The following is a 115,343-nucleotide window of genomic DNA, read 5'->3' on the forward strand; positions in this document are numbered from 1 at the left end:
TCTACTTTATCATCGGTTCTTAAACCATTGATTATCTCTTTTAAATCTTCATCGGAAAAACCTTCAATAAGAAGTTTCTGTTGTTCTATATCCATTTCGGCAAATACTAATGCTGCAGTATCTTTAGATAAAAGATTAAAACAAATTGTCAGATCTGTTTGAGAAAGTTCATTAAAAAACTCTGCAATATCGTAGATGTTGAGAGAATTTAGTAGAACTTTTACATCTTTCAGATTTTTATTTTCCAAAGACTCCTTAATTCTTTCTTCAAGAATCTCTAAATTTTTTTCCATAGTTCTACCTCCTTTTTGTATATAAATGAAAAATCCCACAAATGACAAATGATCATTGTGGGTAATTAGAAACCGTGTGAGCTTTAGCTTCATAGGGCGGTGAAATTACGTTAAACTGCACCTTGAGCACGATACAGCTTGTTAACCGGCGGATGATGTCTCCATCACTTTGCGGCAGTAATCCATATCCCTAAGTTAGCCTTACCTATCGGACCATCTATTTTTTATGGTAACTTATACAAGTTTAATTGTCAATAATAATAAAGGTAAATTCTATTTTACTAATGGAATTTATAACAAATGAGACTAAATTCATAAAATGGGTATAATTATGAATACAAAGAGGGAGGATGTTATGGATAATAAAAAAGATGAAACGATAAAAAATGAAGCTGAAGAAAAAACACTTCCAACAAAGGAAGATGAAGAAAATATTAGAAAAAGCAAAGAAGAACTTGAAAAAGTTAAAGCGAGAATGGAAATTTTAAAAGATACCCAGGACATTACTCAAAATTTAAATAGATAATAGGTAAAATGAGGAGGATTTTATGGGTAAGTTCAAACCAGATGAAAATAAAAAGAATTTTGAATCAATGAATTTAGGAGTGACTAACCAAAATCAAATTCCAAGTACATTGGAAGGAAAGTTGTCAGACAAAAAAGAAGAGTTTAAAGAAGAAAAAGATGTAAAAGAAAAGGAACAAGAAAAAGATAATAAAAAGACAAAAGGAGTTTATGTCGACAAGAGGGACGTAGATATAAAAGATTCTCTAAATATGGGTGTGACAAATCAAAACCAAATTCCAAGTTCAATTGAAAAACCTGGAAATAAATAAAATTAAGGGGAGTAGGTGTTATCCTACTCCCTCAATTTGTCTTTATCACTATAAAATATCATAATATTTCCAACTGCTAAAATCATCAGAATTAATATTTTGAAATACTTAATCTCCATTGGAATTTTAAAAGTATCCCGTAGTTCATAAGAAATCCTATTAAATTTACCAAAGATAATTACAAAAAGAAATAAAATATCCATAGCGATTAAAAAATTAGTTTCTTTAAATTTTCTAAATTTTTTTATCAAAAAAGTAATAGCAATAAAGATAAAGGAAACATACACTACGTACTTTGAATGAACCCTCATATCAAGCCAAAGATTTAAACTTAAAAGGCTTGAAATTATTGCAGATAAACTTATTGAGTAAATAATAAATTTAAGAAAATTTGTTAGTCTATTCATTAGTCGATGGAATAAACTATTGCAACTTTTTGTTTGTCTTCTGGATGATTGTCTTGATTTACTTCAAATTCAACTTCCTTGGTTTCTTCAATAGCTCCAAGAGGATAAGTTCCATTACTTGTAATACCTACAAAGCAAGAATCAAGACATGATACACAACCAGTATTAAAATCTTGAGAATTTTTTAAGTTACCAGAAAACTTCATGTCGATCTTCTTTCCGTTAGAATCTTTTAAGAAGTCATTTAGATCAGTTCCATCTTCGTTACCTTCCCAATAGATTTTTACATTTAAAGGAGTACCTTCAGATAGAGTTTTTGCTGCGTTGTCAGCAGTCATATTATCTCCAGGTTTTGCACCTATATCTTCAAGTGCCTTGTGGAAGTCTGTAGGGCTTACCAAGGTTTGAAATATTGGCATATCTGAAAGTTTACCATCACTATAGATAACTAAATGTCTTGTAGATTCAGTTAAATACTTTCCGTTGAAAGTACCATAAATAGTAACCTTTTTACCATCTTTATCAACTTTTAATGGGCTTTCCTCAGAAACTTCTTCTAAAACTCCTGCTTTAGTGTTGCCACCATCAGCAGAGTCAGTTCCTTTGGTATTGTCTTTTGCACAGCCTGTGATTAAAAGACATCCGACAACAAAAAATAGTAGTAAATTTTTAATTTTTTTCATTTCAAATCCCTCCTATTACTATCTTGTTATACTTTTATTATACTACTTGTACTTTAATTGTAAAGTTTTATAATATTATTTCAATAATTTGAATGAAATTAAATTATAGAAAAGGAAAGAAAAATAAAAAAGGAAACCGAATAAATAGGTTTCCTTATAGATTTTATTTTATTTACTTTTCAGCTCTTCTCCAACCAGCTTTTTGAGCTTCTCTTTCAGTTTTAAACCATCTTTCTCCCCTTGCAGGATTAATACCAGTGCGGTCGTATGAGGCTTGTCCTGGAACATGATATATCTTACCTCTTTTAGTTATATTTCCCTTTATCAAACCTCTTCCATTTTCATCTACCCATAACTTATCTAAGTCTATAGGAACACCAGGTGTTGAAGGGTTATTGTCCTTAGGCTTTTCTGTAGGTTCTGTTGGCTTAGCAGGTTCAGTTGGTTCAACGAAAGGCTTACCAGTAACAAGTTCTTGATAAACTGAATTAGGGATAGATCCTTCACCACCAATAACGATTATTTTTTCAATTTCGTTAGCTTCAATATAACTTGCTAAATTTTTAGAAACAGCCTTACCTCTATTAAGAACTATAGGAGCGTCCATAGCTTTAGATGCAGATACTGCAGAAAGAGCATCAGGATAGTCATCGCCATTTACAACGATTAAAGTTTTTGGTTTTATTCCTAAAAATTCTTCATAGTTTTTAGCGATTTCAAGAGAGGTATCAACTCTGTCATTTCCCTTAAATCTCTTTAAAACTTCCCCATCATATTTAACAGAATTTCCACCACCAACAATATAATTAGGTTTTAAATCGCTGGAGAAGGGAAGTAATAGAGTTAATTTTGAATTTTCAGAACCAAATCTACCGATAAAAGGTGCAGAAGCTAAAGCGTCTGGAAATTCAAATCCGTCAACAGCTGCGATGTAGTGATCTTCAACTTGAGCAAGAGCAAGACGTTCACGACCTATTGCCTTTGCAGTTTCAAATCTATTTTTACCAGAAAGTCTCTTTACAGTAGCTATTTCAGATAATTTAGATTCGACTTCAGAGCTTACTGTGTCAAGTCCACCTAAAAGATAAATCTTTTCAGCACCAAGTCTTTCTATCTCTTTAGAAACATCCTCTGGAAGTGCCTTTGAAGAAGTTAAAAGTAGTGGAGCATCAAGTTGAGCCGCAAGAGTACCACCTACTAAAGCATCAGCAAAGCCCTCTCCAGAAGCTACGACAACTTCCTTGCTATTTTCATAATTAGCCATGGATACAGCAACAGAAGTAGAATATCTGTTAGATCCGGACAACCTTTTCACTTCAGGCTGAACATTTGCTTCAGAAATACTAAAACTGCTTAGAACTAATGAAGTTCCTAATAAGACACTAAAAATTTTCTTTTTCATAATATCCTCCAATGTTTATTTTCTAAATTATACCATAAAATCTAATATTTGTTGATGGTATTTAATAAATCAAGGTAAATATTGGTTCATGTTCCATTGAAAAAAGTTTTTTATTTCTTATTTTACTTTAAATCTCAATAAATACATTAAATAAATTTGACTGAAAAAAATTTACGAATTAAAATTAAACATAGGCAATCATTTGCCGGAGTAACAAGATAAATTCCAAAAAAATTTATAGGGGGATATTTTGAGTAAGAAATTTAAAGATGTGATAATCGTAGGATTTGCGTTGTTTGCAATATTCTTCGGTGCGGGAAATTTAATTTTCCCTCCTTACCTTGGTGTGCTTTCAGGGAGCGAATTTAAAAAGGCCATGGTGGGGTTTTTGTTGACAGACCCAGTGTTACCAATACTTGGGGTAATAATAACTGCAAAGCTTGGTGGGGGAGCTGAAGATCTTGGAAAGAGAGTTGGAAACACTTTTGCTAAGGTTCTTGGAACCGTTACCATACTAACTATTGGACCACTTTTTGCGATTCCACGAACTGCTGCTACAACTCACGAAGTTTTTGTATCTAAGGTTTTTCCTGGTGCTCCACAGTGGATAACGCCATTAATATTTTTTTCTTTGACTGCAATTTTTGTGTTCAATGAATCTGGAGTAATTGATAAAATCGGTAAGTATTTGACTCCGGGTCTTGTAATTATTCTTGGCATAATAATCGTCAAATGTATTATTAGTCCTATTGGAGTTATGAATCCACCAGAGGAAGGAGAAATTTTTTTAAAGGGATTTGCAGAAGGATATCAAACCATGGATGCACTTGGTGCGGCGCTTATGACTGGAATAGTTGTGGCGGATCTTTCAAGAAAGGGTTATGAGAATGAGATTGAAAGATATAAGATGGTTAAGTGGGTTGGTCTTGTTGCATTTGTACTTCTTGCACTTATCTATGGTGGACTTATATATGTAGGAGCAACTGCTTCAAAATTATATACAGTAGAAAACACAAGAGTTGATATACTTCTTGGAACTGTTCAAAATGTACTTGGACCTATTGGTAAGATTGCAATAGGCATTGCTGTGTCTCTTGCGTGTTTGACTACCTCTGTTGGACTAAGTGCAGTTGCGGGAAACTTTTTTTCTGAAATTACAAATGAAAAGCTTGGATATAAACCTATTGTACTACTTACTGTTATTGCCTCTGGATTTTTTTCTTTAGCAGGGGTAGAAGGGCTTATCAAAGCTGCGGTTCCAATACTATCTACAGTTTATCCGATTATTATAGTGTTAATTCTATTGGGAATGATTGATAAATATATAAAATACGATATGACCTACAAAGGTGCGGTTCTTGCAACTTTTATCATAAGCCTTATGGAAAGTCTACATAAGAGTCTTCATATTTTGGAAAAACCATTTGAAATAATAAAAAAATTACCATTTAGTTCAGTTGGTTTTGAATGGGTTTTACCTGCTGTTGTGACTGCAATTGTATTTGGAATTATCGCTCGTGTTAGAGATAGAAAATAGAAAAAAGCATCTACGATATGTAGGTGCTTTTAAAATTTTTTATTATTCGAATCTAATTAACAGCTGTCCTGATTCGGCCATTTCCTTTTCTTCAATTGTTATGGTCTCTATTTTTCCGCTAATTGGTGCAAGTATATCTGTTTCCATCTTCATGGCTTCAATAACCATAAGGGATTGTCCTTCTTTTACCTCTTGTCCTTCTTGAACAAGTATCTTTACTATTGTTCCAGGGATGCTTGCTCCAATTTCTTTTTTGTCTTCAGGGTTTGCCTTTTGTTTAAAATTATTTTTAAATTCTTTTTCAGAATGTTTATCAAATATTTTTATTACTCTTCTGTTTCCATTTACTTCAAAGGCAAGTGACACATTGCCATCTTCATCTGCATCGGAAATGTCAACAAGTTTTATAATTAAATTCTTTCCTTCTGCCAGTTTAACTTCTCTGGTTTGTCCTAAGTTTATTCCATGGAAGAAAACTTTTGATTCCATTTTGGAAAGCTCACCATAAGTCTTTTTGCTTTCAATATATTCTTCGAATACCTTAGGGTAGAGGGCATATGCAATTAAATCCTCTTCTGAAGGTTCAAAACCAAATTTGTCTTTAAGGTATTTTTTATTTTTTTCGAAGTCCTCTGGTTCAAGAAGTTCTCCTGGTCTTACTTTGATAGGCTCCTCTCCCTTTAAAACTAATTTTTGTAATTTTTCGGGGAAGCCTCCTAAAGGTTGACCCATCATTCCCTTAAAGAATGAAACTACAGAGTCTGGGAAGTCTAAAGTCTTTCCTTTTTCGTAGATGTTTTCTGGAGTTAAGTCGTTTTGTACCATAAAGATTGCAAAGTCTCCAACCATCTTTGATGAAGGAGTTACCTTTACGATATCTCCAACCATTTTATTTACTTCGCGATACATATCTTTAACTTCTTTAAATCGATGACCAAGACCAAAGGATTCCACTTGAGGTTTCAAGTTTGAGTATTGACCTCCAGGGATTTCATATTTATATATCTCTGTTGATCCTGATTTTAAATCCGATTCAAAGTTTTGATAGATTGGTCTAACCACTTCCCAATATTTGGATATTTCTTCTGCATAATCTAAATTTATATTTGTTTTTCTTTCGGTGTTTTCAAGTGCAGCAACAACTGAGTTTAGTGCTGGTTGACTTGTAAGGCCACTCATTGAGTTAAATGCAGTGTCAACAATGTCAACTCCTGCCTCTGTTGCACTAAGAACTGTTGCAACTCCATTACCTGTAGTGTCATGGGTGTGGAGATGAATTGGTATAGACACTTCATTTTTCAAAGCCCTTATAAGTTTTTCTCCAGCGTATGGTTTTAAAAGTCCAGACATATCCTTAATTCCAATTATATGAGCGCCACACTTTTCAAGTTCCTTAGCCATGTCAACATAATAGGAAAGGCTATACTTGTCTCTTCTTTCATCGAGGATATCGCCAGTATAGCACATTGTAGCTTCAAGAATTTTTCCTTCTTCAAGTACACAATCCATGGCATATCTCATGCCGGGAATCCAGTTTAAAGAGTCAAACACTCTAAACACATCTATTCCTTCTTTAGCTGATTTGGAAATAAATTTCTTTACTACATTGTCAGGATAATTTTTATATCCAACGGTGTTGTTTCCACGAACAAGCATTTGGAATAGTATGTTTGGAATTTTTTCCCTAAGGATTCTAAGTCTTTCCCAAGGATCTTCTTTTAAAAATCTATAGGAGACGTCAAAGGTTGCACCACCCCACATTTCAAGGGAGAATAGTTCTTTCATATACTTTGCAACTGCTGGTGCAATTTTTTCCATGTCCACAGTTCTAACTCTTGTTGCAAGTAGTGACTGATGGGCGTCTCTAAATGTGGTGTCTGTAAGTAGGGTGTTGTTTTGCTTTTTCACCCAGTTTACAAGTCCAGTTGCACCTTCCTTATCAAAAATTTGTTTTGTTCCAGGAGTAAGGTCTTCACCTTCTAAATATGAATAATCCTTAACGGTATCGAAGTTTTTATTAATTCTATTTTTATTGTTGACTACAATGTCACCAATGTAATTTAAAACTTTTAACTCCTTGTCATTTCTTGGAGCCACATCAAATAGCTGAGGATTTAGTTCTATAAAGCCTGTGTTGGTCTTTCCTGAAACAAAGCTATCTGAGTTTAAAACATTTAGCAAGAAGGCAATATTAGTTTTAACTCCGCTTACCTTTAGTTCTCCCAAGGCTCTCTTGGCCTTGTTAACAGTGTCTTTAAAAGTTCTTGAAGTTGTTGTGACTTTAACTAACAGACTGTCATAATATGGAGTTATTACTGAACCAACGTAGGCATTGCCAACGTCAAGACGAACTCCAAAGCCAGATCCTGAACGATACACATCAATGACTCCAGTGTCAGGTGCAAAATTATTTGTTGGATCTTCTGTTGTGACACGACATTGAACTGCATAGCCCCTTAGAGAAACATCTTCCTGTGAATTTATACCGATAAGTTCATGGCTTAAGCTATGATCTTGGGCAATTAAAATTTGTGCTTGTACAATGTCCACTCCAGTAACAAGTTCTGTAACAGTGTGTTCAACTTGAACCCTTGGGTTTACTTCTATAAAGTAGTGGTTTTTATTTTCGTCCACAAGAAATTCCACAGTACCGGCATTGTAATAGTTAACAGATTTTGCAATTTTAACGGCATCATCACATATTTTTTTTCTTAAATCTTCATCAAGGGAGAAAGCAGGGGTATATTCAATAAGTTTTTGGTGACGCCTTTGGATAGAACAGTCCCTTTCGTAAAGATGGACTATATTTCCCTGTTTGTCTCCAAGTATTTGGACTTCAATATGTTTTGGTTTACTTAAATATTTTTCAATAAACATATCGTCAACGCCAAAGGCTTTTTTTGCTTCGGATTGTGCGGACTTAAAGGCAGGGATAAGTTCCTCTTCGCTGTTTACGATTCTCATACCACGTCCACCGCCTCCAGCAGCAGCCTTTATCATTACAGGGTATCCAGCTTCTCTTGCAAATTCCAAAGCATCTTGTTTTGTTCTGATAGGCTTATCAACACCAGGAATGGTTGGGACATTTGCCTTCTTTGCAGCAATTTTAGATTTTATTTTATCTCCAAGGGTGTCAAGCACCTCATAGCTTGGTCCGATAAATATGATTCCATTGTCTTCGCATCTTTTGGCAAATTCTTTGTTCTCTGATAAAAATCCATATCCAGGATGGATTGCATCAACGCCCTTTCTCTTTGCAAGGTTTATGATTTCGTTCATATCGAGATATGCTTCTACAGGGTTTTTGCCAACTCCTATTTCATAGGATTCATCTGCCTTTGTTCTAAAGAGGGCAGTTCTATCTTGCTCTGAATAGATTGCAACAGATTTTATTCCAAGCTCACTACAAGCTCTGAAAATTCTTACAGCAATTTCGCCTCTATTAGCAACTAAAATCTTTTTTATTTTCACTGACATCTCTTCCTTTTTTAGTTCTTTTTTCATGATTATATCACAAAACAATTAATAATTTGATAATATAGAGTAGAGCATATTATTCGGAGGAAGAAATGAATAGAAAAATAAAAAAAGGAATTAGATTATTTTTGTTTTTTATAATTATACTTGGCTTTGCTTCTTGTGTGCCTAAAGATAATGAAAAAACATTAAGTGAGATTGAAGTAAAAAAAGCTTCTACAGAAAAAAATGAAAAAAACAAAATAAAAATAGAAGAGACAAAGGCGGAAAAGGGAACAACGGAAGTGTCTTTGGGAGTAACAGGAGACATAATGTACCATCCTTGGACATTTTTTAGAAATGTTGATGGTGAAGGAAACTATGACTTTTCTTTTTTCTATAGGGGTGTGGAAGATTTGATAGAGAGTTTTGATTTGATGGCTGGAAACTACGAAACAACATCTACTCCAAAAAGGAAGATGGAAGGCTATCCTCTTTTTAATACTCCTTCAAATTCAATAACGCAACTAAAGGAATCTGGATTTGACATACTTACTACCTCAAACAATCACTGCTTGGATTCAAGAGTTGAAGGAATCATAGATACGATTGATGCCTTAGATACAAATGGTATAAAGCACACTGGCACATTTAAATTAGGAGAAAGACCTTTTTTAATTGTTGAAAAGAATGATATTAAAATAGGAATTCTTGCATATAGCCAAATGTTCAATGGAATGGATCCGATTCTTTCCCAGGAACAAAGATCTATGATTAATCCTATGAATAGTGATGTCATGGAAAGGGATGTTAAAGAGTTAAAGGAACAAGTGGACTTTTTAATCGTGTTCCCACATTGGGGTGAAGAGTATATGTTTACTCCAACAGAGTTTCAAAAGAACAACGGACACAATCTATTGTCATGGGGTGCAGACATTGTAATAGGAAGTCATCCCCATGTGTTGCAGCCCATAGAAGAGGTTGATGTAGACGGAGTAAAAAAATATATTTTTTATTCCATGGGTAATTCAATTTCAGGGCAAAGGCAGGAATATAATGAACTTAGAGAAGTAGAAGCAGGGCTTATTGCAAATTTAAAAATCAAGAAGGACTTGGATGAAGAAATTACAACTCTTGAAGGAATAGAACTACATCCAACATGGGTTAAGATAGATAAGTCTACAGGTGTGGTGCAGGGTAAAGTCACATCTATAAAAGACTACTTGCCTGGAGGTAAACTTGAAACTTCAGTATCACAAGATGTGAAAAATAGAATTTTTGAAATTGGGAAGAGATCTGTGGATATTTTAGAGTCAATGGGATATGACACTGGACTTAAAGGAGAAATATGATATTTGTAAACAACTTAAAACTTGGGTTAGATGAACCCATAGAAAATCTTAGGGAGAAAATAAAGAACAAATTAAAAATAAAGTACGACGGATTTGAATATAAAATCTATAGACGTTCCATCGATGCAAGAAAAAATAAAATACAGTTTGTATACTCTGTAATTGTAGACATTCCACTATCTAAAAAGAAACTTTCGAAGTTTAACTTAGGGGAGGTAAGGGAGTATGTAGAAGATAAGTTCAAAGTAGATGTGAATAGAAAAAAAGGGCAGAGACCTGTGGTTGTTGGCTTTGGCCCCTGTGGAATATTTTTAAGCCTAATCCTGGCAAGATATGGTTTTAATCCGATTGTTATTGAAAGAGGAGAAGACATTGAAAAAAGGACGAAGTCAGTTGAAAGTTTTTGGAAAGGTGAAGCCTTGAACGAAGAGTCTAACGTTCAGTTTGGCGAAGGAGGAGCTGGAACTTTTTCTGACGGCAAACTAACTTGTAGGTCAAAGGATCCTCTCATAAGAGAGGTTCTTGATGTATTTGTTGAACACGGAGCTCCAGAAGAGATTAAAATTTTACAAAAGCCTCACATAGGAACTGATATTTTAAAAGAAGTTATAAAGTCTATTAGAGGTGAAATTATTTCTCTTGGTGGAGAGATTCGGTTTAACACCAAGATGACAGATATTATAATTGAAGATGGAAGAGTTAAAGGTATCATTACAGATAAGGGAGAACTTGAAACTGACAGTGTATTTTTAGCCCTTGGTCATTCATCAAGAGAAACCTTTAGAATGTTACATCAAAAGGGGATTGCAATGGAGTCAAAACCCTTTGCAGTTGGATTTAGAATTGAACATCCCCAGACACTTATAAATAAAGCTCAATATGGAGATGAATACGAAAATAAAATTTTACCACAGGCGGAGTATCAACTGACCTATAGAACCAAAAAGGGTAGAGGAGTTTATACATTTTGTATGTGTCCAGGGGGAAGAGTTATCTCTGCCTGCTCCGAAGAACATAGACTTTGTGTAAATGGAATGAGTTATCACAGTAGAAATTTAGAAAATGCAAACTCTGCCATAATCACAAATATAAATGAAGAGGACTATGGAGAAGGAGTTCTTTCAGGAATGGAGTTTCAAGAGAGAATTGAAGAGAAGGCATTTAATATGGGAGAAAATTATTACGCTCCAGTTCAACTTGTTGCAGACTATATCAACAACAGGGTTTCAACAGGATTTAAAAGAGTTTTTCCAACATATAAACCAGGAACAGTTTTTAAGAATTTAAATGAAATTTACTCAGATGAGATTAATGAAGCCATAAAAGAGGCGATAATTAATCTTGATAAAAAGCTTGAAGGCTTTTCTCTTGAAGATGCTATCTTAACTGGAGTAGAAACGAGAACCTCATCCCCTGTTAGAATTGTAAGGGACAAAGAAAGTTTTCAGTCAATAAGTACAAAGGGATTATATCCAATTGGTGAGGGAGCAGGATATGCTGGAGGGATAATGAGCTCAGCGGTTGACGGCATAAAAGCTGCAGCGGTCTACTTACAAGAGAGCTTTTAAGCCTGATTAAAGGCGAATGCTTTAAAATTAATTATGTCTAAGACTCAAAGGGAGTAACTTTTATAGTTGAGATTTTTAAAACTTTGAGTTTACAATAGAGCTATTATTATAAAATGGAGGAAAACATGAAGAAAATTTTAACGATTCTATTTGCAGTAATCATAGGACTTTCAATATTTGGAGCTTTTGACAATGCAAAGAGAAAAAAAGAAGCAGCTGAAAGAGAAAAGATGACATCTGTTTTCTTTGCTGAAGTTGAATCAAAAGAAAAAGTTGGCGATGAAACAAAATTTGTTTTTAAAGCACTTGAAGAAAGTCCAAAAGAATTTAGAGGTAAGACCTATGAGTACACAACAAATAAGGACTTCCAACCTATAAATAAAGACGGTTCAGCTGCAACAGTGGATCTTTTTAAAGAAAAAGACGAAGTTGCAATTAGACATATTGGTAAGATTGAAGAAAAGGATACAAATGTACTTACTGGTGAAGTGACTATGTCACCATTTGTAAATCCTGTTAAAAATCCACCAAAGGTTACAGGTGACAAGGCAAGAGCATCTGAAGACTCAACTGAAGGCGGAAAGACAAATCCTGACAAGGGTGGTAAAAAGCCAACAGAAACAGGATCAAAAGAATAAAAAATGCGGTGTGACGAAATATCTGTCACACCGTTTTAATTTGCTTTAAAAATCGAGCACTCAGCCCCTTGATTGAATTAATATTCTGTATAGAATTAAACTTTGTAAGTATAACAAACTTAAATTTTAAAACTGAGTGCTTGATTTTTTTAACTGAACTCAGGATATAGTTCAAGTTCCTCCTGACCTATAAATCTTGAGTAAATTTGAAGATATGGGGAAGTAAAGTCTATTTCATCAGTTACTTCATAATAGTCAAGTAGAGAAACCAATTCGAAGATTTTATCTTCATTTTCTTCATCTAAATTGGCTATATATGAATTTATTATTTCCTTCATATCATCAATATTATTTAATTTAACTAATAACAGAGCTTCTTCAAAAATTATTTTTGAATTTACTTTGCATTTAAGTAATATTCTAATACTAAATATTTTTTTCATTTTTCTCTCCTTTACTATACTTAGTGATTATATAATGAATTAAAAAAAATGCAAGAACTTTTTGTAAAAAATTTTAAAATTTAAGTATTAGTTCTGTTAATATAAGCAACCCTGTGATATAGTTAAGTAAAGTGATTGTTGGAGGAATGGAATGAGAAGACAAGACAGAGAAGTAAAAGATATGAATGAAATAGTAGATATTCTTAAAAGGGCTGATAGAACGATACTTGCTTTTAATGGAGAGAAATCTCCATATATCCTTCCTGTGAACACGGGAGTAGAGTACAAAGACGAAAAACTTGTACTTTATTTTCACGGTGCAAAAACTGGAACAAAATATAAATACATAAAAGAAGATGCATTTGTTTCCTTTGAATCAGACACAGATCTTGAACTTGTAACTGACATGGAAAGAGGTTACTGCACCATGAACTACTCAAGTGTTATAGGTTATGGAATAATTCATGAAATAGATGAGTATGATGAAAAGGAAAAGACTCTTCAAATCCTTTGTGACAGCTTTCACTTAGGTGACGGTTTTGAATACAATAGAAGGGCAATTGACAGAACTTCAGTATTTAAAATTGAAGTTTTAGAAGTTAGAGGTAAAGAAAAAAGATGAAAAAAATAGCTAAAATAGTTACTGGAAGAGCGTTTCCAATGGTCATAATTTTTTTGATACAATTATTTTTAATTGTTGAGATGTTTATAGTCCTAAGGGAAAACTTTATATGGTTTTATGTAGTATCATTTACTCTTTCACTGATACTATTGGTAGTATTGGTTAATAAAGATACAAATCCAGACTACAAGATAACATGGATAATACCGATACTAACCCTTCCATTATTTGGATCCTTTTTATATCTTTTCTTTGCTAAAAATAAATTTGCAGAGAGTGTAAAAAACAAGATGTCTACAACAACATCATCATTTCATTTTCTTATGAGCTATGAAGAGAACACTCTTGAAGAGATACATAACCCAGATGCCTATTTGCAAAGCAGGTACTTGGAACGTTATGCAAGTTGTCCAGTTTATAGAAACACAAAGTCTAAGTATTATCCACTTGGAGAATTATATTTTGAAGATTTGATTGATGACATAAAAAACGCAAAGTCATTTATATTTTTAGAGTACTTTATAATAGACGAAGGTTATGTGTGGGACACCTTGGTATCTCTTTTAAAACAAAAGATAGAAGAAGGTGTTGATGTTAGGCTTATATATGATGACTTTGGATGCATGAACAAAATGGGCAGAGACTTTGGAGATAAACTTAAAGCCTGTGGAATTAAATATCAGGTGTTTAACCCTATAAAATATATAGTGCTTCCAAAACACAACAACAGAAATCACAGGAAGATTGCGATTATAGATGGAAAAGTTGGATACACTGGAGGACTTAACCTTGCAGATGAATATATAAATAAAATTGTAAGGTTTGGGCATTGGAAGGATTCAGGTGTTCGAATTGAAGGACAAGCTGTGTGGTCTTTAACGGTATTTTTCTTATCCATGTGGAACTCACTAAGTAATGAGTTTTTATCCTTTAACAATTATCTTCCAAGTGAATTTTTTAAAGAGGAAGGATTTGTGGAGGACGAAGGATTTGTTCAACCCTTTGCAGATGCACCAAGGGATAAGGAGCCAGTTGGAGAAAACACCTACTTAAATATTATCTACAAAGCAAAAAAATATGTTTATATAACAACACCATATCTGATACTTTCATCAGAGATGTTGACTGCATTGACAAATGCTGCAAAAGGCGGAATAGATGTAAGAATAATCACTCCATATATTGCAGACAAGAAGATGGTTTTCATGGTGACAAGATCCTACTATGAGCCACTTTTAGCAGCTGGAGTTAAAATATATGAATACAAACCAGGGTTCATACACGCAAAAAATATTGTTTCAGACGATAATGTGGCGGTTGTAAGTACAATAAACGTGGACTTCCGTTCCCTCTATCTACACTTTGAGAATGGAATTTGGTTTTTTGAATCACCAATCATCAAAGACATTAGAGATGACTTTATAAACACTATGGAAGTGTCTCAAAGAAAGACACTTCAAGAGATGAATGAAAGACTTTTAGTTGTTAAATTGGCAGGGTCAATATTGAAATTATTTGCCCCGATACTATAGGAGAAACCATGAATAAAAAAGCTAAGAAAAAAGGAAGGTACAATGGAATAGATTTTGTCGCAGGACTTGCCATGTTATTTATAATGTTTTTTCATTTTGCCTACGACTTAAAATTTATTTTCAAACGAGATATTAATTTTTTTCCCTCACAGTGGATGGAGTATGGTAGGCTTGTGGCAGTGTTTTTATTTATGAGTATATCGGGAATGACACTTCATTTTTCAAACAGATATATTTTTAAGATTATAAAACTTTCAGTAGTTGCAGTAGCAATCTCCCTGCTTACCTATCTATTTATGCCAGATGAATTTATAGTCTTTGGAATAATTCACTTTTTTGCATTTGGGACATTGATAATGGTTTTTTTAGAACTTATTCTAAAGTATATCAATGGATACTTGGGATTTATATTATCCATGTTTGGATTTTATGTTTTTTGGCCTGTAACAAGTGGCTACTTAAACTGGCCTACTGGAGCAATTCGTCTTCCACAAAAGTTATATGAACTGAAATATCTTTTCTTTTTAGGTTTTCCTGGAGAAAATTTTAGCTCCGCAGACTACTATCCAATACTGCCATGGATATTTTTATTAATTGGTGGTTACTTTTTAGGAAAGATATTCCTAAGCTTTAATCCAGAAAAAAAGAAAAAGTCTTACGATCCAATTACTTTTATTGGACGAAACAGACTTTTCTTCTATATAATTCATCAGCCAATAATATATGTGGCACTTTCATATTATTTTAATGGTGGAATTGAAATTTAAAAAGTAGTATGCCAGAATAATTCTTCTGACATACTACTTTATTTCTACATTTTCAAAGTAGACAACTTCTATTTCCTTTCCGTTTTTAAGTACATGAATTTTCGTTGGAAGGTCATGCTTTTTAATATACTCTTCCATAGAAGAGTTACTGGATAACTCATAAAAATGTAGAGGTTCATATTTTGCGGCTTCATTTTCTAAATCTATGTACAACTCTCCTTCATTGAAATTTAATTTATAATCTTTAACTTTTGAATTAGGGTTGTTATAAACTAAAAGGAATTTATCCCTATTAAAAATTATGGCGGAGTGATGTTCGTGTTTGTTAATATCATTGATTAAACTTTCAAGTTTTGGGTTTTCAGAAAGATTAACTTTTATTTCAGCTAACTCAGTTAAGTTTTCTTTCCCCTTACAAGAAGTTATGATAGCTGCAAAAAAAATAATTAGAAATATTTTTTTCATAATTTCCTCCAATGAGAGAATTATAGCAGATTTTTCAAATCAAAGGAAATTTTGATATTATATATAACAAGTTTTTACATTAATGATTAGATGGTATACTAAATCAGTAGACAAAGGAGGCAAAGATGAGAGTTTCTTGGAATGAATATTTTATGAATTTGGCTAAGATTGTAGCTACAAGAGGCACCTGTGACAGAGCCTATGTTGGATGCGTGTTAGTGAATAAAGATAATAGAATAGTATCCACAGGTTACAATGGATCGGTTGTTGGGAATCCTCATTGTGATGAAGTTGGACACACCATGAGGGATGGACATTGTATAGCGACAATACACGCAGAGATGAATGCACTTTTATATTGTGCTAAAGAGGGTATAAAGGTTGGAGGGTGCAAGTGTTATGTCACTCACTTTCCATGTTTAAATTGCACAAAAGCCTTAATACAGTCAGGAATTTCCGAAATATATTACGAAGTGGGATATAGAATCGATGACTATGCAATGGAACTTTTAAAGAGGAACAAAATAAAAGTAGTACAATTAAGTTAAAATAAAAAGCCGTGTCACACACAATTGACCACGGCTTTTAATAAGTAACAAATTTATGTTCGATTTATAATCTTTCAATTAAGGCGTCGATATCTTCTTCTCTTGTATCCCATCCTGTTGCAATTCTTACAACCTTTGAGTACTCATCATGACGACTAATAATTTCAAAGGCGAAGTCTTGAGAAAGATTCATTAATTTTTCATCGCTCATAACTACAAAGGTAAGATTTGTAGGAGAGTTAACAGTTAATTCATATCCCTTTTCAACAAGTGCCTTTCTAAGTTTTGTAGCAAGATTATTTGCATTTCTTGCGATGTCAAAGTAAAGATTATCCGTAAAGAGTTCCAAAAATTGAATTCCTAACATTCTTCCCTTAGCAAGAAGAGCTCCTCTAAGCTTTAAATTATATTGGAAGTCCTTTCTTATTTCAGGATTTATAACCACAAGAGCTTCTCCGAACATTGCACCTACCTTTGTACCTCCTATGTAAAAGAGGTCACAATGACTTGCTAAAAATTCCAAGTCTATATCATTATTTTCTGCAGTGAGAGCATATCCAAGTCTTGCACCGTCTATATATAAATATAGTCCGTGTTGTTGACACACTTCATAAATTTCTTCAATTTCTTTTCTCGTGTAGATTGTTCCAAACTCAGTGGAGTTAGATAGATATACCATTCTTGGTTGCACGTCGTGAATTCTTGCCATACCTTGGACATGGTGGGCGTCAATTAACTTTGCAATGTCCTTAGCCCAAAGCTTTCCATTTCTGTTAGGTAGAGTCACAATCTTGTGCCCTGTATTTTCCACTGCACCACATTCATGTGTGTTAATATGTCCAGTGTCACATGATATAACTGCTTGATAGTGCTTGATAGTTGCAGATATTGCAACAACATTTGTTTGAGTACCACCAGAAATAAAAAAGATATCCATGTCTTCGTTGTTACAAAGTTCTTTAATTTTATTTCTTGCCTCTTCTGAGTATTTATCGAATCCGTAAACACCAGAAGTTTCATCGTTTGTTTCCATCAATCTCTTAAGGATGTTTGGGTGAACACCACCTGCATAATCGCAATTTAAATAAATCATAATCAACCTCTACTTTACTATCATTTTTGCGAGGACATCAGGATTACCGCATCCTGTAGTAATCACAATGTCTTCTTTTTCTACATTTTCACGAATATATTTGCATGCCTCTTCAAAAGTTTTGATATAGATGGCATTTATACCATTTTCTCTAAGTTTTTCGACCAGGTCAATTGAGTGAATAGATGGGTCAAACTTCTCCCTGGCAGCATAAATTTCTGTTACTACTACCTCGTCACAAGCGTCAAAAGAGTTAGCAAACTCATTTAACAAATGTTTTGTCCTGCTGTAGGTGTGGGGTTGAAAAGCGCAGATTAGTTTTTTCTTTTTATGTTCACCAAGGGCAGACATAGTTGCATTTATTTCCGTAGGATGATGACCATAATCAGTCATAATAACGGCTCCATTATACTCTCCTACAACTTCCATTCTCCTATGAAGATTGTGGTAACTTGAGATGGATTTTTTTATATGTTCCATATCAATGCCTGACTCGAAAGAGGTAATTATTGCAGCAGCAGAATTATAAATATTATATCTACCAATAATGCTCAAACTAAAATGTTGTTTTCCAAATCCAGGTCTATCACTTGTCATAGTGAATGATGGATGACCGACTTCATCAAAACTAACATCGGTTATATTATAAGTTGCACCTTCATTTTCAATTCCAAAGGTAATAATTTCGCCCTTTATATGTTCTAAAAGAGGAAGGCAGTTTTCATCATCAATATTTATTATCGCCTTTGAATCTTCTGAAAGATTTTTCATGTAGCCTATAAAAGTGCTCACAATATGATTGATATCTTTGTAGTAATCTAAGTGATCTTCGTCGATATTTAAAATTACTGCAAGTGAAGGGTAATAATATAAAATATTTCCCTTGAATTCACATGCTTCAGTTAAAAAATATTCGCTCTTGCCATTGTGCATATTGCCGTGAATTTCATCAAGCTTTCCACCGAGTAAAATAGATGGGTCAACATCCGCTTCAACAAGAATTTTTGATATCATACTTGTAGTTGTAGATTTTCCATGGGATCCAGATATTCCCATGGAATACTTATAATTTTTCATAAGAGCACCTAAGAAAACGCCCCTTGACACAACGGGACAAGTTAATTCTCTTGCACGAATAAGTTCTTCGTTATCATCAAGTATAGCATCGGTGTAAACGACAAGGTCTGGATTTTCTATATTTTCTTTTTTTTGACCTACATATATTTTAATACCAAGACTTCTTAAATTATCTAAAGTATCAGAGTCATCTCTATCGGAACCTGAAACTTCATAGCCATGAAAATTTAAAAGTTGAGCAATTCCACTCATGGAAATTCCACCGATACCTATGAAGTGTACTTTTTTTATATTTTTATCTTTATAATCAAAATTAAACATAATTTTCCCCCTAAACAAGAGTATTATACCATAATGACTCATTGTGATTAAGAGAAAGTTCTTAAAAAATAGATTTGTTGACAAGTTGTAACAATTAAATCTTATAATTTCTTAAAATTTTTTTAAATTTACCTAAAAAAGCATATAAATTTTAATTATTAATTGACATTTAGACATAAAATGGATTAGAATAAGGTTAAATAGAAATTAATTATAGCAATTGTCGATAGTAATATATTTTAGGAGAGAGACATGGGAAATGTAAGTAAAAAGCTCTTATTTATTCTGATGGCATCATTCTTACTTATAATTTCATCTACTTCTTTAGTGCAAGGGGCAAGCACAATTGATATTGTCCTAAAGCCGGGAGATGCAAAGAGAGAAGTTGTGGATAGGCAACTTAAAATCTGGAAGATATCCGATAAGAAGATAGAAGGCGACTTAACGGAAAAATTAAAAACTTTTGAAGATCTTTCTGAAGAAGCGTTGGATGGTAAATACAAAGATTTTTTTATAACTGAAAAGTCTGACAAGAACGGTAAGATAGTTATAAAAGATCTCAAAGAGGGAACCTACTATGTAAGAGAAGTAGGAGATAAAGAACCTAAGACCGCTCCCTTTTTTATACTTATTCCAATGGATGAAGATATAATCTATCCGAAAGTTGAGATTAAAAAGCCTAAAGAGCCAACAGAGCCAACTAAACCAACAGAACCGACAGGAGGACATCATTTTTTAAAGGTTGATTCAAAAGGAAATAATCCTTTAAAGAATGCAGTTTTCAAAGTCAATGTTAAAAAAGGCGATTACTATAGAGATTATTTAGTGGATGGCAAACCATACATTATTAAATCTGATAGTGAAGGTAAGTTTGTGGTAGAAGGTTTACCTTATGGAACTTATTACTTAAAAGAAATCATACCTCCAAAAGGTTATCAAGCATTGTCTGAAACTATAAAGTTTGAAGTCTCCGGAGAATCAGACAAATTCGAAATTGTTATAAAGAACGATAAGGAAACTACGCCTAAGGAAACTGATAAGAAGCCAAATAGGAGAATAAAAGTTCCAAAAACCGGAGATATAACCCTTATAGTTATGGTAATTGCAGGTGCTTTACTATTCTACATTGGTAAAAAATTAATTAAGGAATAATTGGGGAGTGCATTGAGCACTCTTTTCCTAATTATTAGACTGAATTGGAGAAAAATGAAAAAGAAAAATAAAAATAAAAAGAAAAGTCAATTACCTTTTATTCTAATTTTTGTAATTGGGTTTTTTATTTTGTTATATCCTCAGGTATCAAGACTTTATTATAGGGTTCAGGCGGATCAACAAGTTAGAAACTTTGATGATGACAAGAAAAAATTAGATGATAAAGAGATAAAAAAGAGAATTGAACTTGCAAAGGGATATAATGACAAGTTAAACAATGTTATAACAGAGGACCCCTACGAAAAAGAAAAGCAGGAAGAAGGGGTAAAAAATTATGCAAAGATGCTTGAACTACATGAAAAAATAGGTCACGTTCAAATTCCTATAATTGATGTAGATATACCTATTTATGCAGGGACTTCAGAAGAAGTTCTTCAAAAGGGCGCAGGTCATTTAGAGGGAACCTCACTTCCGATAGGAGGTCTTGATACCCACACTGTTATAACTGCCCACTCAGGTCTTCCTACAGCAAGGTTATTCACAGATTTATCTCAACTTAAAAAAGGAGACAAGTTTTTTATACATAACTTGGAACAAACCCTTGCATATGAGGTAGACCAGATAAAGATAGTTGAACCAAGTGAATTTAATGACTTATTAATAGTTAAAGGTGAGGACTATGCAACACTTCTTACCTGTACACCAATAATGATAAATACTCATAGACTTCTTGTAAGAGGCCATAGAATTGAATACAACCCAGCAGATGCATCGGAAATGCAAAAGACGGGAAGAATTGGACTTATATATAAATATGGATTCTTTATTGACATTGCATTTATTGTGATTTTAATCTATCTGGATATAAAGTACTTTAACAAGAGAAAAAAACTTATGATGACTTTGAATGAATTAAAGTCAAAACATGGGGGGAGTGAATGATGAAAAAGAAGAAAAATAAAAAACTTCCCTTTATCATAATATTTCTCTTAGGTTTTGGGATTATGTTATACCCAATCATATCAAGGATGTACTACAGAGTTGAAAGTGGAAAAGAGATTGAAAGCTTTGACAAAAAAGCAAGCGAACTTCCAAACGAAGAAGTTTTAAAAAGAATAGAACTTGCAAGGGCATATAATAGAACATTGGATCCTTCAAAACTTGCAGACCCTTATACGGAGAAGGAAAAAGAAGGTATAAAGGAATATGCAAGGATGCTTGAAATTAAAGAAAAGATTGGGCACATTGAAATACCTGCTATAGATCAGGATATTCCTATTTATGCTGGAACTTCTGAGTCCATTCTTCAAAAGGGAGCAGGACACTTAGAGGGGACATCACTTCCAGTTGGAGGAGAAAGTACCCACACTGTCATAACTGCCCACAGAGGACTCCCAACAGCTAAGCTTTTCACTGACTTAAATAAACTTCAAAAGAAAGATCAATTTTATATTCATAATATAGAAGGCGTTCTGGCATATGAGGTTGATCAGATAAAGGTGGTTGAACCTTCTAATTTTGATGATGTTTTAGTTGTTGAAGGGAAGGATTATGCAACTTTGTTAACTTGTACTCCATATATGATAAACTCTCACAGACTTTTAGTAAGAGGACATAGAATACCTTATAATCCACAAATACTTGGACAGGGTTCACAAGTGACTTCATTTATAAAACATAAAGACTACTTGATGTTCTCAATACCAATAACGGTTGTGCTTCTTGCGATATTTATATTTTTAAAGAGAGAGGTTAGGACTCTTAATAAAAAATTAGGGGAAATAAGAAAAGATGAAGATAAGTAAGAGAAAAATATTTGGATATATATTAATACTTGTAGGAATTGGACTTCCTCTATCAAACTTTTTGAATATGAGTTATACAGAACTTACAAAGACTGGCGATTTAGAAAAATATATTCAAACTTCAACTAAAGAAGATTCTAAAGTAGAAAAAAACATAGAAGAATATAACAAAAATATTGAAAAAGAAGAGATAAATTTCGTAGATCCATTTTCAGACGAAAACTATGAGAGACAGTACACAATCTATAGAAACAATCCAGATAAAGAATTTGGATTTTTAGAGATACCAAAGCTTGATATAAAGATGCCTATTTATTTGGATGCTTCCATAAGACATTTGGCAAAGGGAGCAGCTCACATAGATGGGACTCATCTTCCTGTGGGAGAGAAGGGAAGGTCTGTTATAGCTGGGCATAGGGGATTCTATAGAGACTTGATGTTTTTTCATTTGGATCGTTTAGAAAAGGGTGACCATGTTTATGTTTACAGAGGCGAAAAAGTTCTTGACTACGTTGTAGATAATAGTGAAATAATTTTTCCCTACGAGTGGGAGAAGTTAAAACCAATTGACAATGTTGATATGCTAACTCTTTTAACCTGCGAGCCTAAGAGACCACCAAGTCCAAAGAGACTTTTGGTAAACTGTGTAAGAGTAGAGGAAGAAAAAGTAGTAGAAGAGGAAAACAACAACACCAAGGAAGTTATAAAAAGGGTAGAAGTTGATAACTCAGTTAAAAATACAAAGTATGTAATATATGCATTGACAGCATTGTTGTCACTTATCTTTTTGAGATTTTTATACAAATTAATAAAGTATATCATAAAGAGAAAGTAGAAAGGCGGGTAAGACCTGCCTTTTTAATTTTAATTAAAGTTTAAAACATTACAATTTGATTGATACTTCACTAAATAGCCTTGTTAGGTAGACAATTTAGCGAAATAAATATATTATTAAATATGAGTTGAATTATGGAGGTAATATTTTGAATATTTCAATAATATTGGCGGCAGGAGAAGGCACCAGAATGAAATCAAAACATTCAAAGGTACTTCACAAACTTATTAATAAGCCGATGATAAAATATGTAATGGATGCCTGCGATGAGTGCGATGTTAAAAAGAAAATACTTATTGCAGGAAAAAACAAAAATGATTTAGAAGAACTTTTCAAAGACACAGACCTTGTGATTAAAGAGCAAAAGATTGGTCCAGAGTTTCCATATGGAACTGGCTATGCAGTAAGCCTTGCTCTGGATGAAGTTTCAGATGAAGATTCTGTTTTAATTCTCACAGGGGACGCTCCACTTATAAGAGGAGAGACTTTAAAAAATTTTATGGACTATCATAATGAAAAGAAATCTGTGGCAACGGTTTTAACAGCCGTTACAGAAGATACAGCTGGCCTTGGAAGGATAATCAAAGATGAACAAGGATATTTTTTAAAGATTGTTGAACATAGAGACTGCACAGAAGAAGAATTAAAAATAAAAGAATACAATTCTGGAATCATGATTATTAATGGAGCTTCTTTAAAAAATGCAATTTCAAAACTTGATAGTGACAACGATCAAGGGGAGCTTTATTTAACAGACATCTTCCAAATTATTAGAGAGGATGGAGAAAAGATTTTAACCTTCCAAATCCCTGATGAAGAGGAAGTTCATGGAATAAATTCAAAACTTCAACTTTCAGAAGCGGAGGAGGTTTTGAGGAAGAGAATAAACGAAAAGTATATGCTTGAAGGAGTTGTACTTGAAAATCCATCAAATATTTTTATAGAAGATGGAGTGAAGATTGGTAGAGACACCATTATTCATTCCGGTGCAAAAATTATGGGAGACACTACCATAGGTGAAGATTGCATAATAACAGGGGACAGTACAATTTGCGATAGTATTATTGAAGACAATGTAATTATAAAATCTTCTGTTATAGAAAAAAGTCATGTGGGAGAAGGTACAGACATTGGTCCTTTCGCACATCTTAGACCAAAAGCAAATCTTGGTAAGCATGTTCACATTGGAAACTTTGTTGAAGTTAAAAATGCGACTGTAGGAAACTATACAAAGGCAGGACACTTAGCATATATAGGCGATGCGGATCTTGGAGAACATATCAACATCGGTTGTGGTGCAATTTTTGTAAACTATGATGGAGTTAATAAACATCGCTCAAAAATTGAAGATGGTGCATTTATAGGATCAAATGCCAATATAGTTGCTCCAGTTCACATTGGAGAAAAAGGATTTATTGCGGCAGGTTCAACAATAACAAAAGATGTTGACGGTGGTGACCTATCCATTGAAAGAGGGCAACAGGCAAATATTCCTGGATGGGTTAAGAGAAGAGAGGAAAGGAACAAAAATAAATAATTGAAATTAGTAGTGGGACTGGGAAATCCAGGACAAAAATATTTAAAGAATAGACATAATGTTGGGTTTATGACTATTGATAAACTATTAGAAAGAAATAATATAGATATAAATAGAGAAAAGTTTAGAGCGGGCATTGGCGAAGGTCGTATAGCTGGAGAGAAGGTAATACTTATGAAACCTCTTACCTATATGAATAATTCTGGAATGGCTGTTTTGGACTGTGCAAACTATTATGATATTACTCCAGAAGAAATTATAGTTATAACAGATGACATAGATATACCATGGGGTAGTATCAGAATAAAACAAAAGGGTTCAGCAGGAAGCCATAATGGGTTAAAGTCAATAATATACCACTTGAACTCGCAGAATTTTCCAAGAGTGAAGGTATCAGTAGGAAAGAAACTTCCGCAAATGGACTTGGCTGACTTTGTATTAAGTAATTTTTCACAAGATGAACAAAAGATTTTGGACTTGGAGATAGAAGATGCAGCAAGAGCTGTAGAGATGTTGGTAGAAGACAGCATAGAAGAGGCTATGAATCTCTATAACGGAGTTAATCATAGCGAGTTGTGATAGGATTTGGGAATGAATTTTTTTACAGATGTACTAAAGAATTTAACAGAATATAAAAGACTTTCTGAAGCTTTAAAAATTGAAAAAAATTCTATTTATTTACATGGAGTTGTTAAAGAAAGCCTATATCATTTAATTTACTCCATGTATGAGAATGAAGGAAAAAATATTTTTATCATCACAGAAGATGAGCTTTCAGCAAAAAAACTTGTAGATGACTTTGAAGTCATAGACTCTAATATAGTGGAACACTTCCCAGAAATTGAGCTTAATTTTTATAACTTTTCATCTTTGGAGAAGAAAAATGAAGATCAAAGACTAAAAGTTTTAAATAGGTTAATGGAAAAAAAACCTTTTATAACTGTTGCAAGTTCAAGAGCTACTCAAAGAAAACTCACAAAAATCAATCGATATAAGAATATGAGTATTGATATTCATATTGATGACACTTTAAACCTTGATAAGCTTACAGAAGATTTAATAGAATTAAATTATGAGAGGGTAAGTATTATCGAAGGACGTGGTCAATTTGCGATTAGAGGTGGTATCATAGACATCTATCCAATACAGGAGGAACATCCTGTGAGGATTGAATTATTTGACGACGAAATAGATTCTATGAGAACCTTCAATGTTTCAGATCAAAGGTCTGTGGAAAATATTGACAGAGTAAGAGTGGCACCGGCAAGAGAGCTTATACTTGATTCAAAGATTAGGCAAAAGATTATAAAAGGACTTTGCAGAGACTTAGATATAGCTGATCGCTCTCCAATGTATGGGGTGGACAAAGACAAACTGTTGGAAAAATATGGAGATATTTTAGAGTATATAGAGAACGGATATGAAATTTCAAATCCGGATTTAGTTGTGCCATATTTAAAAAAAGTTGACTACAGTAATATAATAGACTATCTTCCTAAAAATTCTCTTATAATCGTAGATGATATCTCGAGAGTATATGATAGAAATAGTGAAATAAATCAAATTTTTAAAGAAGATATAACAGATAGAATGGAAAAGGGGGAAGTGTTTATCACCCATGAGGACATCTTTATAGAATTTAAGGAGATTTTAAAGTCCATCATGGATAATACTGTTCTAAATGTTACACCTCTTTCAAAAAAGACCAGACTTTTAAATCCAAATGTTGAAATCCTTATAGAATCTTCAGAGGCCATGTCCTTTAATAAAAACATGGAAGTATTACAGGAACACTTGGATGCACATACTCGAAGAGGAGAAAAATTTGCGATATTTGCAGGTTCACAAGACCGTGCCATTTCAATTCTTAACCTATGTCAAGAAAAGAAGTTAAATGCAGCTGTAGTTGAAGATTTGGATTCAAAACTTTTGACTGGAATGATATATATCCTTCCATTTAAAATGCCAAGGGGATTTGAATATAGAAAACTGAAGTTCACCTGCTTAACTACAAGGGAAATTTATGGCAAGGAGAAGAGAAGAGCAGGTAAGATTAAAAAGAAGAGGACTTCTTCAGAAATAATTAACTATTCTGATCTTGAAATTGGCGACTTTGTGGTTCATGAAAATCATGGTATAGGACAGTATCAAGGAATTGAACAGATCAATGTACAAAATACTAAAAAGGATTACTTAGTTATAACCTATAGAGGAAACGACAAACTTTACATCCCTACAGATCAGATGAACTTGGTACAAAAATATGTTGGAACAGGTTCTGATAAGGGACCTAAACTTAACAAGCTTGGTGGTGTAGAGTGGCATAAAGCAAAACTAAAGGCAAAAAAATCCGTTGAGACAATTGCAGAAGAACTTGTAGAGCTATATGCCAAGAGGTCAAAGCTTGAAGGCTTTGCCTTTGACAAAGACGGAGCATGGCAAAGGGAATTTGAAGAGGACTTTATATATGAAGAAACACCAAGTCAGCTTCGTTCTATTGCAGAAATAAAAAAAGACATGGAGTCAAATAGACCAATGGACAGACTCCTATGTGGTGATGTGGGATATGGAAAGACTGAAGTTGCAATACGAGCTGCGTTTAAAGCAGTTATGAATGAAAAACAAGTTGCAATCCTGGTTCCAACCACAATACTTGCACAACAACATTATAATACCATTTTGCAAAGACTTGGTGACTACCCAGTTGAAGTTGAAATGCTTTCAAGGTTTAGAACACCTTCACAACAAAAAAAGATAATAAAAGATGTAAAGAGAGGCCTTGTAGATATAATAATAGGAACCCACAGACTATTATCAAAGGACATGGTATATAAGGACTTAGGTCTTTTAATTGTGGACGAAGAGCAGAGATTTGGGGTTAAGGACAAGGAAAAGCTAAAGAGTTTAAAAGAAAATGTAGATGTGCTTACTCTATCTGCAACACCAATACCGAGGACATTACAGATGGGTCTTGTGGGAATAAGGGATATGTCTACCTTGGACGAACCTCCTGAAGAGAGATTTCCTATAAACACATATGTAATTGAGTACAATGAAGGAATTATTAAAGATGCAATACTAAAGGAGATGGACAGAGGGGGACAAGTGTATTTTGTCTATAACAAGGTGCAAGATATTGATGAAATGTCATTTAAATTGCAAGAACTCGTCCCTGATGCAAGAATTGCTATTGCCCATGGTCAAATGTCTGAAAGAGAACTTGAGAATGTAATGCTTGACTTTGAAGACGGTAAGTTTGACATACTCCTTTGCACCACCATCATAGAAACTGGTATGGACATACCAAATGTTAACACCATGATTGTCTATAACGCAGATAGAATGGGACTTTCACAGCTATATCAACTTAAGGGCCGCATAGGAAGATCCGACAGAACTTCTTTTGCATATTTCACATATGAAAAAAATAAAAGCATATCCCAAGTTGCAGAAAAAAGACTTATGGCAATTAAAGATTTTACAGAGTTTGGCTCTGGGTATAAGATAGCCATGAGAGATTTGGAGCTTAGAGGCGCAGGAAATATTTTAGGAGAAGTACAATCTGGACATATTTCTGCAATAGGATACGATCTTTATGTTAAACTATTAGAGGAGACCTTAGGAGAACTAAGGGGAGAGAACAAAAACAAAGTAAGAATGTCTGAAGTTGAAGTCGATATTAAGATGGACGCATATATTCCTTCGTCCTATATATCAGATTCAAGTGAAAAGATAGAAATGTATAAAAAGATTGCATCTATACTTGATGAAGATGACTATGACGAACTTATAGAAGAGCTTATAGATAGGTTTGGAGACCTTCCAAAGCCAGTGCAAAACATAATGGATATTGCCCTTACAAAATCCTATAGTGCAAGGGCAGGCTTTATAAAGGTATTTGAAAAAGAAGGTTCTTTTGGATTAGAATATAGTGATAAGAAAGATATTGATTTAGACGAACTAAAGTATATTAGCGAAAACTTTGAAGATAGTATGAACTTTGACTTAGGGGAAAATCCTAAGATATTTGTTAACTCAAAAGATTTAAAACCAGTGATAAGACTCTTAGTGCTGATTTTAAATTTCAATAATTTTAATAAAAAGGAAGGTAATTAATTTGAAGAAATTTACAAAAAAAATATTAATGGGAGTACTTACCACATCATTGTTGCTGACAGGTTGTGGAAAAGGAGGAAAAAAACCATCAAACGCAATAGCAAAGGTTGACGGTGAATATATAAGTGCAGAACAAGTACAGGAATACTTTAGCTATTATAAACAACAAATGGCTATGTATGGTCAAAATAATAACTTCGATGAAGAGACAGAAGAAGGCAAAAAGGCTGCACAAGGCATTAGAGAAGAGATTTTAAAATCTTTAGTAATGCAAGAAAAAACGGTGAAACTTGCTAAAAATGAAGGGGTAAAAGTCACTGATGATGAAGTAAATACTTCTATTGACAACTTAATTGAACAAGCAGGTGGAGAAGATTCACTGAAAAAATATTTAAAAGAGACTGGACAAACAGAGGAAGAATTTAGAAAAGAACAATTCAAATCATTTGAAAAGCAAAATTATTTAACAAAGCTCGATGAAAAATTAAAAGAAAAATTTAAACCTAAAGATGAAGACATCAAAAAGAGAATTGAAGAAGATAAAGATACTCTACTTCCAGTTTATAACGCAAACCATATTCTATTTTCAACAATGGATGAAAATGGTCAAGCGATAACAGACGAAACTAAGATTGAAGAAATAAAACAAGAAGCTCAAAAGAAACTTGATGAGCTAAAGACAGATAAGGCAAAATTTGAAGCAGCATTCAAGGACTATAAAGACAAAGAAGAAAAGACTACCTCAGGAACTTTTATAAAAGCTGAAGAGTTAGGAAACTTCAGTGGTGGAGATATGGTACCAGAGTTTAGTGAAGCTGTTAAGGCTATGAATCCAGGAGAGATTAGTCAAGAACTTGTGAAGACACAATTTGGATTCCATATAATACAAGAAATTTCAAAGGCAACTACACTTGACGAACTTGATAAGGACTTCTATGAAAATCAAATCAAGGCAAAATATGTAGATATGGTACTTGAAGAAGAAATTTCAAAGTACAAACAAGAAGAAACAGACAAAATAGAAGTTGAATACTATGACAAAGATGGAAATGTTGTGGATGACGCTGGAAAGGCTATAGCAAGTTTTGATTTTAGTAAGATTGAAGGACCTAAGACTTCAAAAAGTGAAGATGCTACAGGCGCAAAAGAAGAAGCAACAGAAGGAAAAGTAGAACAAGAAGAAGCTACAGAATAAAAACATAGTTCAAAGGTCATTAGATTGAGCTGAAATATAATAAAAAATTGAAAATTCGTATAAAAAAATAGCTTAAAACCTTGAAACTTTGCTTTTATTTAGTTATAATCAGAAAGAATGGTATATTCAAGAGAAAAAGTAGGAGGAAATAAATGAATAAAGCAGAATTATTAACAAAGATGGCTGAAAAGAGCCAATTAACTAAAGTAGAATCAGAAAGAGCATTAAATGCATTTATTGAAACTGTAACAGAAGCTTTAGCTGATAATGAAAAAGTTCAATTAGTAGGATTTGGTACTTTCGAATCAAGAGCAAGAAAAGCAAGAGAAGGAAGAAACCCAAGAAATCCTGAAGAAGTTATTAAGATACCTGCATCAAATGCACCAGTATTCAAAGCTGGAAAGTCATTAAAAGAAGCAGTTAATAAGTAATTTTAAAAGGCGACTCCAGTGGAGTTGCTTTTTTATTTTCATAAATTTAAACTGGAGCTATTTTTTATAATCATATCTTGGTTAAATAGTTAAATTTCAAGATATATGCTAAAATAAATACATAAAGTCCAGGAGGCTCAAAATGATATATGAAATAAAAATTGATAAATATGTAAACGATAGATTTAAAGTTTACACTGACAATAGTGACGACGTCCTTGTAGTAGGAGAAAAAGTTGGAGATCCAGGTTCGTATTTTGATGCATTTGTAAATGAAACTGTCTCCAGAGGTGCTGAATTTGTGTTTTATGACGCAGATAGAAAAGAAATATTAAGAATCAAGAGACATTTCTATAGCGAAGATAAAAAATATGTTTTATTTGAAGGAGAAAAAGAAGTAGGACATATAGTTTCAAGACTTGAAGGCTCAGATATTTTAATTGACTTTGACTATAAAAATGTAGAAGAGCATATGTCCTTACCAAAGGGGGCAAAAGAATTTTACGTTGAAGACCTTGGCAGAATAAAATCATTAAAACAGGGCTTTAAACCATATGAAAAAATGGAAATTCAAGTTGAAAATGAAAAAGATTTTAAACTACTAATGGCAATAGCTGTCTATATTTGGGACGTGTTTATTAAAAATAAAGTTGCATTTGTATAAGAGAAAAAAATCCAAGGAATCAATCCCTGGATTTTTTATTTTTTAAACGTATATCCAATTTAAAAATCTGCAACAATCCTATTATAGTGAACAAAAAGCCTTGATAGTAGTAGTCGTATTTAAATTTTGGAATGAGTTGATTGAATAGTAGTGCTATTACAACAATCAACAGAAACATAAAAATATGATCCGATGTTACTTTAAATTTTTTTCCCTTTTGTAAAAGTATAACTGCAAATATTAAAGCAGCGACTATAAGCCAGAAATATATTTTTATATTCATACCATCAAATATATAATTCCTATAGACTAAATGCCTCATAAGTCCCATTTTTTTTAGGGAAAAATAATTGAATACAAGTGCCACTATTATAAGTAGCACTTGAATTACAGAAATTATTATATAGGATTTATTTCGCTGCCTTATCATTTGATAAGTCTCCTACCTTTTCGTATTTTACATTTGATGAGTTTGGGTCACCAACTTGTACATCAAGGTCATCGTGCATTTGCCATTCGTTCCATCCACCGTCAAATAGAGTTACATCATATCCTCTTTCGTACATCATTAGGAAAGGTGTTGCAGCTCTCCAACCAGTTCCACAGTAGAAGGACATATCATTTGAAAGATTAATTCCATTAGTTTTCCACTTTGAAACTACATCTTCAAAGTTCTTAACTGTTGAGTCGTCGTTCCAGTAGTTTTCCATACCGCCATTACCTTGTCCAGAGTCTCCCCATTTTGCCCCCTTAGGTTCTCCAGCCTTTGGTATATAAGAATAACCAGAAGTTTCGCCAAGCCATTCTTCCTTTGATCTTACAGAAACAAGTTCAAAGTCTTTGTCCTCTTCAAGTTTTTTTGCAGCGTCTTCAAGACTTAGTATATATTCTGGGTGAGCTGGAGTTTTAACTCCAAAGTCTTTTTGAGATTCTGGTTTAACCGAACCTTCTTCAGTTGGAAGTCCCTTTGCTTCCCAAGCAGAAAGTCTGCCATCAATTATCTTAACGTCTTTAACTCCCATATAAAGCGCCGCCAGGGCAACTCTATCTGCACCTGTGTCAGGACCATAGATTAAAAGTGTCTTATCAGCAGTAATACCTAAGTTTAAAAAGTTCTTTTCAAGTTCTTCTGGAGATCTTAAATTCCAAACTGGTCCTTCTTCAACTAAGTCTGTGTTAATGTGGATTGCTCCAGGTATATGTTTAGTTAGATAGTCTGGGCTGTCCTTTTCTTCTCCCCAAGTTACCTCTGCAAGTACATAATCTTTTTTGTCGGCTTTGTCTAAAAAGTCCTTTGCCCAGTCTACGTCAACGTAAACTCTTTTTTCTTCAACTACAGGTTGTATTTCAACACCTGTATTGTCATCTGCTTCTGTAGCTTCTGTTTCTGTAGCTTCAGTTGCTTGTACACTTTCAGTAACATTTGTTTCTTTTGTTTCAGGCTTATTACAAGCTGTGAAAGTTAACGCCATCAATGCTACAATCGCAAATAATTTAAAATATTTCTTCAAATAAATTCATCCTTTCTTTTTTTATTTAAATGGATTTTACCATACTTTATTGCACTTTGATATAAAAGTATAAAAACAGAAAAAAGTTTTAGAATTAAGTGTAAGGGTATAAAAATAATGTTGAAAGTAAAAAACAAGGAGGTAATTTATATGAAAAGAACTTTTGGTGGTACACCAGTAACAATTGAAGGAGAAGAAGTAAAGGTTGGAGAAATGGCTCCAGAATTTAAAGCTATAAATAATGATCTATCTGTATACGATTCAAAGGAAGATAGAGGTAAGATTGTAGTTTATTCTGTAATTCCATCAGTGGACACACCAGTTTGTAACATTCAAACAAGAACTTTTAATGAAAAGGTAGGAGAACTTGGTGATGGAGTTAAGGTTGTAACTATTTCTGTGGATTTACCTTTTGCACAACAAAGATATTGTGCAGCTGCAGGAATTGATAACATTGCAACTGTTTCAGATTACAATGGACATGACTTTGGAAGAAAATATGGTTTTTTAATGAAAGAAAATATGTTGCTTGCAAGGGGAATTATCATAGTTGATAAGGATGGAAAGATAACTTATACAGAATATGTTCCTGAATCAGGAGATGCTGTAGATTTCGATAAGGCTTTTGAAGAAATAAAGAAATTAGCTTAATAAAAAAGAAATTTATAATAAGTTAAATAAGTATTGAGATTTTATTCATTTATGATATAATCATAAATGAATAAAAATGAGAATTTAGGAGGCAAATTTAATGGAATTTAAGAAAATTGTATTAGGATTAGCAGTTGTTGCATCTTTAGGTTTAACAGCATGTAACAAACCAGCTACACCTAATGAAACAGCAGGAACACAAGCTCCAGCACAAACTGAAACAGAACAAGAAACTGAAACACAACAAGCTGAAGCAGCAGAAATTAAAACTATGACAGGAGAAGAATTAGACGCAATTGAAGGTGACAACAAGAAGAAAGACGAAGTTGTTGTAGTTGACGTTAGACCATCAGAACAATATAAAGAAAAACACTTAAAACATGCTATTAACGTAACTCTTGATGAAATCAAGGCTGATCCTGAAGTTTTATCTGAATACAAAGAAACTCCAATTATCCTATATTGCAACTCAGGTAAGATGAGTGGAGAAGCTGCTCAAATTTTAGCTGAAAATGGCTACAAAGACATTACTAATGCAGCTGGTGTTAAAGAATATGAATACCAAAACTTAGCAAAATACGAAAGTATTACAGCTAAGAAATTCTTAGAAATGAAAAATGATGCAACTGTAGTTGACGCTAGACCTGCAAAGGACTACGAAGAAGGACATATTGATGGCGCTGTTTCAGTTCCATTTGACGCAGTTGCAGATAATATGGATAAGATTCCTGAAGGAAAACCAGTTATAGCTTATTGCTTCACAGGTAATAAGAGTAGTGAAGTAGCTACAGAACTTGCTGAAAAGGGCTACGAAGTATACAACGTTCTTGAAGGAACCAAAGAATACGACTACGAATTAGTAAAATAGTCTAATATGGGGCTACTCCTTCTGGGGTAGCCTTTTTTTATAATGAAAAAAGCGATAATTTTTTTTACAAGAGTTCCACTCCCTGGACTTACAAAGACAAGGCTTATAAAAGATTTTTCTTCACAAGAGGCATGTAGAATTCATGAGATTATGCTAAAGTCTATTTTTAAAAGTATCAAAGAGACAAATGCAGATGTGTTCATATATATAAATCCAATTGAAAAAAAGGAAGTTCTTTTTGGCCTTATAGGTGAGAACAATTACTATCCTCAGATAGGACAAAATTTAAATGAGAAGATGAAAAATGCAATCTTTGATGTGTTGGATTTAGGTTATGATAAAGTTATTTTACTTGGTTCAGACCTAATAGGAATAGATAGAGATTATTTGGAAAATGCCTTTGAAGTACTTCAGGATAAAGACATAGTTCTTGGACCTGTAGAAGATGGAGGTTACTGTCTAATAGGTATGAAGAAAAAAGAAAGTTCCCCCTTTGAAGAGATAAAGTCAAGTCATGGTAGGGTTTTGGAAAATTTAATTGGTAGAATAGAAAGAGAAGATCTTACATATGGACTTCTTAAAGAGATATTTGATGTTGACGAAATAGATGACTTTTTTAAAGTTACAGGAAATAAAAAGGATATTGATGAATTTGAAAGGAGAGTAAAATGAGCGAGAAAAAAATGACCAGTGCAAGTAAGAAACGTATAGCCTTAGTTATAGTAGTAGCTATATGTCTGCTTGTTTACTTTTTTGTTCCAAGTGTAAATAGTGGTATTAATAGTGCAGTAAAGACACTTACAAAATTGGACTTAGATGGAGTTATTGAATATATTAGAGGATATGGCACATACGCAGCAGTAATATCATTCTTATTAATGATTTTACAATCAATCATGTCTCCTATACCTGCATTCTTTATTACACTTGCAAACGCAGCTATTTTTGGATGGTGGAAGGGTGCTATATTATCTTGGTCATCTGCAATGGTTGGAGCGGCAATGTGTTTCTTTATTGCAAGAATTTTAGGTAGAGATGTAGTTGAAAAGATTGCAACAAAAACAGCTCTTGAATCAGTGGACGGATTCTTTGAAAGATATGGAAACTATACAATCCTTGTTTGTAGACTACTACCATTTGTTTCATTTGATGCAGTAAGTTATGCAGCAGGACTTACACCTATGGGATTCTGGAAGTTCTTTATTGCAACAGGTATTGGACAACTTCCTGCTACACTAATTTATTCAAAAGTTGGAGAACTAAGTGGATCTGCAAAGACTTTAGTAATAGGACTACTTTGTCTATTTGCATTATCTGTAATTATTTTTATGATTAAGAAGATATATAATGAAAAGCAAGCAAAAAAATCTACAGAAGTTAAGTAAGATATTAATAACTGTACTGATAGTTGTTATATCATTTTTTGTAATTAAATATCTGCCTCTTGAAAGAGTCAGAAGCATAATACAAAGTGGAGGAGGGTTTGCCCCTTTCATTTACATCTTGCTATTTTCAATTTTACCAATTTTCTTCTTTCCAGTGCCGGTTTTAGCATTAGCAGCAGGACTTGCCTTTGGTGTTTGGAAGGGAAGTTTCTATACTGTTATAGGTGCATCTATAAACTGTATTTTAATGTATTTAATTGCGAAGTATATTGGCAAAGAACAGGTTGATAAGTATCTTGAGAAACATTTAAGTAAAGATGTTAAGGAAAGAATAGCATCAAAGGAAACTGATATAGGATTTTATTTATTTGTACTGAGACTTACCCCAATTATTCCATATAATTTAATTAACTATATGTCAGGATTATTGGATATAGGTCTTAAAAAATATATAATAATTTCAATACTTGGAATTATGCCAGGAACAGCGGTTTATTTAAATATGGGAGATAAGGCGATAAATTACAAATCGAAAGAATTTGTATTTTCTGTTATCTTCATGATAGTTTTAGTAATATTATCTAACCTATTGACAAAATATTTAAAGAAAAAGGGAAAATTATGATTTCCATTATAGTACCTATATATAAAGATGAAGCAGCTTTGAAAAACTTTTTAGCTCAAAAACATAAACTAAAAGGAGACTATGAGCTGCTTTTTGTTATAACAGAAGAAGATGAAAATTTAATAGAAAAATATTCAGATGAAAGAATACTTCTTGCTTCAAAGGGAAGAGCATTTCAAATGAATTATGGAGCAAAGAAGTCTGTTGGAGAAATTCTTTTATTTTTGCACGCTGACAGTATAATTGAAGACAATATACTTGATGAGGTTCAAAATGGCATAAAAATTAGCCCAGCAGGCTGCTTGAAAATATATTTTGACTTAGGCCATCCACTAATGAAGATATGCGGCTATATGTCCCGTTTTAGGGTAAGACGAAGAAACATAGCCTTTGGAGATCAGGGTATATTTTTAACAAGAGAGCTTTTTGAAAAAATCGGTGGATATAGGGAGATTCCCCTAATGGAAGACTATCAACTGTCCATGGACATAAAGGATTTAGGAATAAAGATTAGGCAGTGTAACTCGAAAATAATTACAAGGTCAATTAGATATGAAAAGGGTGGCATGCTAAAGACTATGTATAAGATGCAAAAATATCAACACATGTATAGAAAGGGAGTAAGCCCTGAAGAGATTGCAGAAAGGTATAGGAATGTAAGATGAGCTATTTAGATTATGTAAATGAAAAATGTATTGAATGTGGAAAATGTACAAAAAACTGTGATTTTTTAACTAAGTACCACTTAAATTTAAAAGACTATACTAAACGTGAAGATTTAAAATATCACTGCTTTTTATGTGGTGTGTGTAAACAGGTATGTCCTCTGGACCTTGATGGTAGAAAGGTTTCAACTGAACTTAGAATGGGTGAAGAAAAAGGTTTTGGAATGATGAAATTTGAAAAATCCCCATACATATTTAGAAATAATTCTAAAAAGAAGAGTAAGACACTACTTTTTTTAGGATGTTCATTTCCCAGACAATATCCTGAAACTACAAAGGCATTAATCGATTTATTTATCCAAAATGGAATTGATTTTTCTCTTGATTGTTGCGGGAAACCTGTTTATGAAACTGGAGATGAAAAGAGAATAAAAAAAGACAAGGATAGGCTTGAGGGTATTTTTAAAGAAAAGGGTATAGAAAAAATTGTAACAGCTTGCATGAACTGTTACTACTTCTTTAAGAAGCACTACGACATTGAAGTTGTTTCTATATATGAAGAGCTCAAAGAGCTTGGACTTGGCAAAAAAATAGAAGAAGAGAGAAATATCTTTATACCATGTCCCGACAGACAGACAAAAGAGGTGTTGGAACACATAAGATATTTTGTACCAAATCTAAAAACGCCATTTGAAAATGTGCAATGCTGTGGTCTTGGTGGACTTGCCCTTGGTACAGAGCGTGAACTTGCCGATGGATTCGTGGAAAAACTTAGGGAATATGACATACCAGTTACTACCTACTGTGCCAGCTGCTCTGGTAGATTTAGGAAAAATGAAATTAAATTAACTGGACATATTTTATGTGAGATAATGGATGTAGAAGAAAGAGAAAGTTTAGGTTTCTTAAAAGGGAGTCTACAAATTAGAAATTATAGGAGGAATAGATGACAGCTACTGAATTTCAAAGAGAGATGAGTTCAAAAGGATGTAACTGTGCTCAAATAGTATTTTCATATTTTGCAGAAAAAAACGGCCTTGATATTAATAAAGCACTTAAAATTACTTCTGCATTTGGTGGAGGTATGGGAAAGGGAGATGTTTGTGGTGCTATAACAGGTGCATATATGGCCCTTGGACTAATCTATGGAAATGATTTAGAAAATAGCGACAGGTCTATTCTTAAGGAAAAAATAAAAGAGTTTGACTTGGAGTTTCAAAAGATATCAATGGAACGTCGCTGTGAAGATATTCTTGGAGTAAATGTTGGAGACAAAGAAAAGGTTATGGAGTTTGCAAAGAAAAATCCAGATTTCAAGGCGATTTGTCCCAAACTCGTTATAAATAGCATAAATATTATAGAAAAATTGGAGGAAAAATAGATGAGAGATTATTTTGAGAGAAAAGACTTAGAAGATTTTAATAATGGAAAAATTGGGGAAAGTGGAAAAGAACTTTGGGATAGCTTCTTAAAGTACTATGGTCCTGTATTTGAAGAAGGCGCACTAACAACAAGAGAAAAAAATCTAATTGCCCTTGCAGTTGCCCACGCAGTTTCATGTCCTTACTGCATCGAAGCATATACAGTGGCGTCTTTAGAAAGTGGATACACTAAAGAACAAATGATGGAAGCGGTTCATGTTGCATCGGCAATAACAGGGGGAGCAACTCTTGCCCATGGAATTCAAATGTCAAAAATTGTGGATGAACTTGAGATTTAATGGAAAAAAGAAACGAAAAATTAGGAATTGTAACCCCGTTTTTTGAAAGAGCCGGAGAACTTGTGGCAAACTCCACTCCATCTACCATGCAGATTAATCTAACAAGAATATGTAACCTTGCATGTAAACACTGCCACTTAAGCTGCAGTCCAAATAGAACAGAAGATATGGACTTTGAAACAGCAAAGGCCTGTGTAGAAGTTTTTAAAAGAGAAGGATTCAAGGTGCTTGACTTAACTGGGGGAGCTCCAGAAATGTCAAAAGTTTTTAAATATCTAATAGAAGAGCTAAGGGACTGTGCGGAAAATATAATTGTAAGGACAAATTTATCAATCTATCTTGAAGATGGATACGATTTAGAATTTTTAAAAGACAATAGAATTGAAATTTTTGCATCCCTTCCCTTTTACGAAAAGTCAAAGACTGACAGAGTTAGGGGAGAGGGTGTTTACGACTCCAGTATAATAATATTGCAAAAGTTAAACCAGTTAGGATATGGAACAGAGCTTCCATTAAACTTAGTATACAATCCATCGGGAGCAATTTTACCAGGAAATCAAGAAGATTTAGAAAATGTATATAGATCCAAACTTAAAGAAGACTATGGAATAGTTTTTAGTAATCTATTTTCAATTACCAATATGCCCATAGGCCGCTTTAGAAACTGGCTTGAAAGATCAGGCAACTACGAAAGATATATGAAGAAGTTAGAATCTGCTTTTAATGACGAAGTAGTTGAAAACTTAATGTGCCTTGACACCATATCAGTGGATTGGGACGGTAGTATTTATGACTGTGACTTTAACCTAAGCCTTGGATTTAAATGCCAAGGACAGTTAAATATAAAAGAGATACCAGAAGGTTTTGACTTTAAGAGAAAAGTTATGACCGCAGATCACTGCTATGGATGTACAGCTGGAGCAGGGTCATCCTGAGGTGGTTCATTAAGCTAAGTTTAGCAAAAAAGATTTATACAAATAGGTAGTAAAAATTAACTACCTATTTTTTATTTTTTATAAATCGAAATAAACTTTTAGGGACTAAGTTTTTAAAGCTTTCAGATATTTCTTTAGCGCTTAAGTTTTTATCGTCCTTTAACCACTGTAATAAACAAGTACAATAACCTATACAATAAAAATTATAGTCAAAATACAAAACTTTATTGTTCAATATCTCTTGGCTATTTTGATTGAAGGTATAAATTAGCATATTTTTTTTAGTCTCAATAATATACCTATCGACAAAGGGACTGTTTGGATTAAAAGAGATAATTTGCTTATAAAAATTTCTGTTTGAATCCATTAAGTTTATATACAAATCAGACAAAGACGAAGAGTTATTTAGTCTTTCCATTGCAAGATGTGCTGGCTCAACATTTTTTTTATGTATATAATAGATTAAATCATCAATATTATAAAAATTCCTATAGAATGTTTGCCTAGATAATCCTGATTTTTCAACGATATCAATAACATTTATATTCTTTATTTTTGTTTCTTTAGACAATTCGATTAAAGCTTTTGAAAAAATATCTTTATTTGAAACGTTTTCCATAATATCACCACATAAATTATAAGCTATTTGAGAAATATAAACAATATTAAACAAACTCAAGAAATTACAAATTATAGTAAATGTAACATAATAATTAAACTTTCATAAAAATGTACTTTTTCAAGTACGAAAAAAGGTTTTCATAACTATATCACGACAAAGCGATGTAGTTGTAAATTGAAATAATAATCTTATATGAAATAATAAAATCATAAAATATGAATCTATAAAAACGATTCTAAAAAACGAGGAGGTTATTATGCCGTATATGGAAGCAGCCAATTCGATTTGGCTATGGATTGCTTGTGTACCTACAGTATTATTGGTAATTTATCAAGCATTGTATTTTTATAAAAAAGTAAAGGAAGCATCTGTGCTGGTTGACATGGGATCGGGAGAAGTTTCAAAAGCGTTTAAAATTGGAGCGATGTCAGCGATAGGGCCAGCGTTTGGTGTATTTGTAGTAATGTTGGGACTAAGTTCACAAATTGGGGGACCATTAGCCTGGGTACGTTTATCAATCATTGGAGCTGCGCCAACAGAGTTAGGAGCGGCCGAATTAGCAGCTAACGCAATGGGTACTACTCTTGGATCTCCAGAATATAGCTTAGTTCATTTTGCAAATGCAGCATGGGTAACTGCACTGAATGGTGCTTCATGGCTTATAATTTCAGGTCTTTTTGCGGATAAGTTAGATGTTGCAAGCAAAAAAATTACCGGTGGAGATGCAAAGTTATTAGGTGTTATTTCCGTTGGAGCTGTTTGTGGAGCTGTTGGTTTCTTCTTTGCAAATGAAATTGCAAAAGGTATAAAAGGAAATCCAGCGGCTATAGCATCAGGTATATTATCATTAGTATCGATGGTAATTCTCCATAATATTGCAAAGAAACATCCTAAACTTACAGAGTATACTTTGGGAATTGCAATGGTTATTGGAATGATAGCAGGAGTAATATGCAAGAGAGTAATAGGATAGGAGAAAGAAATGGAAAATAATAATTACGATAAGATATTTACAAAACCGATTATAAGGGTAGGAAGAGCAGTTAATTTATTAGCTGTAATTACAAGTTTATTTCCTGCGTTTATGCTGTATTTTAAATTTGATACATTCCCGGGAATTGCATCAATACTTAAGGGATGGGGCCTGGTTCTTTCTGTGTTTTTAATTGTAGCAATTGTTGAAGCTGTTTCATATTTTCCTGTTTTAGGACTATCAGGAACATATATGTCATTTATAGCAGGAAATATAGGCAATATGAGGGTCCCTTGTTCTCTTATAGCACAAGAATCTCTTGGAACACAACCAGGAACAAAAAAAGCAGAACTAGTTTCTACTTTAGGGATAGCTGGCTCAGTTGTAACAAATATTATTGTAGTAACCGTAGCAGCAATTGGCGGACAAGCACTTATGTCAATATTTCCACCTGCAGTATTAGAATCTTTTACATATGTAGCACCTTCAATATTAGGAGCTGCATTTGGTATGTATGCTGTAAAAGATTTGAAATTAGGGTTATTAGCCTTATCCACAGGATTGATTATGTTATTAGTATTAAAAATTAATTCATTTGCAATAATGATTCCAGCAAATGTTCTAATTAGCATTTTAGTTGCTGTTTTTGTCTATAAAAAAAGTATTAATAAATAAAGCTAATTTAATAAAAAGGTTTTTGATTTAGAATCTGATAGTCAGAGGGAAGGTAAATTATGGAAAAAAATATCTCAAAATATATTGATGAGAAAAAAGATGAGTTGATAAATCTAAGCAAAAAAATTTGGGAAAATCCAGAAATTTCTTTTGAAGAATATAATGCAGCAAAATGGTTTGGAGAATTTTTAGAAAAAGAAGGTTTTGAAGTCAAGATAGGAGATTATGGAGTACCAACATCAATTAGAGCATCTTTTGGATCAGGTAAGCCAGTTATTGGTTTTTTAGGAGAGTATGATGCTCTTAGAGGAATGAGCCAAGTTGTAAGTACTCACAAAGAAGCAGTCAAAGAGGGAGCTCCAGGACATGCTTGTCAACATAATTTATTGGGTGTTGCACACTTAGGAGCGGCTATTGCATTAAAAAATGAAATTGAAAAAAACAATTTAAACGGAACCGTTGTTTTTTATGGTTGCCCTGGAGAGGAAGAATTGACCGGGAAAGGATTTATGGCAAGAGGAGGTGCGTTTAAAGATTTAGATATTAGTTTTTCGTGGCATCCAGGAAATGTTAATGGAATATTACTAGGAAAATTAACTGCTCTTAATACATTTGAAATACATTACAAAGGTACAACGGCTCATGCTGCTGCAGATCCTCAAAATGGACGTTCTGCATTGGATGCTCTTGAGCTAACAAATGTAGGTGTTCAGTATTTGAGAGAACATGTAACAAATGATGTTAGAATTCACTATAGTATATTAGATGGAGGAAAAGCTCCAAATATAGTACCTGATACGGCATCGTCTTGGTATTTTGTAAGAGCACTTTCAAGAGAAACAGTTGTTGACATATATGAGAGAATAAAAAAGATAGCTAAAGGAGCAGCTATGATGACAGAAACTGAAGTAGAAGTAAAATATTTAGGTGGTTGTTATAATACAATGCCTAATAAAGTAATTGCAGATGTTCTTTTAGAATCGATGAATGAAATTCCGAAGCAGGAGTGGTCAGAATCTGATAAAGATTTTGCAAAAAAAATGGAAAAAGAAAAAGCTAACAAAGGTTCATATGCGTCAGATGATAAAAATAATATTGCTTTATATGAAGGAGAAGTTATAGTTAGCAACTCTGACTCTTATGGTTCATCTGATGTAGGAGATGTACATCATATTTGTCCAGGGATATTTTTCTTAACGGCAACAACAAATATAGGAGCAGCAGGACATAGTTGGCAAAATACAGCTTGTGCAGGAATGGATATTGGATTTAAGGGAATGATTTATGCTGCAAAGTCAATGGCTCTTTCTGGTCTTAAGTTTATGAAAAACAAAGAATTAGTAGATAAAGCAAAAAAAGATTTTGAAAAAGACATGATGGGGAAAGAGTATATATGTCCTATAACAGAAGAATTAGAGATTAAGTAAGAAGTAAAAGAGTAGACATAAAGTTTGAATTTTAGTTTTAGATTTAAGCTAAGTTTAGCTAAAACAAGGCGATGGAAATTCCGTCGTCTTTTTGTATGGACTTGAAGAGTATTTAAAACCTTGCTAAAATTATTATGGAAATTAAATTAAGTTTTAATTTAGGAGGCAAAATGAAAATACTAAAAATAATATCACCACTTATTTTAGTGTGCATATTGGTGGTTTATATAATAAAGCTTGTTAAAAATAAAAATAAAAGTAACAATGAAGATGACAACGCCATGGCAGAGGGTATGGCCATAGGTATGGGCCTTGGTACAGCCATAGGATCTGCTTGGGGTGTAGAAAATCTCGCAATTGGCACAAGCATAGGAATGCTACTTGGAATGATTGTAGGAATGAATATAAAAAAATAAAAATAATAAAAATCTCCCTTCATGGGAGATTTTTGTCTATACATCTAAAATTGATTTTATTTGTTTTTCTACTGCTCCACTAACGGAACCATTTCCTCCAAGGATATAAAGTGTATTTATTTTTTTATACTTCAAGTAAGATATAAGTTCGTTTGGTGCTTGTGTCTTCTTACTTAGCACAATTGGTGCATTTAATTTATTTGAAAGAGTTGTTCCTGAAAGGGCATCTGCAAAGTCTTCGCCTGATGCTAACAATACAAATTCAGGATTACTATAGTAGTTATTTGCAATTTGTACAGAGGTTTCATATCTTGTCTTACCAGATATTCTTGAAACAGATGGTACAATATTTCTTATCTTGTTTTCAATTCCCTTAGAAACTGAATTGTCCCCACCAACTAAATAAACTTCCGATGCATTTTTAATTATATTCATAACATCACTGCTTAAAGTCTTTCCGTCTGTAAATAGCAGATTTGCATTTTTCATTTTAGCAACGCCAGCAATTGAAAGTGCGTCTGGAAATAAAACTCCATTTGCTAAAAATACTATGTCTTTTGAGCTATCTTCCTTGGCAACTTTAACTGCGGTGTCGTATCTGCTCTTTCCTTTTAAGTATCTAACATCAATTCCCTTTGAAGTTAAAGTATCAATATAGCTCTTAGGTAGATTATTTCCTCCAACTAAATACACTGTTGAAATCTTTCCAGTGTTTATTGTGTTTGAAATTTCTCCAGTAACTCTATTAGGGTCGCTTAGTAGTAGATGGGCATTTAAATTGCCCGCAAGGATTGACGCTGCAATACTATCAGGGAATGAATGACCATTTGAAATTACTGCAATGTCTGAATCCACATCTGCGTTTTTATTTATTAGCGCCGAAGTTTCAAATCTTGTGTTTCCAGAAATTCTTTTAACAGAAGAGTATGGAAATGAATGTAGTTCTTTCATAAGTAAAACTACTTCCACACCATAGTCTTTGCTCGGTGCCCATCTTGCTCCTAAATCTTCAACCATTGGAGCTTTGCCATAAATTGCAGGAAAATGTCTTGGGTCTGGTGTGTTTTCTTTTGGATAACCATTTGCTCCAGCATAAAGTGCCAGGTGATCAACTTGAGCCGTGATTCCCTCTTCCCATGACTTAAATTTTGTGTGTGCCGAAGGCTCTTTGTCTCCGCCACCTTGAGTGGTCTTAAGTCCGCATGGGTTAAAGTAAGAAGCGTCTAATACTCCACCAAATCTTAAAAAGTTTGTCTCTTTTGCAGATTGGGTGTAAGTTACTGCTGGGTCAACCCCACTTTTAACAGAAACTGAATAGTATAGAGGAGCTAAGTCAATAAATAATTGATTTGCATTTCTTGACCTTGCCCATAGCTTCATTTGATGAACTGTAGTTGTTGATTTTCCAAGTATAGGTGTAGAAGAATTTATTTCTTCAGCAATAGATTTTGAACTTAGGGGTACTAACATAGACACACAAAGCAAAATCGTAATTAATTTTTTAAAATATTTGTTTTTCATTCTATCCTCCCTTACACATATAATAATCTATTGCTAAAAGGATTGCAAAGGGTATTGACATAAAAAAATTGAATTGGTATTATAATATTAACACATGAACAGTTGCTCATATATTCATAGGAGGATGAATATGGATAATGAAGATAATATAGATAAAAATAAAATTGAAAAAGCAAAAGAGTCTCTGCCCATAGAGGAGGATATTTATGACTTGGCAGACTTTTATAAAATGTTTTCAGATTCTACAAGGCTAAAGATACTTCTTACTTTAGGTAAAGGAGAACTCTGCGTGTCGGATTTGTCCAATGTACTTGGCATGGGTCAGTCTGCCATCAGTCATCAATTACGACTTTTAAAACAGGCAAGACTTGTAAGAAATAGAAGGGAGGGTAAGGTCATTTACTACTGTTTGGACGATGAACATATTAGTGAAATTATAAACAGTGGTCTTGACCATATAATGGAATAATTATGGAAGTTAAATTAGATGGATTAAAATGTGCAAATTGTGGTGCAAAGATTGAAAGGGAGATAAATAATCTTCCAAATGTAAAATTTGCAAATGTAAATGTAATAGATAGCACCCTAAATATAGAAACTGAAGATGGAAACTATGAACAAACTCTTAAAGAATGTAAGAAAATAGTTGATAGGATTGAACCAGGAACTGGATTTAGAGTTGTGGATGAAATGGAAGAAGTGGAAGAGGAAGAACCAGAGTCAAAGAAAAAAATAATTTCTATGGCAATTTCGGCACTTCTTATGGTTATTGCCTACCTAATAAAAGAAAAAAATTCCACTTTAAATCTAATACTTGAAATTTCAGCATACCTTGTTGTAGGTCTTCCAATATTAAAAACTGCCTTTATAAATATTACTAAGGGGCAGATTTTTGATGAAAACTTTTTAATGACCATTGCCACTCTTGGAGCCATAGCCATTGGACAACGAGAAGAGGGAGTCATGGTAATGTTACTTTATACCCTTGGAGAATATTTACAAGACAAGGCCGTTGACAGCTCCACCAAGTCAATAAAAAACTTGGTTAAGATGAAGCCTGAGTCTGCCAATTTAGTTTCAGATGGAAAGACTGAAGTTGTAAAACCAGAAGTTTTAAAAATAGGTGATATCATAAGAATACTTCCTGGAGAAAAAATTCCCGTTGATTCAATTGTGATAAAGGGAGAGACTTCTCTTGACACGTCTTCAATAACAGGAGAGTCAATGCCTGTAAATGTTTCTATTGGAGATGAAATAATTTCTGGATCCATTAACAATGAAGGAGTCATCGAGGCAAAGGTACGAAAAGAATACAAAGACTCGGCAGTAAGTCAAATACTGGACCTTGTGAAGAATGCTTCCAACAAGAAGTCGGAAACAGAAAATTTCATTACGGTGTTTGCTCGTTACTACACACCTATTGTAGTTATAGCAGCTGTTGTGATAGCGGTACTTCCTCCAATTATTTTAAAGGAGGAGTTTATAAAGTGGATATATACAGCTCTTACATTTTTAGTAATCTCATGTCCATGTGCCATGATAATATCTATTCCACTGGCATACTTTGCATCAATTGGAGTAAGCTCTAAACATGGTATCTTAGTTAAGGGCTCAAACTATGTGGAGTCCATGTCTAAGGTTGATACAATCATAATGGACAAGACTGGAACAATAACGGAAGGTTCATTTAAAGTTACAGATGTGGTGGCAAAGTCCTGCACCGAGGAAGAACTTTTATCCATAGCTAAAAAGATGGAGGAACATTCAAACCACCCAATAGCTCTGTCTATAAGGAACTACTATAAAGATGAAGTTAATTTGGACATAAAAAATATTAAGGACATCCCTGGAAAAGGTCTTAGTGGAGAACTTGAAGGAGAAAAAATTCTTTTAGGAAATAGCAAGTTGTTAAAAGAAAATAAAATTTTAGTTGAAGAAGTGGAAAGCTCAGGCACAATGATATATGTTGCTAAGAATGGAGAATTTTTAGGCCATATTGAAATTGCTGACAGCATAAAAAAAGATGCAAGAGAGACTATAAAAGAACTTAAAGAGCAAGGCATAAAAAATATTATAATGCTTACAGGGGATAGAGAAATATCTGCGAGTGAAGTTGCAAAAAAATTAAAGCTTGATGGATATAGGGCAGGCCTACTACCACAGGATAAGGTTAAGTCCTTTAACGAAATCAAGGAAAGTGCAGAAGGAAGAGTTGCCTTTGTAGGAGACGGAGTTAACGACGCACCAGTGCTTAGAATTTCAGATGTGGGAATTGTAATGGGAGAACTTGGAAGTGACGCTGCAATTGAGTCTGGAGATGTAACACTAATGGGTAATGGACTTAAAAAACTTTCCCTATTCCATAGAATTTCCAAGAAGACAAAACTTATTTCGATGGAAAATATCGTATTTGCCCTGGGAGTTAAATTTATTGTAATGATACTTGGCGTAATGGGCCATGCCAATATGTGGGCGGCGGTTTTTGCAGACGTTGGAGTGTCATTAATAGCAGTGTTTAACTCACTAAGAATTATGTTTATAAAGAAAAACTGATAAAAGAGTAAAGTAATAGACCCTGATGTTTTCCAGGGTCTATTTTTTAATCTTGATCTTTAAGCATTTTAACTGCCTTAAATAAGTTTATTCTATTTCCATAATTCAAAGTACCAAGTCTATAGATTCTGATTGACAGGTAGGCAAATATTATTATAGATAATATTAACAGTCCTAGAGAAATCACAAAATCCATAATAGGAATACTTATTAAATTGTATCTTGTAAAAAACGCTATAGGACTTGAGAAAGGTATTAATGATATAACTCTCAATATTGTAGAATCAGGTTTTGACATTGAAGAACTTGTCAAAATAAAAGATACTATGATTATGACAGAGATAGGACCTACAGCATTTGCAACCTCTTCCACCTTTGAAACAAGTGCTCCAAGGGATGCGAAGATAAAGAGATATAGTAAAAGACCAAGTAAATAGTAGGCTAAGAATACTATGATGGACTTTGGATTTAGTGAAGCTGTAATCATATCTAAAAGCTCTGGAGGGTAGAAGGATTTGTTTAGCTTATATCCGATGAACAAGGCAAGGATTATAAGTAACATTTGAGCTAAGGCCAATACAGCCGTAGCAAATACCTTTCCCACAATTAGTCCAGTTGGCTTTGTAGTAGTTATGAGTATCTCCATGGTTCTATCGGACTTTTCCCTAGCAACTAAAGTTGCAACTTGGTTTCCAAATAGTATAACAGTCATATACATTATGAACATTCCAATATATCCTGCTAAGAATCCAGTGCTGGCATTTTTACCTAAAGAGATGGGATTGATTTTTAGTTTTATATTTGATACCTCATCATATTCCCCTTGTCCTATGTTTAGTTCTTCAAGCTTCTTGCTTTTTAAATAGCTTTCGCCCTGTTCCATAAGAACTTTACTGGAGTCATCAACTCCTATGCCTTGGTTTTTATAATAACCATCTATAGCACTTTCACCTTTAAATAAAAATCCCGATTCGATGTCGTCGTTGCTAATGGCTTTTTTCATTGAGTCCAAATCCTCAAATTCAACGGCGTCAAATCCATTAATTGATGTTGTGACAAAGTTTTTATCCACATTTTCGTCATTTATCATATATCCAATTTTAGTTTTAGAAGTATTAATCGAATCTTTGTCCTCAGAGGATTTCACTGAAGAAATTATTCTTGGAATAAATGGAGTTGCAAAAGCAAGAAGTATAAAGATAAGAGTAGTTATTATTATAGTTTTTTGTTTTAATCTGTTTTTTAATTCAAATGAAAATATAGTAAAAGTATCTCTCATTATTCGTCCTTTCCTAAACTATCTTTTTTATCCAAGTCTATAAAAATATCTTCCAGTGAAGGAATATAATCGGAAAAACTTTTAATTGACAGTCCCTCTGTCAACAAGTTTTTTAAAAACATATCTGAATTTCCGCTTTCCAAATTAACTATAAAAGATTTTTTATCTTTATTTACACCTTGGGCCCCAGCAGCTTTTAAAATATCTTCTACATTACTTAAATCCTGTGTCAAATTTATTCTATATCTGCCCTCTCTATATCTATTTTGTAAATTATTTAAATTTTCAGAGAGAATGATTTTGCCACTTTTAATAAAAGTTACATCATCACAGAACTCTTCTACATAGGACATTTGATGACTTGAAAAAATTACGATTTTCTCCTTAGAAATCAAATCTCTAATTATATTTTTTAATACAGAAGCATTGACTGGGTCAAGTCCACTAAAGGGTTCGTCAAGGATAACAATATCAGGATCATCAATAACAGCTTGAAGGATTTGTACTTTTTGTTGATTTCCCTTCGATAGTGTGTCCAGATTTTTATTAGTGTGTTCACTTAGTTCAACGGTTTCAAGTAAGTTCGTAGCAGAAGAACGAGCTGCTTTTTTACTCATGCCCTTAAGTTCACCAAGATACACAAGTTGATCTAAGATTGAAATCTTTCCATAAAGTCCTCTTTCCTCTGGTAAGTATCCTATTTTGTGGTCATGTCGCTTAAACTTCTTGCCATCTAATAAAATTTCACCGCTGTCTGGTTTAAAAACATTCATTAAAGTTCTGATGGTAGTGGTTTTACCTGCACCATTTCTTCCTAAGAAGCCCATTGCCCTTCCACTTTCCACATCAAAGCTAACATTGTGTAGAATTTCTTTTTCTGAGAAGGACTTACAAATATTATTTAGTTCTAGTCTCATATTACCTCCCATCTAAAATATTCAGAAGAGAATTTTTAAAGCTTTCATCATCTTTTCTACATCTTTTTCTTACCCTATTATTATAAATGTTAACTCTTCTTTCCCTTGAAGCCACATGCCTTTGAAATAAAAATACATCAATGTTATTTAGGTTTATAGAATCTCCGTTAAAATTTAAAACAGTGACCTTTTTACCAAGTACCATTGATGCAAGTCCCATATCGTTAGTGATTAAAAAATCGCCACTTTCTATTCTATTTGCGATATAAAGGTCTGCCTCGTCCTGTTCACAGTCAACGATAAATCGGTTTTCTTCAGGAACTTTTAAATCGTGGTTGTAGTCAGAGATGACCATATACTTTAAATCTTTACTGTTACAAATATCTTTAATAATGGGGATAACTGGACAGCTATCCCCATCAACATAAATTATCAATTTAAAGACCCTTCAAATTCGATTAGACTATTAACTATTTCTTCAAGTTTCATAGCCCTTGAAGCTTTGACCATAACTAATGTATTTGGTGTAATTATTTCCTTTAGTTTCTCTACCAGTTCTATTTTTGAATCGAAGTGAAAGCAGGTGTCTTCAGGAAAATTTTGTTTAGCAACATCTGAAATGTTTTTTGCTAAAGTACCAATTGTAAGAACATAGTCCAGTCTTTGAGGATCCAGTTCATCGGCAATGTCTTTGTGAATTTGAACTTCATCAACTCCAAGTTCCAACATATCTCCAATTACTACAATTTTTTTGTCGTAGTCCTTTAAGCTATAAATGGTTCTCAAGCAAGCTTCAAGAGATTGAGGGTTTGATTTGTAAGAGTCGTTTAATATGTCGAAGTTCTTTTGATGAATCAGTTCGTTTCTCATTCCTGTCAGTTCAATGTCGGTAAGACCTTTTGCAATTGTCGGGTAATCCAAGTTGAAAAATTCTGATATTATTATTGCGATGCCACCGTTATACATTTGATGTTGTCCAAGTAATGGAACTGTATAGATGTGGCTGTCCATTGTAAATGTTGTTCCAGAAGCGTCAGCTATGCCTGGTTCTATTACAAAGTCACAGTCCTTGTCCATGCCATAGGTAAAGGTCCTTTCTGGAAGTTTAAATTCTTTTACAACTTTTCTTAAAATTGGATCATCGTAGTTATATAAGAAAATTCCATTTTCATCCAAGCCTTCAAGAATTTCTAACTTTGCCCTTGCAATATTTTCTTTTGTCTTTAGTTTTAATAGATGAGAATCTCCAATGTTTGTGATAATTGCATAATCAGGTTGACAAATATCTGTAAGTAGAGATATGTCACCAAACTTTTCAGTTCCAAGCTCCAATACTGCAATCTCACAGTCTTCGTCTAATTCAAAAATCGTCCTTGGAAGACCATATTCATTATTGAAATTCTTTTTTGTGCAATCTACTTTATACTTTTGTTTTAAGAGTCCTGTAATAATATCCTTTGTAGTTGTCTTTCCATTACTACCTGTAAGGGCAACCACTTTACATTTTAAAGATAGCCTATAACTTTTTGCAAGTTTTGTCATAGCTTTAAAGCTGTCTTCAACAATAATTACAGGAATATCGTTTCTTGGTAGAAATCTCTTTTTTTCCCAAAGAATGGCAGCAGCTCCCTTTTCAAGAGCGTCGAAGGCAAAGTCGTGACCATCAAATTTTTCTCCTACAATTGGTATATAGAGGTTTCCCTTTTCAACGGTTCTGCTATCAGTGGAAACACCTTTAATATCTATATCACCATGGGAGATATTATAAAGTTCCCCATCGCACATTCTTGCAATATCTAAAAGTTTTCTTTCAATCATTATATTAACCTTATAAGTTCTTTATCCTTATTGTACCTTTCTATTCCATAATCAATTAATTTTTCCAAAAGTTCTGAAAATTCTGTTCCATCAGTGACCTTCCAAAGCATTGTGCTCATAGAGTGATTGGTCATTCCAGGTGCAGTGTTTATTTCATTTACAAGCATCTTCCTGTCGCTGTCTCGTAAAAATATATCCACCCTTGCAAAACCAGAACAGTTACATAGTTTATAAACTTTTTTTGCAAGCTCTTGAACTTTTTCAGTTTCTCCATCCTTCAGTTCAAAGGGAACGATGTGAATGGTTCTGTCGTCAAAGTACTTGCTTTCATAGTTGTAAAATTCCTGCTGTACCCTTGAAACGCCAGGTAGAGAAGCTACCGGGTTTTCATTTCCTATAACTGAAACTTGAAGTTCATCTCCAATGATGGCTTCTTCCAACAAAATTTTGTTATCAAATTTCAAAGCTTCCAAAACCGCTTGTTCAAGTTCATCTTTTGTGTGAACTTTTGTAATTCCAATAGAAGAACCAGAGTTGCATGGCTTTACAAACATTGGTAGACCTAAGCATTTTATGATTTCATCTTTATTTTTTAAATCATCTTCATATGAAAGATTTGTCATGACTCTAAATTTTGCTTGAGGAATATTATTTTCTTCATAGAGCTGGTTTGAAAAGGCTTTGTCCATACAAATTGCAGAAGATACAACGGAGTTGCCTACATATGGTTCGTCAATTATTTCCAAAAAGCCTTGCAGTTCACCATTTTCTCCATATGTGCCATGAACTATAGGAAAGAATACATTTTCTTCTCCTTCTTTATAGACCTCTTTTAAAAATTTTGCTATGGAAGAAGAGACAGTGCCTTCGCCTTTAAGCTTGAGTTCATTGTAGTCTTCAATAAAATTTTTACATTCTCCATATGAAACGAAACGACCCTTCTTATCTATGTACAAAGGGTAAACTTTAAATTTTTTTCTATCCAATCCGTTAATAACATTTTGTGCAGAGAGAATAGATACTTCATGTTCTACGGATATTCCACCATAGATGACAAATATATTTTTCAAATTTACAATCTCCTATCACATTGAATAGCTTTATAATACTATAATTTTGATGTCTTTTCAATTTAAGTATACTATAATATTACTTAGAGGTATAAATTACATTGTAAAAAAGTAAGAGCTTCTAAATGAGGAGGTTATTAATGACAGATAAAAAAGTATTAGATACGACTAAAGATCTTATAAAATATAAAACAGGTAAAGATGTAAATGAAGTTAGTACGAAAGAAAAATATGATGGACTTTCACTTGCAATAATGTCAGATATAAATGACGATTGGATTAGGACGAGAAAAGAAGATAAATATAAAAGAAAAGCCTATTACTTTTCAGCGGAGTTTTTAATAGGACGATCCCTTGGAAACAATATTTTAAATTATGGGATCTATGATGAAGTTAAAGAAACTTTAGATGCTCTTAATGTATCTATTGGAGCCATAGAAGATGTGGAAGAAGATCCGGCTCTTGGTAACGGAGGCCTTGGAAGACTTGCAGCTTGCTTTATGGAGTCTGCTGCAACGGAAGACTTACCTCTTGAAGGCTATGGAGTTAGATATTCTCAAGGACTTTTTAAACAGTCATTCAAAGAAGGGTTTCAAATGGAAGAGGGAGACGATTGGACATCTCTTGGAGACAACTGGTCTATAAGACGCCAAGCTGACACCAAGATAGTTAAGTTCAAAGATCAGATGGTTTATGCAGTTCCATATGACAGTCCCATAGTGGGATATAGATCCAATAGAGTAAATACACTTAGGTTATGGCAAGCGGAGTCTGTTGATGGATTTAATTTTATGAAGTTCAACAATTTTCAATACGATGACTCCATGTCAGCAAAGAACAGGGCTGAAGATATTACGAGAGTACTCTATCCAAATGACTCACAAAAAGCAGGAAAGATATTAAGGATAAAACAACAATATTTTTTCGTTTCTGCTTCAATTCAAGATATGGTATCAAGATATAAAAAGAATTTTCCACTTGATATTAAGTTTAAAGATTTTTCAAAATATCATGTAATTCAATTAAATGACACACATCCTGTAATGGCAATTCCAGAACTTATGAGAGTGCTTATGGATGAAAACTTTTTATCATGGGATGATGCATGGAAGATTACTGGCGAAGTGTTTGCCTTTACAAACCACACCATCTTAGAAGAGGCCATGGAAAAGTGGACAGAAGATATTCTTGACACCACAAATCCAAGATGCCTTGAAATTATAAAAGAGATTGACAGAAGATTTAGACTTGAATTAAAGGCAAAAAATTATGATGATAAAAAGATAGAGCACTTGGAGATATGCAGTGACGGCGTTGTTAAGATGGCAAACCTTGCAATCCACACTTCAATCAAAGTAAATGGAGTTGCAAGACTTCACACAGAGATTTTAAAGCATGAAACACTAAAGGACTTTTACGAGCTATATCCAAATAAATTTTTGAATAAGACTAATGGAATAACACCAAGAAGATGGTTACTATATTCAAACCCTGAGCTTTCAGAATTAATTACAGAACTATTTGGTGATGACTCATGGACAAAGGACTTGTCAAAACTAAAAGAGCTTGAAAAATATCTTGACGATGATGAGGTTCTTGAAAGACTTTGGGATATAAAACAAAATAATAAAAAGAAACTTGCGAAATATATAAAGACAAACGAGGGAATTGACATTGACCCTGATTCCATATTTGACATTCAAGTTAAGAGAATTCACGAGTATAAGAGACAACTTTTAAATGCCCTTCACATCGTTTATCTATATCACACAATCAAAGAAAATCCAGAACTTGATATACCAAAGAGAACATTTATCTTTGGAGGAAAGGCAGCCCCTGGTTATTTTAGAGCAAAGTCAATAATAAAATTCATAAATGAAGTTGCAAAACTTGTTAATAACGACCCGGTTGTATCAGAAAAGATAAAAGTTGTATTTGTGGAAAACTTTAGAGTGACCTATGGAGAAAAAATCTATCCTGCATGTGATGTGTCTGAACAGATATCAACAGCGGGTAAAGAGGCCTCAGGTACAGGAAATATGAAATTTATGCTTAATGGAGCTTTGACCCTTGGAACATATGACGGTGCAAATATCGAAATATTTCAAGAGGCGGGAGTTGAAAACAACTTCCAATTTGGAGCGACAGTTGAGGAACTTAGAGATATTAAAGATGATTATAATCCAAGAAAACTTTATGAAGAGGATCCAATAATAAAGAGAACTGTGGACACACTGTTATCCGATGAAATAAATGACAATGGATCGTATATGTTCTTGGAGATATATAATGCCTTAGTAAATGAAAGAGACCCTTTTGCAGATAACTATTATGTGCTTTATGATTTTCATGAATATAGGAAAGCCCATGAAAGGATTGACGAAGCCTATAAAGATAAGAAAAAGTGGGCTAAGATGAGTTTAAAAAATATTGCAAACGCAGGAAAGTTCTCTTCAGATAGAACTATTAGAGAGTATGCAGATGAAATTTGGAACATATAGAGAGAGTAATTATGACAAGTAGTATATTTAATAGAAAACACGATGAAAAAGAGCAGATTGAAGCTTGGAAAAAAACTATAAGAATCTATTTTAATGGAGATGTGGAATACAATAAAAAATTAGATTTTTTAAAAAGGGAAATAGAACATGATGAGGATATAAAAAATATTCTTGATGCATTTGATAATAAATACAATATTTCAGACCTTGAAGAGCTATGGGATGACATTATGCTCACTGCATTTTGTGAAGCAGAGAAAATGATATTTGTTTATGATGGCAATGGCAAGTTCACAAATGACAGAAAGATTTCACTTGAAAATTACCCTGCAAGTTTAAAACTTGGATACCCACGAAAGTTTTGGATGAAAAAATGTGATGAGCTTGAAGATAATTCTACAAACGCTCTTCCAAATGCACTAAAGGACAGTTTAGTAGACATTGTGGCAACTAAACAGGGCTATATTGTAATTAGGATTATGCATGAAGAAGTGGATTGGTCTTTGGATAGCTCAATGGACGTATTGGGACAGATGATTCAAAACGCACATTCAGGTAAGTTTGGCATAACATGGTAGAAAGTTACAACAAGTCAACGAATAATAAAACCACTTACTATAGTGCTATAATATTAACGAGGTGATTTTATGTACTGCCCAGAATGTGGCGAAAAAATTCCTGAAAACTCAAAATTCTGTCCCATGTGTGGACTTAACATAAATGAATTTTATAAAAATAAATATTCGAATAAGAATGAAGAAATAAAAAAAGAAGAAAAATCTTTTGAAGAAGATATAAAGCAAGAAACCAAAGAAGAAAAAGCAAAAAGGTTTGAAGAAATATTAAAAAATTCGGGAAATATTCAAGAAACAAAGTCAGAGGAAGAAATTGAAAATTGTGAAGTGTCAAATAAATCTAAAGGAAAAAATGATTTAGATGATGTTGAAGATGAATTAGATTTATCTGTGAATGAAAAAAATTCAGATGATAAAGATATTGGAAATGAAGAAGAAAATTATGTTGAAAAAATCTCTGATGATGAAAATGTGGAAGATGAGGAAGAGGTTCATAGTGAAAATAGCGAAGGCACTCAAAGGGAATGGGAAGAGGATAGCCTGAATAGAGCAAGAAACTATATGGAAAACCCAGATAGGGAAGAATCTCCTATAGACCTAAGAGTCATGTTCAGTGAGATTAATTTTAAGATAATGAAGACTATATTTAATCCACTAAAGAGTTTTATAGAAATTTTAGAAAGTCCAAGGGGATTTTACAAAGACTTCTTTATAATACTTTCTACTCTATTCATATTGGTGACCAACACAGATGTGATAAGAAAGTCCAGCCCAACCCAAACACTAAGTGTAAATAGATTTTTAATAACCATAGTAGTATCGGTATTTGCCTTGGCTATGATAATTTTAAAGCCATATATAATTATGACTTTTGACAAGTGGGATAAGCTTAAAGAAGTTAAAGACTGTGAAAAGTTTTCGAAAATAGTCGCATTTGCAGTTATTACAAGTGTGATGAGATTACTTTTTTACATCTTAATCGACTTTGTTCCAGGAGTTGGATTAATCCTTGGATATGGAGTTAGAGGAAGGTCTGCTTTACTATTCATAATATTTATGATTTTAGAAACCCTAATACTTGAGGGGATTTTAATGAATAAATGGAAAGACAAAAGGGATTTAAAAAACCTTGCTCTTTCAAGTATAGTAGTTTTCGGAATTGAAATATTTAGTATTATTGTTTTCAAACCAATTGTAACAATGATGATATCAAAATTGTAGGTGATTTTATGATATATACAATCAGCCTGAATCCATCAATGGACTTTATAGTTGAAGTTGATGGAATCAAGAAAAATTATAAAAATAGAATGACGTCGGAGCTTAGAGTTCCTGGAGGTCGAGCCATAAATGTAGCAAGGGTATTAAGGCGAATGGGTATGCCTTCAGTTGCCACAGGATTTCTTGGTGGACACACGGGAGATTTTATAAAAGAATGGCTTAATATGGAGGGGATTCAAACTTCCTTTATAGAAATAGACGATGAGACGAGAATAAATATTAAACTATACAATCATAACATCGTAATAAATGGTAAGGGACCAAACATATCTTTTAATGAACAAACTGAACTCCTATATTTTATTTCACGAATCCAAGAAGGGGACACTGTAATACTAATGGGAAGTCTTCCACCAAATGTTGACAAGGATATTCTTGATAGAATTATTTCTATATGCAAGGCAAATAAAGCTGAGTTCATAGTTGATGCATATCCAAGTCAGTTGAAAAATTTTATAAAAAGAGGTCCTCTAATGATAAAACCAAATATTTTGGATGTGGAAGAAATTTTCGATACAAAAATTGAAGACGAGAAAACTCTTATTAAATATGGAAGAGAACTTCTTAATATGGGAGCAAAACATGCAATAATTTCTCTTGGAAAAGACGGAGCCTATCTATTTAGTGGAGACTGTGTCTACAGAGGTGAAGGCGTTAAGGGAAATGAAGTGAAGACTGAAGGTGTTAGAGATTCTATGATTGCAGGATTTATTTCAACTTATATAAGAACTGCAGATCTGGAAGAGTCCTTTAGAATAGCAATGTCATGTGCTACTGCAACTGCCTTTTCTAAAGACTTGGCAAGGAGAGAGGATATAGATAAAATTTCTAAAGAAGTTGTGGTTCATAAAATATGTTAAGCTTTACCTAAACACTAAAATTGTAGTATTATTAATATAACAAGTTATAGGTGGTTTATATGAATTTAAAAAAATCAAGTAAAATTGCCATAGGTATTGGCGCAATTATATTTATTATTATCATTGCTATAATCTCATCTTATGCAGTAAATAAGTCGGGACTAAAAAAATTGGAGCAAGAAGCTATTGGCTATATCAAGGATGAAGAATTCGGCCCAGCGTCAACAATTTATTCAAGGCTATACACAAAGACTGGGGATAAAAAGTATGAAAAAGAGAGAGAGGAAACTCTTAAACTGAAGGAAGAGTCCAAAATATTTCATCAGGGAGAAAGCAAACTTAAGGACGGAGACTATCTTTCAGCTATAAAAATCCTTGCTCGCATAGATAGAGAAGGCTCAAAATATTATGAGGAAGCAAACAAAAAATTAAAAGAGGCTGAAGATAGTATTATTTCTGAAGTTAACAAGGCGATTGATGACGATAATGTCTATTTGGCATCATCAATATTAAAGGACTATGTGAAAATAGTAGGGGACTCTGAAAAGGCTAACGCTCTTCTTTCAAAAGTTAACTTAGATGTATTGGATGAAGATACTGTTGGTTCAAACTCAAATGTAACTGATGTTGAGACTGTTGAACTTCCTCAAAATCCAGAAAATTGGATAGGGAAGACTGTAGAGATAAAAGCCGAAAGATCAAATTTAAGATCACAACCAAGTTTAGACGGCAAGGTTGTAGGGCTTGCCCTTGAAGGCGATGCAATTGAAATAAAGAAAATAAAAAATGATGGAAATAGAATTTGGTGCTACGGAACTGTTACCAATTTAAGAGATGGTAAAAAAGTTGAAGCATGGATTTCTGGAAAACTTTTAAAGTAGAAGTAATACCTTATAGCTAAAGGGCTATAGGGTATTTTTTTATTTAAAAGCTTTGAGAGATTAAAAAAAATAAAAAATTTCAAATTATTTTTTTCATTTCATAAACGTTTCATAAAACTCCTGTAAGATATGTTTGTAATCAAAAATGAATTACAAAAATTTACTTATGAGAATAAATTTGGAGGAAAAAATAATGAAAAAAAATCTATTAAAGAAAGCGACATTTTTACTTGCAGTATGTTTAACAGTTAGCGCTGTAGGATGTCAAAAGAAGGGAAATGAAAACAAAAATTCTACAGAGAGTGGAGTAACTCAGTCCATTGATTCTGAAAAAGCTGGCATGACAACTGATGCAAAAGGTAGTAACGAAACTTTTAAACCAGCTGACTATGGACTTGAAGCAAAGGACGAATACGTATATGAGTATCTTGGACTTAAGTTCAAACTTCCAGAAAATATCAAGTCTGCTATTAAGAATAAAGAATTAAATATGTCAGACGATCAAAGCCCAATAGACAAAGAGTTAAGATATGCAATGTTAACTTTCAGCAAGATGACTGAAGAACAAAAAAATGCTGAAGTGGGAAAAATGGGTGACGAGTTTGAAAAGTGGCAAGAAGCTCTTGAAAGAGTTGCTACTTTAGGAATGTTTGAAAAGGGAATGTCTGAAGATGAAATTTCTAAAATAACAAAATGTGACAGCCATAAAAAAATTGGTGAATCATCAGATGGTAAATATGAATATTATTTAAGCACTAAAAATGGTAGCGACTTAGCTGAAGAATTTGGAAAGACAGAAATTGAAATCATAGATAAAAAAGACAGACCAGAAAATGGATTTGTACTACAAGAAAAAACTGACTTAGAAGGTACAGAAGCATTTGGTGGGGGTTCTGTTGAAGACATAAGTAACGTTGTTACAAAGGACATTAACGGAAAAGAATTTTCAAAGAAGGACTATGAAAACTACGACCTTACAATGGTAAATGTATTTGCAACATGGTGCACAGCTTGTATAAAAGAAATTCCAGATCTTGTTGAACTTCAAAAGGAAATGAAGGACAAGGGGGTTAATGTAGTAGGTATTGTAACTGACACAGTTGATGAAGCTGGCGAAAACAAAGATGCTATTGCAAAGGCAAAGACAATTCAAGAAAAGACAAAGGCAAATTATCCATTCTTAATGCCAGACAAGACTAACTTCAATGGAAGATTAAACGGAATTCAAGCTCTACCAGAAACTTTCTTCATTGATAAAAATGGAAAGATTGTTGGAGAAACTTACTCAGGCTCCCACGATTTAAAGGACTGGAAGAAGATTGTAGAAAAAGAATTAGAAAATTTAAATAAATAAATATGAAAGAAAAAATTTTAAAGAGCCGAGTTACAAGCTTTGTAATCATAGCCATTGGTATTGGAATGATTTACTATGGATACAATAATGGGGAAGCAAAGGTTGTATTGGAAAAGGCCATAAGAATATGTATGGAGTGTATAGGAATTGGATAAAATGAACAGAAACAAGAAAAATAAATATAAAATACACGACTCTATAAGACATATTTTTCAGTCATGTTGGTTTTTAATAACCAACTCCTACTTTGAAGGATATAAAACCGGTAAAATTTACGGTGGGAATTTAAAGAAGATTTGCGTTCCGGGCATGAATTGTTATTCATGTCCTGGAGCCAAAGGCTCGTGTCCCATAGGGTCGTTACAAGCGGTAATAGGAAATTCAAATTTCAAATTTAGTTACTACATAGTTGGATTTTTATTTTTTATAGGAGCACTTGTTGGAAGATTTGTATGTGGCTGGCTATGTCCCTTTGGTCTTTTTCAAGACTTACTATACAAGATTCCATTTTTTAAAAAGATAAAAACATTTAAGTATGACAAGCACTTAAGAAAATTAAAATATGTTATTCTACTTGTCTTTGTAATATTATTACCTTTGTTTTTGGTTGATGTTTTAGGACAGGGTTCACCATTTTTCTGCAAACTAATCTGTCCTGTGGGAATGCTTGAAGGTGGAATACCCCTTGTGTTACTAAACAAAACCATGAGAAGTGCCATAGGATTTTTATATTATTGGAAGGCTACAATCTTAATCATAACAATACTTCTTTCCATTATAATCTACAGACCTTTTTGCAAATACATTTGCCCCCTTGGAGCAATTTATTCAGTATTTAATCCAATATCAGTATTCAGATATAGAGTCGACAAAGACAAATGTATTAATTGTGGAAAATGTAAAAGAGTTTGCCAAATGAATATAGATCCTGTAAAAAATTGTAATCACTTAGAATGTATTCGATGTGCAAGATGTAAAAACGCATGTCCAGTACAGGCTATCAACTATAAATTCAAAAATTAAAGGAGTTTACATTGTTTAAAAATGCTTTAAGATATGTTACGAGAAAAAAGAATCGTACAATTATCGTCTTTATAATCTTAACAATTGTCCTTTCATGTCTATACTCATGTTTAAGTGTGATGAAGTCCAGTGGGAAGATGGAAGAGTCCCTTTATAAATCTTCCAACTCCTCACTGGCACTCACACGAAAAGACAATGGACATTTTGAGACAAACAAGTTCAAAGACATTGAAAAAATAAAAGAAATTGACGAAGTGGTGTACCAATACTTTGGAATGGCAAAACCGACTGATGCAAAGGTTGTGGAAGGTGAGCAGAAAGTTCAAAGGGAAGATTTACCAGATGAATTTAAAAATATTCTGGCTGTAGAAGGTGCTAATAGCACAAAGAGAAATGTACTTTTTAGTAGCGGCGTGTTTACCATTAAAGAGGGAAGACATATTGAAAAGAAAGATATAAACAAAGTCCTTGTCCATGAAGAGTTTGCTAAGAAGAATAATTTGAAACTTCATGATAAAATTGGTCTTGAGTTTATTGAACTTGGACAAACCGATTCTAATAAGGAAGAAAAGTTTGAAATTGTTGGAATATTTTCAGGAAAGAAACAGGAAATGTACACTGGAATGTCATCAGACTTTAGCGAAAATAATATTTTTGTTGACTATGAGGGAGCTCAAAGTGCCATAGGAAGAGATAGCGACAGTAAAATTGTAAATAAAGTTTCTCTATTTTCAGAAACTGCGGACAAGATGAAAGAGTCAATGGGTAAAATAAAATCCATAGACGCTCCATGGGAAGATTATAATTTAGAAAAGGACTCAAACGCCTTTGAAGAAGCCCTTGAGTCTGTAACAGGAATAAAACATATTATAAAGATTATGACCTATGCCATAATGATTGGTGGTGTGGTTGTACTTTCCCTTATATTAATACTTTGGTTAAGAGAGAGAATCTACGAAATAGGAATACTTTTATCCATCGGAGTAAGTAAGATTAAGATTGTAGGACAGTTTATCCTCGAACTATTATTTGTCTCAATACCTGCAACAGTTTTTTCACTACTATTTGGTAATATTATGTTAAGTCAAATTGTTGGTGGATTTATAAACGCAGAAGGTGCTGGCGCTGTTACTGACAATATGTTAAAGAGTGAGAAATTTTCAGAAAGCCTTATTACTTTCTTGCAAAGCTATGGAATTTTAATCAGCATCATAATCCTTTCAGTTATAATTGCATCTGGATTAATCTTAATAAAGAAGCCAAAAGAAATACTATCAAAAATAAGTTAGGAGAATGTAATGGACGTATTAGAAATAAAAAATGTAACATATAGTTATTCAAACTCAAGAGAAAAAGTTTTGTCATCAGTAAATCAAAAGTTTGAACTTGGACAATTTTATGCCATAATCGGTAAATCGGGAACGGGAAAGTCAACCTTGCTTTCACTACTGGCAGGACTTGACAAGCCGAAGAGTGGAAAAATTTTATTTGAAGGTGAAGACATAGAAAAAAAGGGATATAGCAATCACAGAAAAAATAATATCTCCCTGGTTTTTCAAAACTATAACCTAATTGATTACCTTTCACCACTGGAAAATATAAGACTTGTAAACAGCAAGGCATCTGAAGATATACTATTAGAGCTTGGACTTGATAAGAGTCAAGTAAAAAGAAATGTTATGAAACTTTCTGGAGGACAACAACAGAGAGTTGCAATAGGGAGGGCATTGGTGTCAGAGGCGCCAGTAATCTTAGCCGACGAACCTACTGGCAACTTAGATGACGGAACAGCTGGCGAAATTATTGACGTGTTAAAGAAACTTGCAAAAGAGAGAAATAAATGTGTAATAGTTGTAACTCATAGCAAGGAAGTTGCTAAGGCGGCTGATGTTGTGTTAGAACTTGATAGCAAGAAATTAAAAGAAGTAAGAAAAAATTAGGAGGTATAGCATTGATTAAAAATGCTTTTGCATATGTAACAAGAAAGAGTTTAAAATCATTGATAATCCTGTTGGTTATCTTAGCCATGTCAACACTTAGCCTAATCAGTTTATCCATAAAAGATGCCACAGATAGAGCGTCTAAAGAAACCTTTGGAAATATTACAAATAGTTTTTCTATGGAGATAAATAGACAGGTCAACATGGGAACACCGAGAGGTGGCGGAAATGTTAAAGGTGAAGACATAAAAAAGATAGCTGAGTCAGAGGACATTGACGACTATGTTAAGAGGATTAACAGCGTTGCAGACCTTGTGGACCATGATATTATAGAAACAGACGAAACCCGTGCAGGTATGTCTGAAGAAAGAGCAAAGAACTTCGGAAGAACCGTTATGCTTACAGGAGTCAACGACTCATCAAAGGAAACTAAATTCGTTTCAGGAGCATATAAATTAGTTGAAGGCAATCACTTAGAACCACAAGATAAAAATAAAATTTTAATGCATAAGGACTTGGCTGCAAAAAATAATTTAAAAATTGGAGATAAATTAAAAATAAAATCCAATCTATTTGATGCGGACAACGAAAAGGGCGCAGACGAAACTGTGGAAGTTGAAATTAAAGGCCTATTTGACGGTCACAACGAAGGTGGAGTAACAGCAGCACAGGAATTATACGAAAATACATTAATAACAGACATCGACACAGCTGCAAAAGTCTACGGCAACACAGAGGACACAGCGGTGTATCAAGATGCCACATTCTTTGTAAAGGGAGATAAGTACTTAGACAAGGTTATAAAAAATCTTGGAAAGCTTGACATCAACTGGAGAGAATATAACCTAATAAAGAGTTCATCAAACTATCCACTACTACAACAATCAATCTCAGGCATCTACGGAATCGCAAATAAATTATTTGCAGGTTCATTAATATTTGCTGGCGTTGTAGTTTCATTGTTGTTATTGTTATGGATGAACGCAAGAAAAAAAGAGATTGCAGTATTACTTTCCTTAGGAATTTCCAAGGCAAAGATATTTGGACAATTTGTAATCGAATTACTTTTTATTTCCATACCTGCATTTATAGGATCATACTTCCTTGCAGACTACACAGGCAAGATGATTGGAAATAATATTTTACAAAAAGTTACCGGCGACATCGCAAAGCAAGTTGCAAAACAAGCTTCCTCAAGCCAACTTGGTGGAGGTGCAGAAGTTGACGGATTTAACAAGACGCTTACAAGCCTTGATGTAAATATAATGCCAAAGGCAGTTGTATATGTAGTTGTATTTATGTCCATTGTGCTTTTAATATCCCTAATAGTGTCATCACTAAATATTTTAAAGAAAAATCCTAAAGATTTACTAATAGATACAAATTAAAAAGTTAGTCAAATAAGACTTGAAATATAAAAGCTTCTGACTATGGTAAAGTACCAGTCAGAAGTTTTTGTTTTTTAGTTAACAAAACAGTAAGAAAAAATAAAAATGCTCTAATTTACAATATTGCAACTGGGAGTTGACATAATGTAGACTATAGATGGTAGAGTATTTTTTATTTTGATTTTAAAATATTATTAATAAAGAGGAGAGGAGGTAGTAAATTTGTTACTCAGTGAAAAAATTTATAAATTAAGAAAGGAGAATGGATTATCACAGGAAAACTTAGCGACAAAATTAAATGTATCAAGACAAGCTGTGTCAAAGTGGGAGTCGGGAGTAACTCCAGATATTGATAATATAGTCAACTTGGCTAGGTATTTTGATTGTTCCATAGACTATCTATTAAATGATGATATTGATTCCATAGACGGGAGTATAAAGAGCGATGAAGACAAAAATGATAACACCTTTACTGAAAATCAAAAAAATCGATTCTCTGAAAATTTAAAGATAAATATCTTGTTAACACTTCCTACATTAGTAATATTAATTATGTGGATTATATCAAAACTTGTAGAAGTTCCAATAACACATCAAGATTACAATACCAAAAACTTTTACACCGGATTTTCAGGATTTATAGACTACTACGATTTGTGGGGACTATTTTATATTTGTATAGCTGTATGGGTGGTAGGTGTTTTTATGCAGTTAGTATGGAAGGTTTATATTGAGCCTAAAAAAGAAAATATAGTCATAGATAGGAAGATGAAGGGGATTTATATAATTCGATTTCTTCTATTACTATGTGGAGCAACTTTATTTACCTATGGAATTTTAAATCCTTGGAAATTTAGTTGGACTATGCAAACTATTATAGCATTGACTTTGTACTTTATAGTTATTGCTTCTTTGTCGATTATTATTAGACGCCTAGAAAGTAAATAATAATTTAGAATTTAAAAACAAAGTTGCTTTAGATTTAAAAATAAAAAGTATCAACCTTACTCCATTAAGAGTAGGTTGATACAAAAATTAATTTTTATTTTGAAATTACATTTCCAATAACTCATCCACTGCTTCTCTGACATCATCCACATCACAAAAGGAAGGATCTAGATGTGTTAAGAAGTGCCAGTCATTACTATTTTTTTCCTTATACAATATGGCTTCGCCGTCTTCTGAGCCAAAGTAGCTTCTTGAAACTTCAAAGCCCTTTTCTTCCAAGTAGCTCTTTGCTTCGTCAAAAACCTTCTCACGGTTTTCAATATAACTTTTCACATCATTATTTTCAATTGCATAGGCGTCAACCCTTGTTACTCCTTCCACCAATCCATTTCCTGGCATTGACAAGTTTGGAATCTCCTTCCAAAAAACATCTATATCCCCCTCGCCAACAAACATGAATTTTGTAATTGGAACAATATTATTATTAAACTCCAGCTCCAAATAGTTTGGTATGGTATCTAATTTTATTGATTCATATAAAAATCCATCTTCCTCAACGCATCTATAGCCTTCCAGTTTTGAAATAAATTCTCTGCCCTCTTCAACGCTATTAAATGTTGCAAGTTCAATTGAAACACCTTCTTGGTACAATTCTAAAATAAACATACTAACTCCTTTCATTAAGACAATTCTATTTTAAAAATAAATTTCTCTTGCGTCTTCGAAACATCATAGTTCAAATTATAATTTAGTAAAAGATTTCTGACTATATATAGTCCAAGTCCGTTGCTATTTTCTTTGCTGGAATTAAATTCTACATTAAAAATTCTGTCAATGTCAAAGTCACTTTCAAAATTATTTTCAATATAAAACCAATCATCACTAACACCAATGTTTATAAAGCCACCTTCTTTCGTGTACTTTACTGCATTACTTACAAGGTTTGATAAAATAATTTTAAGGGCAGACCTACCAATGTAAAGTTCTTCGCCTGAAACCCCATTTTCAATGGTAATATTTTTTTGACTTGCCATTACTTTATACTTTTCTAAAACATCTTCTAAAATATCATTAATCCTTAATGTCTCTTCGTCGTCCTTTAAATGTTCCAGTGAAGAGATGGAAAGTATTTGTGAAATGTTTTGATTTAGTCCATCCACGATGTCAATACAGTTATCGATATAAAAATCTCTGTCTTTGTACTTTCCAATATTGAACTTCATATTTTCAAGTATTATCTTTAGGCTTGCCAGTGGTGTTTTTAGTTCGTGGGAGGCTCCTCTAAAGAAGTCGTATTTTAATTTTTCAAGCTTTAAAATCTCTTTATTTTTGACTTCCAGGTCGTCAATGGAATCAAGCAGAGTAAAATATAAATTATTAATCTGTTCCTTTAGTTCTCCCACTTCGTTTTTAGAATCCACATTTAACCTTGCACCTTCATCAAGCTCCATCATCTTATCTGTAACATTTTTAATCTCTTGAATATTATTCTTTATGGCCTTTGCATATATCAAAGACACAACTATTGAAAAAAGAAATGAAATTGAAAGGGAAAAGGGTAAAAATTTCAAACTTAGTTCCTTGGCATCTTTTTTCATATCTGTAGTAGAAACAAATTGGACAAAGACTTTTTCAGAATCTTCTAAAGTGATTTCTCTTTCCTCGATGATTAAGGAGTTATTGTCACTACTTGGGTCGATGCCGATGTTGTTTTCAATGGGAACTTCATTGTCCTTAACATTTTCATTTACAAAGGCCTTTATGTCGCTGCTCTTGGAATAAAAATCCAGTGATTGTCTTATTGAGTCCAAGCTCTTTCCATTAAGGCTGGAAGAAATTTCATCTGCCTTTGAAGTAATCTCTTCCTTTCTGGTTTCCAAATAGGTTTTTGGAAAAATAAAAAAGACAAGGGAGTGACTTAGAAGGATTATTACCCCAAGAACAGAAAATATCTGTATAAACATCTTAGGAAATATTTTTAAATTTTTCATCTTCTCTCCAATTTATATCCAACATTTCTTATGGTTACAATGCAGTCAAGTTCCAATTTTTTTCTTAGTTCTTTAATGTAGACATCTATTACACGATCGAATGGAATCTCATCAGTTTCCTTCCATACATTGTCTATTATTTGAGACCTTGTTAGAGCCTGTCCTTCATTTTCTAATAGATATTTTAAAATCTCAAGCTCTTTTGCATTCATGTCGATGTCTTTGCCATTTAACTTTGCTGTATAACTTGTAAAATTGACCTCTGTGTTATTGTATTCAAATTTTTCTTTTGTTCCAGAGTACTTTTTAATTAAAGAATCTATTTGAACTTTTAATACTGGCAGAGAAAAAGGTTTTTCAATGTATCCGTCTGCCAAATTTGTAAATGCATCAATTTTATATTCTTCATCGCTAAATGCGGTAAGGATTAAAATGGGCAATTCGCTTTTTTTTCTAATTTCCTTTAGAACATCAAGTCCATTTATATAAGGTATTTGAATATCAAGTATGACAAGGTCCATATCATTATTAAATTTTTCTAAAGCCTCTTTGCCATCTCCAGCTTCTATAACTGAGTAGCCAAACTCCTGAAGGTATTCACTTATACCTTCTCTTATCATTTGATCATCTTCAACTACGAGAATTTTCATATTTTCCTCCATGTAACTTTATATCTTAATTATACTAAAACAGCCCTATTTAATAAAATGAAATGATATTTACTAAATTCAAATGTTAATTTATTTAACATGGAATTAACAAATCTCTACTTTTCATTTAACAAAGCCTTGTTATATTGTAGTTACAATAAAGTTGGAGGTAAAAAATGAAAGGGAAATTTAAATTTTTAGGAATTTTATTGGCAGTAACATTACTATTTACTGCATGTGGTAAAGGTGGGTCAGACACAGACTCAACAGAAGGTGCTGGTAACGAAACAACAGCAACAGAGGAAGCTTCAAATGATACTGCCGGTGGAATTGAAGGAATGATCTCCGTTGTTTCAAGAGAAGAAGGATCAGGAACAAGAGGAGCTTTCGTAGAACTTGTTAAAGTTGAAGATGCTGACGGCAACGACGCAACTTCAGTGGAAGCAGTTATTCAAAATAACACTGAAGCAGTTATGACAACAGTAGCAGGAGAAAAATCATCAATAGGATATATCTCTTTAGGTTCATTAAATGATACGGTTAAGGCATTAAAGGTTGATGATGTTGAAGCCACTGCTGAAAATGTAGCAAATGGAAGCTATAAAATAGCAAGACCATTTAACATAGTTACAAAGGAAGAACCTACTGGAGCAGAAGCGGATTTTATTGGATTCATATTGAGTGAAGAAGGACAAAAGATTGTTGAAGAAGAAGGTTATGTAAAAAGCCCTGACGCAAAGGACTACACTCCTGACGACAAAGTTACAGGTTCAATTGCAATAGCTGGTTCTTCATCAGTAACTCCAGTAATGGAAAAATTAGTTGAAGCTTATGGAAAGATTAATCCAAATGTTAAGATTCAAGTAAACATGTCCGACTCAACTACTGGTGTTCAATCAGTTAAAGATGGCATTGCACAAATCGGTATGGCATCAAGAGAACTTAAAGACAGTGAAAAAGATTTGAATAAAGTTGTTATAGCCATGGACGGAATTGCAGTAATAGTTAACAAAGACAACAGTTTAGAAAATATTTCTTTGGATACTTTAAAATCAGTTTATCTTGGAGAAATTGAAGACTGGGAAGATGTAAAATAGAGTGATAGCATGGTAGAAAAAGATAGAAAAAAGTTTTATAGAAAAGAAAATGCTTTTAAGTATGTAGCCCTAATATCTGCATGTGTTTCAATACTTGCAGTAATAGTGATTTGCTTCTTTATATTCTCAAGAGGACTACCTACAATAAAAGAAATCGGAATAAAAAACTTTATCTTGGGGACCAAATGGTCCCCTACTGCCAGTCCCCCAAGTTTTGGAATATTGCCATTTATTATTTCCAGTTTCTATGTAACTCTTGGAGCCGTAATCCTTGGAGTTCCTACTGGGCTTTTCACTGCAATATTTATGGCTAAGTATTGCCCTAAGAAATTACATTCTACATTTACTGCAGGAATAAATTTAATGGCAGGCATACCTTCAATAATATATGGTTTCTTTGGACTTACATTGGTAGTTCCAGTTATAGCAAAAGTTATAAACAAAAATGGGCTAACAATGCTTTCAGCGATTATAATTCTTGGGATTATGATATTACCAACAGTAATATCACTTTCACAAGCAGCTATAAACTCTGTAGATGAAAGTTATTACGAAGGGGCAATAGGTCTTGGAGCTACAAAGGAGAGGGCAATTTTTACAGTTGTACTTCCAGCGGCAAAGTCAGGAATTATATCTGCAATTATCTTGGGAATGGGTAGAGCCATAGGAGAGACTATGGCGGTAATCTTAGTTGCAGGTGGACAACCAAGAATGCCGAAAGGACTCTTTAGAGGAGTTAGGACAATGACTATGAATATAGTTACGGAAATGGGTTATGCGGCAGAGCTTCATAGAGAAGCACTTATAGCAACGGGAGCTGTACTATTTATATTTATCTTGATAATCAACCTATTGTTTGTAATCAGTAAGAACAGGGGGATAAAGCATGACTAAATCATCTAAAATTTTAAAATTTTTTATATATTTCTTTTCCATATTAACCCTATTAAGTTTAGTATTTGTGGTGACATTTGTGCTTATAAGAGGAATTCCATATCTTGAGCCAAAGTTGTTTTCCCTTAGATACACAAGTGACAATGTGTCCATGTTTCCAGCGATTATAAATACGCTTATAATGGTTTTATTGGCGCTTTTAGTTGCTGTTCCTCTTGGAATAATGACTGCAATTTACTTGGCAGAATATTCAAATAAAGATAATTTAATTGTAAGAGTGGTTAGAGTAACGGCAGATACTCTATCTGCCATACCGTCAATAGTATATGGTCTTTTTGGAATGTTATTTTTTGTTATATATCTAAAGTGGAATATCTCAATTCTTGCAGGAGCAATGACAACAGCGATAATGATACTTCCCCTAATAATGAGGAGTACAGAAGAAGCTCTTATTGCAATTCCCCAAGAACTTCGAGATGGAAGTTTTGGACTTGGAGCAGGAAAAGTAAGAACAATTGTAAGAATTGTACTACCAACAGCCATGCCGGGAATACTTGCAGGTGTTATCCTTGGTATAGGAAGAATTGTAGGGGAAACTGCAGCTCTGTTATTTACATCTGGGACAGTTGCGGAGATTCCAAAACGCATTGTAGGACCTGCATCTGGAGGAAGGACACTGGCTCTTCATATGTATGCACTTTCATCAGAAGGGCTTAATGTAAATCAAGCCTATGCTACAGGAGTCATACTTTTAATAATAATTTTAATTATTAATGGGATTTCAACCTTAATGGCAAAAAAACTTGGAAGGAATAAATAGATGAACAAAACTAAGATTAAAATAGAGAATTTTAATTCATATTATGGCGATTTTCATGCCATAAAAAATGTGAATATGGAAATAAAAGAAAATGAGGTAACTGCATTTATAGGACCTTCGGGTTGTGGTAAGTCAACCTTATTAAAGAGTTTAAATAGAATGAATGACTTGGTTTCGTCCTATAGAAAAGAGGGTAATATATACTTGGATGGTAAAGAAATCTTCTCTGAAATTGATGTTTATGAACTTAGAAAGAGAGTTGGAATGGTTTTTCAAAAGCCAAATCCTTTTCCAATGTCAATCTATGACAACATTGCTTATGGACCAAGAACCCATGGTATAAAAAATAAAAAGAGATTGGATGAGATAGTTGAGAGATCACTAAAGCAAGCAGCTATTTTTGATGAAGTAAAGGACAAGTTAAACAAGTCCGCTTTGGCACTATCTGGTGGACAACAACAGAGAATTTGTATTGCAAGGGCTATGGCTGTTGAACCAGAAGTAATTCTTTTGGATGAACCAACTTCAGCGCTTGATCCAATATCCACTTCTAAGATAGAAGAGCTTCTTGATGATATGAAAAAAGAATTCACTATAGTTATAGTAACTCACAACATGCAACAGGCAACAAGAGTTTCTGATAAAACAGGATTCTTCCTACTTGGAGACTTGGTAGAGTTTTCTGACACAGAAGCAATGTTCAGCGTTCCCAAAGATCAAAGAACGGAAGATTATATTACGGGTCGTTTTAGTTAGGGGGAAAAATGAGAAGTAAATTTGATGAAGAATTAAATATGCTCAATGAAGAACTGACTGAGATGGGAGAACTAATCTCCGTTAGAATTATAGAAGCTATAAGATCCTTTAGAAATAAGGACTTGATTAAGGCAAAGTTCATTATGGAAAATGATGATGATGTAAATGAATATGAGAGAAGAATCGAAGAAAGAGCTTTAAAACTCTTACTAAGACAGCAACCAGTAGCAAGTGACTTAAGACTTATTTCTTCTGCTCTAAAAATGGTTACTGACATGGAAAGAATTGGAGATCATGCTGTTGACATAGCAGAGATAGTAATGACTATTCCAGAAATTACTAAAGACGAAACTTATGAAAATATTATGGAAATGGCAGATGTTTCAATTGAAATGTTAAAAGAGAGTTTAAAGAGCTTTGTAACAGGAGATCTTTCTTTAGTTGATAGTATAAAAAAACATGACGACAAAGTAGATGGACTATTTAACAAGGTTCGAAAAGATGTTATTAAAGAAATAAAAACTGCTGATACATCTTCATCTGCAGAGTATGCAGTAGATATACTTATGACTGCAAAGTACTTAGAGAGAATTGGAGATCATGCTGAAAATATTTCTGAATGGGTGGAATATTCAATAACAGGAAAACATGTTGAACATTTACCACATGGAAAAAAGTTGGGATAATATGAGAACTATCTATTTAGTGGAAGATGAAGACAATATAAGAGATTTGGTAGTATATGCTTTAGATAACTCAGGATTTAAAGCAGAAGGCTTTCCTGATGGAGATTTATTTATGGAAGCTATAAAAAAAGAAACCCCAGATTTAATTTTGCTGGATATTATGCTTGAAGGCATGGATGGATATGAAATCTTAAAGTGGCTGAGAAGTAACGAAGAGTACAAGGATATTCCAGTTATAATGGTTACTGCTAAAGATGAAGAAATAGACAAGGTTAGAGGTCTTGACATGGGTGCGGATGACTATGTGAACAAACCCTTTGGAGTTATGGAACTCATTTCGAGAATCAAGGCTGTGCTTAGACGCTATGGCAAAAATCAATCTGAAGAAGTTGATGGAAAAATAATATTTAGAGATATTGAAATGGACCTTTCTAAAAGAACTGTCAAAGTTGCTGGGGAAAAAATAAAACTTACCTTCAAAGAGTTTGAACTTTTACACTATCTTATCCAAAACAAGAATATAGTCCTTTCAAGACAAAAGCTTACAGAGGAGATTTGGGGATTCGACTACGAAGGTGAAACCAGAACAATAGACGTTCATATAAGAACTTTAAGACAAAAACTCGACAGAGAAGGATATATCGTAACAGTTAGAAATGTAGGTTATAAAATCGTAGACGGAGAATAAAATGGACAAGGACATTTTAAAAAAACTGGGAATAATTTACCTAAGTTTATTCATAGTGTTTAAAATATTATTTGACTACATTCTAAAGGCGAACAAAGACCTGATTTTAATAACAGGTCTTATTTTGCTACTCTGCGCTACTATAAATTATTTTTTACTTTTAAACCAAAAAGCTAAGTACAATCCTAAAAATATTTCAGCAATCATAATATCTGAAATTTTTAACGATGACAAATTGGATATTAAATATGATGAAGATATAAAAAAACTCTTGGATATACTTGAAAAAGAAAAGGGAAACTCAATGTTTTCCATGGCACAGTACAAAGCGATGGAAAAACTTCGTTCAGAGTTTTCTGCAAATGTAACCCACGAATTAAAAACGCCTTTAACATCTATAATCGGTCATGCAGAGATGATACATGAAGGCATTGCTAAAGATGAAAAGGCAAAAGAGTTTGCTGGAATAATCATTGACGATGCAAGAAAGCAATTGGAACTAATAACTGATTTGATTTCACTTTCAAAATATACGGGAAAGGAAGCTATTAACTTAGAGATTACAGAATTTGATTTAAAACCTTTGGCAGAGGATTGCATTGACAATATAAAAAATATGGCAAGGGTAAAAAAAATAGAAATAATAAAAGACTTAGATCCTGTAATTGTAAATGCGGATAGGGAAAAAATAGAGAGTTTACTAAACAATTTACTTACTAATGGAATCAAATACAATAAAATTGGAGGTAAATTAAAAATAACAGTATATTCTAATTTAGATGAAGCGGTTATTAGAGTAAAAGATACTGGAATAGGTATATCAGAACCTGATAAGTCAAGAATATTTGAAAGATTTTACGTGGCTGACAAGTCAAGGGGAAAAAATTCTGGAACGGGACTTGGACTTTCCATAGTAAAACACATTGCACTTGCCCATAAGGGTGAAATAAAAGTAAAAAATGCCCAAGGTGGAGGTTCTGAATTTATTTTTACCTTTCCAAAAAAATTAAATAAAAAAAATAATTGAAACCAAAAATGTGATTAAATTCCTTTTTGGTTTCTTTTTTTTGAAAATTTTTAAATGGTTCAGTAAATTAGTTCGCGCTTATATGAAATTTATTTTTTTATAAATATAATAATGCTTATGTTGAGATTATAGTTTATTAATTTATTGTATTGACAAGATAAATTGCAGGTATATAATAGTTGTGAAAACATTTTACAAGGAGGAGAAAAAAATGGGTAGTTTAATTTCACCCGATAGTACATGGATACTATGGGCAATCTTGGCAAGCTCTGCCACATTAGCAATTATTTTAGAGCAAAAGTATGAATGGGCAAACAAGGTGACAGGTTGTATTCTGGCATTATTTTTTATGTTAGTTTTAGCAAATCTTAAAGTTATACCAACTGAGTCACCAGTATATGACAATGTATGGGACTATGTTGTACCTCTTGCAGTTCCTATGCTTCTTTTCCATGCTGACATTAAAAAGATATGGAAAGGTTCAGGAAGAGTACTTATTATTTATTTTATTTCAGGTTTGGGAACGATTATTGGAGGATTCTTAGCATACGCACTTTTAAAAGGACTTATTCCACAATTGAATGACATAGTACCTATGTTTGTAGGAACTTATACAGGTGGTTCCGTAAACTTTGTCGCAATGAGTGCATTATATGAAGTACCAGGTAAAACTACATCAGCAGCACTTGTAGCTGATAATTTATTGATGGCTTTATATTTCTTTACACTTGCATCACTTCCTACCATGGCAATAATTAAGAAAAAATACAAAATGCCATATGAAGCAAAGCTTGAAAAAATGAGTGATGAACAAAAATCAGAAAACAAGACAATGGCAGCTCAATATTGGGGAGCTAAGGAAATATCTTTAAAAGATATAGCTCTAACAGTAGCAATTGCCTTTGTAATTGTTGCAGTTTCAGATAAACTTGCAGGAGTTATTAAAGCTGCATTACCTGGAGAAGATGCTTTTTCAAAAATCATTTCAGGATTTTTTGGAAACATGTATCTTTTAATCACAACAATAACTATGATAATTTCATCTGTATTTTCAAAACAAATGTCAAAGATTAAGGGAGCTCAAGAAATAGGAACATTTTTAATATACCTTTTCTTCGCTGTAATAGGAGCACCTGCATCAGTATCTTTGATAATTAAGGAAGCACCATTACTATTGGTATTTGCATTAATCATAGTTTTAGTGAACTTGATTTGGTCACTTATTTGGGGAAAAATATTCAAATTCTCCCTTGAAGAAATTATTATTGCATCAAATGCAAATGTTGGAGGACCAACAACAGCTGCTGCAATGGCTGTATCAAAAGGATGGCAAGAACTAATTGTACCAGCCATACTTGTAGGTACTTTAGGTTATGTAATTGGAAATTATTACGGCATATTGTCAGGTCTTGTACTTCATTAGGAGGAAAAAATGTTAGAAAAATACGAACCGAAAGATGTATTATATTGGTTTGAAGAACTTACAAAAATTCCGAGATGTTCAAAAAATGAAGAAAAAGTAAGTGAATTTGTTTTAAACTTTGCTAAAGAAAGAGGTCTTTATGCAAAGAGAGATGATTTATATAATGTAATAGTAAAAAAACCTGCAACTAAGGGTCTTGAAAATGGACCAACAGTAATATTGCAGGGACATATGGACATGGTTTGTGAAAAAACTTTAGACTCAAATCATGACTTTTGTAAAGATCCTCTTTCACTTAAGGTAGAAGATGGATACCTTATGGCAGATTCTACAACTCTTGGAGCCGATGATGGAATTGCAGTTGCATATTGTCTTGCTATTTTAGATAGTGATGACATACCTCATTCAAATTTGGAAGTTCTATTTACAACTCAAGAAGAACTTGCCATGGATGGAGCCTCTGCCGTTAAACAAGAGGACTTGGAAGGTAAGTATCTATTTAACATAGATGGCGAAGTTGAAGGAGATCTTTTAGTTGGATGTGCGGGAGCTTATACAATAACATCAAAAAGAAAGATAGAGTTTAGAAAACCTTCATTAGAAAAAGCCTATTCTTTATCTATTTCAGGACTTACTGGAGGACACTCTGGTCAGGAAATTGAAAAATTTAGAGCAAATTCAATTAAAGTGTTGACAAGACTTCTTGAAGATGTAGATGGAATGGAACTTTCCTATATCGAAGGAGGATCTAAACACAACGCTATTCCAATAGTATCAAAAGCATTGCTATATGCAAATGATGAAGCTGTTAAGGAAATAGAAAATAGAATTGAAGAGATAAAATTTGAACATAGAGAAACAGATCCTAATCTTGAAGCAACTCTTTCTGAAATAAAAGAACTTCCAGAAAAGGTATGGGATGAAAAAAGTCAAAAAGATGTTCTATCTGCATTCATGGCAATGGCAGATGGGGTTTTATACATGGACTACGCATTTCCAGGACTTGTTCAAACTTCTATTTCAAATGGCATTTTAAGACAGGAAGAAGACACTATAAGTTTAGTTGCTCTTTTGAGGTCTTCAATGTTATCATCCCTTCTTGAAACAAAGAAGTCATATGAAATAATTATGAGAGCATTTGGATTTGAAGTTAGTGATGATGGAGGTTATCCTGCATGGGAATACGATCCTGACTCAAAGCTAAGAAAAATGGGAATTGAAGTTTATAAAGAGATGTATAATGAAGAACCAAATGTACACACTATACACTGTGGACTTGAATGTGGAATCTTAAAGAAAAGTCTTACTGAGACAGACATGTTAACATTTGGACCACAAATGTATGATATTCATACCCCAAAAGAAAGAATTAATCTTGAATCTGTTCAAAGGGTTTGGGAATATACAAAGAGACTTCTTTACAAAGTAAGTAGCTCTGAAAAATAAAATTAAAACTTCCTTGAGATTTTCTTGAGGAAGTTTTTTTAAAAAAATTTTTCTCTTTAACCTTTATACATTTTCTTTTTCAGTATATAATTGAGTCATAAATATAAAAGGTGATTTTATGAAATGTAAATTTTGCGGAGAAGAATTACAAGAGGGCTATAAATTTTGCACAAATTGTGGAATGCCTATAGCTGAAGAGGAAAATGACAGAGATATTCCTGAGTACTTTGAAGTGGTAGAAGACCAAAAAGAAAAATCAAAATATGATTTTAGTGAATTTCTTGGAGACTACAAGAGAGAAGAAGAAAAACAAAGGGAAGAGAGTAAAAGTAAAAGACCTGTTTTCGAAAAGGATTTTACAGATAGTTTAAACGCTAAAGATATAAATAGAGAATCTGAGAATTTCAATGACTTAGAAGACACTAAGAAGAGAAGACTCTTTGAGAGAACAGAATATAATCTATTTGAGGATATAAATAAAAATAAATCTGCAAGCTCTTATGATGACAATGAGTCTTCTGGTTTTTTTACTCAATATAAAAATCCGAAGAAAAAAAGAGAAAAGACTACAAAAAAAATTAATAGGGAAGAAAACTCTGAAGTGAATAGAAATTTTTATGTGGAAGAAGAGTATGTTCCAGAGGGTTATATATCTAAAGAGGAATTAAAACGCGTTCGTAAGAAGGATAGAAACAGAAGTATTTTTCACATTGTGTTCAACATCTTCATTGTAGTTATAGCTGGAGTTATTTCTTACTTTGCATGCCCTTCAATACAAAGATTTTTAGGAGAGACTATGGGGATTTTTCTTCATATTCCTGAAAAATTTTTCCTTTTGATGTTGTATTTGGCAATTTTATTTTTGCTGATACCTTTCTTTAAGTGTAAGGGAAAGGCTAAGGTTATTTTGTTGATACTTTCAATACTAATAAGTTGGACATTAATTGGATGGATTGTTTTAATGATTGTAGCAAGTTTATCTAATAGAAAGTGGGATAAAAAAGTTAAGAATATTGCCATATAGTATTGGAAAAAGATTGTTCTTATGATAAGATAGTTCTACCTGAGAAAAGAAATAGTACTTTAATCAAGCTTTTAGAGAGAAAGTGGCTGGTGAAAACTTTTGGCGTAGTTGAAGGAACCTATCTTGGAGGTTGCAATGAAAATTGTAGGGTTGTGCCTTATAGCTTATGAGAGATTATTAATTTAATTTAAAAGAAGTGGTACCGCGTAACCTTTCGCCTTCTGGTGGGAGGTTTTTTTATTTGTAATTTTATTTGTAATATAGGAGGAAATAATTATGAAAATGTCTAAATTTTATATGCCGACTTTAAGAGAAGACCCGGCAGATGCTGAAATTGCAAGTCATAAATTGCTATTAAGAGGTGGAATGATAAGACGAAGTGCTTCAGGAATTTATTCTTACTTACCTATGGGATATAGAGTTGTAAGAAAAATTGAAAACATAGTGAGAGAAGAGATGGACAACTTTGGAGCACAAGAGATACTTATGTCTGCACTTCAACCAAGAGAAATTTGGGAGATGTCTGGAAGGTGGAAAACTTTTGGACCAGAGATGTTTAAATTAAGAGATAGAAATGACAGAGAGTTTTGCCTTGGACCAACAGCTGAAGAGTATTTTACAGATCTTATCAAGGGTGAGTTAAAGAGTTATAAGCAACTTCCACTAAACATCTATCAAATTCAACATAAGTATAGAGACGAAAAGAGACCAAGATTTGGTATAAACAGATCAAGAGAATTTATTATGAAAGACGCCTACACATTTGATACTTGTGAAGAGGATTTGAAAAAGGCATATGATAATATGTGGAGAGCCTATGAAGTTATATTTGATAGACTTGAAATTGATTATAAAGTTGTTGCAGGTGACAGTGGAGCAATGGGTGGAAATAACTCCCACGAATTTATTGCCCTTTCTGAAACTGGCGAAGGTGTAATCTTCTATAGCGAAGGTTCTGAGTTTGCAGCGACAGATGAAAAGGCACCTGTTTACTATGAAATCAATGAAGAAAATATTGGGGAGGAAGAACTTACAAAAGAATTTACTCCAAATTGCAAGACTATTGAAGATGTATCCAAATTTACACAAGTAAAAGAAAGTCATTGTGCAAAGGCAGTTGACCTTATGGTGCAAGGAAAGCCTGTATTAGTTATAATTCCTGGCGATAGAGAACTTAATATGGCAAAACTCATCAGCTACTTAAAAGTTCCAGAACATGAAATCGAAATGATGGAAGACATTGACATTGAAGAGAGATTAAACTCAGTACCAGGGTTCACGGGACCAACTTCAGATATTCCTGAAGAGGTTAGAATTCTTATTGATGAAAGAGTAACAAAGATGAAAAATCTTGTAATTGGTGCAAATGAAAAGGACTACCACTACAAGAACGCAAACTTCAAGAGAGACTTTGATGGCGAAGTTGTTAAAGACCTTCTAATGATTAGAGAGGGGGATATTGACCCTGAAACTAAAATGCCACTTAAATCTGCAAGGGGAATTGAAGTTGGAAATATATTCCAGTTAGGACAAAAGTATTCAAAGTCAATGAATGCCACATTCTTAGATGAAAATGGAAAGGAACAATATTTTTACATGGGAAGTTATGGTATAGGAATTACAAGAACCGTAACTGCAATTATTGAACAAAACCATGACGATAAGGGAATTATTTGGCCACTAATAGTTGCACCATACCACGCAATAATCTCTGTGCTTAACACAAAGGATGACACACAAATGGAACTTGGAACAAAGCTTTATGAAGAGCTTAGACTAAAGGGCGTTGAAGTTATTCTTGACGACAGAAAGGAAAGAGCTGGAGTAAAATTTAACGATAGAGATTTAATAGGAATCCCTCTTAGAATAACAGTTGGAAAGAGAGCAGAAGAAAATATAGTTGAGTACTCAACCAGAAGCGAAATGGAAAATAGAGACATCACCAGCGAAGAAGCAATTGAAGAAGTGATGAATGAAATTTCAAAATCTTTAAAATGCTTGGATAATTTCTATAGATAATTTAAAGATTTATAGTCCCACTGTATTTATTGATTGGTATAATACTAAAAGGGTATATATATCAGGAAAATAATTTATAGGAGGCAAGAATGAAGAAAAAACTATTATTAGTTGCACTTTTTCTATGTTTTGCGGTAGGCTTTACAGCTTGTAATAAAAAAGACAACACAGATGAAACAAGTACACCACAAACGCAAGCACCGACTGAAACAGAAGCTGCAACAGAAGAAACTGAAAAGGAAAAGGAGGAAGCTGAAGAATTATCAGGAAGAGTTACTCAAAACTTTGATCTTTCAAATCATGATTCAAAGGAATCTGCAAGACTTTGGATTCCATATGCAAAATCAGATGAATATCAAAACATTTCGAATGAAGAGATAACAATTGACGAAGAAGTTGGAACAGCATCTGTTGAAGAAGACGAACTTGGAAACAAGATGATATACGTTGAATTCAAACCAGAAGCAAAGGAAAAGAAAGTTAGCTATTCATTTGACGTAACAAGAAAAGAAGCTTTAAGACCTGAAATAAAACCAGAAGAGGAAATAAATACAGAAGAATTTAAAGAATATCTTAAAGACTCAAAACTTCTTAACATAAACGGTCCAATCAAAGAAGAAGCTATGAAGATAGTTGAAGGCAAAGATACTGTTGAAGAAAAAGTAAAAGCAATCTATGACTGGATTTATGAAAACATGATTAGAGATAACGACGTTATAGGATGTGGTCAAGGAGATGTTGACGAACTACTTACAACAAAGGCTGGTAAATGTACTGATATAGGATCAGTATTTGTGGCAATGTGTAGAGCAACAGGAATTCCTGCAAGAGAAACATTCGGTGTTAGACTTAGCAAGGACGACACAGCGGACATAACAAAGTCACAACACTGCTGGGTTGAATACTATCAACCAGGAACTGGCTGGTTCCCAATAGACATTGCCGATGTATTAAAGGGATGTCTAACAGACAATCTTGAAAAGGACAGCAAAGAAGCACTTGAATTAAAAGATTACTTCTATGGAAATTGGGACGCAGTTAGAGTTGGTTTTACAAAAGGAAGAGATATAAACCTACAACCAAAACAAGCTGGAGAACCACTTAACCAATTTGGTTATCCATATGCAGAAATAGATGGAAATGCATTAGACTTTTATAAAGCAGATGAATTTATTTACCAATTCAACTGGGAAAAAGCAAAATAATTTTTTTAAAGCTATTGAGTAAGCAATTCTCAATAGCTTTTTGTATTTAATAAATATAGAAAATTACGTAAAATAAGTGTAATGATATCAAAATTGGGTAGTTATAAAATAACATAAAAAATAAAGGTAGTGGTAATTATGAAGAATAGAATCGAAGAATTTAGAAAACCTTTAGGACTTTCACAACACAGATTGGGAAAAAAAGTAGGCGTTTCAAGAGTGAGTATAAACAAGATTGAAAACGAAAAAACTATCCCAAATCTGAAGCTTGCGATGATGATTTCACAGGCATTAGATAAGTGCCTATATGAAGTTTTTGATCTTGATGGCACTGGAAAATATCAATGTCCATGCTCTAAGAATAAGCGTGGACGTAAAAATAAGGAACAAAGTCGCTAATGACAACTTCAAAAAAAGGTTTAGGCTCCAAAGGGAGCTTCTACATACCTGACCACGAAATTATAAAATATTGTAAATACCCTAAAAATATTAACGGAACATGTGGTTATACCGCAGCATGTATACTTCTTAATTATTGGGAGAAGAGGTGTGGAGGTTACATCCCAGAAAAATTTTTAAAGGATTCCCAGTTAAAATTGGATGGAAATACATTACAAGATGAACTGAGAAACTATTCTAAATTTGATAGGAGTTGGGCAAGAAGTATTAGCCATGCCACAAATAACTACCTTAGAAAATATGGACTGAAGGGAAGAGCTAGTTTCAATTTATTTAGTACTGGCATAGAAAAGAGTTTACTAAGAGGATTCCCAGTAATAGCCTTCGGATATATTAAAGACGAGAGCAAAAAAAATAAATATATATTTCATGCAGTAACCATCTATGGAAAGAAAGGTGACAAATACATTTGCCATTATGGATGGAGAGGTTACGAAGAAGTGCTTTTAGAAAAGAGAATAATAGGATCAACAATGTTATTTAATCCTTTCTAAATAAAATAATTGTTGTAAAAGGATATAACACTTATAAGAAAAACCAAAAAATCTTATAGGTGTTATTTTTTATTTGCATACTAAGACCAAGCTATTTATACGCCTATATGATATAATAATAAGAAATATATTTTTGAAATTTGGTATGAGTTAAGCTTTAGGAAAACATTTACGGAGGAAGCTATGAAAAAACTAATCAAACAGACAGTGGCACTAACACTATCAGTGGCAATTGCAGGTTCCACAATTGGAATGGCAACAACAAGCTTTGCAGAAGAATTAAAAGGGACAAAAAAAGTTAGAGAACTAAAAGTAGACAGAATCTCTGGAAAGAATAGATACGAAACATCAGCAAAAATTTCAAGAGACTATGCCACAGTGGGAGGAAAAATCTTAGTAGCATCAGGAGAAAACTACGCAGACGCACTATCAGGTTCCCCACTATCAGGAGAAATAGACGCACCGATACTATTAACATCAGAAAAAGAAACACCAGCAGCAGTAAAAGCAGAAATAAAAAGAATTAATCCAACAAAGACATATGTCTTAGGAGGAAATTCATCAGTATCAACATCACAACTTAACACAATACCAAATAGCCAAAGAATTGCAGGAAAAGATAGAATAGAAACAGCAATCAAAGTAAACGAACTGAGAAAAGAAAATAGCACACTTGAAGGCGAAGCAATCTACAATGCATTCAACTATCCAGATGCCCTATCAGCAGGACCCCTTGCAAGAGCAATGAAGCTTGAATTAATACCAGTAGAAAAAGCAAACAGCCCAAAATATATCTTTGGAGGAACCTCCACAGTAAGATATAGCGGAGCAGTGGAAAAGAGATTTTCAGGAAGCGATAGATACAAAACATCAGTAGACATAGCAAAGAAATTTGCTGAAGTAAATGGAGGAATAAAGAAAGTTGTAATTGCATCAGGAGAAGACTACCCAGATGCACTATCATCATCAATCGTTTCAAAAGCAGAAAACGCACCAATACTTTTAGTTAGAAACAACAAACTACCAGAAGAAGTAGGAAAGTTTATAAAAGAGAACAAAGTTGAAAAGGCCATTGTTATAGGTGGAACTTCATCTGTTTCTAATGGAGTTATTGAAGAGCTTAAAGCTGTTTATAACATTGATGCTTCTGAATTTAAGGAAGCGTTTAATAATGACGAGTACATTGACTTACGAGAAATAGAAAAAGAGATGGTTAAGCTTGTAAATAATCTTAGGGCAGAAAATGGAGTGGCTCCTCTTGAAATCTCTGAAATAAATAGGAAAGAGACCATGATACGTGCTTCTGAAATGGCAGAGTATGGAAATATAACTGTAAAAGGAGTTCCTCATGCAAGACCTGATGGTAGTAAATGGATTACTGCATTTAATGAAGGTATCGCCCATGGAGAAAATATGTTAATCTATCCTTTGAGTTTCTATAAAGGTAAATTGTATGGTGGATTTTCAACTGATTTTAACAGTCCAGAAAAAATAGCGAAAGTTCTTTTTGATTTGTGGTATAATTCACCAGGTCATAAAGCCAATATGCTAAGGGAAAGTTTTAAGACAATGTCCCTTGGAGTTCAAGTAAATGAAACTGGTAAAGGGGTAGAACCTTTTTACAGCAAAAATCAAGTTATGTTTATGATGGTAGGTGTTCAAATATTTAGTTCATATACCGATGATGAAATAATTGAACTTAAAAAGAATGGGCCAATTGAAATTGAAGGAATTTATTTTGAATAAAGAATAAAAGAGTAGTGTAACGCTGCTCTTTTTATTTCAGGAGCTTTAGCAGGATTTTCTCTGGAACTTTTAGCAGTTATACTTACAGATATTTATCATTATATTAATGATTTTTTCATAAGTAAAGGATTTGTTCCATATCAATTTCCATTTTTCGGAGGACTTATATGGGGTGGTATAACTTTTTAGGCTATATGTTTGAAGTACTTTCCATAATTTATATGACTTTAAAATCTTGGCGAAAAGATGATAATAACAGAGTCAATTTCATAAAGTCTTTATTGATAGGTCTTAATTGTAGTTGATATAAAGAAAGAATAGGATTATAAATAAAAGAAAAAGCTGGAATTAAATATATTATAATAGTATTTCCAATATTGTGCTCAATATTTTCTTTTGCTGCTTACTATCTATATTTGCATTAATACAAGTGTTCTGCTATTATTGATAGATGTTAATAAAAAAGAAGTGGGGAGACATGACTGAACAACTAAGAACAAATATTAGAAAAGATAGAATAAAAAGAGCTATTATCATGGCTTTTGCGTATGTGGGAGTTTTGACTGGAGCTGGACTTGCTTCAGGACAAGAACTTTTACAATACTTTGTAGGATTTGGTGTTCCAGGGCTTATAGCAGTGGTGGTTACGGGACTTTTACATGTAGTATTCGGTTACATTATATTATCAATGGGATCATATTTCTTAGCTAGTAAACATAGTGAAGTTTTAGAACAAATGACTCATCCTATAATTGTAAAATTATTGGATATAGCGCTTATGATTACCTGCTTTGTTATAGGTTTTGTAATGATAGCAGGAGCGGGATCAAATTTAAATCAACAGTTTGGTATACCTAGCTGGATAGGGGCTTTAATATGTGTAGTACTTATTTTGATAGTAAGTCAATTTGATTTTGAAAAAGTATCAGCTGTAATAGGGTCTTTTACACCATTTATAATAATTTTTATTATTATGGGCACCATTTATACAATATTTTGGGCTGATGTAGATTTAAAAACATCTACTGAAATGACCAAAACTTTAAGCAGGGCTATTGACAATGTAGCATTATCAAGTTTAAATTATTTTTCTATGTGTATGATGACAGGTGTATCTATGGCTTTTGTATTGGGTGGGGAAGAATTTAATAACAAAGTTTCCAAAACAGCAGGTATAGTTGGAGGTTTTATAGTAGGTTTTATAACTACTGTTGCAACATTTACTTTATATGCAAATCTTCCATATATTATAAATTCAGATTTACCAATGCAAGCTATTATCACAAACATTCACCCGATACTAGGAACTTTTATGTCCATAGTAATATATGGAATGATTTTCAATACAGGTATTTCATTATATTATGCTTTAGCGAGAAGAATTTCAGGCGATGATAAAAAGAAATTTAATTTAACTTTAACCATCCTTACACTTACAGGATATGGACTTTCATTTGCAGGATTTAAGAAACTTATAGCTATCATGTACCCTATAATTGGGTATATGGGAATAGTATTGATACTTGTTATATTTTTAGGTTGGATTAAAAATAAATCAAAGATTGAAAAAGAAGCAGAGATAAGAAATAGAATTTATGATCTCATATTTGCTAAAAAAGATCCGGGTCAAGATTTTTCACAAAAAGATTCTAAAGAATTAGAAAAGCTTAAAAACAAATCTATTGCTGAAGATGATGACTTTAAAGAAAATGTTGGACAAGCTATAGATAAACATATAGATAATATTAATGATTAAATCATCAATATATTTATAACGAGAGTTATTTTGCCATAATAAAACTACGGGTAAGAACAATTATAAAATGCGAAATATAATAAACGCTAATTATAGTACAACACAAAAATGGGCTGTGTTACAAGGTGCCCGCACAAAGTTGGACTTTATATCAGAGACATTTAGAAATATTTGTCTCTGTTTTTTTACGTTTTGTAAATTTCTCCTATGGAAAATCACCTCTAAGCTGCATTTATTTTTCTATTTATTTCGACAAAATAGCAAAGATTATTTTTTAATGGATACAACTAAAACCAATATACTTAAGCCCTTGAAATATCGTCGCTTTGCTGATATGATTAATAATAATATCAGCAGGAGGTAATTATGGTTTCTTATAAGGATTTTGAAAAAGTTTTGCTTGATGAGTTAAAGCAGGCACTTGGTTGCACTGAGCCTATTGCTATTGCACTTTGTGGAGCTAAGGTTAGGGAATATTTAAGTTCAAAGCCTATGGACATAGAAGTTTATTGCTCTAAAAATATTATTAAAAATGCATGGTCTGTGTTAGTACCTAACTCTCAAGGTATGAAGGGAATATTAACTGCAGTATCCTTAGGGATTGTTGGAGGAGATGCTTCAAAAAATTTAAGGGTTTTAGAAGATATTTCCAACGAAGATATTGAAAAGGCAAAGGAATTAATTGAAAATAAAATTATAAAGACACATGTGGCAGAAGTTCCAAACATGTTATATATAAGAATAGAGGCTGTAACGGCAAATGAAGAAGTAACTGTTGTTATTGAAGACAGCCACGACAATTTTACATTTATAAAAGTGAATGATGAAGTTGTGTTTGAAAAGGACAACGACAAAAATATTAGTGAAGTAGAAGACAGATCATTTTTATCTGTTAAGAGCATAATAGACTTTGCAGATAATGTTAATTTTGAAGATATTCCTGAACTAATTGAAAGACTTGACCTACAGATTAAATCCAATATGGAAATTGCAAAGCGTGGTCTTAGGGAAGAATATGGTGCAATGATTGGTCAAATTATAAAGCAAACTTCTAAAGGGAGTGTTGAAGATGAGATAAAATCTATGACCTGTTCTGCTTCTGATGCAAGAATGGGAGGTTGTTCTCTTCCTGTGGTTATAAATTCTGGTTCAGGTAACCAAGGCATAACTACCTCTGTGCCTGTAATTGTGTTTTGTGAAAAGGAAAATATTTCAAAGGAAAGACTTTACCGTGGACTTATGGTTTCAAATCTTATTGCAATTTATCAAAAATATTATATTGGAAAACTTTCTGCATTTTGTGGAGCTGTGTCTGCAGGATCAGCTGCAGCTTGTGCAATAGGATATTTAATTGGACTTGACGAAGAAAAAATTGAATCCATTCTTACAAATGCCCTTGCAACTTCTGGAGGAATTGTATGCGACGGTGCAAAGGCGTCATGCGCTTCAAAGATTGCAGTGGCACTGGACAATGGTCTACTTGCCCTTGAAATGGCAAAGAGGGGAATAGAGTTTGAATATATGGATGGAATTGTAGGAAATAATTGCGATACCACTGTAAAAAACATTGGGAAAATGGCGAGTGAAGGCATGAAGGATACTGACGATAAAATTCTTGAAATCATGCTTGAAGAAAATTAATTAAAATTTTTTGGGATTTGGTATATAATAGTTACCAAATCCTATTTTATTAACTTAAGCGAAGGGAAAAAATGACAACATTAAGACAAAAGGTATATAATTCTATAAAACTGGATATTGTTTCTGGAAAGTATAGTCGAGATGATATTTTAAATGAAAAAAATTTGATGCTGAAGTACAATATAAGTAAGGCTCCTGTTAGAGACGCCCTTATTGAACTTTGTAATGAAGGTGTACTTAGGAGCATACCAAGACTTGGCTATGTGATGGTGAGTTATTCCAAGGAATATCTTGATGGAATTTTAAAACTCAGAAAATTTTTGGAACCAACTTACCTTGAAGAGAATTGGGATAGGATTACTGATGAGGATATCTCAAAGCTGGAAAGTCTACATAGGAAACATTTAGAAGAAGCTTGTAGAGAAGATCCAGTTTCCTATTGGAATACTAATATGGATTTTCATTTAACTTTAGCTTCTTTTTATCACGATGAGTACTTTTATGAGATTTTGGAAAATGCCTTTCAAAAACAAATGCTTGTTTTTTCTCAGTATTACTGGAATAATTGGAGGAGAGAGGTCTTTGACATCTACAGTCATCAGCATAGTGAATTTTTAAGTTATTTAAAGAGTAGGGACAGGAAAAAAGCGGTTTTAGAACTTCGAAAAGATATAGAATATTTTATGAAGGGTTAATAGCCGTAGGTTGTTGACAAAAAAAAGAAAAGTTGTTACATTACTATTAAAAATTTAAAACTATAGGAGGCGCATTATGAAATTTGTAGGAGAGGGTTTAACATTTGATGATGTATTACTTGTACCAAGAGAATCTCATGTTCTTCCCCACGAAACCGATTTAAAAACTAATTTAACAAAGAAGATTAAATTAAATATTCCACTAATGAGTGCAGGCATGGACACTGTAACAGAGTCACGAATGGCGATTGCAATGGCAAGACAAGGTGGCATTGGTGTTATACACAAGAATATGACTATTGAAGAACAAGCCAAGGAAGTTGATAGAGTTAAAAGATCAGAACATGGTATCATAACTGATCCATTCTATTTATCTCCTACAAACAGTATACAAGAAGCCCTTGATGTAATGGCAAATTATAGAATTTCTGGAGTCCCAATTGTAGATGAAGACATGACACTTGTTGGGATTTTAACAAATAGAGACGTTAGATTTGAAGAAGATCATGAACAGGAAATTAAAAATGTCATGACACCAAGAGAAGAACTTATTACTGGCAAGGAACATATTTCAATGGACGATGCCTTAGAAAAGATGAAGAATGCAAGAATTGAAAAGCTTCCTATCGTAGACGATGAGTTTAAACTATCAGGACTTATCACAATCAAAGACATTGAAAAATCCATCCAATATCCAAACTCTGCAAGAGATTCAAACGGCAGACTACTTGTTGGTGCTGCAGTAGGTATTACAGAAGATATGATGGATAGAGTGAGTGCATTAGTAAGTGCAAAAGTAGATGTTATTACAATTGACACTGCTCATGGTCACTCAGCAGGAGTTATTAAAGCAGTTAAGAAGATAAAAGAAGCTTATCCAGAAATCCAAGTTATTGCAGGTAATGTTGCCACATATGAAGCGACAAAGGCGCTTATAGAAGCTGGTGCTGACTGTGTTAAAATTGGTATAGGACCTGGATCAATTTGTACAACAAGAGTAGTTACTGGTATAGGTGTTCCTCAAATCACAGCTATTATGGAAGCTGCTAAAGCTGCCGAAGAATTTGGAGTGCCAATTATTGCAGACGGTGGTATTAAGTACTCTGGAGATATTATAAAGGCAATTGCAGCAGGTGCTGACGTTATAATGGCAGGTTCACTATTTGCTGGAACTTCAGAAGCTCCAGGAGAAGAAGTTCTTTATGAAGGAAGAAGATACAAAGAATATAGAGGAATGGGTTCTATAGGAGCAATGAAATCAGGTTCAGAAGACAGATACTTCCAAACAGGTTCAAAGAAATTTGTTCCAGAAGGAGTTGAAGGTAGAGTTCCATTCAAAGGTAAAGTTGAAGATGTTGTTTATCAATTAGTTGGAGGACTTAGAGCAGGTATGGGTTACATTGGTGCTAAAGATATTCCAACAGTTAAAGAAAGAGCTCACTTTGTAAAGATAAGTTCAGCTTCATTAATTGAAAACCATCCACATGACATCTCTATTACAAAAGAGTCACCAAATTATTCAATCTTTTTAAAATAAAAAAAATTAAAATCCAAGGGAAATTCCTTTGGATTTTTCTTTTAACTGTAAATAAAACCACGTAAAAGAACTGTAAAAAAATAAAAAAATCCTTGACGATAATAAATAAACTTGATACTATGTATCCGTAACGAGTTCATGAAATTTTTTAATTTTGTGAGCGAAAGTGTACCTAGGGATCCGGGCTATTGCACAGGACCAAGCGGTACGATGCCCTTACATAGGGTACACACCTGAGGGAGAAAAGCCCAGAGGGGTAGGTTTCGCTTAACCTACCCTTCTGGGCTCGTTTTATTTCAATGAGAAAGGTGATAAAAATGGCAAACATTAGAGAAGGAAAGACAAAAGATTTTGTACAAGAAGAAGGAAGATGCTACTTTAAATTCAAAGACACTATGACAGGAACAGCTGATGGATCTTTTGATACTGGTGGCAACATGGTTGCAGGTTCTAAAGAAGGTGCTGGACTTGAAAGCTTAAAAGTTTCAAAATATTTCTTTGAATTATTAAAGGAAAAGGGAATCAAGACTCACTATATTTCTGCAAATTTAGATGAAGGAACAATGGACATCAAAAAGGGAAAATTATTTGGGGATGGACTTGAAGTTATAACCAGATTTGTAGCAGTGGGTTCTTTTATCAGAAGATATGGTAAATATGCTGAAGAAGGACAAAAGCTTGACGCCTACACTGAAATCACATTAAAAGACGATCAAAGAGAAGACCCTCTAATCACAAAAGATGCCCTTGTTATGTTAAATATTTTAACAGCTGAGCAATATGAAGAAATTGTAGCGTTAAATGTAAAAATTTCAAATATTATCAAAGAAGAATTAGCAAAGCACGGACTTGAACTATACGATATAAAACTTGAATACGGTATGGTTGATGGAACTGATGAAATTGTATTGATAGATGAAGTTTCAGGTGGAAACATGAGAGCTTATAAAGGCGACACATATATTGAACCACTTGAACTTTCAAAATATTTAGATATTAAATAAGATAGAGTACCTATTGATCCGGGCTATGCACAGGACCGAGCGGTACAATGCCTTAGGGCTTACCGAAAGGACAAAAGCCTGGACGGGAGGTTTCTACCTTCCTGTTTGGGCTATTTTTTATTTTTAATGGACAAAGCGAAAACAATTCAAATAAACATGGAGGAATAAATGAAAGTAACAGTAATAATGGGTTCATTATCTGACAAGGAAATTGCAGATAAAGTTGTAAAGACATTAAAAGAATTTGAAATAGATTATGAAGTTAGAGTTATCTCAGCTCATAGAGCTCTTGGAGAACTTGTTAAGTACATGGACGAAACAAAAGAAGAAACTGGCGTGTACATTGGCATTGCAGGTATGGCCGCACACCTTGCTGGGGTTATGGCAGGTTCAACTACAAGACCTGTAATTGGAGTTCCAGCAAAGTCAACAGCACTTGAAGGTCTTGACGCGCTTTTATCAACAGTTCAAATGCCTAAGGGAGTTCCCGTAGCTACCGTTGCAATAAACGGTGGACAAAATGCAGCAGTTCTTGCAGCAAGGATACTAAGCCTATCTGATGAAAAGCTTTCAAAAAAATTGGAAGACTATAAAGCAGATATGGAACAAAAAATATTAGATAGTAAATACACATTCGAGGGTTAATATGTCAGGATTAATTGGAGTATATAGCAGAGATGGGAAACTAAATGTCTTTCCTCATCTATATTATGGATTACACGCCCTACAACACAGGGGACAAGCTGAGATGGGAATAAGTCTATTTAAAGATGGAAATATAAATGAAATAAAAGGCAAGGGGCTAATCTCAGACAATATAACAGATGAAAATGTATCAAGTATTAGTGGAAATAAGGGTCTTGCCCATTGTAAATACGCTTTTAAAGATGACGATGTAAATTCAAAGACAATGCCATTAATCTACGACATAGACGGCGAAGCCATGATTATTATAGATGGAAAGATAATCAATGAAGACTTCGAGATGAGGGAACTTGTAACTAAGCTTAAAAATAGAGAAAAAGGTCTTTCAAAATATATTTCAAGTTTAGAAGGAGCTTACTCTGTTATTTATATGGATAATGAAAAGATGATTGCATTTAGAGATGTCTATGGAATAAAACCACTTTCAATTGGAAAGACTGAAGATTTTATTGTAGTTGCATCTGAAACTTGTGCAATTGACACCATAAATGCACAAAATGTTCACCCTTTAAGACCGGGAGAAATCTACATCGTGGATCAATATGGAGAATCATCTCACTTTGCAAAGGAAAAAGATCATGCCCTATGTCTTTTTGAACTTGTTTATATTGCAAGAGACGATTCTTACATTGATGAACTTTCAGTATATAAGGCAAGGTATAACATGGGAACTACCCTTGCAAAGGAACATCCTGTATATGCAGATATCGTAATTGGAGCACCAGATTCAGGTATGATTGCTGCTCTTGGATATTCAAAAGAATCTGGGATTCCATATCAAAAGGGAATCGTAAGAAATAGATATATTGGGAGAACTTTTATAAATCCATCTGCGGATATGAGAAACTTTTCTGTACATCTAAAACTTTCTGCGATTAAACAGAACATTCGTGGAAAAAATGTGATTTTGGTGGACGACTCAATAGTTAGAGGAACAACTATAAAGAGAACTGTGGACATTCTTAAAAAAGCAGGAGCAAAGTCAATTCATATAAGAATTTCATCACCACCAGTAATCGAAAACGAAAACCTAAGTATCGACATTCCCGACAAGAGCGACCTCATAGCAGCAAATAATACAATTGAGGAGATGGAAGAGATGCTTGGATGTGACTCTTTGAGATTTTTGTCAATTGAAGGCATTAGAGAAGCCTGTGGAAATAGAAACTTTTATGAAAAATATTTTGGCGGGTATAACCCCCTTGAGGAAAATAAATAGGAGGAATTATGTCAATTGATTACAAAAAAGCTGGCGTAGATAAAGAAGCCGGTTATGAAACTGTGAACCTTATCAAGGATATGGTAAAGAAAACCCATGATAAAAACGTGCTAACAGATTTAGGCGGCTTTGCAGGTCTTTATGACATTGGCTCATTTAACTACAAAAATCCAGTATTAGTTTCAGGAACTGATGGAGTTGGTACAAAGGTACTTATTGCAAGGGAACTTGGAATAAATAACACAATTGGTCAAGACTGTGTTGCCATGTGTGTTAATGACGTGCTTTGCCAAGGTGCAAAACCACTATTTTTCCTTGACTACATTGGAACAGGAAAGGTAATACCAGAGAAGATGGCACAAATCGTTGAAGGAGTTTCAGATGGTTGTTACAAGGCAGGCTGTGCGCTAATTGGCGGAGAGACTGCTGAAATGCCAGGAGTATATGAAGTGGATGACTACGACCTTGCAGGCTTTGCAGTCGGAATTGTAGATAAGGATAAAATTATTACAGGTAGCAGCATAAAGACAGGAAATATTTTATTTGGACTTAAGTCCTCAGGAGTTCATTCAAATGGATTCTCCCTTGTAAGAAAAGTTGTAGAGACTGCAGGGCTAAAATATAGTGACAAGTTTGGTGACACCACTCTTGGAGAAGCTCTTTTAGTTCCAACAAGAATATATGTTAAGTCAATGCTTTCATTAATGGAAGAAGTTGAAGTTAAGGGAATGTGTCACATAACAGGTGGAGGACTTTACGAAAATGTTCCAAGAATGTTACCTGAAGACACAAAGGCAAAAATAAATCTTAAGGACTTTGAAATTCCTGAAATATTTAAACTAATTGAAGAAAAGGGAAATATCGAAAGGGAAGAGATGTATAACACATTCAACATGGGAATAGGATTTGTCTTTGCAGTGGACGCTAAAGACAGTGAAAAAGTTAAGACATTCTTTGAAAACGCAGATGAAGAACTTATAGAACTTGGAACTGTAGAAGAGGGCCATAGGGAAGTTGGCCTTGAGTACTAAAAATATTGCAATACTTGCATCGGGATCAGGCTCCAATGCCCAAGCCGTCATGGATGCTTGTAAACAAAATGAAATTGCTGGGGTTGTTAGGATAATTATTTCCGACAACCCTAAGGCATATGTGTTAAAAAGGGCTGAAGAAAATAATATTAAAGCAGTTGTGGAAAGGGATTTTGAAAAAATAAAAAATCTACTTGAACAAGAAAAAATTGACTTAATAGTTCTGGCAGGATATTTAAAAATTCTTCCAACTTCATTTATAAGGCAATTTGAAAACAAGATTATAAACATACACCCTTCACTAATCCCTTCATTTTGTGGAGAGGGCTTCTATGGCGAACATGTACATAGGGCTGCCATTGAAAGAGGTGTAAAAGTTTCAGGATGCACAACCCATTTTGTAAACGAAATTGCAGATGGAGGACCAATAATTTTCCAAAAGGTTGTTGAAGTAGTGCAAGGCGATGACTACAAGACCTTGGCTAAGAGAATTCTTGAACAAGAGCACCCACTACTTGTAAAGAGTTGTAAATATTTTTGTGAAGACAGACTGGAAGTAAGAGGACATAAGGTATATATAAAGGAGAAAAAATGCGAGCATTAATTTCTGTTTATGACAAAGAAAATATAATTGAATTTGCAAAGGAACTGGAAGATTTAGGATGGGATATTATCTCCACAGGAGGTAGCTTCAAAAAATTAAAAGAAGCTGGAATAGAAGTAAAAGAAGTTTCTTCCGTTACAAACTTTCCCGAAATACTTGGAGGTAGAGTAAAGACACTACATCCATTTATCCACGGAGGGATTTTATTTAGAAGAGACAACGAAGAAGACGTTAAGACATTGAAGGAACAGGGCATAGAGTCCATCGACATGGTGGTAAATAGTCTATATCCTTTCAAAGAAGTGGTTGCAAAAAGATCCAGCCACGAAGACACAATTGAAAATATCGACATTGGTGGTCCGTCCATGATTCGTGCCTGTGCAAAGAATTATAAACACTGTTTAATAGTTACAGATAAGAGCCAGTACAACGAAGTTATAAAGAGATTAAAAGATAAGACAGATGACGAAGATTTTAGAATGAAACTTGCAAAAGAGGCATTTCAATTAACTGCCACCTACGACAGTTTAATTGCTGACTACTTCAACACTAAGGCAGAAGAAGAGTTTCCTGAAAAACTAAACAAGTCATACGAACTCGTTCAAGAGCTTAGATATGGAGAAAATCCACATCAAAAGGCTGCTTACTACGAAGACTCAACACCATTTGGAAAGTTGGAATTAAAACAGCTTCATGGAAAAGAGCTTTCATATAATAATCTAAATGACTTAACAGGGGCGTTCAAAGCGAATAAAGTATTTGAAGAACCATGTGTCGTTGCAGTTAAACATACAAACCCATGTGGCATTGGAGTTGGAGAAAATATTTATGAAGCCTACACAAAGGCATACGAATGTGATTCAGTTTCAATCTTTGGTGGCATAATTGTACTAAATAGAGAAGTGGACAAAGAAACTGCCCAAAAGATGTCAGAAATATTTTTGGAAGTTGTTGCAGCGCCATCCTTCTCAAAGGAAGCAATCGAAATTCTTGAAGGAAAGAAAAATATTAGATTAATAGAAATCTCCAACATGAACGAAGTTAAACTTGATGACAAGCAAATAAAACAAGTTTTAAATGGGATTTTAGTTCAAGATGTAGACGACATATTGTACGCTTCTGAACTTGACTTTGTAACAAACAGAAAACCAAGCGAAGAAGAATTAAAACAACTTGAATTTGCATGGAAATGCGCAAAGAGCGTCGCATCAAACGGAGTTGTAGTTGCAAAGGACGGACAGACTTTGGGAATTGGTCAAGGAGAAACCATGAGGGCGTGGGCTGTTGAAGAAGCTTTAGATCGAGCAGGAGAAAAAGTAAAGGGAGCAGTGTTTGCGTCAGATGGATTTTTCTTTGTGGACACAATGGAACTACTTCACGAAAAGGGAATCACTGCAATTATCCAACCAGGTGGATCAGTAAAAGATAAAGATGTAATAGAATATGCCAATGAACATGATATGGCAATTGTATTTACCCACACAAGACATTTTAGACATTAAAAATAACCAGCATAGGAATATTCCTATGCTGATTTTTTTGTCTCATTTATTCTAAAGATATAAATTAAAAGGTTTAATTTAAATAAGTTAAGATTAATCATAAACCTTGAAGAATAAATTTCTTAGAGTTATAATGATTTTTGAGTTTTAAATTTTTAAAACTCAGAATAATAATGTATTTTAGAAAGGAGATTTAAATGAATAAGAAGATATTATCTTTGGTTTTAGTATTTGCAATGATTTTAACTGCTTTTACAGGATGTAAACCTAAAGAAAATAATCAATCAGAAGAAACTGGTTCTAAAGTAGAAGAAACAAATTCTACACAAGAAGCACAAGAAAAAGAGGAGGAAAAGGAAGTATCAAAATCTTACAAGAATGATGCAAAGATGAGTGATTTTGAAATGGCAAGTCTTGATGATGTAAAAGCTGCTATGGAAAAACCTGATGGAGATACTGTATTGGTAGATGCAAGACCACAAGAAAATTATTCAGGATGGGCTTTAGAAGGTGCAAAAAATGGTGGACACTTAAAAAATGCAAAATTATTTTCATCCAGGTGGTTGGACTGTGAATACTCTGCAGAAGCACCAAGAGAAGCGTACTTAAAAAGAGCTTTAGAAAGTCAAGGAATTAACAAAGATAAAAATGTTATAGTATATGACTATTCTGGAGAACAAGCTGCACATGTTGCAAAATACTTAAATGATGAAGGAATATCTAATGTAAAAGTATTTTCTGCAAAAGAAATTATTGATGAAGGAAAAGATTTAGTATCTTATGAAAATCATGATATGTTTTTGCCAACTGAAATAGTTAAAAATATTTCTGATGTTAAGACTGAAAAGTCAAATGAATTATCAGCAGAAGCTAAAGAAATTATTGGAGATAATATAGATAAAGTTGTGCTTGTAGATGTAGGTTGGGGAAATGCAGAAGCTTCAACATACTTTACAGTTGGTCATGTACCTGGTTCCGTGCATATAAACACAGATTCATATGAAAGGCCAAGGGTATATGTTCCTGAAAAAAGATCTGATTATGCAAAAGAATGGAGATTAATTTCTCTTGAAGAATTCCGAGATACAGTTTGCCCTCAATATGGAATAACGAAAGATTCAATTGTAATAGTATCAGGTGCAGGAACAACACCTCAAGCGAGATTAGGATTTATGTTAAGAAGTTTAGGTGTTAAGGTATATGCTATGTCTGGGGCTTTAACTGCGTGGAAATACAATGGATATGAATTAGACACTGCTAAAGAAACTTTAGTAATTCCAAATTCAGTAGAAAGTTTTGGAGCAGATAATATTGCAAATCCAGATGAAATACTTTGGATGGATACTATAAAATCAATTTTAGCTGGAGAAACTCCTGGTCAAGTTGCCGACAATAGAGGAAAAGATGAATGGGATGGAGAATATTCAGGATATAGCTATCATGATTTGTCAGGAAGAATTGATGGATCAATTTGGTGTCCTCAAGGTGATAAAGATGAAGGCCAATACTTTGACAATGTTGATAACACACCAAGAACAAAAGAAGAACTTCTTTCACATATGACTGAATATGGATTAGATCCATCTCAAACTATTGCATTTTTCTGTGGTGATAGCTGGGGTGCTGCTCACATATCCTACTTCTGTCAATCAAATGATATAAACACAATTAAGCAATGGGGTAATGGATGGATTCCATGGTCTAATTTAGGAAATGAATTTATAGATCATAATGGCAAAAAAGTTCATTATGATAAATATTTAGACACAGTATTAGATGAAAATGGTAATGACGTTAGAGACGATGTAAATATTTTAGGTGACAAAGTAGATGAAAAATAAAAAAATTTTAGTAGTATTTCTTGTTTTTGCTGTTTTCATAGCAGGATCATTTTATTATATTACAACTTCTACTCTAAATAGTGAAAATGAAGCTAAGAAGAATAGTACCAATACAGAAGAAACAGTATCAGAAGCAAAAGCAAAAGCAGATGCACAAAAACTGATAGGAGAAACTTTAACTCAAGATGAAGTTAAAGAAAAACTTGGAGACTGGTCTAATTTTGAGATGAGTAGTGAAGGCTGTGAAAGAGGAGTTTATGCAGGCAGATTTTTTTACAATGATTTCACTATCTTCTCAAAAACATATGATAAAGGTCAAACTTATCAGATAGAATCAATAAATGAAAAGTAGGTATTTATATGGGTAACTTTCTTGATAAGATAGGCATAAAAGGCGACTTGAAGGAAAATTTTGGGCTTATAATACTGCTTGCATTTGGAGTTGCCGTTATTTCTGGACTGCCCTTCTTTAGATTTGAGTACTATGATGTCTATTTAAAAACATATAACTTAACCAATACTCAAATGGGTGTGTTCGGATCCATAATAGGATTCTTTGGAATAATATCCTATTTGTTTGGAGGAGTAATAGCTGATGGTTTAAATGTTAAAAAAATTATAGTTATTTCTTTGTTAGTTACAGGAATTGGCGGATTTTTACATCTACTACCTTTAGGATTCAAAGGACTACTTGTAATATATGCAGTTTGGGGTATTTCTACTACTTTTGCATTTTGGCCAGCATGCGTTAAAGCTATCAGGGTAGTTTCTGATGAAACAAATGAAGGAAAGACTTATGGCTTTTTTGAAGGTGGAAGAAATATTGCTGCAAGTATAATAGCGCTGATAGCCTTGATACTTTTTAGAATAGGTGTATCGGGGATGGATAATAAATTACTTGCAATGAAATATGTAATTTTATTCTATTCTATTACAAATATAATTATGGCAGTTTGTGCTCATTATTTTATAAAAGATGATAAGATGGTACTTGCAACAGGAAGTGTAAGTTTCAAAGGTATTTCAGAGCTATTAAAAAATCCTGCAACTTGGATAATTTGCTTAGTATCCTTCTTTAACCATATATTTTGTTTAGCAGTATATTACTATATACCTTACACAACACAAATACTTGGAGCCTCAGTTGCCTTTGGTGCAACAATGGGACTACTTCGTAGATTTGGGTCAATAGGAGGTAATATATCTGGAGGATACTTGGCAGATAAAATAGGTACAGGTAAGTTGATGTTATCTGCATATATTTTTATTTTTGCATTACAAATCATCTTTATACTTGTTCCAATAAATCCAAAATTCATATGGATGGTTGCTATACTATATGTTTTGATATTGGTATTTTTCAATATGAACTATGCAATGTCTTGGACAATGATTAGTCAAAGTGATATCCCTGTTGAATATTCTGGGACGGCAGCAGGATTGATTTCTACAGTAGGTGCTATTCCAGAGATGTTCGTTTCAATAACTGCAGGAAATATAATTGATAAAAATCCAGGAATTGTAGGATACAAATATATATTTTACGTTTTAACAGCAATCATTGGAATTGAAAGTATTTTAATCTATATATGGATTAGACATCTAAGAAATAAAGAATCTAAGAAAATGGAAGAAAAAACAAAAGAGGATATTAAAGTGTGTATGCACTAAAAAACAGACTGGCGGATTGTCAGTCTGTTTTAAATTTTAATTCATTAAACTTCTCTTAAGCTCCTTTACCACTTCATCTATTTTCAAACGAGTAGAATTTTTTGTAGCATATTTATCTGCTTCATCAAGTATTATTTTGATATAACTACCCTGTTTAAGGTTCTTCATATTAAATCCTCTCCATTAATAAAAGTCAATTTATAGTATTATTTTACACTAATCTTATAAATTTTCTCCAGCTCAATCGGAGCAGAATTTTCTATTTCAGTATTTTTAATTTCTCCACCAAAATAGACTTCAACACTTTTTCTTTCAAGGTCCTCTGTGCTGACCTTGCCATCCTTCCCATTATCTAAGTTTTCAATTGATAGGGAAATGGGCTTTGTCATTAGTTTTTTAAAATAAAATCTATCATCAATATCGGTTGCTTCAACCAAAAGTGAATCTTCTTCTGTCTTTATAACCTTTGCTGTAAAATGAGCAACCCATTCAGGAATTTTATCGCTTTCATTGTCTATATTAATATTTTTAAATAAAATCCATTTATTGTCAATTTGGACATTTACATATTGCTCATCCAAAGTTTGGTAGCTATAGCCTTTGCCGAAATTAGATTCATCATCCTCTTTAGGCTTCTCTGTTCCATCGACAGTAGTTTTTATTTGTCCATCTGGAGTCCCACATGTGACCATAGCATTTTGATAACCTGTGTCTACATAGATAACTCCCCTAACTTTAACCATTGCAGGATAGGCGTCTATAGCTTTTTCTTTATCAGGATTTTTTTCAGAGGTCACATTTAAAGACTCATTTTTATTTTTTGAAGCAACATTTTCATTTGTCTTATTGCAAGCAACAAAAATCATCATGATCGCAATTAAAATTAAAATATTTTTTTTCATAGCTCCTCCTGATTTATTTTATGTAATACTTTAGAATTATTAGTTAAACAAAATCGGCACAAAGATAATCTTCATGCCGATTAAATCTAAGGAAATTTCCTCAATTAAAATTCAGTAAAACTAACTTATTATTCGCCTTTGATGTAATCGATAAATGGATTGTTTACCCATATTTTTTCAGCGACTGCAGTATTAACTTTTAGGAATTCGTTCAAAGTCTTTATAACTTTTGCTGAATCTTTTTCAAGGGTAAATGTGTGAAGGATTAGGTCATCTTTTACAATTTTATTGTCAATTAAGTTTCCGTAACCTTCACCCATTTCTGCAGTTGTGCTATATAGTGGAACCCACCATGAGTCTGCAATTCTATTTTCGCCATTAGGCATGTCTTTTGTCTTCATTGTATTTGCAATTACAAGTTTATCAAGCTTTTGCATATCTTCTTTGTTTTCAAATTCGATATAGATATTAAATTCTATGGAGTTTGCTACCATTTTGCCATCTTTTACCTTAACAACTTCATATTTTTCAGTTGCTGGAGCTGGTTCTCCCCATTCTTTTCTATATTCATATGCTGAAGATTTTGGCTCTATTGCGACTTTACCTTTTATTCCTTCCATTCTTAGGATGGCTAAAAGTTGATTTACATTGTCTATTGAGTCTTGACTATAAACAAAAGTCTTGCTCTTGTCGAAGTTGTTTGCATATTCTTTTGAGATTATGTTAAATCCTGTAGCTTCGTTTTTTGTTATAAGTTCAACACCTGCTCTAAAAGCGTCGTTATTTGTTAAAACTTTTGCCTTGTCATATTCTTTTCCAAGTTCAAATGCAACGTATGGATTTGAGATATCTCCAGACTTCATAGCTTTAATATTGTTATTTGCTACAAGGCCTTTAAGCATTTTATCTATAACAGGTTTTAATTCATTTCCCTTAATGAATTCTCTTAAAGTTTCAGCTTCAACGTTAGAACCTAATTTGTATGCAGCTACTGCCTTTAAAATAGCTTCGTCATATTCTCCTGCTTCAAGTCCAAGGACTTTAAGGGCTTGTTCTTTAGTTATAACTCTTGTTAATTCGGATAGATTATTTCCTTCGTTAAACAAGTTAATAATATCTAATTTTTCGTTGCCTGTTAGAGCGTGTCTCTTGCTTACGTCTTTTAAGTCTTTAGGCATTTTGTTTACTGTGTAGGAGAAAAGTGAGTTCTTTCCATACATAATATTAACAAGATTATCTTCTGCAATTGAGCTGTCTCCACCTACAATTACAATTTTTTTAGCATTTTCCTTTACAAATGAAAGCACTTTTTCATTGATTCCATCTTTTGTAGCAAGAACGATAGGTGCGTTAAGTTTTGCTGCAACTGATGATGCTGAAAGTGCATCTGGATAATCTTCACCACTTGCGATGATTACAGTGTCAAGTCCACCAAATTCTTTTTTATATTCTTTTGCAACTTCAAGGGAAGTTAGATACCTGTTTGAACCGCTTATTCTCTTTTCTTTACCTTCTACAGAATCTTTTCCACCGATTATTACGGCGTTGTCAAATCCCTTAGTAGAAGGAGCAAGGTTTAATAAATTAAATTTATTTTCTTTATTTCTTCCTGCAAGTGGACCTGCAGCAAGTGCGTCAGGATATTTTTCCCCATCAGCTACATAGTTTGTGATATTTTCTTTTGCAATTTCTTTACCAAGTAATTTGTATCTGACTTGTCCAAGTTTTTCAGAAGTTTTATATCTATTTGTTCCTGAAATTCTTTCAACAGGGTAGGATTTTGAAATTTCCCTCTCAACGTCAACTGATACTGTTGAATCTCCACCAAGAATATATACCTTTTCAGGTTTTATTCTCTCAAGTTCTTTCTTGGTATGTTCATCAAGTTTTTTAGAACCGGTTAAAAGTAATGGCCATTTTTCTTGAATAGTTAATGTACTTCCAACAAGGGCATCAGGAAAAACTTCGCCACTTGCAACTACAACTGCTTTAGATTTATCATAGTATTTTTCTGAAATCTTAGTAGCTGTTTCATATCTGTTTGTACCGTAGATTCTCTCTACCTGTAAATTTTGTGATGCATTTAATTTTCCTGCAGGAATTAACATTGATCCTGCTAAAAGTACAGCTAAAAATTTTTTATTCATTTGAATTTCCTCCTTCTTGTACTTTAATACTATTATACACTAAAATAGAAACTTAGATGAAACAAATTGAAAAAATATAGCCCAAAGCAATCAAAAAAATGAATATGATATAGGTTTTATCGTTTAACCATTGCAAAAACTTCTGTTTATAGATAAAATTATTATATATGTTATTGATTAAGATGAAGGAGAAAATATGAAAGAAGTAAGACTACGTTTTGCACCAAGTCCAACAGGATATGTACACATTGGTGGACTTAGGACTGCACTATATAATTATTTATATGCTCGTGGACAAAAGGGCAAATTTATTTTAAGAATTGAAGACACAGACAGAACAAGATATGTGGAAGGTGCCATCGAAAACCTTATTAGAGAACTTAAATGGGCAGGCATTGAAATTGACGAAGGAATAAGTCTTGATGAGTCTGGAAATATTATTGATGTGGGGGACTGCAAGCCATATATCCAATCAGAAAGAGTTAAGCAAGGCATTTATGACAAATATGTTGACAAGCTAATTGAAGAGGGAAAGGCTTACTATTGTTTCTGTACAAAGGAAAGACTTGACCACATAAGAGAAGCTCAAAAGGCAGATGGAAAGGTTGCAAAGTACGACGGATTTTGTAGAGGAGTTTCCCTTGAAGAAGCTAAAGAGAGAATTGCAAATGGCGAAGAACATGTTGTCAGAATGAAACTTCCTGCAAACAAGGACATCTCTTTTGATGATGCTATAAAGGGAAGGATTACAATAAACACAGATGACATGGACGACCAAGTTCTTATAAAGTCAGATGGATTTCCAACTTATCACTTTGCGGTAGTTGTAGACGACCACGAAATGGGAGTGACTCATGTTGTAAGGGGAGACGAGTGGCTTCCATCAACACCAAAGCACGTTTTTCTTTATGAAGCATTAGGTTGGGAAGCACCAAAATATGTGCATCTACCTACTGTATTAAATAAATCTGGAAAGAAACTTTCCAAGAGAAATGACGATGCTTCTGTTGAAGATTTTAGAAAGAAAGGATACCTTCCAGAAGGACTTATAAACTATCTTGCTCTTGTTGGTTGGTCACCTGAAACAAATGAAGAAATACTTTCCATGGATGAACTTATTGATCAATTTAGTTTTGAAAGAGTTTCAAAATCTGGGGGAGTATTCGACAGTGAAAAGCTTGACTGGGTAAATGCCCACTATGTAAAAGCACTTGAAATACCAAAGCTTGCTAAGTATATAAAACCATATATGATTGAAGCTGGTCTTATAGATGAAGATTTTTCTAATGAAAAACTTGAGCTAATAGCACAAACTTTCCAAGAATCAATTCACAAGTTCTCAGAAATAGTAGAACAATCAGAATTTTTATTTAAAGACAAAATAGAAATTGTAGAAGAAGATGCTATTGAAATGGCGTCAGGAGAGCAAGTTCCAAGCCTAATAGAAGCTTTCAAAGAGGAGCTTTCAACAGTGGATGAAGTAGATGAAGAGTTTGCTAAGACAATTATGAAAAAGATTCAAAAGAAAACAGGAGTGAAGGGAAAGAATTTGTATATGCCAGTAAGAGCTGTCTTAACTGGAAATGTTCATGGACCTGAACTTGTAAATATTATTCAGATACTTGGAAAAGAAGGGCTTGAAAATAGGCTTAACCAATTCCATCAAGGAGAATAATATGAAAAATAAAGTGCTTACAGGAATTCTTCTAATATTTTTTTTAATAGCTCTGTTCTTCGCATCCTTTGTGCTTTTTAATAAGTACAACGAAACCTATAGCTACGATCAAGTAACTTCAGGGATTATTGACGGTCTTAACTATAAAGATTTAAAGACAGAAGAAGTGGAAGATATATTGTTTTTTGTTGCCGAAGACCTTAAAGATAAAAAAGATTTAAAGGTTATGGTCTTCGAAAGGGATTTTTTGTTTAAATCGAGATATAGAAAAAAATATGAAGAAGAAAAAAGTGATGTTATTAGTAGTATTTACTATGGTACTGATAAAAGTGGTTATATCTTAGTGTTTGGAAGAAATACAGAAGAAAATCCAATAGATTCATTTGAAGTCGTATCAGAAAAAACTAAGAAGGTAGATGTTAAAGAAAAAGGAATCATCCTTGAAGTTATGCGAGGCAAAGCAAAGGATGTTAAAAATTTAAGAATTGAATATAATCAAAAAGAACAGGAAAAAACTAATTAGAATTTTTAGAGAGAAGCAGTTTGGTGAAATGCTTTAATTCAACTTAGAGGTATGCGCCTGTTATGAGAATTTAATACATTCCGGTTGAACCGTTAGAACTTTTAAGTGGAATAGATTTCTAATCAAATAGAGTGGAACCGCGGATTATTCGTCTCTTGCAATTGCAGGAGACTTTTTTTATAGGAGGAAAAATGAAAGTATATAATACATTGACAAGAAAAAAAGAAGAGTTTGTACCGATAGAGAAAGGCAAAGTGGGAATCTATGTGTGTGGACCTACAGTATATAATTATATTCACGTTGGAAACGCAAGACCAATGGTTGTGTTTGACACCTTAAGAAGATATTTCCAGTATAAGGGATACGAAGTAAAGTATGTAAGTAACTTTACAGATATTGATGACAAGATAATCGAAAAGGCAAAAAAAGAATCTATTGACTTTAAAGAGATAACAAAAAAGTATATTGCTGCATACCTTGATAATTCAAATGAACTTAACTTTGATGAAAAAGACACTATTCATCCAAGAGCAACAGAATATATAGAAGAGATGATAGCCTTTGTGAAGGGCCTTGAAGACAAGGGAATTGCATATAATGTTGACGGAGATGTTTACTTTGACATTACAAAGGCCAAGGACTATGGAAAGCTTTCAAGAAAAAATATTGAAGAACTTCAAGCAGGAAAGAGAATAGAAGTTTCATCTGAAAAGAAAAATGCCATGGACTTTGCCCTTTGGAAGAAGAGAAAAGAAGAATCAGAACCAGCGTGGAAGTCACCATGGGGCATGGGAAGACCAGGATGGCATTTAGAGTGTTCAGTAATGTCACAGTCCATCCTTGGAGACACCATCGACATTCACGCAGGTGGAGAAGACTTACAGTTTCCACATCATGAAAATGAAATTGCACAGTCAGAGTCACTTCACGACAAGGACTTTGCAAACTATTGGATGCACAACTCCATGATTACAGTGGACAATGAAAAAATGAGTAAGTCCAAGGGTAATTTCTTTTTACTAAACGACATTAGAGAAGAGTACGACCTTGAAGTTGTAAGATTTTGGTTACTTTCAGTTCACTATAGAAAGCCAATTAACTTTAGTCAAGAGGTTATGCAGGCAACTAAAAATGGTCTTGAAAGAATTTATAATGGAAAGAAAAAGCTAATAGAACTTCTTGCAAATGCAAAGACTGGAGAACTTGAGGGAAATTTATCAGAAGAAATAGACCAAATAGTTAAAAATTTTGAAGTTGCCATGGACGATGATCTAAACACAGCTGATGCAATAACTGCAGTTTATGATTTAATTAAATTTGCAAACACAAATCTTGATGAAAACTCCTCAAAAGAGATTATAGAAAAGACATTAAACACATTAAATAAACTTTCTGATGTTTTAGGAATCTTAAAAAGAGAAGAAAAAGAAGAAAATTTAGACGAGTATGTTGAAAAGATGATTCAAGAAAGAACCGACGCAAGAAAGGCAAAAGATTTTGCAAAGGCAGATGAAATTAGAGACAAATTATTAGAAATGGGTATAAAATTAAAGGATACAAGACAAGGAGTTACTTGGGAAAAAATAAAGTAGGAGAGTTATATGAGTAGAGCTGATGATATTTTTATAAAGATGTGCAAAGACATATTAGAAAACGGATATTCTTCCGAAGGACAAAAGGTAAGACCACATTGGAAAGATGGCACACCTGCTCATACTATTAAAACCTTTGGAGTTGTAAATCGATATGATTTGTCAAAAGAATTTCCAATACTAACCCTTAGACCAACACCACTTAAACTTACCGTGGATGAACTGCTTTGGATTTGGCAAAAAAAGTCAAATAGAGTAAGTGAGCTGAAGTCTTCAATTTGGGACAGTTGGACAGATGAAAATGGAACTATTGGAAAGGCATATGGTTATCAGCTTGGAGTTAAGCATAAATATAAAGAAGGCGAGTTTGACCAAGTTGACAGAGTGCTTTACGACTTAAAAAACAATCCATATTCAAGACGCATTATGACAAACCTTTATAACTTTGAAGATCTACATGAGATGCAGCTTTATCCATGTGCATACTCAGTTACCTTCAACGTTACAGGAAATAAATTAAATGCAATATTAAATCAACGTTCACAAGACATATTGGCAGCAAACAACTGGAATGTTGTGCAATATGCAGTTCTTGTCCATATGTTTGCCCAAGTTTCAGATCTTGAAGTAGGAGAACTCGTTCATGTAATAGCTGACGCACATATATACGACAGGCATGTACCGATTATAGAAGAACTTATAAAAAGAGAATCCTTTGAAGCACCTAAGTTTGAAATCAATAAAAAAATAAAAGACTTTTACGAATTTACAACAGATGACTTTAAACTTATTGATTATAAAGCGGGGTCTCAAATTAAAGATATACCCGTAGCAATTTAAGGAGTGAAAGATGAAAGCTATAGTAGCTGTAGACAATAACTGGGGAATCGGAAGAGACAACGATATGTTGATTTCAATTCCCGACGACATGAGATTCTTTGTAGACCAGACGACAAATAAAGTTGTGGTTATGGGTAGAAACACATTGGAGTCACTACCAGGAGGAAGACCACTAAAGAATAGAATCAATATAGTTGTTTCAAAAAGTATGGATGAAAGAGAAAATGTAATTACTGTAAGAAGTTTAGAAAAAGCTTTGAAAGAAATAAAAAAATATGATCCAGATAAAGTTATGATTATTGGAGGAGACTCCATATACAAACAGTTTATAGACTATTGTGATGAGTGCATAGTCACAAAGATTCACGAAGAATTTTCAGATGTGGACTGTTACTTTCCAAATCTTGACGAAGAAGAAAATTGGGAACTTGAAACAAGCACAATAAATTATAACTGGGAAAAAATTCAATATAACTTTAATTGGTATAAGAATAAAAAAGTAAAAGAGATAGAGGTGTAAAATGAAGAAAAAATTATACAAAGTAAGAGATGGAAAGATGGTGTCAGGAGTATGTCTTGGACTATCAGAATATTTTGACGTTGACGTTTCAATCGTTAGAATAATTACAGCAGTATTAGGACTATGCTATTTTGCAGGAGTTGTAATGTATATAGTTGCAGCGATAGTTCTTCCTTGGAAAGAAGACATCTATCCACACGACACAAACATTAGAGACAACAGCTATTCACAAAATAGAAATGATGATGACTATATAGACATTGAATAATAAGGTTTCAGCCTAAGGGCTGAGACTTTTTTACTATAAAGATTACTATAATGTGTAAAAATTTGTGTTTTAATAAGGAAATAATCCACTTTTAATTTAGAAAACTTGTTTGAATTAGTTTTCATAGGGTAGATATAAAACTGGAGGCAAGTTAAACTTGTTTAAAATAAAAAATTATTAAAAATATTAGGAGGATTTTATGGACAACAAAAAATTACTTGAATTATTAAACAAACAATATAACTTTGAAATAGAATCAGCATACATCTATAAGGCTATGTCATTATGGGCTGCAAAAGAAAATTGGCCTGGAGTTGCAAACTTTTTACATCAACAAGCTTTAGAAGAAATGTTTCATGCAAGCAAACTACAAAACTATCTTTTAGACATTGACTATGATGTAAAACTTACATCAATAGCTGAACCAAAAGCAGAATATAGTTCATTAAAAGAAGTCTTTACAGAAGCTTTAGAACATGAAAAACAAGTTACTTCAAACTTCATGGAAATAATGAAAGAAGCTAAAGAAGTTTCGGATTACCAAACAGAAATACAAGCACAATGGTTTTTAACAGAACAAGTTGAAGAAGAAGCAACATTTAATGACCTTATTCTAACATTAGAAAGAATAAATGACTCAGCAGCAGGACTTTTCCAATTTGATGCACAACTTGCACAAAGAAGCTTTAGCAAACCACAAGCATAGATTTTAAGAAACATGAAAATAAAAAGTGCAGAGTTGGAAGCTATCGCTGCAACTTTAAAACAGTATCCACAAAATAATGTACCAGAGATAGCCCTTGCTGGGCGTTCCAATGTTGGTAAGTCAAGTTTTATAAATGCATTTATAAATAGAAAAAACCTGGCAAGAACAAGTTCAAAACCAGGCAAGACAAGAACAGTCAACTTTTATAATATAAATCATGAGTTTAGACTAGTGGACCTACCAGGATATGGATATGCGGCAGTGTCGAAATCAGAAAAAGATAACTGGGCAAAAATTATAGAAACCTATTTAAATAATAGAACAAATCTTTATGAGACAGTTTTGATAGTTGACATACGTCATGATCCAACTGTACAGGATAAGCAAATGTATAACTGGATAAAGGAAATAGGATTTACAGGCTTTGTCATTGCAAGTAAAGCGGATAAGGTAGCTAAGTCAAAGTATGGACAATATGTAAAAAACATTGCAAAGGTACTTGAAATAGACGATAGAGATTTGATTATTCCATTTAGCGCAGACAGTAAAGCTAACCTTGACTTGGTACATGAACAATTTGAAAATATAATAAAATATGGAAGTGGATTCGAAGAATAAGATTTAGATTTTTTCATGATTTTTCTTCTTTTAATAGAAAGGACTCTGATAAAGAGTTCTTTCTATTTTTATACTAAAAAACAAGAAATAGAAACTAACACTTTAAACTATTAAATTATTGTAATAATTTGTTGAAAAAATATAAAAAATTGCTCTAAAAATGTTTAAAATAAAAAAAGTGGGTATTAATATAATACAAACCGATAACCATTAAATGGTTACCCAACTAAAAATAAAAAGAAATACAAATATTTATTTAGTTTGAGATGTTAAACTTTTTATGAGATTGTATTTTAGTAAATGGATTTGGTAATCGGTTTTTAATATATAATCCTAAAGTTATTACAGATATACAGAGGATTTTAAAGAATTAACAAAAGAAAAATAAGAAGAGAAGGGATTTGATAGTTGTGATAGAACCTAAAAGTGAATGTTGGAGTAACCATAGGTAGTGGAAGTTATTAACACATAGACGTTAATAACTTCCACATTTTTTTGTTTTGTAGGGTTTCACCCTACCACCGTATTATTTTTATTTACATAGTTGTTTTTTTTTATTTTTTTGTAGGTCTGTGACCTACTACTTCATTATTTTTAATATAGTTATTCGTTTAACCAAGGGGAAAGATAAGAAACCTTTTCGTATGGTTTCTATCGCTTTCCCCTTGAAATCCCCTTTTTCTTACCTTCCAAACGATTCAGGACTGGCCGTCCTGAAAACCTGCTTAGTAAGAGGAAGAAAATCTTGTTGGATTTTCTTTGGGTTTTTAAATCATACTTTGAGCGTTATTACACTATTAAATTTATTCTATTCCTTCAACATATACTTTGCATAGAGATGTTTCGACTCGCTACGCTCGCTCAACATGACAGTGGCGACATGTTTTCATTGTAATAGAGAGAAATCCTATTTTGAATGTCATTATGAGCGAAAATTTTTTCTTTGCAAAAATTTAAGTCGAAAGATATCAGTTGCTTTTCTATGAAAAACAACTGTAAAAGAATCGTGATTTATTTTTAATTTGCAAATTCGTTTCATATCCTTGTTTAATATTTTAAGTAAAAATTTAACTTTTATTAAATTTTCTGTTGTATTTTTTTGAAACATTGTTATAATAGGAATTAGGTTTAATATAGTAAACAAATTGTTTAATATCATATGGGAGGAAGTATGGAAATAGGTTCAAAAATTAGAGATAGAAGAGTTTCTCTTGGTCTAACCCAGGAGGAACTTGCAGAGAGGTCAGAGCTTACTAAGGGATTTATCTCTCAAGTTGAACGGGATTTAACTTCTCCTTCTTTGATATCTCTTTGTGATATTTTGGATGCCCTTGGAACAAGTTTGTCTGAATTTTTTAAAGAGGAAGAGAGTACGAAAAAAGTTTTTTCTGAAGATGATTATGTGATTATGGAAGATGAAGAGAATGAAAATGAAGTTAAATGGCTCGTTCCTAATGCTCAGACAAAATCTATGGAGCCGATTTTAATAAGAATTAAAAAGGGTGGTTGTAGTCGAACTCTTGCTCCGAGTGAGGGAGAAAATTTTGGTTATGTAATGAAAGGCAAAATTGATTTATATATAGGGAATGAAAAATATTGTCTTTCTGAAGGGGATAGTTTTTATTGCGGATGTGAAGTTCCAAGGAAAATTGTTAACAGGAAATCTGTAGAGGCAATTGTTCTTTGGACGACGAATCCTCCAAGTTTTTAAAGGGGTGATAAAATGGAATATATTTTAGAACTAAAGAATGTTTCAAAATCTTTTCAAGATGATTTGATTTTAGATAATTTAAATTTAAATATTAAGCAGGGAGAATTTTTAACCTTGCTTGGGCCAAGTGGTTGTGGAAAGACCACCACTTTAAGAATTATTGGAGGGTTTTTACAGCCTGATGAGGGAGAGGTCATCTTTGATGGAAAAAATATTGCAAATCTTCCTCCATATGAAAGAAATATTAATACGGTGTTTCAAAAATACTCTCTTTTTCCAAATATGAATATTTATGACAACATCGCTTTTGGCTTAAAGATTAAGAAGATGCCAAAGGATGTTATTGATAAAAAGGTTGAAGGTGCCCTTGAGCTTGTGTCTTTAAAGGGATATGGAAAGAGATCCATTGAGTCACTTTCTGGTGGGCAACAACAGAGAATTGCCATTGCAAGAGCACTTGTTAATGAGCCTAAAGTATTACTTTTGGATGAACCTCTTGGAGCGCTGGACTTAAAACTTAGACAGGTTATGCAGACTGAACTTAAGAAAATTCAAGAAGAAGTTGGTATCACTTTTATCTATGTTACCCACGATCAAGAAGAAGCTTTGAGTATGAGTGATAAGATTGTTGTAATGAATGGTGGACTTGTTCAACAAATAGGATCTCCAATTGACATTTATAATGAGCCAAAAAATGCTTTTGTGGCTGATTTTATCGGTGAAAGTAATATTGTTGATGGTGTTATGTTAAAGGATTTGGAAGTTGTCTTTTCTAATAATAAGTTTGTCTGCCTTGATAAGGGTTTTAAGCAAAATGAAAATGTGGATGTAGTTATTCGTCCAGAAGACATTGATTTGGTTAAGCCAGAAGATGGAATGTTAACTGGTGTTGTTGAAAATATTACTTTTAAGGGAGTTCACTACGACATTGTGGTGGATGTAAAGGGAGAAAAGTATTTAATTCAATCCATTTATGAAAAGCAAGTTGGTGAAGAGGTAGGTATGGTAATAATTCCTGATCATATTCACATTATGGAGAAGCAAAGAGATGAAATTTAGGAAACTTTCATATCCATACTTGGTATGGATGGGAATTTTTATTTTGGTTCCACTTTTTATGATTCTTTATTACTCCCTATCAATAAAAGGTGTGAATGGACTAAGTTTTTCAAATTTTAAAGAGTTTTTTTGTTCAATAAATTTGGTTGTACTGCTTCATTCAATTAAGATTGCTTTTGTAACGACTCTGATATGTCTATTAATTGGTTATCCAACTGCATATCTTATATCTAAGGCACCACTAAAGAGAAGGTCAATCATGCTTATTTTAATTATTCTTCCAATGTGGATGAATTTTTTACTAAGGACCTATGCATGGATGAATATTCTTGCCAAGAATGGAATTTTGAATAATTTTTTCAGATTTTTAGGACTTTCTCCAAAGACCATGTTATATACCCAAGGGGCTATTATTGTGGGGATGGTTTACAATTTCCTTCCATTTATGATACTTCCAATATATACAGTTCTCGAAAAGATGGATCACTCTTTGGTTGAAGCGGCGAAGGATCTTGGAGCAAATAATTTACAAACTTTTATAAAAATCATTTTTCCAATGAGTCTAACAGGGGTTATAACTGGAATAACAATGGTATTTATTCCGGCTATATCAACCTTTGAAATATCAGCTCTACTTGGAGGCAACAAGATAAATCTAATTGGAAATGTAATTGAAAATCAATTTAGAGTTATTGGAGACTGGAACTATGGTTCTGCAATTTCAATGGTTTTGATGATTATTATTTTCATAACTATGCTTATAACCAATAAGTTCAATCCAGATGATGAGAAGACAGGAGGGGGACTATGGTAAAGAAATTAAAGAGATTTTATCTGTTTTTAGTTTTTGCGTTTTTATATGCGCCAATAGTTTTTCTTATGGTGTTTTCATTTAACGATTCAAGATTAAAGTCATCATGGAACGGATTTACTCTAAAATGGTACCAAGAGTTATTTCAAAACTCCGAGATACTCTCTTCTTTTTATAACAGCTTATTAGTTGCGGTTCTTGCTACAATAGTTGCGACTATACTTGGAACTCTTGCAGCAATAGGAATTTATTATATGAAAAACTGGAAAAAAAATATTGCACTCAATGTGAATTATATTCCAGTATTAAATCCAGATATTGTAACTGCGATTTCACTTATGATACTTTACAAAGTTTTGAGTATGGAAACAGGTTTTTTAACAGTTTTGATATCGCATATAATGTTTACAACCCCATATGTGGTGCTTGCAGTATTGCCAAAACTTAAACAGATGTCGAAGTCACTTCCAGAAGCTGCAATGGATCTTGGAGCAACACCCATGTATACACTTAGAAAGATTATTTTACCTGAAATTAGTTCAGGAATTTTTTCGGGGGCGATACTTGCATTTACTTTGTCCCTCGATGACTTTGTAGTATCTTATTTTACTACGGGCAATGGGTTCACAACCCTTTCTGTAACCATATTCGGTATGGCAAAAAAGGGAATAAACCCTGCGATAAATGCACTTTCAACATTGATGTTCTTGGGAATATTGATATTGTTATTAATAGTTTACAGGACTTCAAAAGATCCTGACGAGGAGATATAGATGAAAAGATTTAAAATTTTAATCTGTTTTGCTATTTCCATAATCATACTTAGTGGATGCGGAAAGGAAAGTGAAACTTCTGGAGAAAAATTATATGTCTATAACTGGGGCGAGTATATTGACGAAACGATTTTAAAAGATTTTGAAGAAGAGACAGGAATCAAAGTTATTTATGAAACCTTCACCCAAAATGAAGATATGTATATGAGGATAAAAGAAGGTGGATCAAATTACGATGTGGTAGTTCCATCAGACTATATGATTGAAAGAATGATTAGTGAAGATATGCTTTTGCCAATGGAAATGTCAAAGATTCCAAACTTTAAAAATATTGGAAAAGAGTATCAAAACATGGAGTATGACCCAGAGCAAAAATATTCTGTACCATACTTTTGGGGGACAGTTGGAATACTCTACAATAAAAATATGGTCAAAGAAACTCCCGATTCATGGAAAGCCCTTTGGGACAAAAAATATAAAGATAACATTATAATGATGGATTCAACAAGAGACTCCATAGGAATTGCGCTAATAAAAGACGGATACTCAATGAATTCAAGAAATATGAAAGAGCTAACTCAAGCAAAAAAAGATTTGATTGAGCAAAAGAAAATAGTTATGGCATATCTTGTAGACGAGATTAAAAGCCAGATGGTAAACGAAGAAGCAGCTCTTGCACCTTCTTATTCAGGTGATGCAATAGTTGCAATGAATGAAAATGAGAATTTGGACTATGTAATTCCAAAAGAAGGTTCAAACATATGGTTTGATGCTATGGTCATTCCTAAAGATGCAAAAAATGTGGAAAACGCATATAAATTTATCAATTATATCTTACGACCAGAAATTGGAGCAAAAATTGCAGAGTATGTAGAATATTCCACACCAAATGTAGAGTCCTATAAGCTTATAAAAGAGGATATAAAATTTAAAGAAGTTTCATATCCAGATCTTTCAAAATATGACAACTTGGAAGTGTTTAAAAATCCTTCTGATTTTAATAAAGTATTCACAGATATATGGGCAGAAGTAAAAGCAGCAAGATAAAAGAAGAAAGTTTTTTAATAAAATTTAATTAAATCATCATTGAGAAAAAGGAACTGTACAATATGGTTTCTTTTTTTTATTTTAAATTATTTTATCCTTGATGACTTTGAGGGGAATTAAAAACACAAATCTTTTTAAATTTTTTTTGTTTGATAATTTATTTTACCAATTTTTGTTTAAATTAATTATGCAAGGTATATTTCTTTAAATAGTATCTTGCATTATATAGTACCGTGTATTATAATGTATTTAGGAGGTAGAGATGAATATACAATTTAAAAAAGGTGTACTGGAACTTTTGGTACTTGCTCTACTTAATAACAGAGATTGTTATGGTTATGAGTTGGTGGAGGAGATATCAAAATATGTAGACATTTCTGAAGGTACAATTTATCCTCTTTTGAGACGCTTTAGTAATGGAGGTTTGGTTGAGTCCTATTTGCGGGAATCTGAATCTGGTCCTCCAAGAAAATATTATAGGCTTTCAAATGAGGGTAAGGAAAATTTCAAAGTTCAAATTGAACAATGGTATGATTTTATTAAAGGTGTAGAGGAGTTATTAGGGAGGTTAGTATGAAAAAGGTCGAATTTATGGACCTGTTAAGGTATTATTTATCTGAACTACCTAAGACGGTGGTAGATGAAATTTTAGAGGAATACAATTTACATTTCGAAGAGGGAATTGCTCATGGAAAATCTGAGGAGGAAATTTCAAACGACCTTGGATCGCCAAAACTTATTGCCCATGAGTATTTAAATTATGAAAGCAGAAAGCAAAAAGGTTCAAGCAGGGGAGTTTATAAAAAACATAGTGGATTTTTTAGAGATGGTGCGGGAAACTTAAACTGGGCACTAATACTATTATTAATTGTACTTTCTCCATTTTGGGGATCACTTGTTATTGCTCTTGGAGCTACAATTTTTGCAGCTATAGTTTCTGTAGGTGCTGTTGGTATTTCTGCTATAGGTGTAGGGGTTGCAGTTCTTGTTGCAACACTATTTCCATTCTTAAATTTTATAGATGTGGGTCCAGGCTTTGCAATGATAAGTCCTATTACAAGGAGTCTCTCTTCACTTGCTGTACTTGTGTTGGGTGTAATTGTAATTAAGCTGATGATAAATCTATTTATATTTTTAAGTAAGAAGATAAGAGATAAGTATCGTACTTATAAATGGAAAAGGAGCAGAGAATGAAAAAATTTAAAGAAATGGGTTCAACCGCAAAACTATTTATTTTGTTTTTGATTTTGTTTGGCCTTTCAATAATATCTTTCTTTATTTTTGATTTTCAAAATGTTATGGCAGAAAGTTATAAATTTGAAGACGGTGATGGTTTTTATATAAACTTAAAAAATAACAATGG

Annotated in this window: 115 protein-coding genes, 1 riboswitch and 2 other annotated features (2 of these 118 only partly in view); of the genes, 92 read left to right on the plus strand and 23 right to left on the minus strand. The window is 33.2% G+C overall.

Annotated elements, in window-relative coordinates:
• Window positions 1–293, minus strand: partial view of a magnesium transporter gene (gene mgtE, locus BN2746_RS01075; RefSeq protein ID WP_055078021.1) — the start only. Its footprint begins 1,063 nt before the window's first position; the window shows 293 of its 1,356 coding nt (coding positions 1–293); its start codon is at window positions 291–293; the stop codon falls past the left edge of the window.
• A 63-nt stretch (window positions 294–356) separates the two neighbouring features.
• Window positions 357–513, minus strand: a riboswitch (M-box (ykoK) riboswitch).
• A 135-nt stretch (window positions 514–648) separates the two neighbouring features.
• Here mgtE and BN2746_RS08970 point away from each other — a divergent pair.
• Window positions 649–819 carry a hypothetical protein gene (locus tag BN2746_RS08970; RefSeq protein ID WP_156331310.1) on the plus strand — a complete coding sequence of 57 codons (171 nt, stop codon included), beginning with the start codon at window positions 649–651 and terminating at the stop codon, window positions 817–819.
• 22 nt (window positions 820–841) lie between these two features.
• Window positions 842–1,129 carry a hypothetical protein gene (locus BN2746_RS01080; protein WP_055078022.1) on the plus strand — a complete coding sequence of 96 codons (288 nt, stop codon included), beginning with the start codon at window positions 842–844 and terminating at the stop codon, window positions 1,127–1,129.
• Between the two features lie 406 nt (window positions 1,130–1,535).
• On the opposite strand, the gene BN2746_RS01090 is transcribed toward BN2746_RS01080, so the two are convergent.
• Entirely contained in the window at window positions 1,536–2,219 is a 684-nt protein-coding gene (locus BN2746_RS01090) for a YdjY domain-containing protein (RefSeq protein ID WP_055078024.1), read from the minus strand.
• A 172-nt stretch (window positions 2,220–2,391) separates the two neighbouring features.
• The gene (locus BN2746_RS01095; protein WP_055078025.1) at window positions 2,392–3,621 is read right to left on the minus strand and encodes a cell wall-binding repeat-containing protein; all 1,230 of its coding nucleotides are present in this window, start codon (window positions 3,619–3,621) and stop codon (window positions 2,392–2,394) included.
• A gap of 250 nt (window positions 3,622–3,871) precedes the next feature.
• Between BN2746_RS01095 and brnQ the strand changes: the two genes are divergently transcribed.
• Window positions 3,872–5,158, plus strand: a complete 1,287-nt coding sequence (gene brnQ / locus BN2746_RS01100; protein ID WP_055078026.1) for a branched-chain amino acid transport system II carrier protein — start codon at window positions 3,872–3,874, stop codon at window positions 5,156–5,158.
• Window positions 5,159–5,200: 42 nt separating this feature from the next.
• On the opposite strand, the gene BN2746_RS01105 is transcribed toward brnQ, so the two are convergent.
• Window positions 5,201–8,662, minus strand: coding sequence for a pyruvate carboxylase (locus BN2746_RS01105; RefSeq protein WP_231718300.1), 3,462 nt, complete (start codon window positions 8,660–8,662; stop codon window positions 5,201–5,203).
• A gap of 65 nt (window positions 8,663–8,727) precedes the next feature.
• Here BN2746_RS01105 and BN2746_RS01110 point away from each other — a divergent pair, with 65 nt between their 5' ends.
• From BN2746_RS01110 to BN2746_RS01120, 3 genes are all read left to right on the plus strand, one after another.
• Window positions 8,728–9,966 carry a CapA family protein gene (locus BN2746_RS01110; protein WP_055078027.1) on the plus strand — a complete coding sequence of 413 codons (1,239 nt, stop codon included), beginning with the start codon at window positions 8,728–8,730 and terminating at the stop codon, window positions 9,964–9,966.
• The gene (locus tag BN2746_RS01115; protein ID WP_055078028.1) at window positions 9,963–11,534 is read left to right on the plus strand and encodes an FAD-dependent protein; all 1,572 of its coding nucleotides are present in this window, start codon (window positions 9,963–9,965) and stop codon (window positions 11,532–11,534) included. The genes BN2746_RS01110 and BN2746_RS01115 overlap by 4 nt, the downstream gene beginning before the upstream one ends.
• Window positions 11,535–11,659: 125 nt before the next feature.
• On the plus strand, window positions 11,660–12,172 hold the full coding sequence (locus tag BN2746_RS01120) for a hypothetical protein (RefSeq protein WP_055078029.1): 513 nt from the start codon (window positions 11,660–11,662) through the stop codon (window positions 12,170–12,172).
• Window positions 12,173–12,321: 149 nt separating this feature from the next.
• Here the strand turns inward: BN2746_RS01120 and BN2746_RS01125 are convergent, their stop codons facing one another.
• Complete coding sequence (locus BN2746_RS01125; protein ID WP_055078030.1) at window positions 12,322–12,615, minus strand: hypothetical protein; 294 nt, start codon at window positions 12,613–12,615, stop codon at window positions 12,322–12,324.
• 151 nt (window positions 12,616–12,766) lie between these two features.
• Here BN2746_RS01125 and BN2746_RS01130 point away from each other — a divergent pair, with 151 nt between their 5' ends.
• Genes BN2746_RS01130 through BN2746_RS01140 form a run of 3 tightly spaced genes read left to right on the plus strand, consistent with a single transcriptional unit; the run spans window position 12,767 to window position 15,536 of the window.
• Window positions 12,767–13,237, plus strand: a complete 471-nt coding sequence (locus BN2746_RS01130; RefSeq protein ID WP_055078031.1) for a pyridoxamine 5'-phosphate oxidase family protein — start codon at window positions 12,767–12,769, stop codon at window positions 13,235–13,237.
• Window positions 13,234–14,769, plus strand: coding sequence for a cardiolipin synthase (gene cls, locus BN2746_RS01135; protein WP_055078032.1), 1,536 nt, complete (start codon window positions 13,234–13,236; stop codon window positions 14,767–14,769). Before BN2746_RS01130 ends, cls begins: the two co-directional genes overlap by 4 nt.
• Before the next feature lie 8 nt (window positions 14,770–14,777).
• The gene (locus BN2746_RS01140) at window positions 14,778–15,536 is read left to right on the plus strand and encodes a heparan-alpha-glucosaminide N-acetyltransferase domain-containing protein (protein ID WP_055078033.1); all 759 of its coding nucleotides are present in this window, start codon (window positions 14,778–14,780) and stop codon (window positions 15,534–15,536) included.
• A gap of 33 nt (window positions 15,537–15,569) precedes the next feature.
• Here the strand turns inward: BN2746_RS01140 and BN2746_RS01145 are convergent, their stop codons facing one another.
• Window positions 15,570–16,001, minus strand: coding sequence for a hypothetical protein (locus BN2746_RS01145; RefSeq protein WP_055078034.1), 432 nt, complete (start codon window positions 15,999–16,001; stop codon window positions 15,570–15,572).
• A 125-nt stretch (window positions 16,002–16,126) separates the two neighbouring features.
• On the opposite strand from BN2746_RS01145, the gene BN2746_RS01150 reads away from it, so the two are divergent.
• Window positions 16,127–16,549, plus strand: a complete 423-nt coding sequence (locus tag BN2746_RS01150) for a deoxycytidylate deaminase (protein ID WP_055078035.1) — start codon at window positions 16,127–16,129, stop codon at window positions 16,547–16,549.
• A gap of 64 nt (window positions 16,550–16,613) precedes the next feature.
• On the opposite strand, the gene BN2746_RS01155 is transcribed toward BN2746_RS01150, so the two are convergent.
• Window positions 16,614–17,642 (minus strand): threonine aldolase family protein, encoded by a 1,029-nt coding sequence (locus tag BN2746_RS01155; RefSeq protein WP_055078036.1) that lies wholly within the window; start codon window positions 17,640–17,642, stop codon window positions 16,614–16,616.
• Window positions 17,643–17,651: 9 nt separating this feature from the next.
• Window positions 17,652–19,040 (minus strand): UDP-N-acetylmuramate--L-alanine ligase, encoded by a 1,389-nt coding sequence (murC, locus tag BN2746_RS01160; protein ID WP_055078037.1) that lies wholly within the window; start codon window positions 19,038–19,040, stop codon window positions 17,652–17,654.
• A gap of 252 nt (window positions 19,041–19,292) precedes the next feature.
• Here murC and BN2746_RS01165 point away from each other — a divergent pair, with 252 nt between their 5' ends.
• From BN2746_RS01165 to BN2746_RS01210, 10 genes are all read left to right on the plus strand, one after another.
• The gene (locus BN2746_RS01165; protein WP_055078038.1) at window positions 19,293–20,192 is read left to right on the plus strand and encodes an MSCRAMM family protein; all 900 of its coding nucleotides are present in this window, start codon (window positions 19,293–19,295) and stop codon (window positions 20,190–20,192) included.
• Between the two features lie 54 nt (window positions 20,193–20,246).
• Window positions 20,247–21,134: a class C sortase gene (locus BN2746_RS01170; protein ID WP_055078039.1), complete on the plus strand. Its 888-nt coding sequence runs from the start codon at window positions 20,247–20,249 to the stop codon at window positions 21,132–21,134.
• Window positions 21,131–21,997, plus strand: a complete 867-nt coding sequence (locus tag BN2746_RS01175) for a class C sortase (protein ID WP_055078040.1) — start codon at window positions 21,131–21,133, stop codon at window positions 21,995–21,997. The genes BN2746_RS01170 and BN2746_RS01175 overlap by 4 nt, the downstream gene beginning before the upstream one ends.
• Window positions 21,984–22,832: a class C sortase gene (locus BN2746_RS01180; protein WP_055078041.1), complete on the plus strand. Its 849-nt coding sequence runs from the start codon at window positions 21,984–21,986 to the stop codon at window positions 22,830–22,832. Before BN2746_RS01175 ends, BN2746_RS01180 begins: the two co-directional genes overlap by 14 nt.
• 148 nt (window positions 22,833–22,980) lie before the next feature.
• Window positions 22,981–24,369 carry a bifunctional UDP-N-acetylglucosamine diphosphorylase/glucosamine-1-phosphate N-acetyltransferase GlmU gene (glmU, locus tag BN2746_RS01185; RefSeq protein ID WP_055078042.1) on the plus strand — a complete coding sequence of 463 codons (1,389 nt, stop codon included), beginning with the start codon at window positions 22,981–22,983 and terminating at the stop codon, window positions 24,367–24,369.
• On the plus strand, window positions 24,370–24,948 hold the full coding sequence (gene pth / locus BN2746_RS01190; protein ID WP_055078043.1) for an aminoacyl-tRNA hydrolase: 579 nt from the start codon (window positions 24,370–24,372) through the stop codon (window positions 24,946–24,948).
• A 12-nt stretch (window positions 24,949–24,960) separates the two neighbouring features.
• Window positions 24,961–28,485: a transcription-repair coupling factor gene (mfd, locus tag BN2746_RS01195; RefSeq protein ID WP_055078044.1), complete on the plus strand. Its 3,525-nt coding sequence runs from the start codon at window positions 24,961–24,963 to the stop codon at window positions 28,483–28,485.
• A gap of 1 nt (window position 28,486) precedes the next feature.
• Window positions 28,487–29,680 (plus strand): SurA N-terminal domain-containing protein, encoded by a 1,194-nt coding sequence (locus tag BN2746_RS01200; RefSeq protein WP_055078045.1) that lies wholly within the window; start codon window positions 28,487–28,489, stop codon window positions 29,678–29,680.
• Between the two features lie 152 nt (window positions 29,681–29,832).
• The gene (locus tag BN2746_RS01205; protein ID WP_055078046.1) at window positions 29,833–30,111 is read left to right on the plus strand and encodes an HU family DNA-binding protein; all 279 of its coding nucleotides are present in this window, start codon (window positions 29,833–29,835) and stop codon (window positions 30,109–30,111) included.
• Window positions 30,112–30,253: 142 nt separating this feature from the next.
• Window positions 30,254–30,775, plus strand: coding sequence for a GNAT family protein (locus BN2746_RS01210; RefSeq protein WP_055078047.1), 522 nt, complete (start codon window positions 30,254–30,256; stop codon window positions 30,773–30,775).
• Window positions 30,776–30,794: 19 nt separating this feature from the next.
• Here BN2746_RS01210 and BN2746_RS01215 read toward each other — a convergent pair whose 3' ends face one another.
• Both BN2746_RS01215 and BN2746_RS01220 read right to left on the minus strand, forming a co-directional pair.
• Entirely contained in the window at window positions 30,795–31,205 is a 411-nt protein-coding gene (locus BN2746_RS01215; RefSeq protein WP_055078048.1) for a hypothetical protein, read from the minus strand.
• Complete coding sequence (locus BN2746_RS01220; protein WP_055078049.1) at window positions 31,186–32,286, minus strand: sulfurtransferase; 1,101 nt, start codon at window positions 32,284–32,286, stop codon at window positions 31,186–31,188. Before BN2746_RS01220 ends, BN2746_RS01215 begins: the two co-directional genes overlap by 20 nt.
• A gap of 150 nt (window positions 32,287–32,436) precedes the next feature.
• On the opposite strand from BN2746_RS01220, the gene tpx reads away from it, so the two are divergent.
• The 10 genes from tpx to arsS all read left to right on the plus strand — a co-directional run bounded on the left by tpx (window position 32,437) and on the right by arsS (window position 39,135).
• On the plus strand, window positions 32,437–32,937 hold the full coding sequence (tpx, locus tag BN2746_RS01225) for a thiol peroxidase (RefSeq protein WP_055078050.1): 501 nt from the start codon (window positions 32,437–32,439) through the stop codon (window positions 32,935–32,937).
• Between the two features lie 100 nt (window positions 32,938–33,037).
• Window positions 33,038–33,805 carry a rhodanese-like domain-containing protein gene (locus tag BN2746_RS01230; RefSeq protein ID WP_055078051.1) on the plus strand — a complete coding sequence of 256 codons (768 nt, stop codon included), beginning with the start codon at window positions 33,038–33,040 and terminating at the stop codon, window positions 33,803–33,805.
• 42 nt (window positions 33,806–33,847) lie between these two features.
• Window positions 33,848–34,477 carry a TIGR04282 family arsenosugar biosynthesis glycosyltransferase gene (locus tag BN2746_RS01235; RefSeq protein WP_055078052.1) on the plus strand — a complete coding sequence of 210 codons (630 nt, stop codon included), beginning with the start codon at window positions 33,848–33,850 and terminating at the stop codon, window positions 34,475–34,477.
• Window positions 34,474–35,190, plus strand: coding sequence for a TVP38/TMEM64 family protein (locus BN2746_RS01240; RefSeq protein ID WP_055078053.1), 717 nt, complete (start codon window positions 34,474–34,476; stop codon window positions 35,188–35,190). Before BN2746_RS01235 ends, BN2746_RS01240 begins: the two co-directional genes overlap by 4 nt.
• The gene (locus tag BN2746_RS01245) at window positions 35,153–35,815 is read left to right on the plus strand and encodes a TVP38/TMEM64 family protein (protein ID WP_055078054.1); all 663 of its coding nucleotides are present in this window, start codon (window positions 35,153–35,155) and stop codon (window positions 35,813–35,815) included. The genes BN2746_RS01240 and BN2746_RS01245 overlap by 38 nt, the downstream gene beginning before the upstream one ends.
• Window positions 35,812–36,480 (plus strand): TIGR04283 family arsenosugar biosynthesis glycosyltransferase, encoded by a 669-nt coding sequence (locus BN2746_RS01250; RefSeq protein ID WP_055078055.1) that lies wholly within the window; start codon window positions 35,812–35,814, stop codon window positions 36,478–36,480. Before BN2746_RS01245 ends, BN2746_RS01250 begins: the two co-directional genes overlap by 4 nt.
• A complete protein-coding gene (locus BN2746_RS01255) occupies window positions 36,477–37,430 on the plus strand; it encodes a (Fe-S)-binding protein (protein ID WP_055078056.1) in 954 nt (317 codons plus the stop codon). Before BN2746_RS01250 ends, BN2746_RS01255 begins: the two co-directional genes overlap by 4 nt.
• The gene (locus tag BN2746_RS01260) at window positions 37,427–37,861 is read left to right on the plus strand and encodes a C-GCAxxG-C-C family protein (protein WP_055078057.1); all 435 of its coding nucleotides are present in this window, start codon (window positions 37,427–37,429) and stop codon (window positions 37,859–37,861) included. Before BN2746_RS01255 ends, BN2746_RS01260 begins: the two co-directional genes overlap by 4 nt.
• Window positions 37,862–38,200, plus strand: coding sequence for an arsenosugar biosynthesis-associated peroxidase-like protein (locus BN2746_RS01265; protein ID WP_055078058.1), 339 nt, complete (start codon window positions 37,862–37,864; stop codon window positions 38,198–38,200). It abuts the gene before it with no gap.
• On the plus strand, window positions 38,200–39,135 hold the full coding sequence (gene arsS, locus BN2746_RS01270) for an arsenosugar biosynthesis radical SAM (seleno)protein ArsS (protein ID WP_055078059.1): 936 nt from the start codon (window positions 38,200–38,202) through the stop codon (window positions 39,133–39,135). Before BN2746_RS01265 ends, arsS begins: the two co-directional genes overlap by 1 nt.
• A gap of 64 nt (window positions 39,136–39,199) precedes the next feature.
• Here arsS and BN2746_RS01275 read toward each other — a convergent pair whose 3' ends face one another.
• Window positions 39,200–39,754, minus strand: a complete 555-nt coding sequence (locus BN2746_RS01275; RefSeq protein ID WP_055078060.1) for a TetR/AcrR family transcriptional regulator — start codon at window positions 39,752–39,754, stop codon at window positions 39,200–39,202.
• 259 nt (window positions 39,755–40,013) lie between these two features.
• Between BN2746_RS01275 and BN2746_RS01280 the strand changes: the two genes are divergently transcribed.
• From BN2746_RS01280 to BN2746_RS01295, 4 genes are all read left to right on the plus strand, one after another.
• Entirely contained in the window at window positions 40,014–40,730 is a 717-nt protein-coding gene (locus BN2746_RS01280) for a DUF5058 family protein (protein ID WP_055078061.1), read from the plus strand.
• 9 nt (window positions 40,731–40,739) lie between these two features.
• Entirely contained in the window at window positions 40,740–41,405 is a 666-nt protein-coding gene (locus BN2746_RS01285) for a hypothetical protein (protein WP_055078062.1), read from the plus strand.
• 59 nt (window positions 41,406–41,464) lie between these two features.
• Window positions 41,465–42,832 carry an amidohydrolase gene (locus tag BN2746_RS01290; protein ID WP_055078063.1) on the plus strand — a complete coding sequence of 456 codons (1,368 nt, stop codon included), beginning with the start codon at window positions 41,465–41,467 and terminating at the stop codon, window positions 42,830–42,832.
• 170 nt (window positions 42,833–43,002) lie between these two features.
• A complete protein-coding gene (locus BN2746_RS01295) occupies window positions 43,003–43,248 on the plus strand; it encodes a glycine zipper family protein (RefSeq protein ID WP_055078064.1) in 246 nt (81 codons plus the stop codon).
• 36 nt (window positions 43,249–43,284) lie between these two features.
• Here BN2746_RS01295 and BN2746_RS01300 read toward each other — a convergent pair whose 3' ends face one another.
• Window positions 43,285–44,769, minus strand: a complete 1,485-nt coding sequence (locus BN2746_RS01300) for a cell wall-binding repeat-containing protein (RefSeq protein WP_055078065.1) — start codon at window positions 44,767–44,769, stop codon at window positions 43,285–43,287.
• Window positions 44,770–44,899: 130 nt separating this feature from the next.
• Between BN2746_RS01300 and BN2746_RS01305 the strand changes: the two genes are divergently transcribed.
• Complete coding sequence (locus BN2746_RS01305; protein WP_055078066.1) at window positions 44,900–45,238, plus strand: ArsR/SmtB family transcription factor; 339 nt, start codon at window positions 44,900–44,902, stop codon at window positions 45,236–45,238.
• 2 nt (window positions 45,239–45,240) lie between these two features.
• Complete coding sequence (locus BN2746_RS01310; protein WP_055078067.1) at window positions 45,241–47,322, plus strand: heavy metal translocating P-type ATPase; 2,082 nt, start codon at window positions 45,241–45,243, stop codon at window positions 47,320–47,322.
• Window positions 47,323–47,368: 46 nt separating this feature from the next.
• Here the strand turns inward: BN2746_RS01310 and BN2746_RS01315 are convergent, their stop codons facing one another.
• Genes BN2746_RS01315 through BN2746_RS01335 form a run of 5 tightly spaced genes read right to left on the minus strand, consistent with a single transcriptional unit; the run spans window position 47,369 to window position 52,406 of the window.
• The gene (locus BN2746_RS01315) at window positions 47,369–48,601 is read right to left on the minus strand and encodes an ABC transporter permease (protein WP_055078068.1); all 1,233 of its coding nucleotides are present in this window, start codon (window positions 48,599–48,601) and stop codon (window positions 47,369–47,371) included.
• Window positions 48,601–49,518, minus strand: coding sequence for an ABC transporter ATP-binding protein (locus tag BN2746_RS01320; RefSeq protein WP_055078069.1), 918 nt, complete (start codon window positions 49,516–49,518; stop codon window positions 48,601–48,603). Before BN2746_RS01320 ends, BN2746_RS01315 begins: the two co-directional genes overlap by 1 nt.
• A 1-nt stretch (window position 49,519) precedes the next feature.
• A complete protein-coding gene (locus BN2746_RS01325) occupies window positions 49,520–49,954 on the minus strand; it encodes a DUF188 domain-containing protein (protein ID WP_055078070.1) in 435 nt (144 codons plus the stop codon).
• Entirely contained in the window at window positions 49,951–51,336 is a 1,386-nt protein-coding gene (locus BN2746_RS01330; RefSeq protein WP_055078071.1) for a UDP-N-acetylmuramoyl-tripeptide--D-alanyl-D-alanine ligase, read from the minus strand. The genes BN2746_RS01325 and BN2746_RS01330 overlap by 4 nt, the downstream gene beginning before the upstream one ends.
• The gene (locus BN2746_RS01335; RefSeq protein WP_055078072.1) at window positions 51,336–52,406 is read right to left on the minus strand and encodes a D-alanine--D-alanine ligase family protein; all 1,071 of its coding nucleotides are present in this window, start codon (window positions 52,404–52,406) and stop codon (window positions 51,336–51,338) included. Before BN2746_RS01335 ends, BN2746_RS01330 begins: the two co-directional genes overlap by 1 nt.
• A gap of 140 nt (window positions 52,407–52,546) precedes the next feature.
• Here BN2746_RS01335 and BN2746_RS01340 point away from each other — a divergent pair, with 140 nt between their 5' ends.
• The 12 genes from BN2746_RS01340 (at window position 52,547) to BN2746_RS01395 (ending at window position 65,157) form a co-directional block, all read left to right on the plus strand.
• Window positions 52,547–54,907, plus strand: coding sequence for a glycogen/starch/alpha-glucan phosphorylase (locus tag BN2746_RS01340; RefSeq protein WP_055078073.1), 2,361 nt, complete (start codon window positions 52,547–52,549; stop codon window positions 54,905–54,907).
• A gap of 11 nt (window positions 54,908–54,918) precedes the next feature.
• Window positions 54,919–55,485, plus strand: a complete 567-nt coding sequence (locus tag BN2746_RS01345; protein WP_055078074.1) for a hypothetical protein — start codon at window positions 54,919–54,921, stop codon at window positions 55,483–55,485.
• A 69-nt stretch (window positions 55,486–55,554) separates the two neighbouring features.
• Complete coding sequence (locus BN2746_RS01350) at window positions 55,555–56,703, plus strand: zinc-ribbon domain-containing protein (RefSeq protein ID WP_055078075.1); 1,149 nt, start codon at window positions 55,555–55,557, stop codon at window positions 56,701–56,703.
• Window positions 56,704–56,711: 8 nt separating this feature from the next.
• Complete coding sequence (locus tag BN2746_RS01355) at window positions 56,712–57,623, plus strand: 1-phosphofructokinase family hexose kinase (RefSeq protein WP_055078076.1); 912 nt, start codon at window positions 56,712–56,714, stop codon at window positions 57,621–57,623.
• A gap of 59 nt (window positions 57,624–57,682) precedes the next feature.
• On the plus strand, window positions 57,683–58,504 hold the full coding sequence (locus tag BN2746_RS01360) for an SH3 domain-containing protein (RefSeq protein ID WP_055078077.1): 822 nt from the start codon (window positions 57,683–57,685) through the stop codon (window positions 58,502–58,504).
• 193 nt (window positions 58,505–58,697) lie between these two features.
• Complete coding sequence (locus tag BN2746_RS01365) at window positions 58,698–59,858, plus strand: TlpA family protein disulfide reductase (protein ID WP_055078078.1); 1,161 nt, start codon at window positions 58,698–58,700, stop codon at window positions 59,856–59,858.
• A 2-nt stretch (window positions 59,859–59,860) separates the two neighbouring features.
• On the plus strand, window positions 59,861–60,013 hold the full coding sequence (locus tag BN2746_RS09080) for a CD1871A family CXXC motif-containing protein (protein ID WP_055078079.1): 153 nt from the start codon (window positions 59,861–59,863) through the stop codon (window positions 60,011–60,013).
• A 1-nt stretch (window position 60,014) separates the two neighbouring features.
• Window positions 60,015–60,881 carry a 4Fe-4S binding protein gene (locus BN2746_RS01375; RefSeq protein ID WP_055078465.1) on the plus strand — a complete coding sequence of 289 codons (867 nt, stop codon included), beginning with the start codon at window positions 60,015–60,017 and terminating at the stop codon, window positions 60,879–60,881.
• An 11-nt stretch (window positions 60,882–60,892) separates the two neighbouring features.
• Window positions 60,893–62,170, plus strand: a complete 1,278-nt coding sequence (locus BN2746_RS01380; RefSeq protein ID WP_055078080.1) for an ABC transporter permease — start codon at window positions 60,893–60,895, stop codon at window positions 62,168–62,170.
• A gap of 9 nt (window positions 62,171–62,179) precedes the next feature.
• Window positions 62,180–62,821, plus strand: a complete 642-nt coding sequence (locus BN2746_RS01385; protein ID WP_055078081.1) for an ABC transporter ATP-binding protein — start codon at window positions 62,180–62,182, stop codon at window positions 62,819–62,821.
• Between the two features lie 11 nt (window positions 62,822–62,832).
• Window positions 62,833–64,209 carry an ABC transporter permease gene (locus BN2746_RS01390; RefSeq protein WP_055078082.1) on the plus strand — a complete coding sequence of 459 codons (1,377 nt, stop codon included), beginning with the start codon at window positions 62,833–62,835 and terminating at the stop codon, window positions 64,207–64,209.
• Between the two features lie 222 nt (window positions 64,210–64,431).
• The gene (locus BN2746_RS01395) at window positions 64,432–65,157 is read left to right on the plus strand and encodes a helix-turn-helix domain-containing protein (protein WP_055078083.1); all 726 of its coding nucleotides are present in this window, start codon (window positions 64,432–64,434) and stop codon (window positions 65,155–65,157) included.
• 105 nt (window positions 65,158–65,262) lie between these two features.
• On the opposite strand, the gene BN2746_RS01400 is transcribed toward BN2746_RS01395, so the two are convergent.
• The 3 genes from BN2746_RS01400 to BN2746_RS01410 are packed head-to-tail and all read right to left on the minus strand — an operon-like array spanning window position 65,263 to window position 67,798.
• A complete protein-coding gene (locus tag BN2746_RS01400) occupies window positions 65,263–65,823 on the minus strand; it encodes a hypothetical protein (protein WP_055078084.1) in 561 nt (186 codons plus the stop codon).
• Between the two features lie 14 nt (window positions 65,824–65,837).
• Entirely contained in the window at window positions 65,838–67,148 is a 1,311-nt protein-coding gene (locus BN2746_RS01405) for an ATP-binding protein (RefSeq protein ID WP_055078085.1), read from the minus strand.
• Window positions 67,145–67,798: a response regulator transcription factor gene (locus BN2746_RS01410; RefSeq protein WP_055078086.1), complete on the minus strand. Its 654-nt coding sequence runs from the start codon at window positions 67,796–67,798 to the stop codon at window positions 67,145–67,147. The genes BN2746_RS01405 and BN2746_RS01410 overlap by 4 nt, the downstream gene beginning before the upstream one ends.
• A 176-nt stretch (window positions 67,799–67,974) precedes the next feature.
• Between BN2746_RS01410 and BN2746_RS01415 the strand changes: the two genes are divergently transcribed.
• From BN2746_RS01415 to BN2746_RS01550, 28 genes are all read left to right on the plus strand, one after another.
• Window positions 67,975–68,895 carry a substrate-binding domain-containing protein gene (locus BN2746_RS01415; RefSeq protein WP_055078087.1) on the plus strand — a complete coding sequence of 307 codons (921 nt, stop codon included), beginning with the start codon at window positions 67,975–67,977 and terminating at the stop codon, window positions 68,893–68,895.
• Window positions 68,896–68,904: 9 nt separating this feature from the next.
• Entirely contained in the window at window positions 68,905–69,789 is an 885-nt protein-coding gene (pstC, locus tag BN2746_RS01420; protein WP_055078088.1) for a phosphate ABC transporter permease subunit PstC, read from the plus strand.
• The gene (gene pstA / locus BN2746_RS01425; RefSeq protein ID WP_055078089.1) at window positions 69,782–70,609 is read left to right on the plus strand and encodes a phosphate ABC transporter permease PstA; all 828 of its coding nucleotides are present in this window, start codon (window positions 69,782–69,784) and stop codon (window positions 70,607–70,609) included. The genes pstC and pstA overlap by 8 nt, the downstream gene beginning before the upstream one ends.
• Window positions 70,610–71,365 carry a phosphate ABC transporter ATP-binding protein PstB gene (pstB, locus tag BN2746_RS01430; RefSeq protein ID WP_055078090.1) on the plus strand — a complete coding sequence of 252 codons (756 nt, stop codon included), beginning with the start codon at window positions 70,610–70,612 and terminating at the stop codon, window positions 71,363–71,365.
• An 8-nt stretch (window positions 71,366–71,373) separates the two neighbouring features.
• Window positions 71,374–72,051: a phosphate signaling complex protein PhoU gene (gene phoU, locus BN2746_RS01435; RefSeq protein ID WP_055078091.1), complete on the plus strand. Its 678-nt coding sequence runs from the start codon at window positions 71,374–71,376 to the stop codon at window positions 72,049–72,051.
• Complete coding sequence (locus tag BN2746_RS01440) at window positions 72,032–72,739, plus strand: response regulator transcription factor (RefSeq protein ID WP_231718301.1); 708 nt, start codon at window positions 72,032–72,034, stop codon at window positions 72,737–72,739. The genes phoU and BN2746_RS01440 overlap by 20 nt, the downstream gene beginning before the upstream one ends.
• Before the next feature lies 1 nt (window position 72,740).
• Window positions 72,741–73,766 carry a sensor histidine kinase gene (locus BN2746_RS01445; protein WP_055078092.1) on the plus strand — a complete coding sequence of 342 codons (1,026 nt, stop codon included), beginning with the start codon at window positions 72,741–72,743 and terminating at the stop codon, window positions 73,764–73,766.
• Window positions 73,767–73,977: 211 nt separating this feature from the next.
• Window positions 73,978–75,189 (plus strand): DUF819 family protein, encoded by a 1,212-nt coding sequence (locus BN2746_RS01450; RefSeq protein WP_055078093.1) that lies wholly within the window; start codon window positions 73,978–73,980, stop codon window positions 75,187–75,189.
• A gap of 9 nt (window positions 75,190–75,198) precedes the next feature.
• On the plus strand, window positions 75,199–76,635 hold the full coding sequence (gene pepD, locus BN2746_RS01455) for a beta-Ala-His dipeptidase (RefSeq protein WP_055078094.1): 1,437 nt from the start codon (window positions 75,199–75,201) through the stop codon (window positions 76,633–76,635).
• 118 nt (window positions 76,636–76,753) lie between these two features.
• Window positions 76,754–77,659, plus strand: a complete 906-nt coding sequence (locus tag BN2746_RS01460) for a zinc ribbon domain-containing protein (RefSeq protein ID WP_055078095.1) — start codon at window positions 76,754–76,756, stop codon at window positions 77,657–77,659.
• A gap of 32 nt (window positions 77,660–77,691) precedes the next feature.
• Window positions 77,692–77,884: a binding site (T-box leader), on the plus strand.
• A gap of 51 nt (window positions 77,885–77,935) precedes the next feature.
• Window positions 77,936–79,678: a proline--tRNA ligase gene (locus BN2746_RS01465; protein WP_055078096.1), complete on the plus strand. Its 1,743-nt coding sequence runs from the start codon at window positions 77,936–77,938 to the stop codon at window positions 79,676–79,678.
• A gap of 89 nt (window positions 79,679–79,767) precedes the next feature.
• On the plus strand, window positions 79,768–80,883 hold the full coding sequence (locus BN2746_RS01470) for a transglutaminase domain-containing protein (protein WP_055078097.1): 1,116 nt from the start codon (window positions 79,768–79,770) through the stop codon (window positions 80,881–80,883).
• Window positions 80,884–81,021: 138 nt separating this feature from the next.
• Window positions 81,022–81,282, plus strand: coding sequence for a helix-turn-helix transcriptional regulator (locus BN2746_RS01475; RefSeq protein ID WP_055078098.1), 261 nt, complete (start codon window positions 81,022–81,024; stop codon window positions 81,280–81,282).
• On the plus strand, window positions 81,282–81,836 hold the full coding sequence (locus tag BN2746_RS01480; RefSeq protein WP_055078099.1) for a C39 family peptidase: 555 nt from the start codon (window positions 81,282–81,284) through the stop codon (window positions 81,834–81,836). The genes BN2746_RS01475 and BN2746_RS01480 overlap by 1 nt, the downstream gene beginning before the upstream one ends.
• Window positions 81,837–82,019: 183 nt before the next feature.
• Window positions 82,020–83,582, plus strand: a complete 1,563-nt coding sequence (locus BN2746_RS01485; protein ID WP_055078100.1) for a cell wall-binding repeat-containing protein — start codon at window positions 82,020–82,022, stop codon at window positions 83,580–83,582.
• A gap of 478 nt (window positions 83,583–84,060) precedes the next feature.
• Window positions 84,061–85,338, plus strand: coding sequence for a YkvI family membrane protein (locus tag BN2746_RS01490; RefSeq protein ID WP_077064897.1), 1,278 nt, complete (start codon window positions 84,061–84,063; stop codon window positions 85,336–85,338).
• 366 nt (window positions 85,339–85,704) lie between these two features.
• Complete coding sequence (locus BN2746_RS01495; RefSeq protein WP_055078101.1) at window positions 85,705–86,979, plus strand: L-cysteine desulfidase family protein; 1,275 nt, start codon at window positions 85,705–85,707, stop codon at window positions 86,977–86,979.
• Between the two features lie 71 nt (window positions 86,980–87,050).
• Complete coding sequence (locus tag BN2746_RS01500) at window positions 87,051–87,674, plus strand: GntR family transcriptional regulator (RefSeq protein WP_055078102.1); 624 nt, start codon at window positions 87,051–87,053, stop codon at window positions 87,672–87,674.
• A gap of 76 nt (window positions 87,675–87,750) precedes the next feature.
• Window positions 87,751–89,211, plus strand: coding sequence for an IMP dehydrogenase (gene guaB, locus BN2746_RS01505; protein ID WP_055078103.1), 1,461 nt, complete (start codon window positions 87,751–87,753; stop codon window positions 89,209–89,211).
• Between the two features lie 317 nt (window positions 89,212–89,528).
• Complete coding sequence (locus tag BN2746_RS01510; protein WP_055078104.1) at window positions 89,529–90,215, plus strand: phosphoribosylaminoimidazolesuccinocarboxamide synthase; 687 nt, start codon at window positions 89,529–89,531, stop codon at window positions 90,213–90,215.
• 168 nt (window positions 90,216–90,383) lie between these two features.
• Window positions 90,384–90,860 carry a 5-(carboxyamino)imidazole ribonucleotide mutase gene (gene purE, locus BN2746_RS01515; RefSeq protein ID WP_055078105.1) on the plus strand — a complete coding sequence of 159 codons (477 nt, stop codon included), beginning with the start codon at window positions 90,384–90,386 and terminating at the stop codon, window positions 90,858–90,860.
• A gap of 1 nt (window position 90,861) precedes the next feature.
• Window positions 90,862–92,139: an amidophosphoribosyltransferase gene (locus tag BN2746_RS01520; protein WP_055078106.1), complete on the plus strand. Its 1,278-nt coding sequence runs from the start codon at window positions 90,862–90,864 to the stop codon at window positions 92,137–92,139.
• A gap of 8 nt (window positions 92,140–92,147) precedes the next feature.
• Window positions 92,148–93,170 carry a phosphoribosylformylglycinamidine cyclo-ligase gene (gene purM, locus BN2746_RS01525; RefSeq protein ID WP_055078107.1) on the plus strand — a complete coding sequence of 341 codons (1,023 nt, stop codon included), beginning with the start codon at window positions 92,148–92,150 and terminating at the stop codon, window positions 93,168–93,170.
• Complete coding sequence (gene purN / locus BN2746_RS01530; RefSeq protein ID WP_317133677.1) at window positions 93,160–93,774, plus strand: phosphoribosylglycinamide formyltransferase; 615 nt, start codon at window positions 93,160–93,162, stop codon at window positions 93,772–93,774. The genes purM and purN overlap by 11 nt, the downstream gene beginning before the upstream one ends.
• On the plus strand, window positions 93,762–95,276 hold the full coding sequence (gene purH, locus BN2746_RS01535; protein ID WP_055078109.1) for a bifunctional phosphoribosylaminoimidazolecarboxamide formyltransferase/IMP cyclohydrolase: 1,515 nt from the start codon (window positions 93,762–93,764) through the stop codon (window positions 95,274–95,276). Before purN ends, purH begins: the two co-directional genes overlap by 13 nt.
• A 197-nt stretch (window positions 95,277–95,473) precedes the next feature.
• Window positions 95,474–97,117 carry a rhodanese-like domain-containing protein gene (locus BN2746_RS01540; protein ID WP_055078110.1) on the plus strand — a complete coding sequence of 548 codons (1,644 nt, stop codon included), beginning with the start codon at window positions 95,474–95,476 and terminating at the stop codon, window positions 97,115–97,117.
• On the plus strand, window positions 97,107–97,469 hold the full coding sequence (locus BN2746_RS01545) for a hypothetical protein (RefSeq protein ID WP_055078111.1): 363 nt from the start codon (window positions 97,107–97,109) through the stop codon (window positions 97,467–97,469). Before BN2746_RS01540 ends, BN2746_RS01545 begins: the two co-directional genes overlap by 11 nt.
• A gap of 8 nt (window positions 97,470–97,477) precedes the next feature.
• Window positions 97,478–98,788, plus strand: a complete 1,311-nt coding sequence (locus BN2746_RS01550; RefSeq protein ID WP_055078112.1) for an MFS transporter — start codon at window positions 97,478–97,480, stop codon at window positions 98,786–98,788.
• 36 nt (window positions 98,789–98,824) lie between these two features.
• Here the strand turns inward: BN2746_RS01550 and BN2746_RS09215 are convergent, their stop codons facing one another.
• The 3 genes from BN2746_RS09215 to BN2746_RS01560 all read right to left on the minus strand — a co-directional run bounded on the left by BN2746_RS09215 (window position 98,825) and on the right by BN2746_RS01560 (window position 101,837).
• Entirely contained in the window at window positions 98,825–98,956 is a 132-nt protein-coding gene (locus BN2746_RS09215) for a hypothetical protein (protein ID WP_268908800.1), read from the minus strand.
• 38 nt (window positions 98,957–98,994) lie between these two features.
• Window positions 98,995–99,690 carry a hypothetical protein gene (locus tag BN2746_RS01555; RefSeq protein ID WP_055078113.1) on the minus strand — a complete coding sequence of 232 codons (696 nt, stop codon included), beginning with the start codon at window positions 99,688–99,690 and terminating at the stop codon, window positions 98,995–98,997.
• A 128-nt stretch (window positions 99,691–99,818) separates the two neighbouring features.
• The gene (locus BN2746_RS01560; protein WP_055078114.1) at window positions 99,819–101,837 is read right to left on the minus strand and encodes a cell wall-binding repeat-containing protein; all 2,019 of its coding nucleotides are present in this window, start codon (window positions 101,835–101,837) and stop codon (window positions 99,819–99,821) included.
• Window positions 101,838–102,033: 196 nt separating this feature from the next.
• Here BN2746_RS01560 and gltX point away from each other — a divergent pair, with 196 nt between their 5' ends.
• The 16 genes from gltX to BN2746_RS01640 all read left to right on the plus strand — a co-directional run.
• Window positions 102,034–103,512, plus strand: a complete 1,479-nt coding sequence (gene gltX, locus BN2746_RS01565) for a glutamate--tRNA ligase (protein WP_055078115.1) — start codon at window positions 102,034–102,036, stop codon at window positions 103,510–103,512.
• A gap of 1 nt (window position 103,513) precedes the next feature.
• Window positions 103,514–104,035: a hypothetical protein gene (locus BN2746_RS01570; RefSeq protein ID WP_055078116.1), complete on the plus strand. Its 522-nt coding sequence runs from the start codon at window positions 103,514–103,516 to the stop codon at window positions 104,033–104,035.
• Window positions 104,004–104,194: a binding site (T-box leader), on the plus strand. It overlaps the preceding gene by 32 nt.
• 32 nt (window positions 104,195–104,226) lie before the next feature.
• The gene (gene cysS / locus BN2746_RS01575) at window positions 104,227–105,627 is read left to right on the plus strand and encodes a cysteine--tRNA ligase (protein WP_055078117.1); all 1,401 of its coding nucleotides are present in this window, start codon (window positions 104,227–104,229) and stop codon (window positions 105,625–105,627) included.
• 9 nt (window positions 105,628–105,636) lie between these two features.
• A complete protein-coding gene (thyA, locus tag BN2746_RS01580) occupies window positions 105,637–106,467 on the plus strand; it encodes a thymidylate synthase (RefSeq protein ID WP_055078118.1) in 831 nt (276 codons plus the stop codon).
• 10 nt (window positions 106,468–106,477) lie between these two features.
• Window positions 106,478–106,987, plus strand: coding sequence for a dihydrofolate reductase (locus BN2746_RS01585; protein WP_055078119.1), 510 nt, complete (start codon window positions 106,478–106,480; stop codon window positions 106,985–106,987).
• A gap of 1 nt (window position 106,988) precedes the next feature.
• Window positions 106,989–107,255, plus strand: coding sequence for a PspC domain-containing protein (locus tag BN2746_RS01590; RefSeq protein ID WP_077064898.1), 267 nt, complete (start codon window positions 106,989–106,991; stop codon window positions 107,253–107,255).
• 199 nt (window positions 107,256–107,454) lie between these two features.
• Window positions 107,455–107,961 carry a ferritin gene (locus BN2746_RS01595; protein WP_055078120.1) on the plus strand — a complete coding sequence of 169 codons (507 nt, stop codon included), beginning with the start codon at window positions 107,455–107,457 and terminating at the stop codon, window positions 107,959–107,961.
• 12 nt (window positions 107,962–107,973) lie between these two features.
• On the plus strand, window positions 107,974–108,579 hold the full coding sequence (yihA, locus tag BN2746_RS01600; protein WP_055078121.1) for a ribosome biogenesis GTP-binding protein YihA/YsxC: 606 nt from the start codon (window positions 107,974–107,976) through the stop codon (window positions 108,577–108,579).
• A gap of 1,171 nt (window positions 108,580–109,750) precedes the next feature.
• Window positions 109,751–110,290, plus strand: coding sequence for a helix-turn-helix domain-containing protein (locus tag BN2746_RS01605; RefSeq protein WP_055078122.1), 540 nt, complete (start codon window positions 109,751–109,753; stop codon window positions 110,288–110,290).
• A 12-nt stretch (window positions 110,291–110,302) separates the two neighbouring features.
• Entirely contained in the window at window positions 110,303–111,349 is a 1,047-nt protein-coding gene (potA, locus tag BN2746_RS01610; protein ID WP_055078123.1) for a spermidine/putrescine ABC transporter ATP-binding protein, read from the plus strand.
• The gene (locus BN2746_RS01615) at window positions 111,339–112,163 is read left to right on the plus strand and encodes an ABC transporter permease (RefSeq protein ID WP_055078124.1); all 825 of its coding nucleotides are present in this window, start codon (window positions 111,339–111,341) and stop codon (window positions 112,161–112,163) included. The genes potA and BN2746_RS01615 overlap by 11 nt, the downstream gene beginning before the upstream one ends.
• The gene (locus BN2746_RS01620) at window positions 112,157–112,933 is read left to right on the plus strand and encodes an ABC transporter permease (protein WP_055078125.1); all 777 of its coding nucleotides are present in this window, start codon (window positions 112,157–112,159) and stop codon (window positions 112,931–112,933) included. Before BN2746_RS01615 ends, BN2746_RS01620 begins: the two co-directional genes overlap by 7 nt.
• A complete protein-coding gene (locus BN2746_RS01625; protein ID WP_055078126.1) occupies window positions 112,934–113,980 on the plus strand; it encodes an ABC transporter substrate-binding protein in 1,047 nt (348 codons plus the stop codon). It abuts the gene before it with no gap.
• Between the two features lie 262 nt (window positions 113,981–114,242).
• On the plus strand, window positions 114,243–114,557 hold the full coding sequence (locus BN2746_RS01630; RefSeq protein WP_055078127.1) for a PadR family transcriptional regulator: 315 nt from the start codon (window positions 114,243–114,245) through the stop codon (window positions 114,555–114,557).
• Window positions 114,554–115,174, plus strand: a complete 621-nt coding sequence (locus BN2746_RS01635; protein ID WP_055078128.1) for a DUF1700 domain-containing protein — start codon at window positions 114,554–114,556, stop codon at window positions 115,172–115,174. Before BN2746_RS01630 ends, BN2746_RS01635 begins: the two co-directional genes overlap by 4 nt.
• Window positions 115,171–115,343, plus strand: the 5' portion of a protein-coding gene (locus tag BN2746_RS01640) for a hypothetical protein (RefSeq protein WP_055078129.1). The gene runs 604 nt beyond the window's last position; the window shows 173 of its 777 coding nt (coding positions 1–173); it begins with the start codon at window positions 115,171–115,173; its stop codon lies beyond the right edge, outside the window. Before BN2746_RS01635 ends, BN2746_RS01640 begins: the two co-directional genes overlap by 4 nt.

The organism is Lagierella massiliensis, assembly GCF_001407835.1.
Taxonomy (GTDB): Bacteria; Bacillota; Clostridia; order Tissierellales; family Peptoniphilaceae; genus Mediannikoviicoccus; species Mediannikoviicoccus massiliensis.

Coding starts and splice junctions, on each gene's coding strand:
- BN2746_RS08970 (WP_156331310.1), top strand. CDS start 649: ATGGATAATAAAAAAGATGAAACGATAAAAAATGAAGCTGAAGAAAAA.
- BN2746_RS01080 (WP_055078022.1), top strand. CDS start 842: ATGGGTAAGTTCAAACCAGATGAAAATAAAAAGAATTTTGAATCAATG.
- BN2746_RS01090 (WP_055078024.1), bottom strand. CDS start 2,219: ATGAAAAAAATTAAAAATTTACTACTATTTTTTGTTGTCGGATGTCTT.
- BN2746_RS01095 (WP_055078025.1), bottom strand. CDS start 3,621: ATGAAAAAGAAAATTTTTAGTGTCTTATTAGGAACTTCATTAGTTCTA.
- BN2746_RS01105 (WP_231718300.1), bottom strand. CDS start 8,662: ATGAAAAAAGAACTAAAAAAGGAAGAGATGTCAGTGAAAATAAAAAAG.
- BN2746_RS01110 (WP_055078027.1), top strand. CDS start 8,728: ATGAATAGAAAAATAAAAAAAGGAATTAGATTATTTTTGTTTTTTATA.
- BN2746_RS01115 (WP_055078028.1), top strand. CDS start 9,963: ATGATATTTGTAAACAACTTAAAACTTGGGTTAGATGAACCCATAGAA.
- BN2746_RS01120 (WP_055078029.1), top strand. CDS start 11,660: ATGAAGAAAATTTTAACGATTCTATTTGCAGTAATCATAGGACTTTCA.
- BN2746_RS01125 (WP_055078030.1), bottom strand. CDS start 12,615: ATGAAAAAAATATTTAGTATTAGAATATTACTTAAATGCAAAGTAAAT.
- BN2746_RS01130 (WP_055078031.1), top strand. CDS start 12,767: ATGAGAAGACAAGACAGAGAAGTAAAAGATATGAATGAAATAGTAGAT.
- cls (WP_055078032.1), top strand. CDS start 13,234: ATGAAAAAAATAGCTAAAATAGTTACTGGAAGAGCGTTTCCAATGGTC.
- BN2746_RS01140 (WP_055078033.1), top strand. CDS start 14,778: ATGAATAAAAAAGCTAAGAAAAAAGGAAGGTACAATGGAATAGATTTT.
- BN2746_RS01145 (WP_055078034.1), bottom strand. CDS start 16,001: ATGAAAAAAATATTTCTAATTATTTTTTTTGCAGCTATCATAACTTCT.
- BN2746_RS01150 (WP_055078035.1), top strand. CDS start 16,127: ATGAGAGTTTCTTGGAATGAATATTTTATGAATTTGGCTAAGATTGTA.
- BN2746_RS01155 (WP_055078036.1), bottom strand. CDS start 17,642: ATGATTTATTTAAATTGCGATTATGCAGGTGGTGTTCACCCAAACATC.
- murC (WP_055078037.1), bottom strand. CDS start 19,040: ATGTTTAATTTTGATTATAAAGATAAAAATATAAAAAAAGTACACTTC.
- BN2746_RS01165 (WP_055078038.1), top strand. CDS start 19,293: ATGGGAAATGTAAGTAAAAAGCTCTTATTTATTCTGATGGCATCATTC.
- BN2746_RS01170 (WP_055078039.1), top strand. CDS start 20,247: ATGAAAAAGAAAAATAAAAATAAAAAGAAAAGTCAATTACCTTTTATT.
- BN2746_RS01175 (WP_055078040.1), top strand. CDS start 21,131: ATGATGAAAAAGAAGAAAAATAAAAAACTTCCCTTTATCATAATATTT.
- BN2746_RS01180 (WP_055078041.1), top strand. CDS start 21,984: ATGAAGATAAGTAAGAGAAAAATATTTGGATATATATTAATACTTGTA.
- mfd (WP_055078044.1), top strand. CDS start 24,961: ATGAATTTTTTTACAGATGTACTAAAGAATTTAACAGAATATAAAAGA.
- BN2746_RS01205 (WP_055078046.1), top strand. CDS start 29,833: ATGAATAAAGCAGAATTATTAACAAAGATGGCTGAAAAGAGCCAATTA.
- BN2746_RS01210 (WP_055078047.1), top strand. CDS start 30,254: ATGATATATGAAATAAAAATTGATAAATATGTAAACGATAGATTTAAA.
- BN2746_RS01215 (WP_055078048.1), bottom strand. CDS start 31,205: ATGATAAGGCAGCGAAATAAATCCTATATAATAATTTCTGTAATTCAA.
- tpx (WP_055078050.1), top strand. CDS start 32,437: ATGAAAAGAACTTTTGGTGGTACACCAGTAACAATTGAAGGAGAAGAA.
- BN2746_RS01230 (WP_055078051.1), top strand. CDS start 33,038: ATGGAATTTAAGAAAATTGTATTAGGATTAGCAGTTGTTGCATCTTTA.
- BN2746_RS01235 (WP_055078052.1), top strand. CDS start 33,848: ATGAAAAAAGCGATAATTTTTTTTACAAGAGTTCCACTCCCTGGACTT.
- BN2746_RS01240 (WP_055078053.1), top strand. CDS start 34,474: ATGAGCGAGAAAAAAATGACCAGTGCAAGTAAGAAACGTATAGCCTTA.
- BN2746_RS01245 (WP_055078054.1), top strand. CDS start 35,153: ATGAAAAGCAAGCAAAAAAATCTACAGAAGTTAAGTAAGATATTAATA.
- BN2746_RS01250 (WP_055078055.1), top strand. CDS start 35,812: ATGATTTCCATTATAGTACCTATATATAAAGATGAAGCAGCTTTGAAA.
- BN2746_RS01255 (WP_055078056.1), top strand. CDS start 36,477: ATGAGCTATTTAGATTATGTAAATGAAAAATGTATTGAATGTGGAAAA.
- BN2746_RS01260 (WP_055078057.1), top strand. CDS start 37,427: ATGACAGCTACTGAATTTCAAAGAGAGATGAGTTCAAAAGGATGTAAC.
- BN2746_RS01265 (WP_055078058.1), top strand. CDS start 37,862: ATGAGAGATTATTTTGAGAGAAAAGACTTAGAAGATTTTAATAATGGA.
- arsS (WP_055078059.1), top strand. CDS start 38,200: ATGGAAAAAAGAAACGAAAAATTAGGAATTGTAACCCCGTTTTTTGAA.
- BN2746_RS01275 (WP_055078060.1), bottom strand. CDS start 39,754: ATGGAAAACGTTTCAAATAAAGATATTTTTTCAAAAGCTTTAATCGAA.
- BN2746_RS01280 (WP_055078061.1), top strand. CDS start 40,014: ATGCCGTATATGGAAGCAGCCAATTCGATTTGGCTATGGATTGCTTGT.
- BN2746_RS01285 (WP_055078062.1), top strand. CDS start 40,740: ATGGAAAATAATAATTACGATAAGATATTTACAAAACCGATTATAAGG.
- BN2746_RS01290 (WP_055078063.1), top strand. CDS start 41,465: ATGGAAAAAAATATCTCAAAATATATTGATGAGAAAAAAGATGAGTTG.
- BN2746_RS01295 (WP_055078064.1), top strand. CDS start 43,003: ATGAAAATACTAAAAATAATATCACCACTTATTTTAGTGTGCATATTG.
- BN2746_RS01300 (WP_055078065.1), bottom strand. CDS start 44,769: ATGAAAAACAAATATTTTAAAAAATTAATTACGATTTTGCTTTGTGTG.
- BN2746_RS01305 (WP_055078066.1), top strand. CDS start 44,900: ATGGATAATGAAGATAATATAGATAAAAATAAAATTGAAAAAGCAAAA.
- BN2746_RS01310 (WP_055078067.1), top strand. CDS start 45,241: ATGGAAGTTAAATTAGATGGATTAAAATGTGCAAATTGTGGTGCAAAG.
- BN2746_RS01315 (WP_055078068.1), bottom strand. CDS start 48,601: ATGAGAGATACTTTTACTATATTTTCATTTGAATTAAAAAACAGATTA.
- BN2746_RS01320 (WP_055078069.1), bottom strand. CDS start 49,518: ATGAGACTAGAACTAAATAATATTTGTAAGTCCTTCTCAGAAAAAGAA.
- BN2746_RS01330 (WP_055078071.1), bottom strand. CDS start 51,336: ATGATTGAAAGAAAACTTTTAGATATTGCAAGAATGTGCGATGGGGAA.
- BN2746_RS01340 (WP_055078073.1), top strand. CDS start 52,547: ATGACAGATAAAAAAGTATTAGATACGACTAAAGATCTTATAAAATAT.
- BN2746_RS01345 (WP_055078074.1), top strand. CDS start 54,919: ATGACAAGTAGTATATTTAATAGAAAACACGATGAAAAAGAGCAGATT.
- BN2746_RS01350 (WP_055078075.1), top strand. CDS start 55,555: ATGTACTGCCCAGAATGTGGCGAAAAAATTCCTGAAAACTCAAAATTC.
- BN2746_RS01355 (WP_055078076.1), top strand. CDS start 56,712: ATGATATATACAATCAGCCTGAATCCATCAATGGACTTTATAGTTGAA.
- BN2746_RS01360 (WP_055078077.1), top strand. CDS start 57,683: ATGAATTTAAAAAAATCAAGTAAAATTGCCATAGGTATTGGCGCAATT.
- BN2746_RS01365 (WP_055078078.1), top strand. CDS start 58,698: ATGAAAAAAAATCTATTAAAGAAAGCGACATTTTTACTTGCAGTATGT.
- BN2746_RS09080 (WP_055078079.1), top strand. CDS start 59,861: ATGAAAGAAAAAATTTTAAAGAGCCGAGTTACAAGCTTTGTAATCATA.
- BN2746_RS01375 (WP_055078465.1), top strand. CDS start 60,015: ATGAACAGAAACAAGAAAAATAAATATAAAATACACGACTCTATAAGA.
- BN2746_RS01385 (WP_055078081.1), top strand. CDS start 62,180: ATGGACGTATTAGAAATAAAAAATGTAACATATAGTTATTCAAACTCA.
- BN2746_RS01400 (WP_055078084.1), bottom strand. CDS start 65,823: ATGTTTATTTTAGAATTGTACCAAGAAGGTGTTTCAATTGAACTTGCA.
- BN2746_RS01405 (WP_055078085.1), bottom strand. CDS start 67,148: ATGAAAAATTTAAAAATATTTCCTAAGATGTTTATACAGATATTTTCT.
- BN2746_RS01410 (WP_055078086.1), bottom strand. CDS start 67,798: ATGAAAATTCTCGTAGTTGAAGATGATCAAATGATAAGAGAAGGTATA.
- BN2746_RS01415 (WP_055078087.1), top strand. CDS start 67,975: ATGAAAGGGAAATTTAAATTTTTAGGAATTTTATTGGCAGTAACATTA.
- pstC (WP_055078088.1), top strand. CDS start 68,905: ATGGTAGAAAAAGATAGAAAAAAGTTTTATAGAAAAGAAAATGCTTTT.
- pstA (WP_055078089.1), top strand. CDS start 69,782: ATGACTAAATCATCTAAAATTTTAAAATTTTTTATATATTTCTTTTCC.
- pstB (WP_055078090.1), top strand. CDS start 70,610: ATGAACAAAACTAAGATTAAAATAGAGAATTTTAATTCATATTATGGC.
- phoU (WP_055078091.1), top strand. CDS start 71,374: ATGAGAAGTAAATTTGATGAAGAATTAAATATGCTCAATGAAGAACTG.
- BN2746_RS01440 (WP_231718301.1), top strand. CDS start 72,032: ATGGAAAAAAGTTGGGATAATATGAGAACTATCTATTTAGTGGAAGAT.
- BN2746_RS01445 (WP_055078092.1), top strand. CDS start 72,741: ATGGACAAGGACATTTTAAAAAAACTGGGAATAATTTACCTAAGTTTA.
- BN2746_RS01450 (WP_055078093.1), top strand. CDS start 73,978: ATGGGTAGTTTAATTTCACCCGATAGTACATGGATACTATGGGCAATC.
- pepD (WP_055078094.1), top strand. CDS start 75,199: ATGTTAGAAAAATACGAACCGAAAGATGTATTATATTGGTTTGAAGAA.
- BN2746_RS01460 (WP_055078095.1), top strand. CDS start 76,754: ATGAAATGTAAATTTTGCGGAGAAGAATTACAAGAGGGCTATAAATTT.
- BN2746_RS01465 (WP_055078096.1), top strand. CDS start 77,936: ATGAAAATGTCTAAATTTTATATGCCGACTTTAAGAGAAGACCCGGCA.
- BN2746_RS01470 (WP_055078097.1), top strand. CDS start 79,768: ATGAAGAAAAAACTATTATTAGTTGCACTTTTTCTATGTTTTGCGGTA.
- BN2746_RS01475 (WP_055078098.1), top strand. CDS start 81,022: ATGAAGAATAGAATCGAAGAATTTAGAAAACCTTTAGGACTTTCACAA.
- BN2746_RS01480 (WP_055078099.1), top strand. CDS start 81,282: ATGACAACTTCAAAAAAAGGTTTAGGCTCCAAAGGGAGCTTCTACATA.
- BN2746_RS01485 (WP_055078100.1), top strand. CDS start 82,020: ATGAAAAAACTAATCAAACAGACAGTGGCACTAACACTATCAGTGGCA.
- BN2746_RS01490 (WP_077064897.1), top strand. CDS start 84,061: ATGACTGAACAACTAAGAACAAATATTAGAAAAGATAGAATAAAAAGA.
- BN2746_RS01495 (WP_055078101.1), top strand. CDS start 85,705: ATGGTTTCTTATAAGGATTTTGAAAAAGTTTTGCTTGATGAGTTAAAG.
- BN2746_RS01500 (WP_055078102.1), top strand. CDS start 87,051: ATGACAACATTAAGACAAAAGGTATATAATTCTATAAAACTGGATATT.
- guaB (WP_055078103.1), top strand. CDS start 87,751: ATGAAATTTGTAGGAGAGGGTTTAACATTTGATGATGTATTACTTGTA.
- BN2746_RS01510 (WP_055078104.1), top strand. CDS start 89,529: ATGGCAAACATTAGAGAAGGAAAGACAAAAGATTTTGTACAAGAAGAA.
- purE (WP_055078105.1), top strand. CDS start 90,384: ATGAAAGTAACAGTAATAATGGGTTCATTATCTGACAAGGAAATTGCA.
- BN2746_RS01520 (WP_055078106.1), top strand. CDS start 90,862: ATGTCAGGATTAATTGGAGTATATAGCAGAGATGGGAAACTAAATGTC.
- purM (WP_055078107.1), top strand. CDS start 92,148: ATGTCAATTGATTACAAAAAAGCTGGCGTAGATAAAGAAGCCGGTTAT.
- purH (WP_055078109.1), top strand. CDS start 93,762: ATGCGAGCATTAATTTCTGTTTATGACAAAGAAAATATAATTGAATTT.
- BN2746_RS01540 (WP_055078110.1), top strand. CDS start 95,474: ATGAATAAGAAGATATTATCTTTGGTTTTAGTATTTGCAATGATTTTA.
- BN2746_RS01545 (WP_055078111.1), top strand. CDS start 97,107: ATGAAAAATAAAAAAATTTTAGTAGTATTTCTTGTTTTTGCTGTTTTC.
- BN2746_RS01550 (WP_055078112.1), top strand. CDS start 97,478: ATGGGTAACTTTCTTGATAAGATAGGCATAAAAGGCGACTTGAAGGAA.
- BN2746_RS09215 (WP_268908800.1), bottom strand. CDS start 98,956: ATGAAGAACCTTAAACAGGGTAGTTATATCAAAATAATACTTGATGAA.
- BN2746_RS01555 (WP_055078113.1), bottom strand. CDS start 99,690: ATGAAAAAAAATATTTTAATTTTAATTGCGATCATGATGATTTTTGTT.
- BN2746_RS01560 (WP_055078114.1), bottom strand. CDS start 101,837: ATGAATAAAAAATTTTTAGCTGTACTTTTAGCAGGATCAATGTTAATT.
- gltX (WP_055078115.1), top strand. CDS start 102,034: ATGAAAGAAGTAAGACTACGTTTTGCACCAAGTCCAACAGGATATGTA.
- BN2746_RS01570 (WP_055078116.1), top strand. CDS start 103,514: ATGAAAAATAAAGTGCTTACAGGAATTCTTCTAATATTTTTTTTAATA.
- cysS (WP_055078117.1), top strand. CDS start 104,227: ATGAAAGTATATAATACATTGACAAGAAAAAAAGAAGAGTTTGTACCG.
- thyA (WP_055078118.1), top strand. CDS start 105,637: ATGAGTAGAGCTGATGATATTTTTATAAAGATGTGCAAAGACATATTA.
- BN2746_RS01585 (WP_055078119.1), top strand. CDS start 106,478: ATGAAAGCTATAGTAGCTGTAGACAATAACTGGGGAATCGGAAGAGAC.
- BN2746_RS01590 (WP_077064898.1), top strand. CDS start 106,989: ATGAAGAAAAAATTATACAAAGTAAGAGATGGAAAGATGGTGTCAGGA.
- BN2746_RS01595 (WP_055078120.1), top strand. CDS start 107,455: ATGGACAACAAAAAATTACTTGAATTATTAAACAAACAATATAACTTT.
- yihA (WP_055078121.1), top strand. CDS start 107,974: ATGAAAATAAAAAGTGCAGAGTTGGAAGCTATCGCTGCAACTTTAAAA.
- BN2746_RS01605 (WP_055078122.1), top strand. CDS start 109,751: ATGGAAATAGGTTCAAAAATTAGAGATAGAAGAGTTTCTCTTGGTCTA.
- potA (WP_055078123.1), top strand. CDS start 110,303: ATGGAATATATTTTAGAACTAAAGAATGTTTCAAAATCTTTTCAAGAT.
- BN2746_RS01615 (WP_055078124.1), top strand. CDS start 111,339: ATGAAATTTAGGAAACTTTCATATCCATACTTGGTATGGATGGGAATT.
- BN2746_RS01620 (WP_055078125.1), top strand. CDS start 112,157: ATGGTAAAGAAATTAAAGAGATTTTATCTGTTTTTAGTTTTTGCGTTT.
- BN2746_RS01625 (WP_055078126.1), top strand. CDS start 112,934: ATGAAAAGATTTAAAATTTTAATCTGTTTTGCTATTTCCATAATCATA.
- BN2746_RS01630 (WP_055078127.1), top strand. CDS start 114,243: ATGAATATACAATTTAAAAAAGGTGTACTGGAACTTTTGGTACTTGCT.
- BN2746_RS01635 (WP_055078128.1), top strand. CDS start 114,554: ATGAAAAAGGTCGAATTTATGGACCTGTTAAGGTATTATTTATCTGAA.